The sequence below is a fragment of the Flavobacterium sp. P3_A6 genome, assembly GCF_056403035.1.
This window is the reverse complement of the sequence record NZ_JBFUGG010000010.1, coordinates 1-115,343: the sequence shown is the minus strand read 5'-3', so window position 1 is coordinate 115,343 and position 115,343 is coordinate 1. Positions and strand designations below refer to the sequence as shown.

Genomic DNA, 115,343 nt, shown 5'->3' with positions numbered 1-115,343 from the left:
CACCAAAAGATTATGAAGAAATTGAAAGTAATGTTGTCACTTTTAAATGGAACAGTCTTTCTGATGCAGATAAATATCGCATTCAAATATTTAAAACAGATAAAACAAAAATATTAGATTCATTAATATCCAAAACAAATTTAAAATATCCAATGCTAAAAGGGGAATACCAATGGAGAGTAAGGGGAGAAAATTTTGCATATCAATCTTCCTATTCCCTTCAAGCTGACTTTTCTGTCATCGAATCAACCGATTTAGGTAAACAACAAATAATTTTAAAAAATCCAATTGACAATTCTTACACGAAAAACAGCACCGTAACTTGTACTTGGGATGTGCTAACAATGGCAGATTCATATGTGTTTGAATTATTAAATGTGACAAATGGAGAAACTAGTGTTATTCCAGAAACTAGTATTACAAACCCAACATTTGTAATAAATAACACTAATTTAAGTGCAGAAGCTAAATATAAATGGAAAGTAAAAGGAGTAAATGGGACATCTGAAACTCTTTTTAGTTCAAATACCTTTTCAGTTGACAGAACTAATCCTAATCAACCTAGCAATACACTTCCCATACAAAATGCATCATTTACAACAAACCAAACAATTAATTTCAGCTGGTCAATCCTAGCCGATGTAGGTGCTATTCAATCAACTATTACATACACTATAGAATTTGCAAACGATGTAAATTTTACAACTATAATCCAAAAAAATGATGTTTCGACAGCGTCATTTGATAAAGCTTTCACAGCAATTGGGAGTTATTATTGGCGAATTAAAGCAACCGATTTGGCAGGAAACGCAAGTATCTATAGTACTCCTTTTAAATTTATAGTAAAATAAATAACTCCCTATCATCCTATGAAAAAGAAAATTAATGTCGCTTTAATATTAATTGTTTTGACTGTATGGGGTTTAGTAGTAACAAAAACTCTAAAGCAATATTTTTTTTTAGATAAAAAAACAAATTATACAAAAAATTACGATTCAAATTTAAAAATAAATCAAATAAATAAAGACACTTTTTCTATCAATCATATTGATAGAGACCCTTTTTTAAACAAAGAAAGCAGCGTAATTACTTCTTCGTTAGCTCAAGACACGCATTTTAAAAGCACTATTATAAAAAAGAAATTAAAACAAGGAATAATTAAATCTGTAGAAATTTTAAATTGGCCACTGATTTCTTATCATGGCTATATTAATTCCAAAGATCGAAAAGATGAATTATTAATATTAGTAAACATAGATAAAAAACTGCATAAACTAAAACTAAATGAGCAGTCAGGAGGCATTACAGTAAAAAAAGTTTACAAAGATTCTATCGAACTAGATTTCAATAGAGAGAGAAAAATATTTCGATTAAATTGATTTAAATTAGTAATCATAAAAAAACCCTTAAACATTAATTGCTTAAGGGTTTGTTTTATTTATATTGTCCCGTCCTGAAATCACACGACGATGTTAACACAGTTGAATACCGAATACAACTGGCATGCCTCAGTCTCAAATTTTCGTATTTTTATATTCTCTTCAGAGACAAGCTCCGACGTTAAATGGCACTTTTTTAAGTCCCTCCTGAAATCTGGGATGGAATGTATAATGTCTTTTATTTACAAAGGCATTTGTTGAATTAACAGGTGATCTCAAGCTAAATACTGATTGAGAATCCCGAATAGAAAAATCTTAATCGTAAAAGTACATTCCCTGAAGTTTTTTTAACAAATACTTTATGTTATGAAAAGAAACGAATTATCACTTCAAATTGTTAATCCCCATGCGGCAGGGATAGATGTGGGATCTCGTAGTCACATGGTGGCGGTGGATCAAAATAAAGATAATGTTCGTGAATTTGGAGTTTACACCAAAGATAACGAACAGCTTATTATTCATTTGAGAAATTTTGGCATCAATACAGTTTCAATGGAAAGTACTGGATCTTATTGGCAAGTGCTTTTTAGTACATTACAAAATGCAGGATTTGAAGTACTATTAGTTGGCGGTAGTCAAACCAAAAATGTAAAAGGCAGAAAGACGGATGTCATTGATTGCTTGTGGATACAAAAATTGCATTCCCTAGGCTTATTAACGGGTAGCTTTTTGCTTAGTGATGCTGTACAGGAACTTAGAACATATTATAATTATCGACAGCATTTATTGGAACAGTCCGCTAGATACCTAAACAAGATGCAAAAATCAATGCGTTTGATGAATATCAGACTTGATATCGCTATAAGAGATATTACGGGGAAATCAGGTCTTGCCATTGTAGAGGCAATTTTAGCAGGACATCGGGACACTCAATATTTAGCATCTCTGGTTGATGTCAGGGTAAAAAAGACACAGCAGGAAATTGCCGACTCCCTTAATGGAACTTGGCGTGAAGAATTACTTTTTGAATTAAGAACTTCTTTAGATTTTTTTAAAATTTATGAAAAAGCAATAGTAGATTGCGATAAAACAATAGAGCAAGTTTTAATCAAATATGCTCCTCCATTGGTTTTGACTGCAACAGATGAAAAGCTATTAAAAGTAAACAAGAAAAAACACAGTAAACACTCTCCAGAATTTAATATTTCACGAATTGCTTTTCAATATTTTGGAACTGATCTCTTTGCTATTTCAGGTATGAGTCATAGTTCTATTCTTTGTTTGCTTACCAATATGGGAAATGATTTACATAAGTTTCCTTCGGCTAAAAGCTTTGCAGCTTGGTTACGTTTGGTTCCCAACAATAAAATAAGTGGTGGAAAARTAATTAGTAGTCGCACTCCTTCTGGTAAAAATCAAATCGCTAAAGTTCTTCGTCAAGCTGCCAATTCAATCGGTAACCAAAAAGACCATGAATTAACTCCTTTTTTTAAAAGAATAGCTTTTAAAAAAGGAAGAATAGTTGCCATTACAGCTACGGCAAGAAAGCTTGCAGTAATTATTTGGAATATGATTATTAAAGGCGAACCTTATAATAAAGATAAAGGAAAGATAAGCTGTGAAAAATCAAAAGCGATTAAATTATGGCAAATTGAGAAACGTATAAAATCACTTCAATTAAGTAACGAGGAATTAAATAATCTGTTTTCTAAAACTTCATTTTCAACTGTATAAATATAGTTGTATAGAAATAGCGATACACAAAAAAACCTATTGTAAATACTTTTAGTTCGAAACAACTTTACCATAGATTATTTTCTCCATATTTTATCATACCAAGAGGATTTTTTAACATTCACACCATATCCATAACCATATCCATATCCTTTTGTTGAGTCGGTATCGTTTAGTAACAAGCACATATTCGGCAGTTTCTTTGCTTTATACAATTCATTAGGAATATTCAGCATACGTTTTTCTAAAAAGTTAGCACGAGCAACATAAATAAAACAATCAGCATGTTTAGCGACCAGCAGAGTATCTGTAACTAAACTCACAGGGGCAGTATCAACAATAATATAATCATACTGTGTCCTAAGGGTTTTAAAAAGATCATCTACTTTATTGCTCATTAACAATTCAGCTGGGTTTGGAGGAATTACCCCAGCTGGAAGAATGTAAAAATTCTCAAAACCATCTTGTTTTACAATTAGATCTTCCAATTTTAAATCTTTAGATGACAAATAATTAGTAAAACCTCTGCCCGGCAAAGCAAAATATTCGTCTAATCTTGGATTCCTGATATCCATTCCAATCAGCAAAACTTTTTTGCCAGACAAGGCAAAAGTTCCCGCGAGATTAGCAGACACAAAGGTCTTCCCTTCCTTAGGAAAAGTAGAAGTTAGAAATATTGTTTTAGCACTATTTTCATCTGCTTTACTCAATATAAATTCTAGATTAGTTCTGATAATTCGCAATGCCTCTGCAGAACTGGTTCTACTTTCAGATTTTATAATTTCTGAAGGCGAATCAGAACTAGGAACATCTCCTACAAAAGGAATCATGGTTTTTCCCTCCAAATCTAACCTGCTTTTTATTTTAGTATCTAATAAATTAATTACATAAATAATTCCAAAAGGAATCAATAACCCTAACAATAAAGCGGCTAAATAAATAATATTCTTCTTAGGAGAAACTGGTATTTTTGAGGCTTTGCCTGCATCAATAACACGTGCATTCGGTTCTGTTGCTGCTAACGAAATAGCTGTTTCTTCTCTTTTTTGCAACAGGTACAAATACAATTCTTCTTTAACTTTTTGCTGTCTGGCAATTATTCTAAACTGATGTTCCTGAACTGGAATCTTTCCAATTTTAGCATTCAAAACACCTTCGCTTTGTTTTAAATCATTCTTTTGAATCGTTAAATTAGATTGCATTCTTAACAGACTAGCCGTTACATTTCCTTTTAATGATGCTATCTGCTGATCTAATTTAATCACAGAAGGATTTTCTGCAGTAGCTGATTTCAGAATCCTATTACGATCCAATACTAGTGTATTATAGGAATCAATTAAATTACCGGCATCACCCTGACTGCTAATGATATTAGCTGGAAGCAAATCAGAATTAGTACTTTTTTTAATAAAATTTAACATAGAAGAAATCACATTTAATTGAATTTCTGTTTCTACGCCTTTTTTAACATATTCATCAGACCCTTTAACATAAAGCTCTGCTTCTGAATCAATATCTGTTATTTTATTAGAAGTTTTAAAACTCTCCACATTCTTCTCCACACCATCTAACTCCTGCGTTATTATTTCTAACCTGTTATTTATAAATTCAGAAGTGTTTTCAGCGATAAAATTTTTATCGGTAGCAGCATTACTGTTATAAATTGCTATCAGATTATCTAAAAAATCCTCCGCTTTTTTTACAACTGGATCTTTTATCAAAATTTCTACAACACTACTAGTCTTACTTATAGGATTCACTATTAATCCTTCTCTAAAACTATTAACTATATCTTCGAGCGGACTAATTACTATACTAATATCCCTATCACTCTCTTTTATATTTTTTGATATAAATTTTGTTTTATTAATAATCATTTGCCCATTTTGAGTAGTTATTAATTGGCCATAATGAAATTTATTAGTAGTCGAGTATATTTTTGAGTTTTCATCAAGCAGTTCCTTTTTTAACTCAAAAGTATCTGAAGTTAATTCCTTATAATTTAGATTCATTTTGCTTTTGTAAAAGCGATTCTCAGGATTGACTAGTGTGACTTCAATTGGAGCTTCATTGTAGAGCTCATTATCCGTTATCTTTCCCTTAAAAACTATACTTACAGTAAGGTTTAACTTTTTTACAGTATTTTCTATTAGTGTTCTTGACTTTAAAATTTCGATTTCATTATCAACATTACTTTTCATTCCTCCGCCTAATCCCATATCAGCAAAAGCAGAAAGCTCAGAAAGCATACCTCCTTTCTTTTCATCTTTCACCAAAATTGTAGTCGAAGCCTGATATTGAGGTATGGTATACCTTAAATATAAAAAGGCCAAAATCAAACTAACGCTAATTCCTAACCCAAACCATTTCCAGTGAATCAGATACTTGTCAAAAAATACTTTTAAATCAAAATCATTCTCAATATCATCATTAAAACTATTATTATAACTGTTATTTTCCATGTAATATTTTAGTTTGAAGAAGTTACAATTAATGTAATTACAGTTATAATTAATGAAGTAATAGAAATAAGTACAGATGTATTGGGACCAACAGCGGCTCCATTTATCTTATTTTTATTAGGTTCAACATAAATCACATCATTTTGCACTAAATAATAAAAAGGGGAGTTGATAAAATCTGCCTTAGTAATATCCACTCTATTATAGGTTTTAACCCCATCAATCTCCCTAATGATTAATATATTATCTCTTTTACCATAAATAGTCAGATCTTTTGCCATAGCTAAAGCTTCGATCAAAGTAATCCTCTCAGAATTTACTGTATAGGTTCCTGGCAAAGTAACTTCTCCTTGTATTGAAACTTTAAAATTCATGATACGAAAGTTAATAATTGGATTTTTAATATATAAAGCTATTTTATCATGAAGCATTTTTTGCACTTCAGTTCGGGTTAACCCACCCACATTTAATTTCCCCAAAACAGGAAACTCTATATCCCCTTTGGAATCAACTAAATACAACTGCATCGTTTCTTGACCGCGATAAATATCTTGCCTGCTTGGTGTAACCACACTTACTGTCCGCAAATTAAATGGGATAGCGATTTCAGGATCTTCCGCAGATACAATAATTGACAATAAGTCATCTGGCCGAATTTTGATTTCGTAACTGTTAGCGTTTTGTTGAGATGGCATTCCATCAATATTTTGATAATAGACAATATCTTGTTTAGAAGCACAAGCATAAAATAAAAACAACAGCGATAAAAAACCAGTGATCTTTATAAAAAAAGAAAATATCAATTTCATTAGACTTATAATTTTAGTTGGCAAATATAGGAATTTAAAAAATCATTCATCTTCGATTAATGATTTTCATAGATAAAGTAAACAAACATTTTCTTTTGAATCAATTTAATAAGCATTCTCTTCTCCCTTAAATATATTAACAACTGTTTTTATGATAATTTTTATATCAAGCAACAAACTCCAGTTCTCAATATACCAAATATCAAAATCTACCCGATTCTCCATATCTATTAGTTCTTTTGTCTCCCCACGGTATCCGTTTATCTGCGCCCAACCTGTAATTCCTGGTTTGGCATATTGACGAACCAAATAATGATTGATTAGTCCCGTATATTGTATTGTATGATTAACCATATGTGGTCTTGGCCCTACCACAGACATATCTCCCCAAAGCACATTAAAGAACTGAGGAAGCTCATCAATGCTAGTCTTACGAATGAAGGTGCCGGATTTTGTCAGGCGACTATCACCTTTTTTTGCCTGCAAATCATTAGAAGAATCATTAACCCTCATACTTCTAAATTTTAAACATTTGAAAGATCTGTTATCTCTTCCTGTTCGTTCTTGTGTGAAAAAAACTGGACCAGGTGATTCTATCTTTATAATCAGCATCAAAAGAGGAAAGAGCCAAGGAAATATCAATAAAATAACGCCTAAAGAAAAGAATATGTCAAAGATTTTTTTTACTAAACGGTTTACAGTAAACTCTAAAGGTTCACTGCGAAACATTAATACTGGCGTATTTTCATAAAAAGAGATTTCAACTTTACTTGACTTGGTATACAACTGAAAATCAGGTATAAATTTAATCCGCACCATATGATGCTCACAAATTTGAATTAATTTATTAATAACTGCAATATTATCAATATGCAATGCAACATACATTTCGTCGACTTGTTTCTTAAAAAGAAACTCTTCAATATAATCAAAATCTCCTAAAATTGGGGAAGATATAAAGGCAAATGGATCTACCTTTTCATCGAAAAAACCTAAAAAACGATAACCATACGTCAAGTCTCTTGCCAAGACCTTACGAATTCTTTCACCAGTATCATTCGCACCAACAATAATAAAATTTCTAAAATTATACCCTTTAGCCCTTATGTACCCTAAAAGCCTCATACTTAAATATCTTGAAATCATCAAAAGGCAAAAGAAAAAAATATAAAAATAGGACAATCTCAGACTCGAAATATTGGGATATCGTAAAAAACCGACAAAAACAGCAATTAAAGCAGCGTGAATTACAATCTTCTTTGTTGTTCTTTTTAAAATAGATTCAATTGACTCGATTCGAACGATCCTATAAGAATCACGATGCAATAATAATCCAATCCATAAAATATTTCCTAATAAGGAAATTGTCTGTACTTCTCTTAAGAAAAGATGCTCAATATTACCAAACCTGCATAAAGCAGAGAGAATTATAGCGCAATTCAACAAAATGATATCCCATAAAACAAATAACAGTTTGAAATAGCGAGAAAAATTGTGGTTATTTAGTTTTTGTAAAATTGACATATAAAAATTAATTATTTATTATTTTAAACGACATTTTTCTAATTGCCATAAAAATTATTTTTCTTCAAGGATAGAGATTTTATTCGAAAACTTACCCCCCAATCAATAGTGTATTTTGAAAATCAAAATTTTAATATAATGTAAGTTCATAAATTCTTTCAGCAGTTATAATAAATATAACTACTTACCAAATCTGAAAAAGCAGAAAGAACTATACCTCCATTTAATAAAGACATCAAACAACAACAATAGTTTGAAATGGTTTCAGAAACAATATTCAGATGGTACCAAAATTTTTCCTATTTAAAGCGATCTAATTAAAAAATTTTATAAGTTTTTCTTTTAAAACAAGTTTAATAAAAACAGGACCATAATATAAATATCTCTTCCACATCCTTTTTGGTTCTTTTATCAATCTTACAAACCATTCTAAACCTAAACGTACCCAAAACTTATTTGGCCTGACAATAGTACCAGCGTAAAAATCAAAGACAGCACCAATTGAGCAGATTATCCCAGTATCTAACTGATTTACATGCATATACGACCATTTCTCTTGTTTAGGAGCAGTCATTCCAACGAACAATACATCAGGTTTGAAAGCATTCACCTCATCTAGCATCTGTTTATTTTCATAATCTGAAAATTCAGTTTTATATGGCGGTGAAAATGATGCTAATTTAACATTAGGAAACTCCCTTGATACTCTTTCAGTAATCTTATCCAATGTTTTTTGAGAAGATCCTAAATAAAAACAGGACCCGCCTTTTTTATCCAAATCTTTTAAAAGAAAGTGATGCAAATCAGCACCAGCAATTTTTTTTATTCTCTCACCATTCAACATTTTCACAGCAACAACCACACCTATACCATCAGGCAAAAGAATATCTGAATTTTGTAATGCTTTTTTAAAATCAATATCAGTTTGTGCAATACAAAAAGAGTATTGATTAATAGTATTTATGAGCGTTTTTCTACAAAAGTTATATTGGCTTAAATCATTCTTATAAATAGAAAAATCTAAAAAATCAGTTGTGTTTTTCAATTTGTATTTTTTTGATAAATATTAGCAAGATCATTTACAATCGTATCTAAAGAAAATTTATTTCTCGAAAATTCCAAAGAAGCTTCACTAATTTTCTTTCTTAAATCCTCATCTGATATCATTTTTTTTAACATTTCACTCAAGACATTTGTATCGCCAGGCTGAAATAACAGCATATTAACTCCATCTATAGCGACATCTGGTATACCTCCGACAGGTGTTGTTACAACTGGTAATCCATAAGCCCAGGCATCAAGAACTGCCATAGGAAAACCCTCTGCATAACTTGGCAAACAAAATAAAGTAGCCTCATTGAATAATTCATCTTTTTTATCACCTGAAACCCAACCTTCAAAAGCTACTTGATTACTGATATTCAAATTTTCTGCAAGTTTAGTTCCTTCTGCTATTTCGCCATTACCTGCGAAGCAAAGCTTCCAATCAGGATAAATTGATGCTATATTTGAAAAAGAATAAATTAGATCTTTGTATCCTTTTCTACTGTCTAAAGTTCCTGCATACAAAATGGTATTTGTTTTTTTATCTACTTCCCGCCTTAATACCTTTGGACAAGGATTGTATAGTACTACAATTTTATCTAAACTAATATTTAAATCCTTAATAAGACCTTGTTTCCAGTTTTCAGATAAAACAATTATAGTATCTGCCATATTAAATACCTTACTATATAGATTAAAATATTTTTTATCAATAGTTGAATCAGCACTAAATGCATGAAAATGAATTATTACAGGGGTTTTCATTTTTTTTGCCAAAAATAAAAATGCATATTTCCTCTTTACCGACATTGGAGCACTAAGATGAACGTGAATTAGCCCTGCTTTTGGAAGTAATAAAATATACTTTACAAAACTTTTAAAAAAAAAACAAAGTTTAATCAATTTAGATTTATCGACATGAGTCTCAATCCAGATACAATTCCATTCATTCCAAAATTTCGTTGTTTGGTAAGCCTTTATAACAGCAGTAATCCCGCCTCTTGTTTTAGATGAAGTACCTATTACTAAAACTTTCTTTTTATTAATTTTCATTGATCTTTTTAATAATTTTTGCAGGATTACCGGCTACTATTGAACATTCAGGAACATCCTTCACTACAACTGAACCTGCTGCTATAATTGAATTATTTCCAATCCTAATATCGCCAATAATAACACTATTTGAGCCTATGTTCACATTATTACCAATTATTGGACACTTGCCATTTTCTCGTGCTACGCCAATTGTTGTATTATGTCTTACAATAACATTGTTTCCAATAACTACGTTTTTATTTATAATTAATGATTGACCATGAAAAACATTCAATCCAAATCCAATTTTTGTACTATCGTCTATATCAATACCAAATATCCATTGAAATAAAATTTTATAAACTATCCTTATTGGAAACCCTAAAATTTTTAAAAACTTAGACTTCGTAAAAAAATTACTTAATCGAAAAAAAATAATGAATATTACACCTTTACTATTTCCTTTTAATTCTTTTATTTCCTTAACTAACATCATCTTTTTAATTAAATATTATACTTTTTACAATGAGATTAGTTAAACTAAAAAATGTTTTTTAACCAAGAAAGAAGAATGAGAGGATAAATTTGTTTTTTTAATATAAGATAAAGAACTAATTTTTGATAGAATGGAAGTCTTGAATAATCATATTCAGTACTGATTTCATTCCAAATATTATTATTACAAATAGTTTTAAGAATTTTTATCTTCTTTTGAAATGTTATTTCATAATCATTCAAAATAAACACTAATGATCTAGTATAGCCTATTAATAATCTTTGAGCTCTATTAGTAACGCCACCTAAAGGAAAACGTGAACAAATTTCTTTATATAATATTACATATCTTTCAAACCTGTCTTCTCTAAAAGTTTTTGACAAAGAAGTGGCACTTATATTATCACAATAATAATAAAATGCTTCTGGAATCAAACCAATTTTACTAACCTTTTGCAAATAATCTATATGAAAAATAATATCTTCAGAAATAAATTGTTTTTCAGAACAGAATCTAATATTGTTATTATCAATAATATTTTTTGAATAAATTGCTCGCCAAACACACATTTGATATTTTCTATCAACTAAACTATTCACTTCTGAACCAATCATATCAAGAAGTAAACTCTCAATATCTGGTCGCGAATCAAATATTTTCACATCGCTAATCTCTTTAATAGGATAAATATTGCCTTTGTTGTCTACTGAATTAAAACAACAATAAACAGTATCAAGTTTTATTTCATTTGCTTTGTTATATAGTGTTTCATACATATTAATATCTACAAAATCATCCGAATCAACAAAAGCAATAAATTCACCTCTTGCAATTTCTAAACCACTATTACGAGCATATCCAAGGCCTCCATTTTTTTTATGAATTACTTTTATTCGTTGATCTTGAATAGCAAAACTATCACACATAGCTGGGCACGAGTCAGGAGATCCATCATCTACCAAAATTATTTCAATATCCTTTAATGTTTGATTCAACAAAGATTCAACACATCTTGAAAGGTAATTCTCAACATTATATACAGGTACAATTATACTAATTTTTGGTTTTAACATAGTTGAAATAATATTTTAAAAAAAATTCGTATCCCAAACAAATAATGAATCTTGCGAAAGGAAAATATATTTAAATCCAATAGAAATAGCATATAAAACAATTATTAAAGTCATAATTTTAAATATAAGTGATGGCTTTCTTTTTAATTTATAATAATATAATATATAAGAAACAACGATAAACCAAAACAAATACATTTCGATTGCTATACGTCTCATTAATTCAATATGAAAAAATGCTTGAAAAAGAATTGCACCTAAAGCAAATAAATTATAAAATAAAACTAGTGATTTTTTCTTATCTACATTTTTGTAGTTATCAATTAATGCCCTACCTGAAATTAGAATTGAAACATCAAATAAAAAATTTGCCGTTTTTGTAACAAAAGATTGCTCATAAATTGAATTAACAGCATCTTTTGAAAACCAAATATCAGCATTTTCTACATATGATTGAAAATGATTATTGCCTCCTAAATTTATTTTTTCAAACAATGGTGTTAAAATGCTAATGTTCTTCATGTCAAAAAGAAAAGATGCAAACGTATAAAAGGGAACAGTCCAATATATACTAAAAGGTTTATTGTATAATTTCAATACAACTGTCATCAATAAAACAACAATACATGAGTTATGAAACAAGATTGCTAATATCGAAAACACACTAAACCTAAGCCAATCATCATTCAAAACATATTTTATAGCAACAAAAACAAATGAAAGAGCAAAAAACTGGCTAATAAAAGATTCTGAATAAAACAATGTTGCACATAAAAAAAGAACAAAAGAATACTGAGCGACTTCAATATATTCTTTTAAGAAAAAAAATACGCAACTAATTAAAACTAAACTATAGATAACGAAAGCAAAATAAAATGGAATCCMAAAAAAATCTAAACTATAATTAAACCAATCAAAATAAGTACTGGTATCCAAATAAGTACTGGCAAATGATATATATCTTTTCATATAAAAAATATAATCGACTCCTCTTCCATAACGAAATCCTTCAATAAATGAATATGATAAAACAGGAAGAAATACTAAATACCAGTAGTTTTTATATGATATATTATTACTCCTTTTAGAGATTTTATAGCCATATATGCCAAACAATATATATAAAAAAGTTGTTAAAACTAAATAATCAAGTTTTAATGTTTCCAATTTGTTAATTTAAAATTATATCAATCCAGCGGCTTTCAAAAAAAAGTCAAAATTTTCATATGGTGCAATATGATTTTTTTTCCAATCATCGTAAGCTTCCATCATTTGAAACTTTATTGCAATAGTTTCATACTTTTCTGCGTCTTTTCCTGAAACAAACAATGGAAATTCCTCCTTAAAATCAGCTTCAACAGGCATGCGCCCATATCTTTCTTTAATACTTCTAGCATATTCGAATGCTTCCTGAACAGAATCAAGACATCTTTTTTTATAATATTCTTCCAATGAACAAATAACCTTTGCTGGCACGCCAGCTACTACAGAATTTTCAGGAATATCTTTATTTACTATGGAACCTGCACCAATGATGCAATTATCACCTATAGTAACTCCCTTTAAAACAGTACAGTTTTTTCCAAAATAAATATTATTCCCGATTTTTACTTTCCCAGAAGAGTTCACGAATTTTTTATACACTCTGAGAAAAACACTTGTACCATAATCATGAGTTAAAATTGTAAAGTTTAAATTCATATCTACAAAATTACCAATCTCAACCAATGATGGTCGTGAAACATCTATTGCTGATGATCTTGGGCCCCTAGCAATACATCCATCACCAACACTAATTCCTAGTTTTCTCAGATAGTTTATATATCTATCAGAGTTTGATTTGCAATAAAAATAGACATACAGTTTATTAATAAAATTCATTTTTTTTTATTTTAATTTTACTTATCAATATTAATTCTGATTTTCAATTTTACTCAAGTCACATATTTCAATAAAAGACCAAACCATTCAAATAAAGCTAAACTTTATGAGATGTATACAAATCGATTTATAAACATTTGATAATCGATTCTCAATAAACTTACAACAATTCTAAAAAACAAAAATAATAACTGAACTTGCAAAAAATAAATAATTAGCTTTAATAATATACCTTCATGAAATTAATTAGCATATTTTACAAATAGCTATAATAATAAAATATGTTTTGTTATTGACATGACTTATTTTTCTATACTTTGCTCTAAAATTTTAAACTTTCGTGAAACATTTCTACTTTGAAATTATGAGCTTTCAAAATTGCCGCTTTCTTCATTTTCATTAGTCTTTCTCGATTTTGAGAAAGTTGAGCGATGGCCATGCTAAAAGAATTTACGTCCTCATTATTACAAAATATTGCTTCATTTTCATTGCAATAATCTCTTATTGATCCTACATCACTTGTGACTAAAGCTAAACCCATAGCCAAAGATGTTGTTATTACATTACTTCCAACTGTATCGTACATAATATTAAGAGAAATATCAGCTTCATCCATAAGCTCTCTCAAAACATCTTCCTTCACGAATCCAACTAATTTAACATTATTCAAAGCCGTAAATAAATAATCAATATTACTCATTCCTTTACAAAGAGTAAAATTCACATCTGGATTTGACTTTATTATCTTGAATAAGACCTCGTAATTTCTCTTTTGATTTCCCATCGCAATAACATTCACTTTTCCATTAGCAATATCTGGTTTCTCCTGTTTTTTATAATAATCCAAATCTACATAGTGATAAAGAGTTTTAATCTTTATAACAGAGATACCTTTGTCTATAAAATATTGAGATAATGACGAACCCAACGTGATAATCGTATCCAAAGGGGCCATCCATCTTTTAATTTCTCTGTCTGTAAAGAAATCATCTAAGGCGTGGGGTGTTAAATGAACCAACCCCGTTATTTTCACTTGAGGTTTGTATTTTTTTATAATTATTGCGAAATAGATTTGAGGCGAAAGTTTTTCCATATATTCTAAAAGAAATACCTCATCACCATCTTTTAATTTCCTAACTATTTTTAAAGCAACATAAATATTTGTTAAAGGAATAACAATTTTAAATAAAATCTTATTTTTCAGCCTATTAAAAAAAGTAGGCTTTTTACTCTTTATCTCCTTAAGAACAACTAAATGATATTCATTAAAAAATTTATCTTTCAACAAATTACACATGTGTTTCATGCCTGCATGGTTATTTGCAGTGTTTTCCCAATCTTGGCATATTAAATATTTCATACTTGATATTTAGATCAACAAATTAAATTTAAAAATTTTAAGTCTTTAGCAAATAAGATACTATTTCTACATTACCAGATTTTTGTAAACATCAATATACTTAATATCGCATTTATTATCTTTTGATTACCTCAGTTTTTATTTATTATATACTTTAAAATTGAATTTCTCAAAACTGTTAATAATATACTAAGACATTAGTTTTTAAAATAAAAAAGAACAACATAAAATCAAAGCTATTTCCTGTATTTTGGAAAAACACTCTTATTTAATCTTTTTTTTCGCAAAGTTTATAAAATATAACTCTATATATTTATAAGTAAAACTGGATATTAATACCGTTGAAAACAAACCTCCAATTAATAACAGTATTGAAAAATAAAAACTATTATTGATACCAATTTTTTGTAACAATGCTGTAAGAAAAAAAAGAATGATCATATGGGTACAATAAACTGAATAAGAATTTTGTCCTAGAAACTGTGGTATTTTACTACCTAAAAACAGATCTGATAATTTGTTCTTGTTTTTTTGGAAATATAATATTAATGCCCAAATTATAATTATAAAACTAATGTAGGAGTTTTTAAAAATATAAAATAGTATAGATATTAAACTTAAAAAAATAAAGATCCATTTATCATTAAAAGATAGGTATCTTTTAAACAAAGGCAAAGAAAAATACCCAATTAAAAAATATATAATCATACTATTAAGTAAAAATGATTGCTGATTCATATAATTTATTGACAAAATCATAATTAATATTAAAGTAATCAAGATAAAACCATTTCTAATTATATTTTTTTTATTTAAAAAAAAATATAAAAATGGAATTAAAATATAAAACTGCCATTCTAAGGTCAAACTCCAAGATTGCCCCATTATAGAATAAGAAAAAGGAAATTTTGCTTGAGGAAATAGACCATGAGTTAAACTTAAATGGCTTGAAATATTCAATATTTTATCAGAATTGTAATAGCTTTCAATTAGTTTAATTCGACTATCAATCTTGGGGTTTTCAAAAGGAATATCCCTCAAGGTATTCAAAGAAAATTTTAGCATTAATAAGGAAATAATGAAACAAACCAGATATATGGGGAATAATCTGAAAGCTCTTCGTTTAATGTAAAAAAAATAATTTTCATTTTTCTGAAGCAAAATATGTGTAACAAAGCCACTTAAAATTATAAAAATAGCAACAGGAAGAAATGAATTATTAAAAATTTTAAATAATATATTTTTTGAATTTATAGATGGTAAAAAACCTGATGCATGGTATAAAAAAACCCAAATCGCCATATAACCTCTCAATCCTTCTAAATAATTATATTTCATTTTCTTTATTATTCTAATTCTCTTTTAAATTCTAAAATTTTCTCATCTATTTTTGCGTCAATATCTACTATAATACTATCATTTGAAAGGTAGAACTGCTCTATGTTTTTCAGTTTAGTAAGAATTTCTTCAAATACAACTTTCTTAATAAAAAATTCAACATCCAAAATGTTCCCACTAATTTTTTTTATCCAAGGATTTAAAAAAGTTTTTCTGTTAAACTTTATAAAAGTAGTATTGATATTAGCAAGGCCAATCGAACTTAGCCAATCCATCCACTTAAATTCCGAGACCATTGAGCCCTCTGTAACTGGTGTAGATAATACATACCTTCTCCAAGGCACTCTTAATACATCTGCGAGAATAGCACCATGCATGGCTTCTGTAATCAAATATTTTGATGAGGCTATTTCTGTCAATGTAAATTCAACTCCATTTTCACTTAGTGGAGATATATAATGATAACCTAAACGATCGCAAATCAATTTCCAATCAAAATATTTAATTGATCTAAAATAGGGCATTACACTAATTTCATATTTCTTTTCTGAGTTTTTTAATAACTCAAAATTCTCTGTGACACGTAATGCATAAGCAGCATCTGTTATAAAATCGTGTTCATTATTTAGCGAATATGAAGATAAAGGACCACGCAGAAACTTAATATCCCAAGTCTGGTCATATTTAAAGGGTTGATAAGAAGGTCTAATACCTGTACCAAATACAATTTTTTTTCTGTTTTGTAAATCAGTGATTAACTTATTTTCGTTGTAAAGGATTGAACCTATTCCGAAGAAAGCATCGTCATTTTCTATAGTTTCTTTGCCAAAAAGTTGTGGCCATAACCATCCATTTAAGTCGTCACCAAAATTCCCAACAGGATCTTTGTAATATATATATTCCATATATTTGATTGTGTTTTTCTCTATTACTTAAAAATTATATTCTGAAATATATTGTTTTATCATCTTAATTATTTCATTATGTTTTTTGTTATCATATTTTTAACAAATCTATATTCCTTTTTAGAAATTCCTAAAAAAAGTATTGTGAAAAACATTGTGAAAAACAAAACAAATAATTTTAAAATAAAGTACATCCATCCATTTGTTAAAAATATATAAAATTCAAAAAGCGTAAAAACTCCAATTGTAACTATTGTAACTACAATTATTCTTAAAAGTACAGACTTGCAAAAATCAAGAATGGAAATCCCTATAATAACTCTTAAAAAAAATAATCTAAAGACTAAACTTAGTAATGAAATTACTGCAGTTGAATAATAAATTAGTTCTGGATTCTTATATATTTTTAATAAAACATAAGCAATAGGCAGATTGAGAAAAATTAAAGTTCCTATAATAATTTGATACCATTTTATATTACCTGTAGCTTGGGCGCCAATCATTAGTGGACCTGAAATACAGTCTATCAATAAAATAATCAAACAAAGAGTTACAAAAACAGAGGTGTATTTTGGCGGGTTTTTCAACCAAAATTCTAAAATAAAATCAATATTAAAAATAATGGGACAGGCTATTATAAACATTAAGAAATATGAAAATTTTGCACTCTGAAAAATAAGATTCAAACATTCTTCATTATTTCCAGCTGCATACTGTTTAATAATTTGAGGATTTACAGCCATCTGAAAATTAATTACAAAAGTCTGAACAGTTCCTTGTATTTGCATACTAATGCCATAGGCAGCATTCAAAACGGTTCCGAAAAAAAGATTTAATAAAATATTAGAACCTTGCGATCTTGCTACTCCTGCTATATTTCCAAATAAATTCCATCCTGAGTAGGACAACAAAACTTTATAGAATGATTTGTCAAAATAGAATTGGTATTTACTTTCTTCATAGTATCTCTTGCAATAGTATTTGTGTCCCATTCTTACAATAAACGATACTAAAAACAGCAAAGCTGCGTATAGAATCAATTTATCAAAGGCAAAAACAACTAATAAATAAACAATTATTAATTTCAAAATGACTTCTACAAAGCTCATGTAGGCATAGATATCCATTTTTTCCCGAGCTACAATCAGTGCGTCATAAGGAACTTGTATTATTCCTAACAGAAAAGTAAAGACAGAAAACTGATAGACCCAATTAACTGCTGTCATTCTGTCTAAAGGTAAATTCAATTTATAATTTACAAACCACAACCCAATAGTTTCGGATAACACAAAAACCAAAATACATATACCAATATGAATATTAAGTGTGGCATTAAAGGTTTTTTTCAATTGTTGCAAATCATTTTTACCTATGTCAAAAGCCAAAAAACGCTGTGTCGCAGAGGTCATTGCACTGTTAAAGAAGCTAAATAAAGTTACAATTCCGCCAACTATGCTATAAACTCCATAATCTTCAATCCCAAGCGTATTTAATACCACTCTTGATGTATATAAACTTACGCCCATCGTAAAGAACATTCTTATATAAAGAAAAAGTGTGTTTTTTGCTATTCGCTTATTGTTTATAGTAATAGTATTGGACATTAAATATCTTTTTATTTTTTGGCTATTTATTTTAAATGTTTAACCTATTAAACCTTTCCTAAATGATTCATCTTTTCTACTCAAAATAATTCAGCTACATAGTTACTTGGAAAAAAGGCAGCATTTTTTTAATCATGATTTGAATAATAAAAGACAAAAACACAATATTTACACATTTAAATACCGCAAAAATTAATTGCTTAATCGATTAATAGGTCTAACTTTTCTTAAACAATTAAATAATTAACCAGTTGGTCTTTTCCTAATGAATTTTGTGTGCTTAATTTTAAGCATGAATGATGCTTAAAAATTTTTGTTACGAACTTAGTTACTGTTTGATAAATTTAGTGGAATAATTAATCGTATCGTTTATGACTTTAACTATATACACTCCTTTGGTTAATCCATCTATATCTAAATTGGTTGTTTCTGTATTTAAATTTCTTTTAATAACTAATTTACCGTCTAAACTATAAATATTGATTTGTATTGGTACAATATTAGTTTTCACTGTCAATACATTTGAAACTATATTTATTAATATATTACTTTTTTTTGGAATATCAGTATTAAATAATTTTCGCCATGAATTTTCAATTAACAGAGTAGAAATCTCATTGGGTGATACTTCTTTTAATGGTAAATTTTTATCAATAGCAAATACTGCAGCCATTGCAGCCACTTGCCCCAATTGCATGAATACTGCTTCCATACGAATTGAACCATAAGCAACATGGCTTGCTGATAGACAAACAGGAACTATTAGGTTATTGCATTCTGTTTCTTTCGGAAGTATTGAGCGATAAGCAATTGGATAAGGATGTGGAATTGGATATTGAACGTCACCTTCATTTTTCACCATTGCAAAGCCATTTTTAAGTACTACTATTCTTTGACAATAATGTGAATCTATAGTATATCCTGCTGATATAATACCATCTTCAACAACTACTTTAGATAAACAATTTGCCTCTGTCATAATATATGATCCCAGCATTCTCCTTGATTCTCTAACGTAAAGCTGTGGTGACCAATTATTGTTATTTATGTATTCATCTTTGGGGTACCCCCATTTAATTACTTCGGATCTTATGGATGCAGGAACTCGATTGTCATGACTTAAAAAATATAATAAACCTATATTATACTCTTTGTGGTCTTTATAAATCTGCACTCTATCGTTATAAGTTGCTTCTGGATAATTATAGTTCATACCAATCATGTCGGTTGAAAACGCGCCGTTATTATTAATGTCTGTTTTGTTGTTAGGCATTGAAGACCAATTAAAATATCCATAAATATCCTTTTTATCTGGTTGAGCTTCAATGAGTCTAATTAAGAGTTCGTATTTTAGTGGATCATAATTCTCGGGTCTAGTTATTTCTATTTTGTTTTTAGGGTCATTAGTCAAACAAATCCGAAAATTATACGCTTGTATTTTTTTGTCACCAGTACCATCGCTACTTAACGCAGCATTTGAAATCCCCCACAGCAATCCACTGCTTGCGTCACCTTTAATATTATAGGGGTCTACACCATCAGGGAATTGATGCCCAAAATTAAATGTGCTTTGGACGCCATTGAGAGTTTCATTATAAACATTATTGTTTTCTCGACCTATTATATAAGAAACACCTGCCCTTGCCATTAAATCTCCCTCATAAGAGCAATCAATAAAATACTTTGCCTTTATATTTTTAATATTTAAATTGTTTTCAACTGATTCTAAGTCAATGCTTTTTATATTATTATTTATCAGGTTTGCCTTGATAATTCGGTGCTTAAGCAAAACAGTGACATTTGCCTCATTGATATAATCATTGAAAACAGCTTCAGCTACATGTGGTTCAAATTTATATTTTATTGATGTGCCATAATAATTTCCAATCCTCTCATAAAAATCGTTTGCAATTCCTAAAAGAACCTGTCCTGTACCTAAATCAGTACTCCCTAGTCCACCGGATGTCAAACCTCCTAAGAAGATAGAAGGCTCAATTAAAAGAACAGAATGCCCCATTTTTGCAGCGGTGTATGCGGCTATAACACCAGATGGTGTTCCACCATATATACAAATATCATAAGTTTGTGCTTTAGATATCTGGAAACAAAACAATAATGAAATAATAAATAGTGTTTTCATCAATAAATTATAAAATAATCTTAAGTTTTTAAAATTGTCAGCTGTGTAGAGTTTTACTCAAAGTAACTCAACGTAGTATAACCTCATTCTTTCAAAAGCTGATAATATTCTTAAAACAATTTTAAATCACTTGCTACCATCTCTTTTACCAAAGCAACTAAATCATATTTTGGTTCCCAACCTAATTGTGTTTTAGATTTTGTAGGATCTCCAATTAGAAGATCTACTTCAGTAGGACGGTAATACTCCGGATCTACACGAACCACTACTTTCCCAATTTCTAACTGATATAGTGGATTGTTACAGACTGAGACTTTAGCTGTTTCACTTTCATTCTCTCCTTCAAAAGTTAGCTCTATTCCTATTTCTGCAAAAGACATAATCACGAAATCTCTAATATAAGTTGTTACACCAGTGGCTATTACATAATCTTCAGGTACATCTTGCTGCAAAATTCTCCACATCGCTTCAACATAATCTTTTGCGTGTCCCCAATCTCTTTGAGAATTTAGATTCCCCAGATATAGACAGTCCTGTTTTCCTTTTGCAATAGCTGCCGTTGCCATAGTAATTTTACGTGTAACAAAAGTTTCACCACGTCTTGGAGACTCATGATTAAACAAAATACCGTTACAAGCAAACATATCATAAGCTTCCCTGTAATTTTTCGTTATCCAAAAACCATAAATTTTAGCGGCACCGTAAGGAGAACGCGGGTAAAAGGGTGAGTTTTCATCATAAAAACCGTTTTCGTTTTTATTTTCTGCCAAGCCTCCATAAAGCTCTGAAGTTGATGCTTGATAAACTCTCGTCTTTTTGGTTAAGCCTAATATCCTTACAGCTTCTAAAATTCGTAAAGTTCCTAATCCATCTACATTTGCCACATATTCGGGAGAATCAAAAGACACCTTCACATGAGACATAGCTCCTAAATTATAAATTTCGTCAGGCTGTACTTCCTGAATTATTCTAATAATATTAGTCGAATCAGTCAAATCTCCATAATGCAATTTAAAATTAACATGCACTTCATGTTGATCTTGATAGATATGGTCAATACGCTGTGTATTAAAAGAAGATGCACGTCTTTTAACTCCGTGAACCTGATATCCTTTTTCTAATAATAATTCAGCTAAATAGGATCCATCTTGGCCTGTAATTCCTGTTACTAATGCGATTTTTTGTGTGCTCATATATTTATTGTACTGCTAATTATTTATTTTATTAGTTAAAACCGTTAATTTTATTTCTAATTTAACTTTCTAACCACTTAAACTTTTATTGCATTTTCACTTGCTTAAATGCCTCAATATTTTCTAAAAACCAGTCATATGTTTTTTGAATTCCATCTTGCAATTCAACCTGATGTTTCCATCCTAATTCATGCATTTTAGAAACATCCATTAACTTTCTTGGTGTTCCATCTGGTTTGCTGGCATCCCAGACAATTTCACCTTTATGTCCTGTAATCTGCTGAATAGTTTCAGCTAATTGTTTTATCGTCAAATCTTCTCCAGTTCCAACATTATATAAATACTCGGGCAACTTGTTCTCTAATGCAAAAATAACAGCTTTTGCCATATCATCAACGAACAAAAATTCACGCATTGGTGTACCGCTGCCCCAAAGGGTTACCGCAGCATTATTGTTTTCTTTTGCTTCATGAAATTTACGGATCATAGCCGGTAAAACATGCGAAGTATTTAAATCGAAATTATCATATGTACCATATAAATTTGTTGGCATTAGACTCACATAATCTTTACCGAATTGTTTCCTGATTGCTTGACAGGTTTTAACTCCAGTGATTTTTGCTATGGCATACCATTCATTAGTTGGCTCAAGTGTATCAGTCAGCAGATAATCTTCTTTTAATGGCTGAGGAGCCAATTTTGGATATATACAAGAACTTCCTAAGAAAATAAACTTCTCTACTCCATTTTGCAAAGCTGAATCAATCAGATTGTTCTGGATCTGCATATTTTCCATAATAAATTGATATGGATAATCATTATTAGCAAGAATGCCTCCAACGCGAGCAGCGGCATCTATAATAACTTCTGGGTTTTCTTTTGCAATAAAATCACGAACTGCTTTTTGATCTCTAAGATCTAATTCTTTACTAGAAGCTCCTATTAAATTATTAAATCCACTATCAAGTAATGTTCGCCAAATAGCACTGCCAACCATTCCGTTGTGTCCAGCAATATAAATCTTATTTTCTTTATTCATCTATTTAACTCTATTAAATATTAAATCCTTAACGACACGACTCTTTCGTCAAATGCACTAAAGATGATTCCATTTTTCATAATTTTTGATTAACTTTCTCTCACCCTAATACACAGCTTCGCCATTCAAACTCCCATCTCTAGAGCTGAATAATTTTCTTAATCGGCTGTAAATATACAGACATTATGATGTTTTTAACAAGTCAGCCTGAGAAAAAAAAACATAAAAACATAAATACCCTAAAAACCAACATTTTATTATTAATATCATTTTTAAAACATAAAAAAAAATAAATATCATAAAAAGTGAACATGAAATTATTCAGTAATTATTTACAATAAACAACGAACATTCAGATAATTAGTTTATTATCTATCAACAAATTACTCTTTACAGTTATCAAACTTATTTTCAATGAATTGATTTTGTTACACTTTTTCCAATTTACTTGTCAAATCTCAGGATTCACTAGAAACTATTTTCTTAACTTTGCAACATGTTTACACTTTTCAAATCAAAACCTACTCTCAAGGATCTCATTCCTAATAATTATATTGATATTCACTCTCATCTTTTACCAGGAATTGATGATGGCGCCAAAACATTTGAAGATAGCTTAAGCCTTACGCAAAAGCTTTTGAGCTTTGGTTTCACTCAATTTATAACAACACCACATATCATCCAACATGTTTGGGATAATAACCTTGAACAAATTCTGGCTAATAAAGCGGCCACTGTAAAAGAACTGGAGAAAAACGACATAAATATTCCTTTTCGTGCGGCAGCCGAATATCTAATGGACGACCAATTTGTTCGATTATTCCAATCTGGAGAATTATTAACGCTAAAAGATAATTATGTTCTTGTAGAAATGTCTTATATTAATCCACCTATTCATTTATACAACATTCTTTTCGACCTCAAAATAGCAGGCTACATACCCGTTTTAGCTCATCCCGAGCGTTATTTATTCTACCATAATAATTTTAACGAATATATAAAACTAAAAAAAGCAGGCTGTCTATTTCAACTCAATTTATTGTCAATAGTAGGATATTATGGAAACAGCATTACCAAAATTGCCGAAAATCTTTTGAAGAAAGGAATGTATGATTTTGTTGGCTCAGATGTACATCATAATAATCATCTAGCCGCTTTTCAACAAAAAGTACAACTAAAAGATTTGTTACCATTGAAAGAAATTATTTCTAATAACCAATTTTTCAAAATAGAATAAGCCAGTTCAAAAAACAGTTACAAAATAAAAACGCTTATAACAAATATTTAAAACCTGTTACAAGCGTTTTTTTTATTATCTGAAAAATGACGCTATCAAATAAACGATGTTTTTCAGCGTCCTCTTTATAAATCCTTATCTTTTTTAAACTGCAAAAAAGTATTTTCGACAAATTACTATTTTTTATTTTGCAGCAGGAATAATATCAATTATCACAGTACGGTTATAAAAACGTTCTTCAGGAAATTTATTTTCAAAAGGAGATGCACTTTCATCTTCTCCAAAACCATGCACTTCAAATTTTACATCTTTTCTGCCTGCTTGCGATAATGCTCTCTCGATAATGTTTTTTACTTCGTTAGCTCTATCCAAAGATAAATTTAGATTATACGATTCCTCTCCAATAATATCGGTGTGGCCATGAATGATAACTACTCCGTCTTTTGGTATTTTAGGAGTAACAACCTCAGTCAGGTATTTATCATACATAGCAATTGCTTTTGATTTATTAAATTCAAAAACTATGCTGTATCTAAGTCCTTCATCCGTTTTAGAGGGAGTCCAGAGTACCATGTGGGCCGTAGTATCTTTTACTTCGATTTTACCGCTTTTGGTCTGACCTATCATTTTTACTTTATAATCACCTTCTGAACGTGTTCCCATGATTTTTTTACCTGGAATTTTTACCTGTTCTTGAGTATAAGGCCCAAAAGTTTTCATCTGCCCGTCTGGATCTGTAGTTTCCAAAGACCATGATGAATATGCTTCACCTGAACCTGATGCATCAATAGTAACATAACTATCTATTGGCGCCTCTTGAACGGCAGTAAACTCTAATGGTTTCAATGGAGCATCTGGCCCGCTTTGAAATTCCATCAATAATTCAGGCGAATTACTTTCTATAGAAACCCTGCGGTCACCTTCGCGGAGTAATTCTAATTCTTTTGTTCCTCCCGGCTGTTCTGATGGAATATTCGGTTTTAATTGCCCTTTAGCAGTTATTCTTGCAGCATTTATTCCGAATACATTAACCAAATAAGTTTTGATAGATTCGGCCATCATAGCACCGTCTTCCGATCCTTTTTCTGATGACCCTACAAGAGTAATCGATGTTGAAGGATTTTTTACCATTCGATCACCAAGAATGTTAATTACATTATAATAAACCGTCATTTGTCTTGCAGAACGGCCAGATGGGTTGACAACTGCAGTAGCAGCGATCTGATCTTCATTAAAATCTTTTACCTCCTCTTTTCTTAACAATTTGTAACGGCTTGGTATCTGATTTGAACCTAAATCATAAAAAACATAATTTCGCAATGGAAATGTTTCTCTTACACTGCGCTCACCAGGAATATTCTTAGGCGCATATACCGAAAACTGAACTTGAGTTTCTAAAGCTTCAGCAGCCACAATTTCATGTCCTTGTCCAAATTTAAGCGCAAGACCTGCCCTGATCGTGGTTACGTTCCAAGTTTCGGTTGAGCGTGGATTTTGTCCGAAATAAGGATGAAAAGCCACAAAAGGAGATAAAACAAATTGTGTTTTATGACTTTGTGAAGATAATTGAATATCATAACCTGCTCCTATCTGCATAGAAATAAGCGTTTTGTCTATCGCATCAAAATCTCCTTCTACACGGGGAGCTGGCTCTTGATTTGGATAAGCTGGATTTACTCCTAACGAATACTTAAATGATTTATCCATATTGAAAGCCAAACGCGGTCCTCCATACAAATAAAAATTAGATTTGAAAGGCGCAAAACGGATACTAGGCTCTACTGTAATGTAACTTAGATCCGTAGATAAATCTGCTGGGCAGTCACAAGGACTGATTACTTGATCAAAAGAACCTTTACGGCTGTCATAACCAGCTTGAAACATAAATCCCCATCTTGCATCCGGTTTATGAAATTCTATAAGCGGAGCCAAATAAAGTCCTGCCCCATCTCCTTCATGAAATGTCACCGGAGGAGTTAAACCCGCATTAAGCTGGTGTGTCGAACCATCATAAAGATTATAGTTTGAAGCAGTTGCCACACCAAAAAACCAAGATGGTCTTGTATACTGAACTTCTTGTGCCTGAACTGGTGTTTGTGTGCTTAACCATAATAAAGTCAGCAGAAAAAGACTTTTTAAGGATATATTATTGGGAATCCATGCCATGCATAACTCCGTTTTGAAATTAATTTTAGCTTTCATTTTATACTATTTTATTGTTAAATTATTGAGATAAATCCCGTCCGAAAACGGGATATACTGTTTATCAGTACTATTGTTTTATGGTACATTAACCGTAGTATTTACCATTGTTACTGATGACACTAATGATATTGCTCTTCCGTTAAGTACCGTTTGTACTGCATTCCCAGGAGTAGAAAAAGTAACACCTGAAGTAGCAATAATAGTTCCAACCATTGTACCGCCTCCGGCACCATTAATAGTTGCAGCACTGCCTACATACCAAAACACATTTTTGGCTAATGCACCATTCTTTAGTATTACACTTTTAGCACCTGTAGGACCTGCGATTCCAACTGTCAGACCAGCTGCCGTTTGAAAAATCCAAGTAGCATTTGGATCACCTTTTGCATCAAGTGTAAGATCACCATTACTGATTTTGAAAGTACCGCTAGCTGATTTATAAACACCCGGAGCTAATGTTAATCCGCCTAATTCGCCTGCATTTGGATCTGATCCTCCCGGTTTTGAAGCTGGTGAAATACTCAAATAGGCAGCAGTTGCATCAAGCTGTCCTTGTTGTGCTACTGCAAATGAAGTAGCATTTCCCGGAGCTGGAGGCGCGGCAAATATGCTTCCTGTCACATTCCCAACATTTAGAGGCGTCTCGGTATAAATTCCAGTACCGTCATGAAACCCAGTGATAAGTGTTGAAGCCGCAGTAGTCGCGATGCTTCCGTTATTGATTACCGTATTTAATCCTTGATTTGTTATTCCCGCATTTCCTCCAAAAGCTCCAAATACAGAAGCAGTACCCAGATTAACAACTATTGCAGCAGGAGGAGCCAGTACAGTGGTGAACTTCCAAACATAGTCACTAGCCAAAGGAGTCCCAACAACGTTTTTAGCTCCATTTGTAATTGTAGCGGTATAAACCGTCCCTATTACAAGAGAATTTGTTGGATTAAACGAAGCTGTAGTACCTGTATAAGAAACCGTTCCTGGAATTGTTACCGTTCCTTGTTTCAAAGTAAATGTGGCCGCATTGATTGTAGAAGCATCCATTGTGGTACTAAAATCAGCGGTTACTGTTTGATTTAAGGCTACACCAATAGCATTATTAATAGGATCTGTTGCTGTTACTGTCGGCACAACATCTGTTGTAAAAGTCCATGTATAATCTGCTGTCATTGCGGCATCCAATAAATTTTTTGCATCCTTAGTTATAGTTACAGTATAGATTCTATTAGCCAATAAAGGATTTGTTGGAACAAAAGAAACTGTCGATCCTGTATAGGTAATTGTTCCCACTACAGCATTCACTCCCTGACTTACTTTAAAAGTTGTTCCATTTAAAGTTGCTGGATTCATAGTCATATTGAATGTTGCCGAAATTGTTTTATCAAACTTCACAGCAACAGCATTGTTAAGAGGATCCGTTGTAATCACCACAGGTCTTAAAAGCGTACCCGTTGAAAATGTCCATACGTAATCAGTCTGCAAAAAATTCCCCATTAAGTCCTTTGCTTTTGTCGTAATTCTAGCTGTATAAGTGGTATTCTCTGCTAGCTGAAGTGTTGGTTTGAACGATGCTGTTGTACCAGCGTAAGTAACTGTTCCTGCTACTGGCGCAGCTCCAACTACTGTAAATGTGGCTGAAGTAATTGAACTTGGATCCATTTCCTCGTTGAATGCAGCGGTAATAGTCTGCCCTACTGGAACATTGACTGCATTACTAACAGGAGTTGTTGTCAGCACTACAGGACATACTCCTATGATTTCTTCGAAATCATCATTTGCGCAACCAGAAATTAGGACAATACATAGTATCGCAAAAGTGAATAGTAAAATTTTAGCTTTCATTTTATTTTGTTTTTAAGAATTGAATTGATTTATCCAATTAACCAACAAAGGTGACTTCACTATCTTCCATAAACATTACACAATTCCAACCAAAAGTTGTATCATTCACATTATTTCACACTTTAAAATATAAAAACCAATTAATTATCAATAATTTAATACAATAATTAAAAATTTATCAAGTTTTAACACCCCTCTTTCTTACCCATTGAAATCAAAATCACTACATATCAAGGAGTAACACATGAAATTTGATTTTCGCTCATAATGTATTTCAAATTAGCCGCATTGATTTTATTAAAAATAAGGATAATAGACATTGTCCTTTATTTTTATCAATTAAAATCCAAAAAAACTAGTGGTAACGATTATAAAAAACTTAATTTGCAAACCCAACTCAAATCTTTATCAAAAAAATTAATGCGTTTTTATATTCTATTTTACCTGTTTACTCTTTATGCCATTCCTACTGCACAAGCACAACTAAAAGCAATTACTGACCAAACTGACTATCCTTTCTGGATTAATCTGCCCAATCAGGATATATTGGATAAAAAAGCACCTGTCATTCTTTTTTTACATGGGAAAAGTTTATCTGGAACAAATTTGGATCGGGTTAAACGTTACGGAGTAATTCGAGCAATCGAAAAGGGGAAAGAAATCCCTGCTATAGTAATTGCTCCACAAGTAGCTCACGGTGCTTGGAATCCAGACAAGCTTTTACAGCTTTTGGAGTATGTGCAAAACAATTACAATACCGATTTGTCGAAAGTTTATGTATGCGGCATGAGTTTGGGAGGTTACGGAACTTTTGATTTTGCAGGTAAATATCCTGATAAAATAACGGCTGCAGTAGCCATTTGCGGAGGCGGAAATATAAAAGACGCCTACAATCTGACAAAAATTCCTTTGTGGGTTATACACGGAAACAAAGATTATATTGTTCCGCTTTCGGAATCAAAAAAAATGGTCAAAGCAATCCAGACCTGCGATCCCGATGCTAATGTCACCTTTACCATTGTAAAAGGGGGGAATCACGGCAGTGTTGAGCATTATTTCAGAGAAGATAAAATTTATAATTGGATGTTGGAAAAAAGTAAATTCATTCCATAAAAAAAGGCAAACTATATGGTCAATAAATACTATCCAGCGAACCGTATTGCCAAGCGGCGATTAGCGGTAGCTATTGTTTTTCAATTGTCACTTTTTAAATTCAACTAGAGTTTGGTCAATTATATTTTCAATTTCTAAAAAATTGTTTGCAAGTTGTAAAATATCTTCTTGAGCTTTTTCATTGTCAAATTCGATCCATCCCTCCATTAATGTAAGCGGACCAAAATCTGTGCTTACATTTTCCCATTTATACAAATGTTTTTTTACCTTTTCTCTAAAAGAATTTGCAAATTTTCTACTTTCAATAGAATATCCATATAATTTTCGAAGTTTCAATGCGTGGATATTATAAAATATTTTTTTCTGTTGTAAAGTTGATTCGTCAACCCAAATTGAAAAAAAAATTCTTGTTTCAGCAGTTAATGGATTATCTATTGAATTTGCCCAAGATTTTTTATAAAGCTTCAAAAAAGCAGCATTTAAAATTTCTCCAACATTTGTTTCAATTTTTTTTTCATTAAGCAATTTTTTATCAATTTGAGTTGCTGCTTTCTGAAATAAACTTATGTAATTTTCAAATTCCATTTCCGTTCTTTTTTAGACTATTTTTTTACAATGTTCGGACTGGCCACTCGAGCGATAGCGAACAGGCGAAGCAAATTATCCCAGATACAAAACCAACTTCCCATTAAGACAGTTGCCCAAATCCATTATAGCAATTGTTGTGCGATGTCCTTGCTATGAAATTTTTGTCGACAAAATTAATTCATCAATCATATGAGTATCTTCATCTAATTCTTTTGATTTCAAAAATAATTCTCTTGCTTTTTCAATTTCACCAATATCAAAATGGTAAATTCCAAGATTTCGATATGAATATGAATTATTTTTGTCAAGTTGAATAGATTTTTCTATGTCAGCTAAACCTTCGTTAATTCTCCCTGTTTTAATTTTTGAAAGTCCTCTGTTGTTATAAGAATAAGCAAAAAATTCATCAACTTCAATTGCTTTATCAAAAAGCGGAATTGCTTCTGAATATTTTTCGAGTAAAATCAAGGTAAAACCTTTGTTGTTTAAAGAATAAACATTTTCGGAGTTTAGTTCGATAGATTTATTATAAAAATCTAKGGATTCATCATTCAAATTCAGTTTACTATAAATAAGCCCTCCATTTGAATAATCGTCCGAAGTTAATTTGAATTCGTGTTCGTAATCGTCAAATAATTTTTTTGCTCTTTCAAAATTTTTGATTTCCATATTTGCAAACATATTTAGTCGATAAATATTTTCGCCTTTTAGTTTTATCTTTAGAAAGTAATCAAAAAGATTTATTGATTTCTTGTATTCTTTTTTGTTAAACAAGTCAATTGCTTCAGCATATTGATTTGGAAATTTTTTGTACTTAAAAAGTTTAGATATTGTATAACCATCGTTGTAAGTTACTGTTCCGTCAAATAACTCAATTGGGTTTTCATTTGGCATCAGATTTCCAAATAAATCTAATATTGAGATGAAGAAAAATATTACTGCAAAATGCAAATATAAATCACTAAAATCTTTTAAAAGTGCTATATATAAATAAAGTGTAGCAAAAATAGAAGAACAAATCGGTCCAGTTAAGACATAAATAATCTGTCTATTAATTGAAATGTTTTCTGCTGATGGAACACACAAACCGTTTTTCCAAGATAACATTTCATAACTTAACCAAACATTCAAATGTCCAATTCTGAAATTTATACTTTTATTTGGATTTCCATAAGAACCAATGTATATTGAAACTTTTTGTTTTGTCAATATAATTGCTGGAATTGCGTGTCCAAGTTCGTGCAAAATTACAACTATGCCTCTCACAATTGTTATTAAAAGAAGTGATTTAATTATAAAAGGTAATTTCATTTAAGGATTTTTCTCGATGATTATCACACAACGTTCTGACATTACAGCTGTTTTGGGACTAAATTAAACCCATTATTTGGGTTTACCAAAACATTCCAAATACAAAACCATTTTCCCATTAGCCTATTTCCCAAATCCGTTGTAGATATTGACGGTAGTTTATTGTTTTCTGTCTTCAGGAAATAATTCAAAATAAATTCTCAATAATGTTTCTCCAAGATTGGATAAAAGGTAATAGAATTTTATTTCGCCTCCTTTAAATTCTGGGTCATATTCATCGTATTGGTGTTTTTTTTCTATTGGAGTTTGTTCTGATGGTTCTTGAAATATCAATCCTAATCCTATCAATTCTACATAATCGCCTTCCCAAATTTCTTTCTTCTCTCCTATTTTAAAATCATTTACAAGATTTAATTCATCTAAATATGCATCTTGAATTAATTTTGTTAATCTTAAAAATTGCCAAACTGGAATTTCACCTGTTGCTTTTAACTTGCATAATCTGCCATACACTTTGCACTTTTTAATTGTTTCAAGTCTATCTATGGCTATTAATATTTTTTCAATTCCACTTTCATCTTCATCATCTAATTCATTTGTTAAGGCTGTTCTTTCTTCAAAATCAATTTCTCCTAATTCTAATAAAACATTCATTGCTTTTTTTATGAAAATTCTATCAGTATAGGAATTGTAAACATTTTTTACTGCAATTAATGACTTTAATATTGGAACTTCTTTAAGTATATCATTTGTTATTTCACTATCTAAAACTTTTTCAACAAGTTCAATTGTGATTTCTTGTAAATCCTTTGATTGTATGATTTCTTGTATTTCGTTTTTCACTTTTATGATGTTAAATTACTGTCAATGTCTAGTACTCAGCGGGTTTGAGACTAAATTAAGTCCATTATTCGGATTTGCCTAGTCATCCCAATATAAAAATAACTTTTGCATTAAACCAATTGCCCAAATCCCTTCTAGTATCTGTTAGCAAAAGTTTTTTATTCTGTTTTGCATATATAATTATGGATAGCATCCATAATCGTCCCAGGAATAACTCTTTCGTTGTAAGTATCATCATATAACCTTTGAGCTACATCTCCATTTTTGTTGTATTTAATTCCATTAGAAGTAGAAAAGGTTTTTGCTGAACAATTCATTTCACAAAATTCTAAAGTATATCCGCCACCACTTTTAATAAGTTTACCTTTCTTATTTTTGACGGTTTTAACTGGATTAATCATCTTAATCCAAAATTCTTTCATCCCATAATTTTCTTTCTCAAAAAGGATATAAACTTTTGTTCCATCCTTGGCTGAACCTACGTACTGATATTCATCATCGTTTTGAGAAAATGAATTGGCTGAAATGATAAAAAGTAAAAAACAGAATAATAAATTTCTCATATTATTTTGGTTTAAGGGTTTTGTTTTTTGCTGTGAACTAAAATTTCTATGAAATAAACTTTCGCTTATCTATCAGGTAGATGTATACGAAGTTTTGTTCCTATAAATACCAAACATACAAAACCATTTTTACTCTTCTATACGGTTTCCCGTAATTAGCACAAAAAATAAAATGGTTAACCAAAAATGTAACTCTTTACATTTCCATTCTCAGCAACGATAGAAATCGAAAAACACCAGCAACAAAAAAGCGATTGAGAACAGCATTACCTATTCATCAATCGCTTGTTTTATTTTTTGATTTTCTTTATTTCAAAATAGCCTTCAATTCGTCTATGCTTACTTTTTTCTGTTCTCCAGAAACCAAATCTTTTAGACTATATTGATTGTCATTCATTTCTTCCTCGCCCACAATTACCGCATAAGGAATAAAACGTTTATCGGCGTGCTGGAATTGTTTGGCAACTTTGGCATTATCGGGATATAATTCTACTTTAATTCCTGATGCACGCAATTCTTTGATGGCTTTCATCGAATAGAAAGCTTCTTTCTCTCCATAATTGATGAATAAAGCTCGTGAAGTAGAAGTTACCGCTTCTGGGAACAAACCTAACTCTTCGACAACCAAATAAATTCGGTCAAGTCCAAAAGAAATCCCTACTCCGCTCATGTTTTTCAATCCAAAAATACCTGTCAAATCATCGTAGCGTCCGCCTCCGCCGATAGAACCCATTGCAACGGTTTTTGGAGCGGCTACTTCAAAAATAGCCCCTGTATAATAATTCAACCCTCTTGCCAATGTTACGTCCAAATCCAAACTGGCGGTTGACAATCCTAAATTGGTAACATTATCGCAGATGAAACGAAGTTCCTCAACTCCCTTTAATCCTTCGGCTGATGAGGAAAGCAAAACAGACAATTTTTCGATTTTCTCTGAGATTGTACCTGTAAAATTGAATAACGGCTTTACTTTGGCAATTGCTTCCTCGGCAATTCCTTTTTCGATCATTTCTTTCTTTACGCCGTCCTCGCCTATTTTATCCAGTTTGTCCAAGGCTACCGTAAAGTCAATCAATTTATCGGATGCACCTATTACTTCGGCAATTCCGGAAAGTATTTTTCGGTTATTGATTTTTATTGTAACACCTGCAAGACCCAAAGCGGTAAAAACAGAGTCATATAACTGCACCAACTCCACTTCCTGCCAAAGAGATTTTGACCCTACCACATCGGCATCGCATTGAAAAAATTCTCTGAAACGCCCTTTCTGCGGACGGTCGGCACGCCAAACGGGCTGAATTTGGTATCTTTTGAAAGGAAATTCAATTTCATTTTGATGCTGCACCACATAACGCGCAAACGGAACCGTTAAATCATAACGCAACGCTTTCTCAGAAATGCTGGACGTCAATCTCGTGCTGTCTCTGGCTTCCAGATGTGTTACATTGGCTTTTGCCAAAAAATCCCCCGAATTCAATATTTTAAAAATCAACCGATCGCCTTCTTCTCCGTATTTCCCCATTAAGGTTTCAGAATTCTCAAACGATGGGGTTTCTATAGGCTGGAATCCAAACTTTTCAAAATTGCTTTTTATAATTTGGATAATGTATTGTCTTTTTGCCACCTCAGCAGGTGAAAAATCTCTGGTTCCTTTTGGAATGCTTGGTTTTGATGCCATTTTTTTAGATTGCAGATTTTAGATTGCAGATTTTAGATTATTGATATCCAAAATCATATTTCATTTGAAAAATTCAAATTGTTCATTTTAATTTTCCAAATGCAAATATCTTACTTTTAAAATAATTCCTTTTGAAAAATTTGTGATTTAATTTATATGAATATCCGTGACTTGTGCCAAGCTTGAAAAATAGCCACAGATTAAAAAGATTCGCACAGATTTTTCTAATAATGCATTTGAAATTTGTGAAAATCTTTGAAATCAGTGGCAAAAAAAAACATTATTGGTACGCTTTATAAAATCTTAAAATAATTTAATGCTCTTTAATAATGGAATGCCCTAGCCCAGATAGAAGCGGAAATCCTTTATTGTCTCGTTTTTTTTAACGAGACAATAAAGATTGAAGCGGATAGCTGGAATTAGCTCCTTAAAAATATTTTAGAGGAATTTCTCAAATACTAATTGTAACAAAAATTGTATTTTCGTGTCAAACAATCATGATGCTAAAATTATTTAAAGAAAATATCCGAATCGCTTTGGGTTCTATCCGAACTCAATTACTGCGAACCACTTTGACGGTGCTGATTATTGCCATTGGCATAACGGCACTGGTTGGAATTCTGACCGTTGTGGCAGCACTGGGCAATACGCTATCATCTGACTTTGCTTCAATGGGAGCCAATACGTTTAACATTAACCAATACGAGAATACTTCCCGGCGGCGGGGTGGCGGGGAACGCGAAGTTATAAATCCCATTATATCCTATCCCGAAGCGGTTGCCTTCAAAAATAAATACAATTACCCGATGACCGAAACGTCATTGTCTTTTACTGCGACATCAACTGCTGAAGTAAAATATGAAGCCTTAAAAACTGATCCGGAAATTAGTGTTCTAGGCGTCGACGATCATTTTTTAACCAACTCGGGGCTAGAAGCCGATTTGGGTAGAAATTTTACCAATTTTGACATTTCTAATAACGCTTATGTTTGTGTAATAGGTTCTGATTTTAAAAAAGGCCTTTTGAAAGATGTTAACCCAATAGGCAAAACGATTTCGATAAGAGGTGCCAAATTCAAAGTGATCGGAGTCCTGAAAGAGAAAGGTTCTACTTTTGGAAACAGTCAGGATTTAAGGGTTTTAATTCCTATACAAGTGGCCCGTTCATTATTTACTGCTCCCAATATTAACTATTCGGTGAGCGTTATGGTCGGAAAAAAAGAATTATTAAGCCCAGCAACCGACTACGCTATTAGTGCAATGCGTAAAATTCGAAAATTAAATCCCATAAAAGGCAATAATTTTGGCGTAGTGCGAAGCGATGATTTAATCAATAAAATATTGAGCATTACACAATATTTAAGTATGGCCTCTTGGCTTATCGGAATTATCACCATCTTGGGATCATCCATCGCTTTGATGAATATTATGATTGTTTCGGTAACAGAACGTACCAGAGAAATTGGCGTTCGAAAAGCTTTGGGTGCCAAAAAAACGACCATCGCCTTTCAGTTTTTTATTGAAACATTGCTAATTGGACAAATAGGCGGTTTTGTCGGGATTATTTTTGGAATTCTAATTGGTTTTGGAATTTCGACCGCAATGAACTTTGCCTTTGTAATTCCGTGGGGAGCCATCATGGCCGCTTTTATAACCAGTTTTATTGTTGCTGTCGTATCTGGATTATATCCTTCAGTAAAATCGGCAAATCTGGATCCTATTGAGGCGTTGCGCTATGAGTAGGTTACAGATGGCAGAAGACAGAACGCAGATTTTAGGTGGTAGAATTAAGATTGCAGAAGACAGAACGCAGAAAATAGATAGCTGGTTTTAGATTATAGAAATTTAGATTGCAGAATTACTAACAACTAACCTTCAAATAACAATATGAGATTTCAAGATTTATTGGCTTATAAAAAATCATTTGAATTAGGAATGTCAATTTTTAATATTTCGAAAGGTTTTCCAACTGAAGAGAAATACTCGTTAACAGACCAAATTAGACGTTCTTCAAGAAGTGTTTCGGTAAATATTGCAGAAGCCACTAGAAAAAGAAGATACGTTAATCATTTTATTTCCAAACTCACTGATAGTGATGCCGAAAATTCAGAAACCCAATCTTGGCTGGAATATTCACTTGCCTATGAATATATTAATCAAGAAACTTTTGACGGTTTAACTTCAAAAAGCCTTGAAGTTGGAAAACTATTAAATTATATGATGGCTAATCCCGATAAATTTAATTGAACTTTATATCTAAAATCTGCTATAACTGCTATCTAAAAACTAAATTCTGCTATCTATTTTCTGCCTTCTGAATTCTGAAACCTGCTACCTGTTTTCTGCCCTCGTCATCCTATCGTTATCATATATATCTTTACGTAATTCAACATTTTTGAAATTCATTTTTTCAAGTAATTCAACCATTTCTGTTCCCAAATATTGATTGATTTCAAAATACAATTGTCCTGAACTAGATAAGTTTTTTTGAGCCAATTCGGCTATTTTTCTATAAAAAATCAAAGCATCATCATCTTCCACAAAAAGGGCCAAATGAGGTTCATTGTCCAAAACATTTTTCTTGATTTCCTCTTTTTCGAGATTTCTTACATACGGCGGATTCGAAACAATAATATCAAACTCTTGTTCTAAATCTTCTGTATCCAAAATACTTTGATGAAGAAAAATCACATTCACATCATTGAGGTTAGCATTTTTTTTGGCTGTTGCCAAAGCTTTTTCGGAAACATCAATAGCAAAAACCTTAGCATTAGGCAGATTCTTAGCCAGCGAAATGGCTATACATCCACTGCCCGTCCCAATATCCAGAATTTTCAACTTTTGACTTTTGACTTCTGACTTTTGGTTTTCTAAAATCCAACCCACCAATTCCTCTGTTTCGGGTCTCGGAATCAAAACATTTTCATTGACCTCAAAATCCAATCCAAAAAAACTTGTTTTTCCCAACAAATACTGAATCGGAATTTCCAATTTCAATTGTTCCAAAATTGAATTCCAAATAGCAATTTCTTCCTCCGAAAACACTAAATCGGGTCGCAAAGCCAAATCTATTCTCTTCAATTGCTGTTTTTCTTCCAATATCAAATAGAAAAAACTCTCGGCTTCTCCTTCATCATACATCGAAGTAAGAGCTTGAATAAATTGGGTTCTGTATTCTTTTATTTTCATCTTCTATTATAAATATTCGGCTTTCAATCAAAAATCCAAAATCGTTAATCATAAATTTAAAATCATAATTCCCTCAGCATCCAAACCGGACAGCTTGTATGTCCTGTACTTCCCATTGGGGAACAAATATTTTCGAAACCTGCTTTTTTATAAAGCTTTTGAGCATCCAGCATAAAAGGCATCGTTTCCAGATAACATTTTTCAAAACCAAATTCACGGGCGCTTTGCAGACATAATTCCATCATTTGGCTTCCAATTCCCTTTCCGCGGATTTCCGGCAGAAAATACATTTTTTGCAATTCACAATAAGTTTCGGCTTCGTTTGCCAGCGGTGCCACGCCTGCTCCACCAACAATTCTCCCTTCACTTTCGACCACATAATAAACCGATTTTGGTTTACTGTATTCTTCAAACATCAAATCAAGATAAGGATCTTCATAAGCTGTACCAACTTTCGGGATATTCAATTCGTCAAAAACATCCCTTATCAATTGAGCAACCGCTTGATTGTCTTCTTTTTGTATTTTTCTAATAATCCAATTGTCCATAAAAATGCCCTATTATTAATTCAGTACACAAAAATAGCCATTGTAAATGGGAAAACATCTTAAGTTTTGAAACTAAATCCTAATCTCAAAATTATTACTTTTGCAAAGTGAATACACATGAAAAATACATGAGACGCTGCATAGCCCTAGCCAAAAATGGACTGGGAACAACCTATCCCAATCCTATGGTGGGAAGCGTCATTGTTTATGAAGGCAAAATCATAGGTGAAGGCTGGCATAAAAAAACAGGCGAACCCCACGCCGAAGTCAATGCCGTAAATTCGGTACGAGATAAATCATTGCTAAAAAAAGCGACTATCTACGTGAGCTTGGAACCGTGCAGTCATTTTGGAAAAACACCTCCATGCTGTGATTTGATCATAAAAAATAAAATTCCAAATGTGGTAATTGGCACTGTAGACCCTAATATTAAAGTAGCAGGAAATGGCATCAAAAAATTAATTGAAGCGGGTGTTCAAGTCACTGTTGGAATTCTCGAAAACGAATGTAACGAACTCAACAAGCGTTTTTTTACTTTTCATCAAAAGAAAAGACCTTATATCATTTTAAAATGGGCACAAAGTCAAGATGGCTTTATTGCACCTTTAGAAAAATCAGAAAAAAAACCAGTTTGGATCACCAATACCTATTCCCGACAATTAGTCCACAAATGGCGGACTGAAGAACAAGCTATTTTGGCAGGTACACAAACCATTATCGATGACAATCCAAAACTAAATGCCAGGGATTGGCAGGGGAACAATCCAGTTCGAATAATATTAGATCAAAACAATCGTATTCCAAAAGAAAATGCTGTTTTTGACAATCAAATAAAAACCATTGTCTTTACTAATTCCAAAAACACTATCTCGGAAGAAAACACTACCTTTGAAGGAATAGATTTTAAACAAAATTTAGCCCCGCAAATTGCTGATACGCTATACAATTATAATATTCAATCAGTTATTATTGAAGGAGGACTTCAAACTTTACAGACCTTTATCGATGCTGATCTTTGGGATGAAGCTCGAATTTTTACAGGAAAAATGACTCTAGCCAAAGGAATTCAAGCTCCTTTACTGCCGAAAACAAATTCCGAAAAACACTTAATAGATGAGGACGAACTTACAATACTAAGAAACCATGATTAATGCTATCATTTTTGATTTTGGAGACGTGTTTATTAATTTAGACAAACAAGCTACAATGGATGGTTTAAAAAATCTTGGCATATCCCATTGGAATGAAGATTTAAACCAATTGAACCTGCAATATGAAGTTGGATCCATTTCGGGAGAAGATTTTTTATCTGGAATTCAAAAACACACCAATAATGCTTCTATCGAAGATATTCGTGAAGCTTGGAATTCTATATTAGCAGACTTCCCATTATATCGATTGGAATTTCTCCAAATGCTTTCCAAAAAATATCGCTTATTTTTATTAAGCAATACGGATGCCATTCACATTGATACTTTCGAACAAAAATCAGGAGCTTCCTTTTACAGTGATTTTTACCAATGTTTTGAAAAAGTATATTTTTCATTTGAAATTGGAATGAGAAAACCAAATCCTGAGGTTTACAATTTCATACTCGATCAAAATGGACTGCAGGCAAAGCAAACATTATTCATAGATGACAAAAAAGAAAATACAGATGCTGCACAGGCGCTTGGTCTTCATATTTGGAACTTACAAGTAGGTGAAGAAGATGTAGTTGATTTGTTTGAGAAAAAAATTATTCAATAGCAAAACAATGACAATAGCAATATCAAAGATCAATTCCAATAGTAATAAATAAAAATTAAAAAAATCAAACTCATAAAATTAAAACAGTAAATATTTAAAATTGATATTGACATTGATTTTTGGCATTGATTTTTGGCATTGAAAAATGAAAGATACCTACAACACCATTGCATTTCCCTCTGAAGAATCCTTATTCAAGGAAAAGAGCAGTAAATTCTTTGGATACGCATTCCCTATAGAATCCGAAGACGAAGTAAAACCCATCATCGAAGTCCTAAAAAAGAAACATCCCCACGCGGTTCACTATTGTTATGCCTATCAAATAGGAGCAGAAACCATTCAATACAGAGCAAATGATGACGGAGAACCTAGTAATACTGCCGGCGCACCAATTTACGGTCAAATACAATCTTTTGGACTTACTAACGTTCTTGTAATTATAGTCCGCATTTATGGCGGAATAAAATTAGGCGTTGGCGGATTAATTACAGCTTATAAAACTTCTGCCCAAATCACACTAGAATCTTGTGAAATTATCGAAAAAACAATTGACATACCTTTTCAGATTTCATTTGATTATAAAAACATGAATAAAGTGATGCGGGTAATCAAAGAAAAAAAACTGGATATTACTTCTCAAGAAATGAAAATAAATGAGGAAACTAATTTGCCAATTGGCAAAATTGTAGTAAAAACCAGAAAAAAAAATGCCGAAATGATATTCGACACTTTTAACTCATTGTTTGAAATTGACATAAAAAAATTATAAATTCTCATTAAAAAGAACTCATTTTGATGATTATTCAAAAGTTTTTAGTAGTTCCAAAATGTAATCTGGAGGAGCTATCGGCTTACCTGTTTTCAGCGACACAAAAACCAACATAAATTGAGCAGTTGTTAATAACTCTTTCGATTCGTTATAAATTGCACAATCAAATTCTATCTTCACGGACGTCTGACTTTTGAAAACCGTATGCACGGTTAACAGTTCATCATAAACGGCCGATTTTTTATAATTGATATTCATGTTCACAATGGGAAGACCTATACCGCTTTCTTCCATCATTTTATATGAAATCCCTTTGTTTCTAAGCCATTCGACTCTTCCTATCTCAAAATAGGGGATATAATTTCCGTGATATACGACGCCCATTTGATCCGTTTCGGAGTAACGCACACGAACTTGAATTTGATGATCTTTCATTAATTTTGCATTAAAAATTTAAATTTTAAAAAGCTACTTACAACAATTTTTTCAAAAATTATAACTTAAAATATTTTTTTTTACAGATAATTGTTCACATATTTGTTATCCCGAAAAAAGAATAATTTTCTCATTCTTTTTGTAAGATAATAAATACCCGGAATAAAATAATTTAACTAGATATATGAACAAGACTGCACAATCAGTATGGGAAAACTGTCTGTCCTTTATAAAGGACAACATTCAAGATCAAGCCTATAAAACTTGGTTTGAGCCAATTAAATCAGTTGAACTTACCGATAATGCATTATATATTCAAGTACCAAGTAAATTTTTCTACGAATGGCTAGAAGAACACTATGTAAAATTATTAAAAGTAGCCTTGACCAAAGAACTTGGAAAAAATGCAAAGTTACTCTATAAAATTAAAATGGAAAACACTTATGGCAATAAACAGCCGTTTACGGAACAGTTGCCAAGTGCTAATAGAGGACCTGTAAAAGCGCAGGAAGTAGATGCGCCTTTTAAAAACCTTAACCCTGAATTAAAAAATCCGTTTGTAATTCCTGGAATCCGCAATTTAAAAATAGAATCTCAATTAAATGCCAATTACAGCTTTGATAATTTCTTAGAAGGAGATTCTAACAGACTAGCACGTTCAGCAGGTATGGCTGTTGCCAATAAACCAGGGGGAACTTCATTTAATCCATTATTAATTTTTGGCGGGGTTGGATTAGGAAAAACTCACTTGGCACATGCAATTGGAGTTGAAATTAAAGATAAATTTCCCGAAAAAACAGTTTTATATATTTCTGCCGAAATTTTTACCCAACAGTATATCGACTCGGTAAAGAAAAACAACAGAAATGATTTCATTCATTTTTATCAGTTAATCGACGTTTTAATCATTGATGATGTTCAGTTTCTTTCTGGAAAATCAGGAACACAAGATGTATTCTTTCATATTTTTAACTATCTGCACCAAAATGGCAAACAGGTAATCTTGACTTCTGACAAGGCTCCTGTAGACATGCAAGATATTGAACAGCGCTTATTATCCCGATTCAAATGGGGATTATCTGCCGAGTTACACCAACCAGACTACGAAACTAGAATTTCTATCTTAAAAAACATACTATACCGCGATGGCGTAGAAATGCCTGATGAAATTATAGAATATGTAGCCAGAAACATCAAATCAAATGTCCGCGAACTGGAAGGCGCCATTATATCATTGATTGCACAATCTTCTTTCAACAAAAAAGAAGTAACCATTGAATTGGCTAAAAGTGTCGTTGAAAAATTTGTAAAAAATGTAAAGAGAGAAATCTCAATAGATTACATTCAAAAAATTGTTTCCGATTATTTCCAATTGGATTTAGAAACCCTACAGTCTAAAACAAGAAAAAGGCATGTAGTGCAAGCTAGGCAGCTAGCCATGTTTTTTGCTAAAAAATTCACCAAAGCTTCATTAGCCAATATCGGTTCTCAAATTGGAGATCGTGATCACGCTACCGTACTGCACGCCTGTAAAACGGTTGATAATTTAGTTGCTACCGACAAACAATTTAAAAAGTATGTCGAGGATATCAATTCGAAATTAACGTTATAAAGCAATGCCTGTTAAAATTTTAATGGTTTGTTTGGGGAATATCTGCCGTTCTCCACTGGCAGAAGGTATACTGGCCTCCAAACTTCCAAATGACAAATTTCTTGTCGATTCAGCAGGAACAGGTTCTTGGCATGTTGGCCATGCTCCAGATAAACGTTCCATATCCACCGCACAAAAAAATGGCTTAAACATTACTAATCAAAAAGGGAGACAGTTCACAAGAGCTGATTTTGATGCTTTTGATTATATTTTTGTAATGGACAGCACCAATTACAGAGATGTTATTCATCTCGCTCAAAACCAAGCTCAAAAAGAAAAAGTCCAGCTCATTTTGGACGCTATTTTTCCAAATGAAAATGTCGATGTTCCAGACCCTTATTATGGTGTGGCAAACGGTTTTGATATGGTTTATGAAATGCTCGACGAAGCCTGCGATGTAATTGCCCAAAGGCTGATTGCCAAACATTCAGAATAAAACTAAATCTGTTTTTTTTATAACTTTGCCAGTGACCGCAAATACGCTGGTAAGAAATCATTCTTATAAGGCTAAAAAACTTCTCATTTTCTAAAAACAAAATCACCTTATGAAATCAGCACCTCTTTTTGGAAAACTATACTTAATTCCAACTACAATGGGCGATTGCGACCCAATGGATGTATTACCGCAAACCATAAAAAGATGCGTAGATCTCATAGATTACTATGTGGTTGAAAATGACAAAACTGCCCGAAAATCAATCAAACTCACTAATCCCGAGAAAAAACAATCAGAATTAAAACTTTTTGTACTCAATAAATATACCGAAACCAAAGATCACCAAGATTTTATAAAACCCCTTTTAGAAGGTAAAAACATGGGGCTTATGAGCGAAGCTGGTTGTCCTGGTGTAGCCGATCCTGGTGCGGTAATCGTAAAATTAGCTCACGATAAAGGGATTCAAGTTGTTCCTCTTGTTGGCCCATCCTCTATCCTTTTAGCTATGATGGCTTCCGGAATGAACGGTCAAAGCTTTACTTTTCATGGTTATTTACCCATTGAAAAAGACGAAAAAAGAGCCAGTTTCAAGAGTCTGGAACGCATATCTTTTGAAAAAAATCAATCTCAGATTTTCATCGAAACACCGTACCGCAACAATAAATTACTCGAAGATTTAATCCAGACCCTGCATCCTGAAACGCATCTATGCATAGCCACCGATATCACCTTACCAACGGAATACATCAAAACAAAGAAAATTTCGGCATGGAAAAAAGAAACCATCGATTTACACAAACGCCCCACTATTTTTATCATTCATAAAATGTAGCAGCTATTTTGGGCATTTCCCAAGAAAAACTGTTTAATCCAAAACATTAATCCTCCTAACCTAAACTCGATTATTATCTCCAACGGTTGAAACCGCTGGCCATAGCTAAACTTTGGATTGTTTTTTTAAATGATGGTAAAAAAGCAAAATCTTTCCCTCTAGGTACTATCTACAATTCCTAATCTTTCTGCTCCAAAAAATCAATAATCGAGTTCAGATTCCTAAGATTTTTAATAAAAAGGATCATTCTAAATTTTTTTTAGATCAACAATTCATTTAATCAAAATCAGAAACAAACTTAGCCAATCAATAAAACAGCTTTTATTTAAGAGAATAATAAGTTTTTAAAATTAATGTAATCGATTGCATTTGAACTGTTTTGTTGTATATTGCATCGATTTCACTCTTAAATTTATTAAACCAAAACCTTTATTAAATGAGAAAATTATTATTTTTAGGTATCTTTTTACTTGGCCTTTACAACGTTTGTGGACAAAACTATTACATGGCAAGCCCACAAGGATTTGGTGCAGGTGCTACTGGGGGCGGTACTCCTACTGCTTCTAACACAGTAACAGTTGATACTTATGCTAAACTGAAAACTGCACTTACATCAACTACGGTGGCTAATTCCATAATTTTGATTTCAGGAACGATTGACTGTGTCTACACAAGCATATTGCTTACTAATAGAACCATTATAGGATTACCCGGAGCAAGACTAAGAAACTTACAGATAACACCTGGAGACTCACCAACATCTGCCGCTAATTCCGGAATCCTCTACATAAAATCCGGCTCTAATAACGTTATCATAAGGAATCTTATTTTTGAAGGCCCTGGAGCCTATGATGTTGACGGAAGAGACAATCTTACTAACGAAGGAACCAATATCTGGATGGATCATTGCGAGTTTCAAGACGGTATGGACGGCAATTTCGATATTAAAGGAGATGCTGATAACGTAACAGTTTCATGGTGTAAATTCACCTATTTAAAAACTCCAACAGCTGGAGGATCTGGAGGGTCAGCAGACCACCGTTTTACAGATTTAGTTGGTTCAGGCATTGCTGATTTTCCTTCTGACGGCCGTTTTAGCGTAACTTTTCAAAACTGCTATTGGGCAGAAGGTTGCAAAGCCAGAATGCCAAGAGCCAGAAATGCCGAATTGCATGTCTTAAATTGCTATTATAAAACCAGCGTTTCCGGAGCTTCTGCTGTCGGACTTGGAGCTGGAGATAAAGGAACTACCTGTTATATTGAAAATTGTAATTTTGAACAAATAGCTACTATTTCCAGTCCTGTCAGTGAGGGTTCAGGAACGGTTGCCGTTAAATTTGATAATTGTACAAAAGGAACAGCTCCTACGGCTGTTACAGGTTTTGATGTTGGAACGGCCACTAAGCCATCTTACACATACAATCCGTTTTCTACAGCCAATGTAGCTTCCTATGTATCAAATTCATCTTGTGGCGCAGGAGCCACCTTAAATGTCACTAATACTGGCACTATATCAACCAGCTGTACTAATTTAGGCACTGAAGATCATACTTTAAACGAAGACATAAAACTGTATCCCACAGCAGTTGTTGCTATATTAAATATTGATTTATCCGATACTACCTCAGGAAACGCAACCATAAACATATATTCTATTACTGGAGAAAAAGTTTTCACTTCTTATAAAAACGTATCTCCTAATGAAAAGTTGTCTCTCAATTTAGCCAGCTTATCCAAAGGCATCTATTTATGCAATCTTAAAATAGGCGAATTTTCAACTACCTATAAATTTATAAAACAATAAGTTTTTTATTTTTTGAAAAACAATTAGTCAACCAGAAAGGGTATAGTACAATTTTTCATAATTTTGAAAATAAAATTAGAACTAAGCCTTCTTTTTAAAACCAACAATAATTATGAAAACCTTCATCTTAATTATAAGCTTTTTTATAAGTATTTGTTGTGCAGCTCAAGACAAATTAAATTTCAATTCAAAACCTATTGATTGCGAAGATAAATGGGTTGTCTTTCCGTCTGACTCATCCGGCTCCTACAACTATGGTTTTGTATACATGGACAATCAAGCAGGTTTAACTTTTGATTTTGCTGGTTCATTCAAAATAAACAGCAATGGAAAATTTCTTATCAGTAAAAATGAAGCGGAAAGTTCTATGAAATTCAGATTACAGCCAAACAAATCATTAGTAGCAATCATTCCTGAATCTTATTTTGTCGAATTTAATATTTCAAAAACTCCTGATTGGCTCAATGCTTACCAAGAAGGAGAAAACGCTACCAATAGGTTATTCAGATGGGGCTTCACTTATAATCTCTGGAACGAATGCGCTAAAGGGTTAACGTACTTAGAAAAAGTAAAAAAGATCGACCCGAATTACAAAGGACTTAAAACTGAGATTGCTTTTTCATATAATTGTTTAAATCAACCTCAAAATGCGATTAATATCCTAAAAGAAGTAATTAAACAAACACCGGACGACGCTTATGCTTACAAAGAATTACTTTATTCACAAGTGCATAACAACCAGCTCCCTGATGCAATAAAGACCTATTATAAAATAGAAAAGGATATAATTGACAAAACTTATAAATCTGAAAACGCATTCAATATTTTATGCGCATTCTACAGTCAGAATAATTTAAAAAAATTCAACGAGTGGATAAACTTTACTCAAATTGACAAAGACAATCACTTTGGACCTTATGTCGAAAAATTTAAAAAGGATTTGGAAAAGATGAATTAGTTTCCAAAACTGCTTTTATACAACTGAATAAATTTATCTATTTCATGAGTAAATTACCAAATGTAACAACGAGCATTTTTACAGTAATGTCCAAAATGGCGTCAGAACACAGCGCTATCAATCTTTCTCAGGGATTCCCAAACTTCCCTGTTGACGAGAGATTAACAGAAATAGTTTCCCGATTAGCACTTGAAGACGTTCAACAATACACGCCTATGTCTGGTTATCTGCCATTGCTAGACAAAATTGCTACATTGGTAAAATCATCTTACAATCGTGACATCCTTCCCGAAACTGAAATACTAGTAACAGCCGGCGCAACCCAAGCCATATTCACAACATTACTAGCCTTGCTAAAACCAAATGACGAAGTAATCATTCTTGATCCAAGCTACGATTGCTACGAAGCACCAATTTTGTTAAGCCAGGCAAAACCGATTCGTGTAGCACTCAATGACGACTACACGCCCAATTGGAATATGATTGGCAATTCATTTTCGGAGAAAACCAAAATGATAATCATCAATAATCCGCATAATCCAACGGGTAAAATCTTGACCGAATCCGATTTGAAAAATTTAGAAACACTTTTAGAAAAACACCCCAATGTATTATTGCTTTCCGATGAAGTTTACGAATACATCACTTTCGAACAAAAACACATTTCAACCCATACCCGAAAAAAACTGCTTGACCGTTGCATTACTGTTTCTTCTTTTGGAAAATCATTTCATGTAACGGGCTGGAAAATTGGTTACCTTGTAGCTCCTGACTATTTGATGAAAGAAATCAAAAAAGTGCATCAATTTCTAATCTTTAGTGTCAATAGCATTTGTCAAGCCGCCGTTTCAGAATATTTGGACTTAGTGGATGTAAATGAGATCCGCTCATTTTATCAAGAGAAGCGAGATTACTTTAGAGCATTATTAAAAAATAGCCGATTCCAACTGATGCCTTGCGAAGGAACTTATTTCCAAGTAGTCTCCTATGCCTCAATCTCTAACGAAAGTGATGTTGATTTTTGCAAACGGTTAATTACTGATTATGGTGTTGCAGCGATTCCCATATCCACTTTTTATGAAAATGGAAAAGATTTAAAATTAATCCGCTTTTGTTTTGCTAAGGATAATTTAACTTTAGCAGAAGCGGCGAAAAGATTGGAAGCAATATAATTACTGAGATGCAAATTTTCTAAGAGTCTGTGTTTTTTTTTACATAACCATTTTATGTCTTGGAAAACTCTGTACCTAAAAAACTTAGCAATCAATAAAAAATTATGCATGCATACTATTTTATTTTTATTACATTTACATTCCAAATAAAATAAATTATGAGTTATACCGATAAAATGCTGAGAGATGATGCTTTACATGGCAAAGTAATAGTAGTTACAGGAGGCGGAAGCGGATTAGGAAAAGCGATGACCAAGTATTTCTTAGAATTAGGCGCAAAAGTTGCCATTACTTCAAGAGATTTAGACAAACTAAAAAGTACTGCACAAGAATTGGAAACTCAAACAGGAGGAACTTGTCTGCCCTTGCAGTGTGACGTTCGCCATTATGAAGAAGTCGAGAATATGCTGCATGAAGTATTAAAAGCTTTTGGCAAAGTCGATGTATTATTAAACAATGCAGCGGGGAATTTTATTTCACCAACAGAACGCTTATCATCCAATGCCTTTGATACTGTAATTGATATTGTTTTAAAAGGAACCAAAAACTGCACACTTGCCTTTGGAAAACATTGGATAGATACTAAACAAACTTCGGCAACCGTTTTAAATATTGTTACAACTTATGCCTGGACTGGTTCTGCCTATGTAGTTCCCAGCGCCACAGCAAAAGCAGGTGTTCTAGCAATGACGAGAAGTCTAGCGGTAGAATGGGCAAAATACGGAATTCGTACCAATGCAATAGCTCCAGGTCCATTCCCTACTAAAGGTGCTTGGGATCGATTATTGCCTGGTGATCTTGCCGAAAAWTTTGATATGGCCAAAAAAGTTCCTTTAAAAAGGGTTGGAGATCACCAGGAATTAGCCAATTTAGCTGCTTATTTAGTCTCTGACTTTTCTGCTTATGTAAATGGTGAAGTAATTGTTATTGATGGCGGTGAATGGCTGAAAGGTGCTGGACAATTTAATTTATTAGAAGCCATTCCCGAAGAGCTTTGGGATCAATTAGAAATGATGATTAAAGCAAAAAAGAATCGTTAGCAACACATCACAATGCTAAAATTCATTTTTACTTTTTAAACAAATAAATAAAACACAACTTCTAGAGAGAGCTTATACAGTTCTCTTTTTTGTTTTTAGTAAACACAAAAACAGCAAATAATGCGCAAATTATTTAAGCCATCAGGAGAAGTCTAAAAACTATTTGTTTTTGTTAACAAAATAGATTTTCAAAACCCATAAATAATTGTATTTTTACCGTTCAAAATTTAGAAAATAAATGGGCAAAATCATAGCGATTGCGAATCAGAAAGGCGGAGTTGGAAAGACAACTACTTCAATTAACCTGGCTGCTTCATTAGGTGTTTTAGAAAAAAAAGTATTACTAATAGATGCTGATCCTCAAGCGAATGCCACATCAGGTTTAGGAATTGATGTAGAAACAGTCGAAATTGGAACCTATCAAATTCTCGAACACAGTCATACCCCTCTGGAGGCTGTCATAAAATGTTCGTCGCCAAATGTTGATGTAATTCCCGCACATATCGATCTTGTTGCGATTGAGATTGAGCTTGTCGATAAAGAAAATAGAGAATACATGCTTAAAAAAGCATTAGAAAGCGTAAAAGACCAATACGATTATATCTTGATTGACTGCGCGCCGTCTCTTGGACTTTTGACTTTGAACGCCTTAACCGCTGCGGATTCTGTAGTTATTCCAATTCAGTGCGAATATTTTGCATTAGAAGGTTTGGGCAAATTATTAAATACCATAAAAAGTATTCAAAAAATCCACAATCCAGATTTGGACATTGAAGGTTTATTACTAACCATGTTTGATTCCAGACTTCGTTTATCAAACCAAGTGGTCGAAGAAGTCCAAAAGCATTTTAACGATATGGTTTTTGAAACCGTCATCCAAAGAAATGTAAAATTAAGTGAAGCCCCAAGTTTTGGAGAAAGCATTATAAACTATGATGCTACAAGCAAAGGAGCTGTTAATTACATTCATTTAGCTCAAGAAATTATAAAGAAAAATAGTAAATAGCTGTATGTCAAAAGCAATAAAAAAACAAGCCTTAGGTAGAGGTTTATCTGCATTATTAAAAGATCCTGAAAACGATATTCAATCGGTAGAAGATAAAAATGCAGATAAAGTTGTCGGCAATATTATAGAGCTTGAAATTGATGCTATAGAAATAAATCCATTTCAGCCCCGAAGTAATTTCAACGAAGAATCTTTACGCGAACTAGCCACTTCTATCAAGGAATTGGGGGTAATTCAACCTATTACCGTACGTAAATTAGACTTTAACAAATACCAATTGATTTCTGGAGAACGCCGTTTACGCGCTTCAACATTAATCGGACTTACTACCGTTCCTGCTTACATCCGTATTGCAAACGATAATGAGTCATTAGTAATGGCTTTGGTTGAAAACATCCAGCGTCATGATTTAGATCCAATAGAGATTGCACTTTCTTACCAAAGATTGATTGATGAAATTCAATTAACTCAAGAACAAATGAGCGAAAGAGTTGGTAAAAAACGCTCTACCATTGCCAATTATTTAAGACTTTTAAAACTCGATCCGATTATTCAAACTGGAATACGTGATGGTTTCATCAGTATGGGTCACGGCCGCGCTATCATTAACATAGACGATCACGATGTTCAGACGGATATTTATCAAAAAATAGTAAGTCAAAATCTATCCGTTAGAGAGACCGAAACTTTGGTAAAAAACTATCACGAAAGTTTGAAACCAAAACCGGCTATCCCTGCAAAAACTGCTTCTTTCGAAATTAATGATGAAGATGTGAGTACTTTCAACAAATATTTTGGAACAAAAATAGATGTAAAAGTTGCTGGAAATGGCAAAGGTAAAATTACAATCCCTTTTCATTCTGAAGAAGACTTCAATAGAATTATAAAATTAATAGAAGGGTAGTGAATAAAATCATATTCATAGGTCTATTGCTTTTTCTTTTTGGAAACGCAGCAATTTTTGCACAAGCAAAAAAAGATGCTGTTTTACAGTCAAAAGACACTTTAAAATTAACAGAAATAGATCCATTGACACCCGCTAAAGCTGCCTTTTATTCAGCTATATTACCCGGATTAGGTCAGGCATACAATAAAAGGTATTGGAAAATCCCATTAGTTTATGGAGCTATGGGAACCAGTTTATACCTTTATATTGATAACAAAAAGAAATACAACGAGTATCGTGATGCCTACAAAAGCCGTCTGTCTGGCAATCCTGACCCAAGTTACAATTATCTTACAGACACACAATTAATTTCAGCACAAGAATTTTACCAGAGAAATGCTTCTTTATCAGGACTTTTTGTGATTGGCTTTTATGTACTAAACATTATAGATGCCAATGTTGATGCAGCATTAATTCAGTTCAATGTCAATCAGACTTTATCTGTAAGACCAGAAATAACTCCAGATGCTGTAACATTAAAATCAAATCTGGGACTAACGCTTAATTATCGTTTTTAAATTCGAAAATTATTGGTCTCTTTATAAAAAATTAAAAAACTACACATAATGAAAATTGCGCTTTTAGGATACGGGAAAATGGGGCAGGTAATCGAAAGAATTGCTTTAGAAAGAGGACATGAAATTGTTTTAAAGAAAGATGAATTCAATACTTACGAAGGACTTTCAACCGCCGATGTTGCTATCGATTTTAGTGTACCAACAGCAGCCGTAAGCAATATATCCAGCTGTTTTCACGCCAACGTTCCTGTAGTTTCGGGTACAACAGGCTGGCTAGAGCATTATGACGAAATGATTGCTCTTTGTACTGCCAAAAATGGAGGCTTTATATCTAGCTCAAATTTTAGTCTTGGTGTAAATTTATTCTTTGAATTCAACGAATATCTTGCCAAAATCATGTCAAAATTTGACCATTACAAAGTAGAAATGGAAGAGATTCATCACGATCAAAAACTAGATGCTCCAAGCGGAACAGCTATATCATTAGCCAAAGGAGTTATTGAAAATAGTAATTATTCCAATTGGACATTAGACAGCCCAAAAGAGAATGAAATTCATATCGAAGCAGTAAGAACAGGAACTGTTCCAGGCACTCATACAGTAACTTACAACTCCGAAGTAGACTCTATCGAAATAAAACACACTGCCCATAATCGAGAAGGTTTTGCCTTAGGAGCGGTAATCGCCGCCGAATGGCTGGCAGGGAAACAAGGCGTGTTTACTATGAAAGATGTATTGAATTTAAATTCCAAATAAAATAAATCCTAAACAATAAAAACTCCAAATTCCAATTAGAAAATAGATCGATTTCTAACTTCTAATTTCTAACTTCTAATTTTCAAAATTATGACACTATATCTTTGGTTTGTGTTTTTCTTAGCCGTACAGGTTATCCATTTTTTAGGAACATGGAAAATATACGAAAGTGCCGGCAGAAAACGTTGGGAAGCTGCCATTCCAGTTTACAATGCTATTGTATTAATGAAAATAATTGGCCGTCCAACTTGGTGGACGCTTTTACTTTTCATCCCAATTATTAATTTGATAATGTTTCCTGTTATTTGGGTAGAAACAATTCGCAGTTTTGGCAAAAAAAACACCACAGATACCCTGCTTGTAATTGCAACCTTAGGGTTTTACATCTTTTACCTTAATTACACCCAATCTTTAACTTACGTTTCCGACAGAAACACTAACCCAGAGCATAAAGCCGCCGATACAATTAGTTCATTACTATTTGCAATTATCGTAGCAACCATTGTGCACACTTATTTTATTCAGCCCTACACTATCCCAACTTCTTCATTGGAAAAATCATTGTTAGTTGGAGATTTTTTATTTGTAAGCAAAATGAATTATGGCGCTAGAGTTCCAATGACTACTGTAGCAATGCCTATGGTACACGATACGATTCCATTGACCAAACAGAAATCATATTTGAATTGGCCGCAATTACCTTATTTTAGACTACCAGGCATACAAAATATTAACCGTACTGACATTGTTGTTTTCAACTGGCCAGCAGATACCGTGTATAAATTTAGAGACCATTCAGGACTTAGAGTTGACAAGCCTATTGACAAGAAATCAAATTATGTAAAACGATGTGTTGGCGTTCCTGGAGACAGTTTATCAATCAAAGATGGATTAGTATATATTAATGGAAAAGAATTGATTTTGCCAGAACGTGCAAAACCTCAATTTTCTTACAAAGTAGTTTTAGACGGTAAAACTCCTGTTGACTTTGAATATCTTTTCAAGGATATGGACATCACAGATGGCGGTTATTTCTTAAATCAACAAACAAGAGATACATTAGTTATAAGCGCATTGACTTCTGCAGGAGCAGAGAGATTAAAAAACATACCTGGAATAACAGCTGTAAACAGGATTATTTATAAAAATGCTGACAGCGGTATTTTTCCTCATACTAAACAATGGAGCCAAGATAATTTTGGACCAATTTATATCCCTCAAAAAGGCAAAACAGTCGCCTTAAACTTAGAAACATTACCTTTCTACAAAACCATTATTACCGATTACGAAAAAAACGAACTGAAAATAAACGGCAATGAAATTCTAATTAACGGAAAAGCAGCAACTACTTACACTTTCAATCAAAACTATTATTGGATGATGGGAGACAACCGCCATAACTCTGAAGACAGCCGTTATTGGGGATATGTTCCAGAAAATCATATTGTAGGGAAACCAATTTTTATTTGGTTAAGCTGGGACACTAATGGTAAAGGCTTAAACAAAATTCGTTGGAACAGAGTCTTCACAACCGTTAGCGGTGAAGGACAGCCACAATCGTACTTTAAATACTTCCTGATTGCACTTGCTGCCTTTTTTGTTGGTGAATATTTTTGGAAAAAAAGAAAAGCGCAAAAAAATATTTAGTTAAATGGTTTAAAGTTTGAGGTCTATCAAAACTGGCCTCAAACTTTGAGCTTAAACGTTTTAACAAATGGATATTATACTACATCCCTCCTATTTCCCATCAATTAGTCATTTTGTAGCAATGGCACAATCTGACAGTATTACATTTGAAATGGAGGATAATTTTCAAAAACAAACGAACCGTAACCGAACTTATATTTACAGTCCAAATGGCATTCAATTGCTGAATATTCCAATAAAACATTCTAATTTAAGCCATCAGAAGACAAAAGACATTAAGATAGAACAGGAATTTGACTGGCAAAAACAGCATTTCAAATCACTGGAAGCCGCTTACAGAAGTTCTCCCTTCTTTGAGTACTTCGAAGACGACTTACTCCCTATTTTTCAAAAAAAACATACTTTTTTGATGGATCTTAATTTTGAAGCTTTAGAAATAACAGCTAAGTGTTTGCGGATGAAGTTAGAATTTGGCACCACAACCGAATATTTCCAAGAAATCGAAAATTCCGAAATTACTGATTTTCGTTATTTGGTAAATGGAAAAAAAGACCATTCCCTTTTTGAGCCTTATACTCAAGTTTTTGATGATAAACATGGATTTTTAAACAATTTAAGCGTTCTTGACCTGCTGTTTAATGAAGGTAGATATGCTATGGATTATTTAAAACAACAGACTTTAAAATAAAACTAAAACCAATTCTATATCTTTGTTAAATGAAAACCAAATATTCCATCTCTGAGCTATCTTCTCATATTTTTTGGGATGTGAATATAATGGCTTTGGATTTCGAAAAATCTAAAGAGCAAATTATTTACAAAGTGCTGGAATTTGGCGTGATGAATGACTGGAACATTATTAAAAAAGTTTATGGCTTAGAAGTCATAAAAAATGTTTCCTTAAATTTCAGATCTCTAGACGAAGTTACTCTTTCATTTCTCTGTAATTTATTTCAACTCGAAAAATCTAACTTTAGATGTTACAAACACAAACAATCGAACCAAAACTTCTGGAATTATTAAATAAAATAATGGCTTCTGAAGTGTTTGAAGGATTTTATTTGGTTGGAGGGACATCATTAGCATTACAAATTGGACATCGGTTTTCAATAGACATCGATATGTTTGGAAATGCTGAAATAAACGAAATAGAATTTATTGAAGAGTTATCAAAATTTGGAAATGTCATTATATTAAAAAAAAGCAAAAACATCATTATTTTTTCTGTTGACGKCATAAAAGTTGATTTTGTAAATTACAAATATCCTTTAATTGAAAATCCAAAAGTCATTCAAAACATAAGAATGCTATCTGATAAAGATATAGGAGCGATGAAACTAAACGCTATTGCCGGAAGAGGGAACCGAAAGGATTTTATCGATTTATTTTTTCTTCTAAAAAAATACACCCTAAAAGAACTTTTTTCATTTTATAAAAAAAAATATATAGACGGCTCCGAATTTATGGTTCTAAAAAGTCTCACATACTTTGATGATGCAGAAAAAGAGGAAATGCCAGTTATGTTTGAAGAAGCTGATTGGAATCAAATAAAAAAAACAATATTAAAAGCAGAACAAAAATTAATTTAATTCCAAATAATTAACAATACTTATTAGACCGTAAAACCAACACAAAGTTATTCCATAGACAATTTCGCCATAATAGGATAATGGTCTGAGTTCTGAAAATCGGAAAAACTTTCGAATTGCTTCACTTCCATAGTTTCATCAGCAAAAATATAATCTATTCTTGCTGGGTAATATTTAAATTTATAAGTCGCCCCGAAGCCTTTGCCAGCCTCTTCAAAGCTGTCTCTCAATTTCCCTTTTATATTGCGGTACACGTACGAAAAAGCACTGTTATTCATATCCCCACATATAATTATAGGATATTTACAATCTTTTTCGTGTTCTTTAAAAATGGCCGCCTGTTCCTGTTGCTGTTTAAAAGCTTTACTGATTCGGCTATAAAGATACTTGGATTTCTGCTGATCAATTACATCAATATTTTCTGAAATTTCACCTACTTCCGGTGAAATTTTTATAGACTGCAGATGCATATTATATACTCTAATAATGTCTTTCCCTTTCTTTATATCAGCAAAAACAACATTATTATTAGAATGAGGAAATACGATGTGTCCCTGATCGATAATAGGAAATTTAGAAAATATAGCCTGACCCGTTTTAACTTGTTTTCCCTCCATCAAAACATATTTATAAGGATACACTTTTAAGTCAATATCAGCGGAATTTGAAAACTCCTGAATGCACAATATATCGGGATTTTGATTATTGATAAATTCTAAAATTGTATCTGGAACATCATCGCGGTCTAACCACTTAAAAACGTTAAACAGTCTCACATTATAGCTCATAATGGTAAAATCCTTGTCGCTTTCCTTAAATTCTTTAGCAGAAAATTTATAAAACTTATTAAAAAAAGTAATTCCAATCAAAAGAACTAAACCTGACAAAATCATGCGCTTTTTAAACTGAATTCCCCAATACAGAAAGAACAATCCGTTAGCTAAAAGGAATAAGGGCATGAATAAAGTTAATACCGATAAAAACGGAAAGATTTTTGGTGCCAAAAAAGGCAGCAGATAAGCGATGAATGTTAGCACTATAAGCACTAAATTCAAAAGATACATTCCTTTATTAAACCATGAAAGGTTCTTCATTTTTAATGTATTTTAAACTTCTAAAAGTTAAAAGTTTCGATTACACTTCAATAATAATTAGATAAAAATAGGTTATTTTCCGGCTTGAAACAAAAATTCTTTTTCTTCTTGGCTCAAACTGTCATAACCAGACTGACTAATTTTATCCAAAATTTCGTCTATTTGCTGCTGTTTTTTATCTTTAACCACTATTTTAGAAATCGGTTTTTCGATTGGCTTTTTATAATTTTTATGCACTTTTTTAAAAGGTGTCGACGGTTTTTTAAATAAATTGGTAAAGAAATCCAAAACCGCAGTTACTGTCTTAGTCAAATCAATTCCGTTTTGCAATAACTTCACATACATAAAACCGAAAAAAGCTCCTGCTAAATGTGAAATATGCCCTCCTGAATTCCCTAAACGAAATTGCATTAAATCCAAAACAATAATTACTGCTGTAACATGCCATAATTTGACATTGCCAATCAGTAATAATCTTACATCCATTAGAGGGCTGTAGGTCGCTGCAGCAACTAAAATAGCCATTATTGCTGCCGAAGCACCAACTATAGCACCGCTGTAATGCATCAGATTAAATGCTAGAGCAAAAATCAGTCCCGAAAAAATAGCGCTTAAAATATACAGCCCTAAATATTGTTTGGAGGAAAAAAAAGTCAAAAACAGGTAGCTGGCAAAGTTCAGTACCACCATATTGAAAAGCAAATGAAAAAAACCATCATGAAAAAAAGCATACGTCAAAAAAGTCCAAGGTTTCAACAAAAAAACGGCTGGCTCTGACGACAAAGCAATCCAATTGGGAAAATCAAAAGCTCCAATGCTAAATTGATAGAAAAATAAGGAAACTAAAAAAAAACCTATATTCCAATAGATCATTTTTAAGGCGATGCCTCCTAATCTATATTGCATTTTCAAATCGTCTAAGATATTCATGCTTTTATTATTTTCGATTACATATCTAATTCTGAAACTTAATTACAATTTACAGAATACTTGCCTCATTTAAAATTAATTCCACCGATTTTTGTTAAACTGGTTTTTCTTCCAATACCACATCATAACATAGCCTGTTAAAGCCCCGCCAACATGCGCAAAATGAGCTATTCCTGTACTTCCTGCACCGAAAATAGATTGCCCTCTAAACCCTAAAAACAAATCGACAGCTAATATTCCTGGTACAAAATATTTTGCTTTAATCGGAATTGGTATAAACATCAGCGCCAATTCAGCATTTGGAAACATAAAGGCAAACGCCACTAACAAACCGTAAATAGCTCCAGAAGCACCAACAACAACCCCTTTTGAAAGCATTGATGCATTTACAATAGTATTAAATTGCTCTTGAGTACAGTGCACTCTTTCTAATATTGAATTTATTTCTCCCGGAAGCATTTTTCCTCTTTCGTCAAATAACGTACTGTAATCTGCATTTAACAATTGATGTATTTCTGAATTTGATAAATTTAAGCCGGAGACTTCAGACAGTAAAGAATGAATTTCAAAATAATTCACTCCCGTGTGCAATAATGCAGCACCTAATCCACAAGAGATATAAAAGAAAATAAACTTTCTGCCACCCCAAAAATGCTCCAAAGCACTGCCAAAAGAATAGAGTGCAAACATATTAAATAAAATATGGGCAACATTAGGAAATGGCGCATGCATAAACATATGGGTAATTAACTGCCAGCCTTTAAAGTTATCGCTTTCAGGATAATAAAGAGCAAAAAGATCATACGATACTGGCACTAATTGTGAACCAATAAAAAAGATAATATTAATAATCAATAGCTGTTTTACAACTGGTGTAATATTCATCATAATGCAAATTTTTTATCTAAATCTTCCACACGCATGGTGATGAAAGTGGGTTTCTGAAATGGGGATACATTTGGATCTTTACAGGCAAAAAGACCATTCACTAAATTCTCCTGTTCTTTTTCGGTTAAATAAGCGCCTGTTTTAACTGCCAAACTTTTGGCCATCGATTTGGCAATAGTATCATTCTGGCTGAAACTGTTCTCAGGAATTCCGTTATGCAAATCACTCAACAGCTGATCCAAAACGGCCGTTACTTCGCTCTCGGTAATATTTACCGGAATACCCGAAATCACGATATGATCCGAATTTGATTCCTCAAAAACAAAACCAGTATTGACTAATGACTGTTGTAACTCGGTAATAAGTTCCATTTCGGTTGCGGAGTAAAACAAATTAATCGGAAACAGCAATTGCTGGCTCGAAGCATGCTGAACGGTCATATTTACTAAAAATTGCTCGTACAAAATACGTTGATGCGCTCTGTTTTGATCCACAATTACCATTCCGGATTTTATGGGAGAAACAATATATTTTTTGTGAATTTGATATGTTTTCTGAACAGTCTGTTCTACTTCTTCATCATTAAATAAAGATGATGTAACCTCTTCGTTTTCAAAAGAAAGCCCGTCATTTTCAAAAGAATAATCGTTGTTGCTCGAAGCAAATTCATTGCTGCCAGAAACAATAGCCGTATCGTGTTTTACATCCGTATACAAACTTTCCCAACTGGTGGCCGATTCTGCTTTTTTATAAGATGATTGGTAAGTCTTATTTGGTTTTTCTTCAGCAAAAGGGTTAAAACTCCTGTCAACCTGAATCGTTGGCACTTCTGCTTCCAAATTTTTATAATGATAAGGAGTATCTAAATTAGCATCACGTTCAAAATCCAAAACAGGAGCCACATTAAACTGCCCCAAACTATGCTTTATAGACGCTCTCAATATAGCATACATCGCACTTTCATTATCAAACTTAATTTCAGTTTTAGTTGGATGTATATTGATATCAATGGTATTTGGCGGTACCGTTAAATACAAGTAATAACTAGGCTGCGAACCGTCTTTCAAAATCCCTTCATAAGCAGCCATCACTGCATGATGCAGATACGGACTTTTTATAAAACGGTCATTGACAAAGAAAAACTGTTCTCCCCTATTTTTTTTGGCAAATTCAGGTTTGCTCACAAAACCCTGAATATTCATCATCTCAGTATCTTCGACAACAGGAACTAGTTTTTCATTCGTTTTTCCGCCAAAAAAATTAACGACGCGCTGTCTTAAACTTGACGGAGGCAAATTATACATATCGCTTCCGTTATGGTAAAACGTAAAATGGATTTTTGGATGCGCCAAAGCCACACGTTGAAATTCGTCAACGATATGGCGGTATTCCACCGTATCCGATTTCAGGAAATTACGGCGCGCCGGTATATTAAAAAATAAATTTTTGACTGCAAATGAAGTTCCTTTTGGCAAAACCGCCACATCTTGGGACATAAATTTGCTCCCTTCAATAACAATGTGAGTTCCTAGCTCCTCCTGCTCCAATTTGGTTTTCATTTCCATGTGGGCAATCGCTGCTATTGAGGCTAAAGCTTCACCGCGAAATCCTTTGGTATGCAGTGAAAATAAATCTTCGGCTTGACGGATTTTGGAGGTTGCATGGCGTTCAAAACACATACGCGCATCGGTAACATTCATCCCCGAACCATTATCGATCACCTGAACCAATGATTTTCCAGCATCTTTTATGATTAATTTGATGTCGGTTGCTTTTGCGTCCACTGCGTTTTCTAACAGTTCTTTCACTACTGAAGCTGGTCTTTGTACCACTTCACCAGCGGCAATTTGATTAGCAACATGATCAGGAAGCAATTGAATTATACTCGACATTGAAAAATTTTAGATTTAGGATTATAGATTTAAAAATTTAAATCAAAAGGAAGACAAATTTAAGGAATTTCTCTTGGGTTTTACCTCATTGGCACTCATAAAAAAAACCAAAAATACTACAACAATCCTAAATAACTTTTCATCAAGGCCATACAGCATACTTACCATTGGAACACACCTGAAAACAAAACACATCTAACTTGATTTGTACAGCAACAAATTAATAATCTGAACTCGTTTTTTTTCAAATAACAGTACAAAAAACAGCCTACACCATTCAGCGAACGGTATAGGCTGTTTTTTTTACAGTAATTAGTAATTAGCCCCTATAGCTTTTCAGTAATGACTAATCACTAAATTTATTCTTCTATCTGCAAAGGCAAATTTTCAATTCGCAAAGCTCCTGATGACAATAAATGCTGATCGTCAATTCGGTGAGTTAATGAAGCTTGTTGACGAATATAAGCCATTTTTATGGCTGCAATAGCCGCTTCAGTACCTTTGTTTCCATGAATACCACCACTTCTATCAATGGATTGTTGCATAGTATCATCTGTCAATACGCAGAAAATAACAGGGATATCAGTTTGAACATTCAAATCCTTAATTCCTTGGGTCACCCCTTCGCATACAAAATCAAAATGTTTTGTTTGCCCTTGAATCACACAACCTATAGCGATTACAGCATCTACATTTTGGGTCTGCAACATTTTTTTAGAACCATAAATCAGCTCAAAACTCCCAGGAACATTCCAACGGATAATGTGATGGGCAGGCACTTCGTTCTCTAATAAAGCAGTAATTGCTCCACTATAAAGCCCTTCGGTTATGTTATCATTCCATTCTGAAACAACAATCCCAAAGCGAAAGTCTTTCGCATTTGGGACTGTGTTTTTATCGTAATCCGATAAATTTTTATTTTCGGTAGCCATATTATTTAATATTGCAGATTGCAGATTTAAGATTGCAGAAAGAACTGCTATCTGAAAGCTGCCACCTTGATTACTGTGACAAACCTATTAAACCATCCACTGTAGCAGCTTCAGGAGAATTTTCATAATTATCTTTAATATCTGTGAAATATTTCAAAGCATCTTCTTTATTTCCTAAAGCCAAAGCAACTTTACCGGCTTTCATCAAGAAACGAGGCGTTGTAAAATCATTTTTGCTGGATTCAGCCGCTTTGATATAATTTTCCAAAGCTTCTTTTGGCTGATTTTTTTGAGAATATGCATCTCCGATAGCTCCTTTTGCCAAAGCGCTCAACATCACATCAGTTGAACTGAATTTACCTAAATAAGTAATTGCTTCGTCATATTTACCCGTATTCAAGTAAGCGATACCCGCATAATAGTTAGCCAAATTTCCTGCAGCCGTACCAGAATATTCATCAGCGATTTTTACAAATCCAAATTTACCTTCAGAACCATTCAATGCTAATTTATATAATGAATCACTAGCCACACCATTAGTCGCTTTCTCAAAGTTAGACTGCGCAACAAACATTTCGTTAGCGGCATCTTCCTCTTTTGGATTAGAGATAAATTTTTGATAAGCAAAATATCCAACAGTCACCAATGTAATAGCTCCAACAACCCCAATTATAATTTTTTGATTCTTAGCAACCCAGTCTTCTGTTTTAGAAGCTGTTTCGTCTAATTTCGAAAAAACCTCAGCCGTAGCACTGTCTTTTTCGTCAATCATTACATTTTCAACTGCATCGTCTTTTACTTCCTTTTCTTTTGGTGCTTTATATCCTCTTTTACTGTAAGTAGCCATTTAAAATTTAATTTAGTGAACGGCAAAAATAAAATTTTTATTCTAATGCACGTAAAAAAAAACGATTTTATATTAAAAATTGAAAAAAAATATTTTGATTGCAATTTTACCCATAAAAAACAGTCCATTATCCAAATAATCAGGGCGTGCCATCATCAAGAAAAAAGGGCTATTCTCTTTGACGTCATTGCCCTTTTTCCTTGTTGCTGTCAGGCCATCCGCGCTACTTCGGTAGCTTGCTCCTGTCCCTCACGCGAGCGAACGGACGCAGTAAAAAACGAAAACGCAAATTCCCATCCTTTATATCAATATTTTTCAATAATTTGCACCCTCTTTGAAACCGTCCAAAAAAAGGCTTCAAAGTCAACAATTCCAGCAAGACCTTCAGATGTATTTAAAAAAAATATCGTTATTCAATTACAAAAACTTTTCCGAAGCCAATTTCGAATTTGACAGCAAAATCAATTGTTTTGTAGGCAAAAACGGCATCGGAAAAACGAATGTATTGGACGCCATCTATCATTTGTCGTATGGAAAAAGTTATTTCAATCCGCTCGCCGTTCAAAACATCAAACACGGTGAAGAGTTTTTTGTAATTGACGCCGAATTTGAAAAAAACGAAAGAACCGAACAAATTGTCTGCAGTCTCAAAAAAGGGCAAAAAAAAATACTGAAACGCAACGGAAAAGCCTACGATAAATTCTCAGACCATATCGGGTTCATTCCATTAGTCATCATTTCGCCTGCCGACAGGGATTTAATTGTGGAAGGAAGCGAAACCAGAAGAAAATTTATGGACAGCGTGATATCCCAATTGGATTCACTCTATTTGCAACAACTCATCCAATATCAAAAAGTAATGAGTCAGCGCAATGCTTTATTAAAGTATTTTGCGCTAAACCATACCTATGACAACGATACCTTATCTATATATAATGAACAGCTAACCGAATTTGGACAATCCATTTTCGAAAAAAGAAAAGCATTCATAGCCGAGTTTATTCCTGTTTTCAACTTCCATCACCACAATATAACGGGTTCACAGGAATCGGTTCAAGTACTTTATGAAAGTCATTTATTCGAAAATGATTTACTGACACTCTTGCAACAAAGTATCAGCAAAGACCGAATCCTGCAATACACCAGCGTGGGCATTCATAAAGACGACCTTTCTTTTGAGATCGACAATCATCCCATCAAGAAATTTGGTTCCCAAGGACAGCAAAAATCATTTTTGATAGCATTGAAACTCGCGCAGTTCGAATTCTTAAAAAAACAAAGCGGCATAAAACCCATTCTGCTTTTTGATGATATTTTCGATAAATTAGACGAAAATCGTGTATCCAAAATCATCGAAATGGTCAACAACGACACCTTTGGACAGCTTTTCATATCCGATACGCATCCTGAACGCACAGAAACAATCGTAAAATCAACACTGCAGAGCTATACGATTTTCAATTTGTGATTTTTATTTAAGATTACCTAAAGATTCAAAAAAGCAAAAAAAACAGTAGATTTAAAGTTTGAATTTAGTGAGCACGTGTATGATAATTACAAAATATAACTATGAACAAAATAATAGTATATAACGAAATTTTAAGCAGTTGTATTACCCAAATAAATACAGCAAAGAAAAGCATTGCCATCAAAATAAACCAAGGCACTATTTCTGTTTATTGGAATATTGGTCAATTATTATCTGAAAAAGTACAAGCATCCTCCTATGGCAATAGTATAATTTTAAAACTGTCTGCCGACCTCAAAAAAGAATTTCCAGAAATGGGACTTTCGCCACGAAATTTGTGGAATATGAAGAAGTTTTACGATAGGTTTTGTAATGTAAACGAAAAACTGCAGCGCAGCGTTGCAGTTTTGCCTTGGCGCCATATTTTATTGATAATGAGCAAAACAAGCTCTGATGAAGAAGCTTTATTTTATGCATCAAAAACAGTAGAAATGGCGTGGACGAGAGATATTTTATTAAATTACATCAAAGCCAAAACGTATCTGCAGGAAAACACTATTGAAAAAAGTCATAATTTCAAAGAAACATTGCCCGAAATCACAGCCAATTATGCAGACGAGATATTAAAAAGCAGTTATAATTTAGGTTTCTTAGGCGTTACAAAAAGCATAAAAGAAAGAGAACTGGAAAATCGATTGGTTGAAAAAATAAAACACTTTATTCTGGAACTTGGTAAAGGTTTTTCATTTATTGGAAACCAATATCGTTTGGAGTATAATGAAAAGGAATATTTTGTAGATATGTTATTCTTCCATCGGGATTTGAAATCTCTTGTGGCTATTGAACTAAAAATAGGCGAATTTCAACCTGAATATATTGGGAAAATGAATTTTTATTTAACCCTGTTAGATAAATTTGAACGAAAAACTGATGAAAACCAACCGATTGGAATTATTTTGTGTGCCGACAAGAATCATTTGGATGTGGAAATTGCGCTTCAAGACATTAACAAACCAATTGGCGTGGCTGAATACCAATTATTATTACCCAAAAATCAATTAGAAGATTTAATTAAAAAAGAATTGGAACAGAAAGAGAACTGCTAATTTCAATTACATATAATTCCATAATATTTTTTGCTTAATCACAAGGAAATATATGTACCTCTTGAAAGATTTCAAAAAGCAAAAAATGCTTAATTTTACATTAATAAAACACATATGTTCCAATGAAAATAAAACACCTATATCTATTCGTAATTTCTTTCATACTATTCTCCTGCAATGGACAAACATCTCCCAACGTTAAAACTATTGATGTTACTTCGTATTCCGAGAAGATAAAAGCTACCTCAAATGCCCAAATCCTAGATGTTCGCACGCCCGAGGAATATGCAGCGGGACATATCGAAAACTCCGATAATGTGAATTGGCTGAGCGACAGTTTTGTTTTAAAAACAGAAAAATACGATAAAACAAAACCCGTTTTTGTGTATTGCAAAAGTGGCGGAAGAAGTGCCAAAGCATCCGAAAAATTAGCCGAATTGGGTTTTACAACCGTTTACAATCTTGACGGCGGAATGCTAAAATGGGAATCTGCCGGATTAGCAAAACCAGATACCAAAATCATTGGCGTTTGCCCTCAGGAATACGCCGAATTAATAAAATCCGACAAGAAAACATTGGTAAGTTTTTATGCGCCTTGGTGTGCACCCTGCAAAAAAATGGAGCCTTATATCCTAAAAATACAAAAAGAAATGACTGGTAAAGTAGTCGTCATCCGCCTAAATGCGGACGAAAATAAAACCATTATGCAGGAATTGAAAATTAGTGAACTTCCTACTTTAATATTATATGAAAACAAAGTAATAAAATGGCAAAAGTCAGGTTTTATTAGCGAAGAAGATTTAAAAACCCAATTACAATAATCCATCTATGCTCTCAAAAGATACGTTACAATTCCTCGAAGATTTAAAAGCCAATAACAATCGTGATTGGTTTCTTGAAAACAAAAAACGCTACGAAGCCGTAAAAAAAGACTACCATCAATTGGTAGCCTCTTTGCTTGATGCCTTAAAACCGCTTGACCCATCGCTGGAAATGCTGGAAGTCAAAAACTGCATTTTCAGAATTAATCGTGATGTTCGGTTTGCCAAAGACAAATCACCTTACAAAACAAATTTAGGCGTTTGGATATCCGCAGGAGCCAAACATACGGAAGCTTCGGGTTATTACCTGCATGTAGAAAACGGAAAATGCTTTGTTGGCGGTGGATTGTATTGCCCGCAACCCGACCAGCTACAAAAAATCAGAAAAGAAATTCACTTTTTCTATGATGATTTACAAGAAATTCTAAACGACAAAACCTTCCAATCTATTTATCAAAATTTGAATAGAGATGAAAATTCGACTTTAAAAAATCCTCCAAAAGGCTACGACAAAGAAGATCCAGCCATTGAATTCCTGAAATTAAAAAGTTTTACAGCTACTCAGCAATTCGACACTAAATTGGTTACTCAAAAGGATTTTGTACCAACAATGGTTGAAAAAATGATAGCCTTGAAACCTTTCAATAATTTTATCGACAGAGCTTTATATTCGGAATAAATCCAAAGGCTAAATACTATATAAATCCAATTCTTTATGGAGATTTTAAATAATTTTTCTTTAAAAAACTACAATACTTTTGGCATTGAAGCCAAAGCCAAACAATTTGTTGCCGTTCACAGCGTATCCGAATTGAAAAGCATTTTGGAACAAAACAAAAACCAACAGAAATTCATTCTTGGCGGAGGAAGCAATATGCTTTTGACAAAAAACATCGAAGCTCTTGTAATACATATTGATTTAAAAGGAAAAAAAATACTGAAAGAAGATGCCGACTATGTTTGGGTCGAAAGCCAAGCCGGAGAAAATTGGCATCAATTTGTGCTTTGGGCAATAGACCAAAACTTCGGAGGACTCGAAAATATGTCGCTAATTCCAGGTAATGTTGGCACAACGCCAATACAAAACATTGGCGCCTATGGTACCGAAATGAAAGACACCTTTGTTTCCTGCGAAGCAATCAATATCGAAAATCAGGAAATGAGAACCTTCACCAATGAAGAATGCCGTTTTGGGTATAGAGAAAGTGTTTTCAAAAACGAAATCAAAGATCAGTACATTATCGTTTCGGTAGTTTTCAAACTAACGAAACAAAACCATAAAATAAATACTTCGTACGGTGACATCACCGCCGAATTAGCCAAAAATAACATCACAACTCCCGGTTTAAAAGACGTGAGCAATGCCGTAATTGCCATCCGCAAAAGCAAATTACCAGATCCAGCCGAGTTAGGAAACAGCGGCAGTTTTTTCAAAAATCCAATTCTTTTAAAAACTGATTTTAAGAAAATCCACCAAAAATTTCCCGAAATGAGATTCTTCGACATTTCAGAAACCGAAGTCAAAGTTCCTGCAGGTTGGCTGATTGAACAAGCTGGTTTAAAAGGAAAACGTTTTGGCGACGCAGGAATCCATAAAAACCAAGCCTTAGTTTTAGTAAACTATGGAGATGCGACCGGACAGGAAATTTTGGATGTCTCCAAAACTGTTCAAGATACTGTTTTCAATACATTTGGGATTCATATTGAAGCGGAAGTGAATATAATTTAACTTTAAAACAATTTAATTCGAAAAATGCTGGCAATCAAAATTTCAAATCCAAATGACCCTTACGTTTATCCTATAATAGAGGAATTATCGCAAAATCTTTATGAACGATTTGGAAGCGACGGCAAAAATTCATTTACGGATTGGGAATACAGCAATCCAAAATACGTATTTATCATAGCAGAATTAGATGACGAAATTGTGGGATGCGGAGCAATTAGACCGCTTTCTGAAAAAACAGGAGAAGTAAAACGAATGTTTGCCAAATATCCTAGAAAAAATATTGGACAAAGCATTTTGTCTTTTTTGGAAACAAAAGCAAAAGAGTTGAATTATGAAGAATTGGTATTGGAAACACGTGTAAAAAACCAAGAAGCCTGTTCCTTTTACTTGAAATCAAACTATAGAAAAACACCAAACTATGGTAAATATGTAAACCGMTTAGATGCTGTTTGTTTTCAAAAAACACTATAAAATTATAAAAAATGTACATTCCGGATTTATATAAAAACGAAGACAAAGACTCCGTCAGAAAATTTCTAAAAGAAAATGCTTTTGGACTGCTTATCAATCAAACCAATGGAAAATTATGGGCAACGCATATTCCATTGGAACTAGAAATCAATAAAAACGGAGAAGAAGTTTTGATGGGTCATATTTCAAAAGAAAATCCGCAATGGACCGCTTTTGAATCGGATGAACAAGTTTTAGCAGTATTTACGGGACCGCACGCTTACATATCTTCATCTTGGTACGACCACGAGAATGTTCCCACTTGGAATTACTCGGCAGTTCATATTTACGGAAAAATAAAAATCATAGAAGGAGATGCCGCAATTGATTCGCTAACAAAGCTCGTAGACAAATACGAACAAAACTCTAAATGTCCCGTTCGTGTAGCTGATTTATCAAAGAAAACAATGATGCAGACCCGCGGAATTGTAGCTTTTGAAATAAAAATTGAAGCGATGCAAGCCAAAAATAAAATGTCGCAAAACAGGGATGACAAAAATTACGCAAACATTATTTCCGAATTGAAAAAAACAGAAAACCCTCAATCTATGGCTGTAGCGAAAGAAATGGCTAAAAACAGAAAGTAATTACTGATTTTACATTGATAATTGACAATTGCTAATTACCTTTGCAATCGTTTTTAAAAGCCAAAAAATACAATGATACTAACCTTTACTCTATACTTTTTTATTGCAATAGTTGTCATTCAACTTTTTTATTATCTGATTGTTTTTGGAAAGTTTTCTTTTGCAAAAGCACAGGAAATTAGCCCTAAAAACATTCCTGTTTCTATAATTGTTTGTGCCAAAAATGAAGAAGAAAATGTTATCAAATATATTCCTCTATTGGCCGAACAAAATTATCCCGACTTCGAAATCGTTTTGATTGACGATGCTTCGAGCGATACTACTTTGGATATATTTGAAGAGTTTGAAAAAACGTATCCGAACATAAAATTAGTTAAAGTAAAAAATAACGAAGCTTTTTGGGGAAACAAAAAATATGCTTTAACATTAGGAATCAAAGCTGCTCAGAAAGAACATTTATTATTTACCGATGCAGATTGTTATCCAACTTCCAAAGATTGGATAACTGCAATGAGCTCCCAGTTTACAAAACAAAAAACCATTGTTTTGGGCTATGGCGGCTACGAGAAAATAGCCAATTCCTTTTTAAATAAAATAATCCGATATGAAACTTTGCTTACGGCTATTCAATATTTTTCGTGGGCAAAAATAGGCAAGCCATATATGGGTGTTGGGCGTAATTTAGCATACAAGAAAGACGAATTTTTCAATGTAAACGGTTTTATCGACCATATCCAAATCCGTTCTGGTGATGATGATTTATTTATCAATCAGGCCGCAGATTCAGACAACACTACTATCAGCTATACGCCTGAAAGTTTTACATACTCAGCACCAAAAACCTCTTTCAAAGATTGGTTTATCCAAAAAAGAAGGCATGTTGCCACAGCCAGCCACTACAAAACATTCGACAAGATACAGCTAGGACTTTTCTTTAGCTCACAATTATTGTTCCTATTAACACCAATTGTTTTATTAGTTTTTCAATTCCAATGGATATTGGTTTTAAGCCTTATTGGGTTTCGCTACTTAGTTTCATGGATCGTCGTAGGGTTTGCTTCAGGAAAATTAAAAGAAAAAGATGTAATGTATTGGTATCCTATTATCGAAATTATACTTATATTCACGCAAATAAACGTCTTTGTAACTAACATTTTTTCAAAACCTGCGCATTGGAAATAAAAAAACAAATAGAAAAAGCCAAAAAAGGAAACCAGGCCGCCTTTACTTTTCTATTGAACCATTATTGGAATGAGGTGTATGGTTTTATGCTAAAACGCACTGAAAACGAAACCTCTGCCGAAGATATTACCATTGAAACTTTTTCTAAAGCATTTGATAAAATAGCTACTTATAACTCTGAATTTCAATTCAATACTTGGCTGATTTCTATTGCAAAAAATGTGCATATCGATTTAATCCGCAAAAAAAAATCGAGCCTGTTTATTGAAATTACGGATGAACAAGATCAAACGGCCTATAATGTTGCCGACACTACTCCATCAGCAGAAGATGTATTAATCACAGAACAAAATCTTTCTCAATTATTGCAGTTCATCAAAGAACTAAAGCCTCATTATCAAGAAGTAATCCAATTGCGTTATTTTCAGGAAATGAGCTATCAGGAAATCGCCAACAAAATCGACGAGCCATTGAGCAATGTAAAAATCAAATTGCTTCGTGCTAAAAAATTACTTTCAGAAATTATACAGAATAGAAGATAATATTCTTAAATTTCTAAACAGTCAACCCGCACAAATAGTCGGTTTTATTCAAAAATGTAATTATTTAACAAAATAATTAATAAAAATTCACCTTTACACATACTAATATTCCTGCTATTTGCGTTAGAAGTTTAAACCACTTTAGCTTATGATTTAATCTCTACTTTAACCATTAAATCCATAATTATGTCTAAACTAAACCTCTACGAAACAAGCTGGACTGACATCGTATTCGAAAACAGAAACAAAGAATATGGCGCGTATCATTTACGCCAAGAAAACACCAAAACATCCTTTTTTGCGCTCCTCATGGGAATATCGCTTTTGACAGCCACAATAAGTATTCCAATGGTTTATAATTATCTGAATCCTGAGCATGGCACTATAATTGAATCTTTATTGCCCGAGCCAGATCCAGTTGTGGTCACTAAGTTCGACGCTTATGTGCCACCAAAAACAGAAGAAGAAGCCCCGATGCCCAAAGTTACCCACCCCATTACTGAGAACATTAATACCAATACACAGCTTATAAATCCAGAAATAGTTCAAGCCTCATTAGCAACACCAGAAAAAATTGCCACCAATGACGAACTCAAAAACACTACGGATAGCAGTACTGCAAGTACAGGCGGAACAGGCGTAGGCACAGGAACCTCAACAGGAACTTCAGGAACAGAAGCTTCCAGCATTCCTAACAACACTGTTATGAATAGCGCCGTATTAGACAAAAAACCTGAATTCCCAGGAGGCATCAACAAATTTTATACTTATGTCGGTAATAATTTTGAAAAACCAGAACTGGACAGTGAAATGGCAATTCGTGTGAGTGTTTCTTTTGTTATTGAAAAAGACGGAAGCATGACAGACATAAGAGTTATAAAAGATCCTGGTTACGGATTAGGAGCAGAAGCCATCCGTGTTTTAAAATCATTAAAAACCAAATGGAGTCCAGGAATTCTTGATGGTAAAGCAGTTCGAACCTCTTATAATTTACCGATTACAATTCAAACTAATTAGATTTTAACCAACAAAAAAAGAGAAAGCTGAATTATTGTAATTCAGCTTTCTCTTTTTAATTCTAAACACTTCAAGATTTATTATTATTTCTTTTTAGCAGTTGTCGTTTTCTTTTTAGCCGTAGCTGCCGTTTTCTTTGGAAGAGTGTTAACAATTGGTTTTTGCACATAAAGTTTGTACAAACCGTCTTTTTCAGCTCTTGCTTTGGCATTATCTGCTCTTAATTGAGAGTCAGGATGAGAGCTCATCATTTGATCAATAAAAGAACTTTGAGCACCTTCGCTCATTTTTGCCAATATTCTAAATGCAGATTCCTCAGCATTTACATCATACCCGTTTTTTTTCATAAAATCATAAGCAAACAAATCCGCTTCCGATTCCTGTTTACGGCTGTATTTACAGTCAATCATGGCACTCCCTATTTTGGCCAATTGGCTGTCGGTAACCGCTGCAACTTTAACAGATTGAGAAGAAGCGGCATCAATCAAAGCTTCTTTTTGATACAAAGCTTTCATTGCATCTCTGGAATCATGATTATGAACATGGCCAATTTCGTGACCAATAACAGCGATTAGCTGATTATCATCCATTACATCCATCAAACCGGAAAACACACGTACACTGCCATCTGCAGTAGCAAAAGCATTGATATCTTTCGTTAAATATACTTTGTAATTCAGCGTGTAAAATTCACCTTGAGTATATTTTCCAAAAACTCTGGCCAAACGGATAGCATAAGGATCTGTTGGTGCTGCCACTTTATTTTCGGCATCCATTTTATCAACCGCTGGTTTGGACAAAGCCGCTGCATCGGCATCAGTAAAAGTAAATCCTGCAATTCCTTTTTGAACGGCACCTAATGCTTTTTCTCCAAAATTAATTTGCGCTTGCGCTGTAGAAACCCCAAGTAAAACAGCTAATGCTCCTAGTAATAATGATTTTGTGTTCATCTCTTATTTTATTTATTTTAAGAATACAAATATACTATAAGTTTAAAAACAACTGAAACCCGTTTTATTCAAATCTGTAAAAATTTAACAGCTCATTAATATCTAAATTCATTTAATGCCAAAACCATTTTTTATTCAAAAAACTTAAAACAGAGTCGGTATCCCAACAAGTTTTATCAAATTTCACAAATATGGAACTCGAATTCTAAAACTACATTGCTTATCTTTGCAGTCTGAAAATTGAAATATGGAAACTGTTTTAAATAATACAATGCCTGTTGGAACTCGAGGCGAAGCTGAACAAGGCATAACTAAACCAAAATGGCTGAAAGTAAAACTCCCAATAGGACAAAAATATACCGAACTTAGAGGACTTGTCGACAAATATAGCCTGAATACTATTTGCACCTCTGGAAGCTGTCCAAACATGGGAGAATGCTGGGGTGAAGGAACCGCAACTTTTATGATTCTGGGAAATATCTGTACTCGTTCCTGTGGTTTTTGCGGCGTAAAAACCGGAAGACCAGAAACTGTAGATTGGGATGAACCTGAAAAAGTAGCCCGCTCTATCAAAATAATGAATATAAAACACGCTGTAATCACAAGTGTTGACAGAGATGATTTGAAAGATGGCGGTTCTATTATATGGATTGAAACTGTAAAAGCCATCCGAAGAATGAACCCAAACACTACTCTTGAAACATTGATTCCAGATTTTCAAGGTATAGAAAGGAACATTGATCGTATCGTAGAAGCGAATCCAGAAGTAGTATCCCACAATGTGGAAACTGTCCGTCGATTAACCCGTGAAGTGCGCATACAAGCAAAATATGACCGAAGCCTGGAAGTATTGAGATACCTTAAAGAGAAAGGCATCAACAGAACCAAATCTGGAATTATGCTGGGTCTTGGCGAACAGGAAGAGGAAGTTTTTCAAACCATGCGGGATTTAAAAGCTGCCAATGTTGACATTGTTACTATTGGCCAATATTTACAGCCAAGTAAAAAACACCTTCCTGTAAAAGAATTCATAACTCCTGAACAATTTGATCGATATGAAAAATACGGTTTGGAATTAGGTTTTCGCCATGTCGAAAGCGGTCCTTTGGTACGATCTTCATATAAAGCACAAAAACATATATTATAAATCGTTTATTCATTTAATTGTTTACTCGATTAAACAATTAAACGGTTAAACAATTAAACGGTTAAACTTGAAAACAAGAATCGCTATTAATGGGTTTGGAAGAATTGGAAGAAATTTATTCCGCCTTCTTTTAAACCATCCTACTATTGAAGTAGTTGCCATCAATGACATCGCCGAGAAAAAAACCATGGCTCATTTGGTAAAATACGACAGTATTCATGGTGTTTTGCCTTTTGCGGTAAATCATGATGAAAAAGGAATTGAAGTTGACGGAAAACACTTTTTATTTTTCCACGAAAAAAATATCTCAAACCTTAACTGGAAAAGTATTGACATCGATTTTGTAATAGAATCTACAGGAAAATATAAAACATTTGATGAAATAAATGCTCATGTTTTGGCTGGAGCCAAAAGAGTAATCCTCTCTGCTCCATCTGAAGTTGACACTATAAAAACAGTAGTCTTGGGTGTTAATGAATCAATTCTTGACGGAACCGAAACGATTATATCTAATGCAAGCTGTACAACTAATAATGCGGCGCCCATGATTAAAGTTATTGAGGAACTTTGCGGTATCGAACAAGCTTATATTACAACAATCCATTCCTTTACAACAGATCAAAGTTTACATGATCAGCCTCATAAGGATCTACGAAGAGCCAGAGGAGCAAGCCAGTCTATTGTTCCAACAACAACTGGTGCGGCAAAAGCCTTAACCAAAATTTTCAAATCACTCGACGGTAAAATGGGAGGATGCGGTATTCGCGTTCCTGTACCCGATGGTTCTCTGACTGATATCACATTCAATGTAAAACAAACCGTTACCATAGAAGAAATAAATAATGCTTTCAAACAGGCCTCAAAAACCAATTTAAAAGGTATTTTAGAATACACCGAAGATCCAATTGTGTCAGTAGATGTAATTGGCAACAAAAATTCATGTATATTTGATTCTCAGCTTACTTCAGTAATTGATAAGATGGTAAAAGTTGTAGGCTGGTATGATAATGAAATTGGTTATTCTTCCCGAATCATTGATTTAATTTTATTATTGAACTCGAATAAAAGTGTAAATTTAGCAAAAAAAACGTAAGTACTGGCCTACGAGTTACTATCAAAAGATAAAGAATATCCATAAATAGCAACCCATGAAATACTTCTTAATATTATTTTTTTTCTTACAAATCCAACTATATCCGCAAAAAAAAGCGTCTATAGACAGTGTTGCCTATTACTCAAAATTGGTAGCTGACAATGAAAAAGAAAATAATTATAAAGACGTTTTATTATACACCCAAAAGTCAATCAATTATTGCAGAAAAAACAATAAGATTGAAGCCCAAGCCAATCAGACTTTCAAATTAGGCAAAATATATTTTGATCTAAAGCTTCAAAATGATGCTATAGAAGTCTTCAGCAAAAGCATTGCAATATTGAATAGCATTTCTGAAAAACCTACTAAAGTAACAGCTATTGCTTATTATTATCTTGGACTTACTTATATAGAAAAAAAGAAATATACTCTCGCTGAAGCCAGCATCCTCAAAGCTGAAGAAATTCAAAAAAAATTAAACATTAATGAATACGCAGATCAGATCAATCTTCAAAAAGGCATACTTTCAAAATACAGGAACAATAATTCCTTAGCATCATCCATCTTTAGCTCTATTATTGCTAAGCCCCAAAGCAATACTCTAGCAAAAACGGAAGCATTATATCAAACAGGAACAATTGAAGCTCAAAAAAAGAGGTATAATCTGGCTTTAAATTATTTCACCAAAGCACTGGAATTAAATAAAAAAACAGGAGACCTTAACCAGCAGTCAAATATTTTATTAGCGATAAGCACAACTTATGACAAAATGTTAGATAAGACCGCTGCCTATACTTATTTAAAAAAATATTTGAATTTAAAAGAAAGCATTACTCTGGCCAATGACGAAAAACTTGGCATTAATGATTATGAAGCATTCAAAGAGTCTCAACGAATTGAGGAGAAATTACAGAAAGAAAAAGAAAAAAAGGAAAAAGAAAAAAACGACAAATTCTCCAGACTCATAAGCATATTAGCTATTGCGATAATTTCTATCCTCTCCCTATTGAGTTTATCACTGTACAAAAACAATATTATACGCAATCAGACCAATTCATTATTAAAAGAAAAAAACAATGAATTGATTGCTGCCAAAAACAAAGCCGAAGAAGCATCAAAAGCCAGATCTGAATTTTTATCAACAGTGAGCCACGAGCTTCGGACACCGTTAAACGCTATTAACGGAATAACCCATTTATTATTAGAAGAAAACCCTAAAAAAACGCAAATGCACTACCTAAAGTCATTACAGTTTTCGGGCAGTTATTTAACTAATTTCATTAATGATATTTTAGAAATCAACAAAATAGATTCCAATAAATTAGAAATTGAATACATTAGCTTCAATCTCAAACAATTATTAATAGATATCCAAAACTCTCTTAAGGAAATTGCAACCATAAATAACAACAAATTTATCCTTAAAATAGACTCAAATATTCCTGAAAATTTAATAGGCGACCCAACAAAATTATCTCAAATTTTCATGAACTTAATCAATAACGCCTTAAAATTCACAAACGATGGTACAGTTAGTGTTATTGCCCGTTTAAGAAATTACACAAACGAAAATGCCGCTATCTATTTTCAAATAATTGATACTGGTATCGGAATTCCTGAGGACAAATTAAAAACAGTCTTCAAAAGCTTTTCTCAAGGATCGGTCGAAATCAACAGAAAATTTGGAGGCACAGGACTAGGACTAACTATTGTAAAAAAACTCGTCAGGATTTTAGGCGGACGTATACTATTGAAGAGTACCGTTGGCAAAGGCTCAACATTTTCATTTGAATTGAATTTCAAAACAGATCCAAAACCTGTTCAAATCAAATCTAAAATTAAAAATTACGATCCCGAAATATTCAAAAACAAAAAAATATTATTAGTTGAGGACAACAAAATAAACCAAATGATTACCAAAAAAATGCTTTCTAGAAAACAAATGGAATGTACCATTTTGGATAATGGCGAAGAGGCTATTCAAGTATTAAAAAACAACACTTACGATTTAGTTTTAATGGATGTCCATTTATTGGGAATAAACGGCACTATTGCAACACAGCAAATTAGAGAGTTTGACACCACAACCCCGATTATTGCACTGACTGCCATTTCATTAAATGAAAACAGAGAAATGTTAATCTCATTTGGCATGACTGATGTAATTACAAAACCCTTTATTCCAGAAGATTTTTATACTACTATTGCACAAAATTTCAGCAATTTAACTCCTATTAATTAACTCCTTAACAAGCTTTCGTAAATTAGGCTCAGCACCTTTGGCGGCCTGTAAAACCTCATCATGCGAAATGGTTAGTATGCTTTCCTCATCACCCATATCAGTAATAATAGAAACTCCAAAGATTTCCAGTTCCATATGACGGGCTACAATAACCTCTGGAACCGTTGACATTCCTACACAATCAGCTCCTAGAATTTTAACCATTCTATATTCGGCTAAGGTTTCAAAAGTTGGCCCCTGCAAGCCTAAATAAACACCGTCATGAATTTCTATATTGAATTCTTGCGCAATAGCTTTGGCTTTGGCAATCATTTCAACAGAATAAGGCTGGCTCATATTTACAAACCTTGGACCAAAACGCTCATCATTTTTCCCTCTAAGAGGATGCTCTGGCATAAAATTAATATGATCTTTAATTATCACAATAGAACCCACTTTGTAATTTGAATTCACGCCTCCCGAAGCATTAGAGACTATTAATTTTTGAATTCCTAAATATTTCATCACCCTAACTGGAAAAGTTACCTCTTTCATGGAATATCCTTCATAAAAATGAAAACGTCCCTGCATAGCAACTACTTTTTTAGTACCAATAGTTCCAAAAACCAATGCTCCCTTATGCCCTTGAACTGTCGAAACAGGGAAATTGGGAATTTCATCATAAGGCAACACATACTCAATTGTAATTTCCTCCGTAAATCCTCCCAAACCTGAACCTAAAATAACACCATACTCGGGACTAAAATTAATTTTCCCTTTAATGTAATTAACTGTTTCCTGTACTTTGTCCCACATAATTCAAAATATTTTTATCAAAACTATCCCCATCAGAAAGGAATGAACTTTTTATAGGCAAATAATAAAGCTGTCCGCTTAAAATACTTCCCTTCAATCGGACATAATCTTTTTCTGTTGTCACGATAATTCTGCCGTTTGCTTTTTTCTTAATTTCCTGTAATTCGCTTTCGCTAAAATGGTGATGATCCGGATAAGCTAAACATTCATCATTTTCCTGCTTTAAATGGGCAAAAAACGATTCAGGCTTTGCAATACCGGCCAAGAGTACTTTATCCATCACTTTAACTTCGTCAGCTTTTATTATTTTTTTATCCGAATAAACCACTTCATCATATTCTATAAAGGTAAAGAACAAACTTTGATTTGGGGATAGTTTCAGATCATTTTTAATAACATTTTGAGCTCCCGCAGATAGATTCTGCGGGCATTTTGTAACAATAACAATATTAGCTCTTTGTGCTCCGCTCCTGCTTTCCCGCAAATTCCCTGTAGGCAGCATAAAATCGTTACAATACAAATCTCCATACGAAGTAAGCATAATATACAAACCTGCCTTTACTTTTCGATGCTGAAAAGCATCATCCAATAAAATAACATCTGGTTTAATTGAACTGGAGAGCAATTGTTCGATACCATTTTTTCTATTGGCATCTACAGCAACCTGAATGTTTTTGAATTTTTGATAAAATTGGAACGGTTCATCTCCCAATTGCAGTGCATCCGAACTTTCATTGGCCAAAACAAACCCTTCTGATTGTCTTTTATAGCCTCTGCTCAAAGTTGCCACCTTGTATTGACCAGAAAGCAATCGAATTAAACATTCTATTTGCGGTGTTTTCCCTGTTCCTCCTACGCTAAGATTTCCCACTGCAATAACAGGCAAATCAAAAGAATATGATTTTAAAACTCCCTTGTCAAAGAGATAATTCCGAATGCCTGTAATAAAGCCGTACAAAACAGCAAACGGGAACAGTATTTTTCGAAGTAAATTCATTTTACGAAAATAAAACATTTTATGGTAATAGCTGAAGTAATTACAAATCTAAAAATGTTTTTCCATCAAATTAATATCCAAAGAAATAACTTTTGCAATTCCAAAAATAATAATCTCATTTTTATATAAAATCATTGTTTACAGCTTATTTATCCTAAAAAAAGATCCTTTTATCGCATTATTTTTAATAAAAAAAGGATGTTAGAATTGTGATAACCATAAATTAACATATTGTTTTTTATCGTTTTCTGAAATCCGTTTATCCAGTATAAAATTCTCTCCAAAACCCCTTAAGCGGCTCATTTTTAATTCTATTTTTGTTATAAAACCATGTTGTTTAAATGATTTTAAACAAAAAAACAACATAACTAATACTATTAAACACAGCCAAAAACCCAAACTTGTTTAACCTGCAATTATCAACATTATGAAAAAAAATTACTTTATTGTTTTAATCCTATTATTGTTTACGGGAATCATTGAAGCGCAAAAAGAAAAAATAAAAGAAGCAGAAAAAGAATTGGACAGCGGTAATCTGCAGAATGCAATATCTATTCTAAAAAGTATTGAATATCAAKTTTACAATTCTAAAGATGAAGAAAAAGCTCAATATTATTTCATTCAGGGAAGTTCCTTTTTAAGATTAGCCGATAAAAAAACTGACGAAGGCAAAAACTTAGTTTTAGCAACAAAATCATATAGAGAAACCATCAAAATTGAATCAGAATCAGGTAAAAGAAGATATACTGGTCAGATTCAGAGTTCTTTTAAAAATATTAAAGAAAAATTAGTCCAAATAGGTGTAAGCGACTTTAAAGAAAAAAAATATATTGACAGCGCTAATGAACGGTATGAAGCTTATTTAATAGATTCAAAAGACACTGTTAATTTGTACAATTCAGCAGTTGCATTTGTAAATGGAGAAGATTATGCTACAGCTCTTAAACATTATGAAACACTCAAAGCTATTAACTTTTCCGGAATTGKCATCAATTATTTTGCAACAAACCGAATAACAAAAACTGAAGAAAATTTCTCAACTGAATATGACCGCGATTTATCTATTCAAGCCGGCACCCATGAAAAACCTAGAACAGAAAAAAGAATTTCGAAAAGAGGCGAGATCTATAAAAACATGGCTTTGCTTTATATCCAAAAAGGAGATCGGGAAAAAGCCAAAAAAGTAATTTCGGAAGCGAGAATAAAAAATCCGGAAGACATTTCACTGGCATTGGCAGAAGCTGATTTGTATTTGGAAACTAAAGATTATGAATCATATAAAAAAGCAATGAACCCCATTTTGAAAAAAAATCAGAATGATGCCGATTTGGTTTATAATCTGGGCGTTCTTAGCGCTAAAGCCAAAAACACTACCGATGCCGAAAATTTTTATCTAAAAGCAGTAACACTTAATCCTAAATATATTAATGCTTATATAAATCTTTCCTTTTTAAAACTGGAAGAAGCCGAAACTATAAATGAAGACATGAATAAGCTAGGTACATCTCCTGCAGAGATGAAAAAGTACGATGATTTAAAAATAAAAAGGGATAATGTCTATAAAAAGACGATTCCTTATCTCCAAAAAGCAATTGAAATGAATCCTGAAAACGAAGATATTTCTAAAAACCTTTTGAGTGTTTATAATGCTCTGGAAATGACAGCTGAATATAAAGAATTAAAAGCAAAACTATATTAATTCATAATTTTTCAAATGCTTTACATTTTATCATCTTCCAATTCTTGCCTGCCTATTTAGGATTAAAGAATGCTCTCTCATTTATTAATCCGAGACAAAAAATTAACACTATTAAACACCAATAAAAAAGCCATACAAAATGGCTAATGAAATCGTAATTTTTCACAGTAAATTCTTTTTACGAAAGTATAATATTTTATCTTTGAACGGAAATTATTAAAAACTGACTATATTGTAACTTTACAAATTAATTTCAAATAATTTACGTTATTAATTTTTAAAATACAGATAACAAATACCTCGAAAAGATTAAAAAATGAGTACAATAAAAGAAATTCTTTCTGTTCTTGAAGAAATGGCTCCACTGGCTTATGCCGAAGATTTTGATAATGTAGGATTAATAATTGGAGACGAAAACACTACAGCAACAGGCATTTTAGTTTGCCATGATGCTTTAGAAAATGTTATTGACGAAGCTATTGCAAAAAAATGCAATTTGGTCGTTTGTTTCCATCCCATCTTATTTGCTGCAATAAAAAAAATAACTGGTAAAAATTATGTAGAGCGTGCCCTGCTCAAAGCTATAAAAAATGACATTGCCATATATGCAGTTCATACTGCACTGGATAATCATCCAGAAGGAGTAAACAAAATATTTTGTGACACTTTGGGGCTTATAAACACCAAAATTTTAATCCCAAAACAAAATAACATCCGAAAATTAGTTACGTATACCATTCGGGACAATGCCGAAAAAGTTAGAGAAGCTTTGTTTGAAGCTGGTGCGGGAAGCATTGGAAATTATGACAAATGCAGTTTCAACTCCGAAGGAACTTTTACGTACCAAGGCAACGAAAAAAGCGAGCCTACCATTGGTGAAAGAGGCGTTTTGTCACGAGGTACAGAAACCAAAATCGAAGTAGTGTATGCAAAACATTTAGAAACTGGAATCATAAAAGCGCTTCGTGAAAATCATATCTACGAAGAAGTGGCTACTGAAATCTACAATATGAAAAACACTTTTAATCATATTGGTTTGGGAATGATTGGCGAATTGGAAGAAGAAATGGATGAAAAAGATTTTCTTGCTTATGCCAAAGACAAAATGAAAGCCAACGGAATACGTCACTCCGCTTTTACAGGAAAAAAGATAAAAAAAGTAGCCGTTTTGGGCGGATCGGGAAGTTTTGCCATAAAAAATGCAATACAGGCTGGTGCCGATGTTTTTTTGACAGCCGATTTAAAATATCATCAATATTATGAAGCCGAAAATCAGCTTTTATTAGCCGATATTGGACATTTTGAAAGTGAACGTTATACAAAAGAGTATATTGTTGATTATCTTAGAAAAAAAATCCTTAATTTTGCAATCATTTTATCGGAAGAAAATACAAATCCAGTTAAGTACTTATAGAATATGGCGAATACGAAAGAATTAAGTGTTGAGGACAAGTTAAGAGCAATATACGATTTACAGCTTATTGACTCTAGAATTGACGAAATCAGAAACGTGAGAGGTGAACTGCCTTTAGAAGTAGAAGATTTAGAAGATGAAGTTGCAGGTTTAAGCACTCGTTCAGAGAAATTGAAAAGCGAACTTGAGGTAATCGAGAACCTTATCAAACAAAAAATAAATGCAATTGACGAGCACAAAGAAGCTGTCAAAAAATACACTAAACAACAAGAAAGCGTTCGTAATAACCGCGAATTCAATTCTTTGACCAAAGAAGTTGAGTTTCAAGAATTAGAAATTCAATTAGCTGAAAAGCAAATTAAAGAAATGAAAGCTTCTATTGAACACAAAAAAGAAGTAATCGCTTCTTCAAAAGAAAAATTAGATTCTAAATCATCTCATTTAAAACATAAAAAATCAGAATTGGATGCTATCATGTCCGAAACTCAAAAAGAAGAAATCTTCTTAAGCGAGAAATCGGCAGAGTTTGAAGCACTAATCGAAGATCGTTTATTGGTAGCTTACAAAAGAATCAGAAGCAGTGTCCGTAACGGATTAGCTGTTGTTTCTATCGAAAGAGGAGCATCTGCAGGATCATTCTTCACCATTCCGCCACAAACACAAGTAGAAATTGCTGCCAGAAAGAAAATCTTAATTGATGAACACTCTGGAAGAATTTTAGTCGACAGTGTTTTGGCTGAAGAAGAAAGAGAGAAAATGCAGCAATTGTTTTCTAAGTTCTAAAAAAACAACTAAGCCTCGAAATTCGAGGCTTTTTTTATAACACATTATTTTGAGCCTAAAAAAAAGCATCCGGTTTCTAACTGTCAAGGCTGTTGGCCAATACATCAACCTACTTCATTTAGTGCATCCCAAAAAAGCATTACACATTTCCTATGCTCTTTTTACCAACCCTAGAATAGGCAAAATCTCGGAAGACAAGCTTCCGGAAATTCTGCAGGATACCATCAAAGAAAAATTCCAGCACAACGAACATCATTTCCAAACCTATATTTGGAAAGGGAACAACACCAAAATCCTCTTGGTGCACGGCTGGGAAAGCAATTCGGCACGTTGGGAAAAAACCCTGCCGTATCTGCAAAAATCAGGAAGCACCATAATCGCCATAGACGCTCCCGCTCACGGACAAAGCAGCGGTAAGGAATTCAACGTTCCCCGTTATGCCGAATTCATTAACAAAGCGGTCAAAAAATACAACCCGAGCATCATCATCGGTCATTCCATCGGTGGTTCGGCCTGCATCTTTCATCAGTATCTGTATCCCGAAACCAGCATTGAAAAAATGGTGATTCTCGGCGCTCCCTCCGATTTAAAAACACTCATCGACAACTATATCCAAATTTTGAGCCTCAACCGAAAAATGTTCAGTCTCTTGAAAAAACGCTATTTAGAAAATTTTAATCTCAAATTGGAGGATTTCTCCGGAGGCGCATTTGCCAAGCATATCCAAATTGAAGGAATCATCGCCCATGATACTACCGATGCAGTAGTTGCTTTTGAAGAAGGCCAAAAAATCGCAAGCGGTTGGAAAAAAGGAAAATTCATCGCCACAAATGATTTAGGCCATTCGATGCACGACGATAAATTATACCAAGAAATCTATCGCTTTTTATTTGAAGCCGAAGAATAGGCTTTTTTGTTAATATGGATTCCCGCTATCCGTTACAATCTTATAAGCCGAACCCCGGCTCATAAGGATTTTCACTGCTATCGGGACTAAAAGGTTTTATTTTTTTAGTTTCAGGAAGAAATCAAAAAGTCTAATATTCTAAAAATCCAAGAAGTCTAAAAAAAGATTACTTTTGCAGTATGGAAGAAAATCTAAAACGCCTCAATAAATTCATAGGAGAAACAGGCTATTGTTCCCGTCGCGAAGCCGATAAATTTATCGAAGAAGGCCGAGTGACCATCAATGGAGTCGTACCAAAACTTGGAACAAAAGTTTCACCAGATGACGAAGTGCGCATAGACGGAAAACTAATCCGGGAGAAAAACGAAAAACCAGTTTATCTTGCTTTCTACAAACCTGTAGGAATAGAATGCACCACCAATCTGGAAGTACGCAACAACATAGTGGATTACATCAATTATCCCAAACGCATTTTTCCTATTGGGCGATTGGACAAAGCCAGCGAAGGCCTGATTTTCATGACCAACGACGGCGATATCGTCAACAAAATACTGCGTGCCAGAAACAATCACGAAAAAGAATATACCGTAACGGTAAACAAACCCATAACAGATCGTTTTATTGAGCGAATGGGAAATGGCGTACCCATTTTGGACACCGTTACCCGAAAATGTAAAGTAGAGCAAATCAGCAAATACATTTTCAAAATCATTCTGACACAAGGATTAAATCGCCAAATCCGCAGAATGTGCGAATATTTAGGATACGAAGTTACCGCCTTGAAACGCATTCGAATTATCAATATTTCATTGGATGTATCCGTAGGACGCTACCGTGATTTAACCGACGCCGAAATTAAAGAACTCAACCAATTGATTGAACCTTCCAGCAAGACCGAGGAAGCCAGCTTACCAAAAACGGAACCTCAAAAAAGAAGAACCGAATTCATCAAAAGAGATGATCCAAGATTCAAAAAAAGAGGGGATTATTAAATCCATTTTAAAACAAAACCCGATGAAAAAATTCTAAAAAAGAAGTCTTTCATCGGGTTTATCAATTTTGATAAATTGCTTTATTATACCGATTGCATATTCAGTCGTTGTTGCTTTAATTTCAATTTTCTTAATGCTCAAATAAGACACAGTAGTAGCATCAAGTTTTTCCACAATTAACTAACTATCGACAAATAGATAATGATGTCGTTTTTTTGAGTTTTCAAACTTACTTATTAATATAGAAAAGGATTACAATTAAATGTTAAGTTTTTAAACATACAACAACTTATTCATTAATTTACTCACAAAAAACAAAAATTCACATTTAAACGTTAAACTTAAATGTTATGATATACGGTTAATTTACAAAATCATAAAAGTTATAAGAGCTCGTTCTATCAGTGTCAAGATGAATTTTTGCACTATGAGAAAAAAACCCCTCTGAATTATTGATTAAAATTCCTGATAATTCATTAATTCTTGTTTTCGTATCTATCCTTAACTGTGTTTTATCTAACTGAATCTTTGTCTTCTCTATTTTTTTTCCATAAAGGTAAATATCAGAATCTTTGGCCTGTATCTGAAGTGAGATAATATTACCAAATTCCCAATTCAGTCTAGACTTATTCATACTAACATCCAAAGTATCTGCTTCAAACTTGTCCAATCGAATATCTGAATTTTCTTTACTCACGATGCTTTTTACATTTACACAAGACACATAAGTTACATTGCTGGTATGCCTAACCTGACCTTTTTTTAGTTTTACCATAGACATAAAAAGAGTATCATTCCGAACTGCAAAAGAACCAATATCCGGAACACTTCCTTTCAAATACGTATGAGTTATTTTGTTTTCTTTTCCATTATTTAAACAAAAAGCAGCTCCTGGTTCTGCAACCACTACCGAAAAAGCTGGTAATAGTTTTTCTTGATGCACAAAATCATCAGTATCATACTCCTCGGCATAATATTTGGATCCGATATATAAAGCGATAATTCCACTAAATAGAAAAATCAAAAAAGAGATAAATATTTTATTACTGGTTTTCATATTTGTATATTTTATTTGTTAAAGGGCAAATATGGTATCGCCTTTTAATTAAAGATATTTGCTTTGGCAAACGCTTATTTTTACGCGATTTCATCATCATTGTTTTTTATTACGGATAATAATTCGTTTAAATCGGTACTGTTGAGCTGGAGCAATTTTATTTTGAGCAGGAAATCGGGTAAATCCTGACTGAAAAAATTAGCTTTTTCAGTTGCTTTAATCAGCTCTAGGGCTTTTTCGGAGATAAAAAAACCGATACCCCGTTTGTTGTCGAAAATACCTGACTCCTGCAGGTTCGTATACGCCCGCATCACCGTATTGTGATTCACTTCAAATTCGGCTGCCAAATCCCGCACCGAAGCTACCCGATCACCAGACTGCAGCTGTCCTTCCAAAATTTGCCGGCAGAGATTATCCACTATCTGAAGATAAATCCCTTTTGTTGATTTAAAATCCATATTAAACTTCTTTTTCTTTTATTTTAAAATAAGCAATTGCCAAAAAGAACATCCAAGAAATCAGAACCAGCGATAAAGTAAAGATCATAATACTGTCAATATGTTCTGTAACAGCAAAACCCTTCAGCTCAATATTAAAACCATGAGTTTCCTTAGGATAAAAAATATGGGACAGCATCGACGAAAATAACATCGAAGTTACAAATAGAACTACGGAAACAACCACTGTCTTAACCAATGCATAACGTTTAAAATGAGCCGCACCGGCAAAAAGATAAGTTCCATAAGAAAACAATAAAAAAATCATAAAAATTATCCGCCAAAATTCCCACAGCCCATTTTTCGGATTAGTTACCAAAAAACGAAATTCAAAATAAGGGATTATAGCTGGATCTAATCCTGATTCTCCGGGAATTAAGGAAGCTTTTGCCAAACGAATGGCCACCCAAAATATCCCCAAAGCAATAGGGATAAAAAGTAAAATTCTAATCAGAAACTGGAGCATCACTTTTTCAAAAGCAGAGCCTGGATTGAGTAAATAATCACCTGTCTTAATTTTATCGGACAAATCGGGAAATGCTGTACCAACAATTACCCCTACTGCCACCATAAAAAATGCAAAACAAACTGTATAATTCTGGTTTATAGAATAATCGTATTTAATCATACTATTTTTACAGCTATTAAGATACAAATAGCATAATAAATAAGTAACAAGCACTAATCCAAGAACAGCGAGAAGATATTTTGTTTTGTTAATCAGCAAATCCTGTTTGAATAAACTGGCAAATCGGTTTTTATTAAAATAGTTATTAAACGGCATAGCTTTCGGATTTTATGGTTACTTTATTGATGATGGCATTAAAAAGCAGTTCGATGTCAATCTCGGTTTCGCCGAGTGAGTCTACAGGAGTTATTATACGGTATCCGCCAAGACATTTCTCTTGATAAATCGGTGTTTCAGCATCGGCTAAACTGGCAACGGTTTTAAATTGCCATTGCTGGCTGATATCGAAAATACCTTCGTTAAAAACTATTTTTCCCTCATCGAGCACTACGATTTTATCGATTATCGTTTCAATATCTTTTACCTGATGAGTTGATACGAGCACCAACTGTTCCTCGGAAACTGAACTGACAAGTATTTTTCGGAACAAACTTTTAGAAGGAATATCCAAACCATTGGTTGGCTCATCCAGAATGAGCAAACTGCAATTAGTTGATAAGGCAAAAGCAATCAGGAACTTTTTGCGCTGTCCATGGGAAAGTCCGTTTAACTTTTTTGCAGAATCTAATTCAAATTCCTGAAGGATTTTGTCCATTTTATTGTAATCGAATTTTGAATACAAAGGAGCGGTTGCCTTTATATACAGTCCAATGGTCACCGAAGGAAAAGAAAACTCTTCGGAAACCATATAGATATCCGACAAATAATCCGGCAATCGATCAAAGGGTTTGAAGCCATTGATTTTTAATTCTCCCGATTGCGGTTTCAGCAAACCGGAGATTAACTTGAGAAAAGTTGATTTCCCGGCTCCGTTTTTGCCCAGCAGTCCTACAATACTGCCATTTCCCTGCAGAAAGGATAAATCAGTAAACAAAGCATTCTGCTTTTTGTACTGAAAAGTTAGATTTTGAATATTTATCATAGTATAGATTTTTAGTGCACTAGATTAGTAGTACACAAATAAACTAAATAGTTATTTACGAAACAAGTGTTTTGCAAAAAATATTTTATAAATGTCTGTAAACCTGAATTTGACTATAGTTATTCTTCTTTTTTTAATGATTACAAGAAGGTATAATGTCTCCTTTTAGTCTCGATTACTTCGTCAATTCGCTTCGCTCGTGTTCAGTGGAAACCCTTTTGTGCTGTCTCGTCCCAAAAGATTGTAACGAAAAGCAGGAGCCCCTATTAACAAAGAAGCCTATTGTTTTGTTTTAAAAAACTTAAGAAAAAACAAAAGATTAAATAGACTTGGATTCAATATTTAGCCACGGATTGTACGGATAAAACTGATTTACTCGGATTTTATGATGAAAAAAGGAACTTACAAAACACAAAAAAGCCGTTTCAACTTAATGAAACGGCTTTTGTAAATAATATATTTTTTTATTTTCTGCTTCTAATTTCTCTTGCCAAAAGCGTGTTTTTCAACAGCATCGCGATAGTCATTGGCCCAACTCCACCTGGAACCGGAGTGATGAAAGACGATTTTTTGCTTACGCCGTCAAAGTCAACGTCACCAGTAATTACATATCCTTTTGGATGAGAAGCATCTTCTACTCTAGTGATTCCAACGTCGATAACGACAACACCATCTTTTACCATGTCGGCTTTGAGATAATTTGGAACACCAAGGGCAGTGATGATGATATCGGCGTCTTTAGTGTATTCTTCAATATTTTTAGTTCGACTGTGGGTAAGCGTTACAGTTGAGTCACCAGGATATCCTTTACGGCTCATCAAAATACTCATTGGTCTTCCCACGATATGGCTGCGCCCGATAACTACGGTGTGTTTCCCGGCTGTTTCTACTTTATAACGTTCCAACAATTCCATTATTCCGAAAGGTGTTGCAGGCAAAAATGTTTCCATATCTAAAGCCATTTTCCCAAAATTGGCAGGATGAAAACCATCCACATCTTTGTCAGGATCAATAGCCATTAGGATTTTTTGCTCGTCAATGTGCTTTGGTAACGGTAGCTGAACGATGTAACCATCCAGATTGTTGTCTTCATTTAATTCCTTAATCTTAGCAAGCAAAGCTTCTTCGGTGATATCGGCAGGCAAACTTACTAAAGTGGATTCGAAACCAATTTGTTCGCAAGAGCGCACTTTGCTTCCCACATAAGTTAAACTTGCTCCATCAGTTCCCACAATTACTGCAGCTAAATGAGGTACTTTTTCCCCATTGTCTTTCATTGTCTTCACTTTGGCAGCAATTTCATTCTTAATATCTTCCGATGTTTTTTTTCCGTCGAGTAGTTGCATTTTTTTGTCTAAAATTTTAGTTTATGATTTTAAGTTTTCTTGTCTAAAAGAGTAACTTCTAATTTATTAACTTAAAAAAGTTTCAAATTTCTGTTTCAACAATTTGAAACCTGACACGAGGCTGAAAGCCGAACTGGCGAAGCAAACTTGAAACTATTTTTATTATCTCGGCATTCCACCTGGCATTCCTTTCATTCCGCCCATCATTTTCATTAGGTTTTTACCTCCTGGACCCTGCATCATCTTCATCATCTTGCTCATTTGTTCAAACTGCTTCATCAATTGATTAACCTGTTCTACTTTTGTTCCGGAACCTTTGGCGATTCTAGCTTTTCTTTTTACATCGATTATCGCAGGCTTACTTCTTTCGATTGGAGTCATAGAATGGATAATGGCTTCAATATGCTTGAAAGCATCGTCTTCGATTTCGATATCCTTCATCGCTTTGGAAGCACCTGGTATCATTCCTACCAAGTCTTTCATGTTACCCATTTTCTTTACTTGCTGAATTTGTGACAGGAAATCATCAAAACCAAATTCATTTTTAGCAATTTTCTTTTGGATTTTTCTTGCCTCATCTTCATCGTATTGCTCTTGAGCTCTTTCCACCAACGACACAACATCCCCCATACCAAGGATACGTTCTGCCATACGATTTGGATAGAAAACATCAATTGCATCCATTTTCTCTCCAGTACCCACAAACTTAATCGGTTTATTAACTACTGATTTAATAGAAATCGCAGCTCCACCACGAGTATCTCCATCTAATTTGGTTAAAATAACCCCATCAAAATTCAAGATATCGTTGAATGCTTTTGCAGTATTCACTGCATCCTGACCTGTCATGGAATCCACAACAAATAAGGTTTCTTGCGGCTGAATGGCTTTATGCACTTTGGCAATTTCATCCATCATTTCCTTATCGACAGCCAAACGACCGGCAGTATCGACAATCACAACATTGAACCCGTTGGCTTTTGCATGCTTAATTGCATTTTGTGCTATTTCAACAGGATTTTTATTTTCAGGTTCTGAGTAAACCTCGACTCCTATTGAATCTCCAACAACATATAATTGCTGGATTGCCGCTGGACGATAAATATCACAGGCAACCAAAAGTGGTTTTTTATTCTTTTTTGTTTGAAGATAATTGGCCAATTTACCAGAAAAAGTAGTTTTTCCAGATCCCTGTAGCCCTGACATTAATATTATCGAAGGATTACCGGAAAGATTTACTCCTGCAACATCCCCTCCCATCAATTCAGTAAGCTCATCTTTGACTAATTTTACCAATAATTGACCAGGCTGCAATGTCGTTAATACATCTTGACCTATTGCTTTTTCTTTTACTTTGGTTGTAAAATCTTTAGCAATTTTAAAATTGACATCGGCATCAAGTAAAGCACGGCGAACTTCTTTCAAAGTTTCGGCTACGTTTACCTCGGTGATTTTTCCGTGTCCTTTTAATATATGAAAGGCTTTGTCTAATTTATCGCTTAAATTATCGAACATAATTGTATTTCTCTTTAATTAAGGCGCAAATTTAATGATTTGATATTGAAGTTTAAATAGTATTAGAAATAAAAAATCAATTGTTTTTTAAATAAGATTAAAAATAACAAAAAGAGGCTGAATAAATCCAGCCTCCTTTTCCAAAAACAATAAAAACTAACTAACTAACTAACTAACTAACTAACTAAACTCAGGATATTCTTAATCTCCTTATTATTTTAAGATGGCGTAGTGAAATTTAGGATATCCTCTTTCACCTGCGTCACTTAAACTTCCTGTGAATTTTAATTTATAAATATTTCCTGCTGGATCTTTAACCACAAAGAAACGATCTGTTTTAACAACAAGATTAGAAACTGGATTACCATTTGCATCAGTACTGCTAGTGGTACTTCTCCAATTAGAACCAATATTTCGCTGGTCAACTGTAAACTTAGAATCTACAACATTAGCTAAAGTAAAGCTGTCATACGTAAAATCTGTTACAAGAACCTGATATGCTTTTGCACCGCCTTTAAGATTGCTTAAAACAAAATCCGGGTAGAAATATGGAGTAGTTGATCCAACCAAATTAGTAAAAGTGCTGAAACTTATATCCCATTGTGCTTTTACAGGTTCAACAGTAACTGTCTTTTTATCTAACAAGCTGAAAAAAGTAAAATTATAAGCTGCATTTTTTGAAATAATAACTTCACTGTGAGTCGTTGCATCAATATCTGCATATTGAATTTTGTAATCGTTTCCGCTTTTCAAAATTCTAACTTTTTTCCATCCTCTAGCGGCTCCTCCAACTGATCCTTCTTTACCCAAAGCTGGGTTTGTAGCTGCAACACCATTTCCTAAATAAATCAAGTAAACTTTATTATCAGAATCTGCAGTTGAAATTTCAGAAATAGCAGTTGTTTTTGTAAAATCTCCTGTTGGATCGTCTATTTGAGATGCAATTCCGCTGCCCTGAGAAATAATCATAGTCTCATCAATTACTTGAACTGCATCAATATTTGTGGTTTCTAATTTTTTAGCAGCCATATTTATTGAACTATTCAGCACAACTCTAAATTCAGCACCACTATAAAAACCTAAGTCCCAAGAGCTTCTTAAAACCTTCGTCATTTTAGCACTGCTCAAATCAACAAAAACCTGATTTTGCTGCAAAGCACCTCCAACTTCTGGAGCCAAAACAGTTCCTAAAGAAGGAGTTTCGTTAAAACTAACCTGAATCGAATTGTTTGCTGCGATTGTAGTATTAGCAGTAGCCCCAGTAATCGTAAAAACAACATTTTTTACTTCACCTTCGACTGCCTCTTTTAGTTTCGTAAAAGTAAAAATTACTGAAGAAACATCTTTTGCAAAAGGGATTACAATTGTTTTTGATGCAGCTGCTTGTGAAGTTGTGAAATCAGTACCATAAACAACACCTGTTTCTGTAAAAGTTATTGTTAATGAACCCGCTGCTGCAGCTGGCTTATCAAATTTTACTTCAATAGGTGTATTTGCTTCACTCAAATTTAATGAACTTGCTGCAAAAGCAACTGTACTAACAACCGGTGCATCGTCGTCATTATTACAAGCAGTAAAAGCAAGTAATACAAAAGAAAGGATTAAAATAAAATTGTTTTTCATGGGTATTTATATATTAATTAAAATTAAGGTTATACGTGAGTTTAAGAAAATAAGAGCGTCCATAGCCTAGCAATAGATCTGAACTTCCTGAAGCATGAGCCCCGCCAGTTCCTCCATTTTGAATAAGCTGTACGCTTTGAATGTCAAACAAGTTTCTAGCGCCAGCGATCACTTCCAGTTGATCTTTAAAAAATAATTTTCTAACCGAAGCATCCATCCAACTATATGGATCTATCTTGTTTAAATAGAATTTAGGATTATTATTCTCATCAGTTCCAGCAACGAATTGTTGTTGTTTTCCGTTGTATTTATAGTAAAGCGCAAACAAAGTATTCCACTTAGGAATGTTATAGGAAATACTGGAATTTAGCTGTAAAGAGTATAGATATTTATCGTCTGAAGTAATATTCAAGGCCGCTAAATCCAATTTTTGAGAAATCCCAACCAAAGCTGCTCCTACTTTTATATTCCAGTTTTTATAAGTATATTGTTCAGTGGTCGAAGCATTCCACATTTTATATTTATTAATATTTACATATTTATAATTCATGGTTGGAGTTACTTGAGTAAGCACCATATCGATTCGATCATCCACATCCAAAAAAGTAACAGCAAGATTATTAGCGATTTGAGCACCTGAATTTAAAAGACAATTTCTTTTAAAACTCAGTTCGTATGAAGTGCTGTTTTCTGGAACTAATTCCGGATTACCCTGCATATTATGATTTGAATCTACAAAGTAGCTGTATAATTCATCAAAATTAGGAGTGCGGTATGATGTCCCTATCGAAGCTCTGGTTTCTAATCCTTTCTTGAAAATATAACGCAGTCCTAAAGAGCTCGCATATTGGTTATCAAAAGCAGATTGAAATGAATATCGAATCCCTGGACGTACAGAAAACTTATCCGACAGATTGATTTCGGCAACGGTAAAAATATCATAGTTACCTAATTCTTTATCAACATTTTTAAGCTGTTGAACGCCATCATAAAAAAGTCCAGCTACAGCATTATAATATCCTTTCTCATTTGTAATCTCATAACCCAATTGAAAATCTACTTTTTTAGTATTAAAAAAATCACTCAAAGTTCCCGTAGAATACAGAACCTCTTTAGACTGATAGGTTTCTCTTGTATTATTAAACTCTTCTTGAGTTTCAAGCTGGTAATTAAATTTCTCTAAATCACGTTTCTGTTTTTGATGTGAAAGCGAAACATTATAATTTAATTTTGAAAAAAGTTTTCCATTAGAATTTAAATGATGGTAAAAGCGATTGGTAATATAACGTTTGTCCTTAGCATAATAGGTTTCTGGAAAAGGGTAATTATCTTGTGGATTTAGTGTTGGATTGTAATAATGAACCTCTTCTCCGTAGTAATCAAATTTGTAAAAAATATTAAAATTAGATTTTTCATACCCCAGCAGAGCATTCGCTACAAACTGTTCCTTTGGCAGCCAGCTGTATCCTCTTAAATCATCATTTATGCTATAATCTTTTCCTTTTTTATCATCAAAAAAACCTGCAAAATCATTATGGTTTCCGCCTACATTCACAAACCAATTCTCATTAAACTGATGTGAAACTTTAACCGCTTGGATATGTCTTCCTTTATCAAAAAGGGAGTACTCATCTCCTACTGTTTCTTCCTGAACTGTGGCATTTATTTCCCATTTATTAACTGCTGCTTTTTTAGTGATAATATTCAAAATCCCAGTTACAGCATTGGCTCCATGAGTAACTCCCATCGAGCCTTCAATAATTTCGATTCGTTCTACATCATCAAGATTTACTTGCGTCAAATCAACATTAGTTCCCATTCCTGTATCACTTACCAAAGGAATATTGTCCACCAAAATTTTAAAATACTGAGCATCCAATCCGAACATTGAAACAGTAGATCGACCATCACTCCCGCTATTTTGAATGGTAATATTCAGGTATTGATTTAACACATCCGATAAATTATTTGCCGCTAATTGCTTAATATCTTCTTTAGAAATAACACGAACATTAAAAACTGATTTTTTTATTGATTGAGGCCCTAATTGTCCAGTAACAACAACTTCCGAAAGTTTGTTGGCAGCAATAGTATCTTTCGTTTGTGCGAAAGATATTTGACAAAAAAGGAAGGCTATAAAAAGAGTAATTTTGGGTTTCATTATTTTTATTTAGTCTTAATAATCACGCAAATATATATCTTATTTTTATTTATTCTAAATTAATTTAATATATTTGTCAAAACTTTTTTAATAATAAAAACCCAATTATGATTACAAAAAAAACTTATCTATCTGTAATAATGATAATTACAAGCCTTTCTGGATTTAGTCAAAACACTAAAAAAGAAGATATCAGCGCCATTAAATCGATGTGTGGCTGTTATGAAGTGAAATTCAATTTTACCGAAACTTTTAAATATCCAAAGGATTCTGCCAGCTACAAACCATCAGAAACCAAACATGATTCTGGATTAGAATGGGTAGAATTAGTGGAAGACAAGCCTAACAAAATAGTAATGCAGCATTTACTGATTGTTGGAACTGGGAAAAATGACATTGTAAAACACTGGAGACAGGATTGGTTATATGAAAACACTGATTTGTATTCTTTTTACAAAGACAATACTTGGAAATTTAGCAATTTACCGGCCAAAAACACAAAAGGACAATGGACTCAAAAAGTGTTTCAGGTAGATGACAGCCCCAGATATGAAGGCTCTTCCAGCTGGGTTCATATAGACGGAAAAAACTATTGGATGAACACGACCGATGCTCCTTTACCAAGAAGAGAGCACACTAAAAGAAATGATTACAACGTTCTTAAAAGAAGAAATATTCACGAAATTACAGCTACAGGCTGGAATCATGAACAAGACAATGAAAAAATAATAAGAGACGAAAACGGAAAAGATGTTTTGCTGGCTCAAGAAAAAGGAATGGATATTTACACCAAAGTAGCCGACAGCAAATGTATTTTAGCTCAAAACTGGTGGAAAAACAATCAGGTGCTTTGGGAAAAAGTAAGAAGCAAATGGGAAAAAGTATATGGAAGCAATAAAGATTTAGTCTTGCAGAATAAAGTAAACAAAAAATCGCTTTTCTCTGTTTTATTCGATTTAAAACCAACTGCAACCCAAGCTGAAGTTGATACTATCATTGATTCATTTGTAATCAAGCAATAAACATTTACAATTATGTGCAATCTAAAAATATTAAACAGAACCTCCAATGGCATCCTATTGTACTGCCAACATAGAGATATGTACCAATTACTGTTTAACAATTTGACCTTTGATTTGAGCAGTATAGAAATGACAAGTTTTTCTAATTATTTGGATCAAATAGACGCTGATTATTGGGAAACCGAATATAAACACTCTATTTATGAGAAGAAAATTCCAATCCCAACTTTACAGTCTAACTTTATCATTTTGCTAAACAGAAAAGAACTGGAGGAATTACGCTTTTTGGTAGACTGCATTAGTCATTACAAAATTCTGAAACCTGTTGAGATTAATTACCAAATAATTTCAAACTAATATAATAGCTCCTAATGATTATCATTCGGTTTGCCAAAACAAGAATCTATCACAAAAACAATTTTGGTCATTTTTAGCACAAATTTTTGARCACAATACCCAATACTAATCACTGAGAATATTTTAGAAACAGCACATAAAAAAATCCGTCCCTTTTATTACAACGGGACGGATTTTTATTATTTAACTATCAAAATTACATTCGTTCTGGTACATTTATTCCCAATAAACTAAAGGAATCAGCAATAACATCGGCCACTTTTTTGGACAACTGCACTCTAAATATTTTTTTATCCAAATCTGTTTCGCCAAGAATGGAAACCGCTTGGTAAAAAGAATTGTATTCACGTACCAAATCATACGTATAGTTTGCGATTAAAGCCGGGCTGTGATTGTTGGCTGCATTCTGAATTACTTCTGGAAACAATTCAAGCTGTTTTATCAATTCTTTTTCTTTTTCGTGCATCTCAACAACGTTCGATGTTATATTAAGATCAAAATCGGCTTTTCTCAGAATGGACTGAATTCTGGCGTAAGTATATTGTATAAAAGGACCTGTATTTCCAGCAAAATCAACAGATTCTTCCGGATTGAAAAGGATTCGTTTTTTTGGATCAACTTTCAAAATATAATATTTAAGCGCTCCAAGACCTATAGTATTATATAATTTTGCTTTTTCTTCTGCCGAATAAGAGTCCAATTTCCCTAAATCTTCAGAAATTTTTTGAGCCGTATCGGTCATTTCCTGCATCAAATCATCAGCATCGACTACAGTCCCTTCACGGCTTTTCATTTTACCAGAAGGCAAATCTACCATTCCGTATGATAAATGGAAAAGACTAGAAGCCCAGTCAAATCCTAATTTTTTCAGAATCAAAAATAAAACTTTGAAATGATAATCCTGCTCGTTGCCTACTGTATAAACCATTCCGCCAACATCCGGCATGTCTTTTACACGTTGAATCGCAGTTCCGATATCTTGGGTCATATAAACAGCAGTCCCGTCAGAACGCAATACAATTTTACGATCCAAACCTTCATCGGTCAAATCAATCCAAACTGAACCATCAGGATCTTTTTCAAAAATTCCTTTATCCAAACCTACTTGAACCACATCTTTCCCCAATAAATAGGTATTGCTTTCGTAATAAAAGCTGTCAAAATTAACTCCAAGATTTTTATAAGTAGTAGCAAAACCATCATAAACCCATTGGTTCATGGTTTTCCAAAGTGCAATTACTTCGGTTTTTCCCTTTTCCCAATCCAAAAGCATTTGTTGTGCTTCGAGAATTATCGGTGCTTGTTTTTTGGCTTCTTCTTCGGTTTTTCCTTCTGAAATTAATTTATTGATTTCATCTTTATACGCTTTATCAAAAGCCACATAATAATTACCAACTAATTTATCGCCTTTCAATCCCGTAGATTCTGGAGTTTCTCCTTTACCAAATTTTTGCCAAGCCAGCATTGACTTGCAAATATGGATTCCTCTATCGTTAATGATTTGGGTTTTATATACTTTTTTCCCTGAAGCCTTAATAATTTCGGCTACCGAATATCCTAATAAATTATTACGAACATGTCCTAAATGCAGTGGTTTGTTAGTGTTTGGCGAAGAATATTCTACCATAACCGCCTTATCATTTGCCGAAGGCGTAACAAATCCAAATTTGGCAGCACTTTTTATTCCGTTGAAAAAATTCAAATAATAACTGTCTGCAATTACAATATTCAAAAATCCTGAAACAACGTTAAAACGGGCTACTTCTGGAACATTTTCTACAAGATAATTTCCAATTTTATTTCCTAATTCAACAGGATTGCTTTTTACCACCTTAAGTAATGGAAAAATGACCATCGTAATATCGCCTTCAAACTCTTTTCTGGTCGCTTGAAACTCTATTTTATCAATGGTTACATCAAACAAAGTTTGAATGGCTTTCTCTATGGATGGCGTAAGAATATTGGATAATGACATGTATGCTTGATTTTTTTAAGTGTGCAAATATAAGGCTTATTCGCCAAATATAGAAAGTGAAAAATTAACATTCTGTTTCTCATTGCACATTTAAAAGACAATACCGCAAAATACCTCATCCCATCTGGAAAATATTGCTCTCTGGAAAAAACAAATTTGAATTCAATACTATCATAAAAAACAAAAAAAGCATTTTGAAATACTCAAAACACAATATTTAGCAAAAAAAAATGCGAATACAAATAGCTAAAAATCAAAGTTTCACAAATTGTTTTTAAAAAATGATCAATTTTTTTACTGAAACAGTGTTACAAAATGAGGATAAATCAGTCTTATTTGCAATCATCAATCAAACAATCAAAATAATTAATCAAAAACAAATTATGAAAATTAAACTATTAGTGTTTTTCCTATTGAGTTTCATAGGAATCACAAAAGCAGAAAATCCGGGAGTCCTTTCGGGAAAAGTCACAAACAAAGCGACAAACCAGCCAGTACAATATGCTTCAATTGTAATAAAAGATGGCGGAAAAATAATAACCGGAATTGTGGCTGACGAAAATGGCTCTTTTTCAATAAAAAACTTAGAGTTAAAAAAGTTCACTTTAGAAGTAGAATTCATTGGTTACAAAAAATATTCCACCACTATTGAATTAAGTTCCGCAAAAAAGAATTCTGCTATTGAAATCCATTTGGAAGAAGAAGCCACAGAACTTCAATCGGTTGATATTGTCAAAGAACATTCATTAATCGAACAAAAAACAGATCGAAAGATTATCAATGTCGGGAAAGATTTATTGAGTGCCGGAGCAACTGCCTCCGAAATACTGAATAATATTCCTTCGGTAAGCGTCGATCCGCAAACAAATGCAGTGAGCCTTAGAGGGAATTCGAATGTAAGGGTTTTTATAGACGGAAAACCATCTACTGTTAGCGCATCTCAATTATTACAGCAGATTCCGGCGACATCCATCAAACAAATTGAATTAATCACCAACCCATCGGCCAAATACAACCCTGAGGGAATGAGCGGAATTATCAATATCGTATTGAACAAAAACGCAAAAATCGGTTTTAACGGAAGCGTAAACAGTGGCGTAACTTTTGGGGAAACACCAAAAACCAATTCTTCTTTTGACATGAATTACCGTAACGGAAAATTCAATCTGTATGGGAATTATGGTTTAACTACTGGGAAACATCATAATTACGGAAAAGTAGAAACACTTGAGCCAAATGAAGAAAATACACAAAATTTTGATTTTCAAAACGACAATACTTCACATTTAGCCAAAGTGGGTTTTGACTTTTATCTGAATGACACCAATACCATTTCGGTTTACACTACCCAAAACATCAATAATGAAAAAGGAAATTCAGTCGTTGACGTTGATGTACCGCTAATCCACCAGACTGTGGACAGCAAAAACGATAATTATACCCAAACCTATAATTTGGATTACAAGAAAAAATTCAAAAAAGAAGATCATACTCTTGAATTTGAGGGCAATTACAGTAACAATGACAATACCGAAAACAGCGTATTCAACACTCCTAAAACGAATGACATCAACAACAAAGGGGAAAATGTTTTACTTAATTTAGATTACGTTAATCCTTTGACAGAAACCATCAAACTGGAAGCTGGATTAGAAACTCGAATTGAAAATACTAAAAATAATTTTTTAGAGAATGGTGTTTATAATTCAAATTTCAATTACGAAAGACATATTTATTCTGCCTATACCACCATTGCAAAACAATGGAAGAAGTGGAATGCGCAAGTTGGTGCCCGTTTTGAAAAATACACTGCCGATGCTTTATTCAAAAAAGTAAATGAAAATGATGGAACATTTAATGATGATTTGTTCACTGTATATCCTTCTGGTTTTGTAACATATACGCCAAGTGACAATGATTCATTCAATTTTAGCGTTTCAAAACGTGTGGACAGGCCAAGCATCGACCAGGTAAATCCGATACGCGAATGGAGCACACCTCTTATTGACTCAGAAGGAAATCCTGAATTGACTCCTCAATTCACTAATTCGGTTGAATTGAATTACACTAGAAAAACCAAAATCGGTTCTATAACATCCGGAGTATTTTACCGACAGATTAATGACGAAATTACAAGAACTCTTACTGAAAATCCAAATGATTCTGAAAGACAAATTTTATCGTATGCCAATTTAGGCGACAACAACGCCTATGGTGTAGAGCTTTCTGGAAATCTAGACTTCACAAAATGGTACACCGCCAATATCAGTTTTGATATGTATAACAAAAAAACTAAAGGTTACGTAGGAACGGATTATGTGGAAGTGGATGTCACTACTTTTAACTCTCGAATAAGCAACACTTTCAAAGCATCAAAAAATCTGCGTTTTCAATTGACAGGAATGTATCGTGGAAAAGATTTAGGCTTGCAATTCCTAAGAAAACCAATGTGGAGAGTCGATTTGGGTTCAAGCCTTACTGTTCTAAAAGGCAACGGAACCATAACAGCCCGCGTAAGTGATTTATTCGACAGCATGCATTTTGAATTTGATGCAACAAAACCTAAATTACAAACTGGAGAATTCCATTGGGAAAGCCAAACTGCCTATGTAGGATTCAATTACCGTTTTGGAACCGGAAAAAACAAAGCAATTCAAAGAAAAGAAAGAGATAAAAATGAAACCCAAGGAAGCGGAGGGTTTTAAAATAGTTTTAATATTAGAATTGGTTGTAAACGAGAAACCCCAGAGAATGCCAACTCTGGGGTTTCTTATGTTTTTTAAATTTAGTGCAAACTCTGTTTCAATGCTTTTATTTCATCACCATTTGCTGTTTCGCCTGAATCTGTAACTGCAGAAGAGTGATAAAAAAGAGCATTTGTTTTTCTCATTAACATCTTACTATTTGAGGAGCGAAATCCTCCACCAGGCATTATTACAATTCTGTTTTTTGCTTTTTCTACCAATGCCGATAATACCTCAATTCCTTCCACAACATTTAATCCTTGTCCCGAAGTCAATATGGTTTTGAAACCGCAATTAATAACTATTTCTAACGAATCATAGACCGATGCAACCACATCAAAAGCGCGATGAAAAGTGCATGGAAATGGACTTGCCAAAGCAACTAGTTCCTTATTCTGTTCAACGTTTACAGTCCCATCGTCATTCAAAATTCCAAACACAAACCCATCGACTCCTATACTTTTAAATTGCTCAATGTCATTCTTCATTTTACTGAATTCTTCATTAGTATATACAAAATTTCCTCCTCGCGGTCGAATCATTACATACATCATAATATGCAATTCACTTCGAACTTTGCTTGCAATCCCAAAATCAGGAGTAGTACCTCCTTCTTTCATGTTAGTACATAATTCTATTCTATCTGCACCGTTTTGCTGGGCAATAATTGCTGATTGTAAATTAAAACACGCTATTTCAAGTAAGCTATTTTTCATTTAAAAAATCTTAAAAAAAACTTGAAATACAACCTTCAAGTTTTTTTTAAATTATAATTATCACAAAGTTATATTACCATTTTATAATAGCGCTTGCCCAAGTAAATCCGCTTCCGAAAGCAGCTAAAACTACGGTATCTCCCGATTTTATTTTTCCTTTCTCCCAAGCCTCGGTCAAAGCAATCGGAATAGAAGCAGCTGTCGTATTTCCATATTTCTGAATATTATTATAAACCTGGTCATCTGAAAGTTTGAATTTATTTTGAATAAATTGAGAAATTCTCAAATTGGCCTGATGCGGAATTAACATATCAATATCCGAAACCTGCAGATTATTAGCTTCTAACCCTTCATTGATAACTTCAGCAAAACGTACAACAGCATTTTTAAATACAAATTGTCCATTCATGTAAGGAAAATAACTTTCATCATTAGGATCATTATCAGCAATAATATCAGTAACCCAACGAGCTCCCATTCCAGGTGCCTGCAAAGCTAATTCCTCAGCGTGCATTCCTTCAGAATGTAAGTGAGTAGAAAGAATTCCTTTAGACAAATCTTCTTCCCTGCTTAAAACAGCTGCTCCTGCACCATCTCCAAAAATTACCGAAACTCCTCTTCCTCGGCTTGTCATGTCTAAACCGGTAGAATGCACCTCAGATCCTATCACAAGAATATTTTTATACATTCCGGTTTTGATATATTGGTCAGCAATCGAAACGGCATAAACAAATCCCGAACATTGATTTCTTACATCCAAAGCCCCAACAGTTCTTAAACCTAAATCTCTCTGTACCAAAACACCCGGCCCTGGAAAATAATAATCAGGACTTAATGTTGCAAATATGACAAAATCTATATCTTCATTAGCAACCCCTGAGCGTTCTATGGCGATTTTGGCCGCTTTAACCCCCATTGAAGTAGTAGTATCTTCACCTCTAATAATATGTCTTCTTTCCTGAATTCCTGTTCTTTCTTGGATCCATTCGTCATTGGTATCAATGATTTTCGACAAATCATCATTGGTCACTACATTATCTGGGACATAATATCCCAATCCCGTTATTTTTGAATGGTACATACTTTTATCGTTTTATTAACATCAAGGTCACAAATTTAAATATCTTTTAAAATATCCGATTACAAATTACTCATTTTTTAGCAATAACCAATTCTTTTTTTTAGGAGCAGTTTTCTGCCCATTATAACTCTCTAAGGCTTTAAAGAAATAATGCTTTTGCTTATATTCTAATCTTATTTATATCAAAACACTAAAAACACTATTTTTGTTTTAAATGTAACAAAACAGCATTGCTTCGACTTATCACTATTACTAATCAAAATATTTTATTTATGAAATTAAGAATTTCCCTATTAGCATTTCTGTGTATAGGCATCTCTTCATTGGCACAAGAAAACCTAAACTATCAAAAACCTTCCAAATCAATATTAGATTTAGCAGATTACCAAAGAGCTCCATCCGTTTCTTTAGACACCAAAAAAGAGTACATGCTATTGAGCTATAGAGCTACTTATAAAACACTGGATGATTTAAATCAGGAAGAAATGCGCTTGGGAGGTTTGCGAATCAATCCCATAACAAATATTTCGAGTACTGTAACTTACATTAACAATATCAAATTAAGAAAAGTTGCTGACAAAAACGAAATACAGGTTACAGGTTTACCGAATAATCCAAAAATAAGTAATTTAGTATGGTCGCCAAACGATAAAAAAATTCTGTTTTCAAACACTATTACTACTGGAGTGGAAATGTGGGTCTTGGATGTTGCTTCCGCAAAAGCAGTCAAATTAACCGATGCAACGGTAAATGCAAATTTAGGAACTCCATTTAGCTGGTTCAACAATGAAACTGTTTTAGTAAAAATACTGCCTAAAAACAGAGTCGCATTATTAGATTCCAAAAAAGATTTGCCAACTGGGCCAATTATCTCTAACTCGGCAGGAACAAAATCACAAAACAGGACGTATCCTGATATGCTGAAAAACCAAAATGACGAAATCAATTTTGAAAACATCATTACATCTGAGCTATACAAAGTTACCCTGGACGGAAAAGCAATTTTATTCAAATCAGCAGACATGTTTGCTGGAGAAAGAATTTCTCCTGACGGAAATTATGTAATGATAACCACCATTCAAAAACCTTTCTCCTATATTGTCCCTATAAACCGTTTTCCTTCAAAAACGATTGTTTATGACAAAAATGGTCTTGAAATAAAAACAGTAAATGAAGTTCCGCTAAATGAAATTATACCAAAAGGCTTCATGGCGGTGCGCACAGGAAAAAGAGAAATGAGCTGGAGAAATGACAAACCAGCCACATTATATTATACGGTAGCTTTGGACGAAGGAGATCCAGCAAACAAAGTCGATTTTAGAGACGAAATCTTTTTATGGAATGCTCCTTTTACGGCAAACCCAACTTCATTGGCAAAAACACCACAACGTTTCAGTGATATTATTTGGGGAAATGAAACAGTTGCTATTGTCTCAGATGTATGGTATGACACTCGAAATACCAAGACCTATTTGATCAATCCATCCGATCCAAATCAAAAACCAAAAGTAATTACAGACAGAAATTCACAAGACATTTATTCGGATCCAGGGAGTTTTGAAACCAAAAAAAATCAGTACAATAAAAATGTATTAGCTATAGAAAACAATAATGTGTTCCGCATTGGAGACGGATTTACCAAAGACGGACAATTTCCTTTTATAGATGAATTCAACCTGAAAACTTTACAGTCCAAACGTCTGTACACTTCCCTTTACAAAGATAAAAAGGAAGACTTGCTGGAAATTGAAGATTTTAAAACTGGAAAAGTATTAGTCCAGATTCAGTCCAAAAATGAATACCCAAACTATTATTTTAGAAACATCAAACAAAAAAACAGCCTCACTCCGATTACAGCTTTTGCAAATCCATTTGAAAGCATCAAAAATGTGAACAAAGAAGTAATCAAGTACAAACGAAAAGATGGTGTTGAATTATCTGGAACTTTGTATCTGCCCGAAGGATATGACAAGGTCAAAAAAGAAAAACTGCCTTTATTGATTTGGGCCTATCCAGCCGAATTCAAAGATAAAAACAGTGCAGGACAGAACTCTCAGAATCCAAATGAATTTACGTTCCCTTATTATGGTTCGTTTGTATATTGGGTGACCAAAGGATATGTTGTTCTTGATGATGCTTCTTTTCCAATTATTGGAGAAGGAACTACAGAACCAAATGATAATTTCATCACACAATTAGTAGATGATGCAGAAGCCGCAATAAATGCTGTGGATGCTTTAGGATATATCAATACCAAAAAAGTAGCTGTTGGCGGACATTCGTATGGTGCCTTTATGACAGCCAATTTATTGACCCATTCCAATCTTTTTGCCTGCGGTATCGCCAGAAGCGGTGCTTACAACAGAACCTTAACTCCTTTTGGTTTTCAAAGCGAACAGCGCAATTACTGGGAAGTTCCAGAAGTGTACAATACAATGTCTCCATTTATGACTGCCGATAAAATGAAAACACCTTTACTTTTGGTTCATGGCGAAGCCGATAATAATCCTGGTACTTTTACTTTACAGACAGAACGTTATTTCCAAGCGTTAAAAGGATTAGGTGCGCCAGTTCGAATGGTGATACTGCCTAAAGAAGCTCACAGTTATGTTGCAAAAGAAAATATTCTGCATTTGCTATGGGAACAAGATCAATTCTTGGAAAAATATCTAAAAAATTAAAAAAGGAAAACGATTATATGCAAAAAACTGTCTCTTTTTAATTTAAGCCACTTTGTAATCAGCTTTTTTTATGTTTTTAAAATTCAAAAAAAAGTCTAAATAATCCTCAATACCACTTCCTGATTGAATTCCAAAGCAGTTTCATGTTCAAAGAAAATAACTCTTCGGTCGAAAACTGCTTTTATTAAAAACCGGCTTCCTTTAAAAAAAGATTCTTTTACTATTGCTTTTATAGAGCCGTTGGAGTCAAGTTTTAACTGATGCGGATACAATAAAACAATATCATCTTCTCCTTCAATTGGCATTAACTGAGATAATTTCAATTCATTCACTTCACCAAAAAGGGAAGCAACATATTTATTCAAAGGGTATTTGTAAACATCGGCTGAAGGTCCTTTTTCCATAATTCTTCCCTGATACAAAATAATGGTCTCGTCCGAGAAAGAAAGCGCATCAACACTATCGTGGGTTGCAATGAAACAAGTGATTTCTTTTTTCTTTAAATAAGCAAAAAGGTTTCTGCGGAGTGCATTTTTTCTAAAATTATCAATATGGCTGAAAGGTTCGTCTAACAGTAATACTTCCGGCTCCAATGCCAAAACTCTGGCCAGAGCTACACGCTGCTGCTGACCGCCACTCAACAATTTTGCTTTTACATTGGCAAATTCGGTCATTTCAACCATTTCCAGTAATTCTTGAATACGCAGTTTTTTTAATGGCAAAAAACCATTGGAAAGAAACTTGCCTACATTTTCGGCTACGGTTTCATAAGGCATCAAATCAAAATCCTGTGCCAGATATTTCATAAAAGGCATTCCTGGAATTAGATTGTATTTAGGCCCTCGAATCTCTGTTTCATTATACAAAATGCGTCCATGATTTAAATCATACATTCCGTAAATCAATTTTAAAAGCGTACTTTTTCCACAGCCGCTCTCGCCAAGAATTGATATATTTTGTCCTTTGGCAACAGTGAAGTCAACATTTTGAATAATGATTTTTTCGGTATAGCCGAATGAAATATTTTGAACTTGAAGCATTCTATAACATTAAAATTTAAGAGAAAACAAAGATAGTTTCTTTAGCAAAAAAAATATGTTGATAATTCAATTTATATCCAAAAAAAAACTGCTTTACAATAAAGCAGTTTTTTAAAACATAATTGAGACTTAATCTCTATTGTTGTTTTTTGGCATCTTCAACCATTTTAGCATTTGCTGTAATTGCAAATTCTACACGGCGGTTTTGGCTTTGTCCTTCTTTTGTATCATTAGATGCAATTGGATCTGCGATTCCAAAACCAGATGTTTTGAAACGGCTCGCTGCAAGTCCTTTTGAAATCAAATAGATCTTTACAGATTCGGCTCTTTTTTGAGAAAGCGTCAAATTGTACTCTGGTTTACCTGTATTATCTGTATAACCAAATATTTCAATATTAGTATCTGCATACGAATTAAATACTGGAATCAATTTATCCAAATTAGCTTTAGCCTGAGAGGTTAAAGTCGCTTTATTTAGATCAAAACGGACTGCATTTTCATTCAAAACCAAATGAATTCCTTCTCCAACTCTCTCAACATCGGCTCCAGGCAATGCTTGATCTATTTCGCGGGCTTGTTTATCCATTTTGTTTCCAATTAAGGCTCCAGTACCACCACCAACAGCTGCACCAATTGCAGCTCCTAAGGCAGCGTTTCCGCCTTTTCCTAAATTGTTTCCAAGAACAGCTCCAATAATTCCTCCTGCAACTGCACCAATTCCAGCACCTTTTTGTGTATTATTCGCATTTTTTACAGAATCACATCCTGTAAAAAGTATACTCAGCATAAATAACCCACTCAATCCTATAATTGCAATTTTTCTCATCTTTTTCGTATTTTATGTATTAATTAAGTTTTTGAAATAAATAAACAACATCTGTTGGTTTACTTCCTACGTTTATTTTATCAATCAATTCAAATGAAGTTTCTGATTGATTTCTTACCCCTAGAACAAAACCTGTTTTTACATTTTTAGATTTCAATCCTTCGTCTAATATTTTTAAAACAAACTGTCCCTCTTTATTGATATACCATGTAATTGCCGAAGTAAAAGCAGTACAATTTGGACTGTTTAAAGTCAAATTTCCTTTATTATTGTTTGAAATAAAATGCCAAGTGCTTCCTATAAAACATTTTGAATCAGCAAGATTAAAAGAATTTACTTTAATATACTCAGAACCTGGATAACTTACACTAACAATTTGCCAATCTCCTTTTATTCCAACTTGAGAAGCCCTATCTAATTTTGTCATTGGAGCATTAGAAACTGGTTTTGGTGTTGCAGGTGTTGTAGATCCAGACTTACAGGCAAAGACCAACATGGCCATACTACATATTAAAAGAATTTTTCTCATTTTTTTTCAATTTTAAATTAACGTATAACAAAGGTACATATCAATTTCGTTCAAAATAATTTTTTTATTTATATAATTTACTTACGGCAAGCAGATGCAATGTGGTATTTGTGTAGCAAATTGTACCCTATTTAAAAAATAATTTGCTTTATCTAAAGGATTGGCATTTTTTTTTGAATAGCCCTATTTTACTGGGCAGAGTGTAAAAAACGGTTGGAATGAACAATAATTACGCTTTGCGGGATTCTGTCTATTATTTTCTATATTTGAAAAAACATATAAATAGGCTTTTGTCAGACCTATATACAAGTTATAGGGCATTTTAGAAATAACATTTATGAAACTAAAAATTCACTTATTTACTTTACTAGCTGGTACTCTTTTTTTTGTGTCTTATTTTCTAAGTGACTTTCTGTGGGAGAAATTATGGATATTTTACTTGATACCTTCCGTTTTCTTTGGTTTTTCTTTTCTAGGTTTTTTCGTAATGGCAATCTTAAATAAAAACACAACAGGAATACTTATTGGAGTTGTAATTCTTGGAACCTTTTTGTGTTCTGAATTACTAGATTCCGAAATTTTTAGGAGCAAAAAAATATTAGAAGCGACTTTAATTGATGACCAAAGTGCAATTCGTTTGACTCTTCGTGCTGACAAGAAATTTGAAATGGAATCCTCAAATTTGTTTAGCGAAAAATTTTATAAAGGAAACTATCAACTTATTGATAACAAAATAATATTCAAGAACAAACGAGACGACAACAATTTCATTCCTGATACAGTGTCAATTATTGGAAACAAAATAATAATCCGCTTTGACAAAAGTGGCAAACCAATTACTGACTTCGCAAGATACTTTAACATTAAAAGAAATGAAATAAAAAAATAAAAAAACGCCTTATAACATAGATGCTACAACGGATTTGGGCAATTGGCTTAATGGAAAGTTGGTTTTATATTGGGATTATTTGGCAAATCCGAAAATAGCGTTCTGCTCGTGAACACTAGCTAATACTTATTGCAAAAATGCAAAATCTCTCCCGCTTGTGCCAGCTGAGAAATCAATCCTCTTCTTTATTTTTCTGAACACTTTTCACCTTAAGTCTTTTCGCATCTTTTAGACTTTTATTAAGCATCCACTCTATCTGACCATTGACACTACGAAATTCATCAGCAGCCCATTTTTCAATTGCTTTCATCGTTTCTGAATCAATTCGTAATGCAAATGACTTTTTTTCAGACATCTTTTATTGATTTAAAGTACCGGTATTTATTACAGGCTTAGTTTCACTATCTCCACAAAGGACAACCATTAAATTACTCACCATTGTTGCTTTCCTATCTTCATCAAATTCAATAATTTCTTTGTCAGCTAATAGTTTTAAAGCACTTTCAACCATGCCGACAGCGCCTTCTACAATTTTATGACGTGCAGCAACAACAGCCGATGCTTGTTGTCTTCGTAACATTGAATGAGCAATTTCGGGAGCATAGGCTAAATATCCAATTCTTGATTCTATTACTTCTATTCCAGCAATTTCTAATCGTTGAGTAACCTCGTGTTCAAGAGCTATGTTTACATCATCAAAATTAGTGCTTAATGTTACTGCTGCTCTCTCATCTTCAAAATGATCATAAGGAAAAGATCCTGCAAGTTTTCTAACCGCCGAATCCGTTTGAATTCTAATGAATTCTTCGTAATTATCGACTTCAAACGCAGACTTGAAAGTATCGCTGACTTTCCAAACTAATATAACACTAATTAAAATAGGGTTACCCATCTTATCATTAACCTTAATTTTTTCACTTTCAAAGTTTCTTGCACGCAAAGACAAACTTGTTCTAGTATAAAGTGGATTTATCCAAAACAAACCGCTTTGCTTGACACTTCCTTTATAATCTCCAAACATTAAAAGGACTTTTGAGCTATTTGGTCMTATCACAATAAAACCCTTTGTCAAAAATACAAATACTATAAATGAAGCCACTATTAAAATAATATTGTTTGAGATAAAGCCATAAAGGGTTACTGCCATTGATACTAATAGCATAACAACAACCAAATAGCCATTAAAAGGTGTTAAAACTTTTTCTGTTTTCATAATAAGTAATATTTAAATGATATCATATTGATATCACAAATATAATAAATAATTCAACACAAAAAGAAATTTTTACCCTATAATTTATTGATTAACATAAAGCTTGAGAAACATATCGATGCATGTAATAAACTATGCAAGCCAATCTATAAATAATACTTTTCATAATTTGGTAAAACAAGAGAATAAAAAGTCTTGCAACTTTAAAAAGAATTCATAGTTAACCTTTAATCATCAAACATTTTCAAAATACTTTACTTACGACAATTTGTCACTCCTATAACAATTGGTATTCTATTTGAAAGTTACTTTTCCGATTGTAAAACCATTAATAAATATAAAAATATGACAACAGGTAAAATTAATGTTTCGGTTGAAAACATCTTTCCCTTAATCAAGAAATTCTTATACAGTGATCACGAAATTTTCTTGCGTGAATTAATTTCTAACGGAACCGATGCAACTTTAAAATTAAAACATCTAACCAGTATTGGAGAAGCCAATGTTGAATATGGTACGCCAATTATTGAAGTTAAAATTGACAAAGAAGGCAAAAAACTCCACATCATCGATCAAGGATTGGGAATGACTGCCGATGAAGTAGAAAAATACATCAATCAGGTTGCTTTTTCTGGTGCTGAAGAATTCTTGGACAAATACAAAGATTCTGCTAAAGATTCTGGTATTATTGGTCACTTTGGACTTGGTTTTTATTCTGCTTTTATGGTTGCCGAAAAAGTGGAAATCATCACCAAATCATACAAAGATGAACCAGCTGCACACTGGACATGCGACGGAAGCCCGGAATTCACATTGGAACCGGCTGACAAAACGACTAGAGGAACTGAAATCATTTTGCATATTGCAGAAGATTCTCTTGAGTTCTTAGAAGAATTTAAAATCTCTGGCTTGTTGAGCAAATACAATAAGTTCATGCCTATTCCGATTAAATTTGGAACAAAAAAGGAAACACTTCCAAAACCGGAAGATGCTCCAGAAGACTACACTCCAGAAACTATAGAAGTAGATAACATAGTAAACAATCCAAATCCTGCTTGGACTAAACAGCCAACCGAATTATCGGATGCTGATTATAAGGATTTCTACCGCGAAATGTATCCAATGCAGTTCGAAGAGCCATTGTTTCATATTCATTTGAATGTTGATTATCCATTTAACTTAACAGGTATTTTGTATTTCCCAAAATTGGGTTCTGACATGCAGATTCAGAAAGACAAAATCCAATTGTACCAAAACCAAGTATATGTAACTGATAATGTTGAAGGAATTGTTCCTGAATTCTTGATGATGCTTCGCGGTGTTGTTGATTCACCGGATATTCCTTTGAATGTTTCCCGTTCAGGATTGCAGGCTGATGGTGCTGTTAAGAAAATTTCTAACTACATCACCCGTAAAGTTGCTGATAAACTGAAATCTTTATTTAACGAAAACAGAGAAGATTTCGAACAAAAATGGAATGACATTAAAATCGTTCTAGAATACGGAATGCTTTCAGAAGATAAATTCTATGAAAAAGCTGGGGCATTTGTATTATACCCTACAGTTGATAATACTTATTTTACTCTTGATGAACTAAAAGAAAAAATCAAAGAGAAACAAACCGATAAAGACGGAAAACTAATTGTTTTATACGCTGGAAATAAAGAAGCACAGCATTCTTATATCGAAATAGCAAAAGATAAAGGGTATGAAGTATTGCTTTTGGACTCTCCTATTATCTCGCATCTAATTCAAAAAATTGAAGGAGACAATAGCGGATTGCATTTTGTTCGTGTGGATTCTGATCACATTGATAACTTAATCAAGAAAGAAGATGCTGCTATTTCTAAATTATCCGAAGAAGAAAAAGAAAGCCTAAAAACAGTTCTTGAAACTATTGTCCCAAAACAAACTTACACGGTACAGCTTGAAGCTTTAGACAGCGAAGCGGCTCCGTTCATTATCACGCAGCCAGAATTTATGCGCAGAATGAAAGAAATGAGTCAAACAGGCGGTGGCGGAATGTTCGGAATGGGTAATATGCCAGAAATGTACAATTTGGTTGTAAATACAAACTCCGACTTGGCTACCAGTATCTTAAATAATAGTGACAAATCTACTCAAGAAAACTTAGTGAAGCAAGCATTGGATTTGGCTAAATTATCTCAAAACTTATTAAAAGGAGAAGCATTAACCGCTTTTGTAAAAAGAAGTTTTGAATTAATAAAATAATTCCGAGAGTACTACTCACAAAATTAGTACTGAATACTAATGACCCTGCAAATCTAACTTTGCAGGGTTTTTTATTTTCAAATTTGTTCAACTTTCAACAACAAATAAAAAAGACAACAATCATATTACTGAAAAATAGACATTTATACGTATTTTATATTACTTTTTTGATTAATTTTAAGAATTACAAAATGGATTTGATTTAATTTTTTTCTGAAATACGCACCATTCTCCTTGTTTTAAAAATAAGCTTGCAAATTAATTTTATTACTAATTGAAATAGTCCCTAATTTAAAATTATGTAATATGGAAAATAACGAACTGAAAAGCCAAAATCAAACGGAATTAGAGAGAGAAAAAAGCACCATAAAAGAAGCCGAAACCACAATCCTGCTTACATTGTACATGGGGCTTTTTTTAGGAATGGTTCCTGTAATTGGATTTCCCATCACCATTCCTGAAATGGGAGGCAAAATTCTTTTTATTGGAATTATCCTTGGAATAGCCGCTTTTGTAAGTTCCTTTTTCATGGGAACACTTTTTGGCATGCCAAAAAGAAACAATCAAAAAGAAAGTGATTACTCCTTAAATAATAGCTTAGTCGAAATTTCGGATTGGCTAACAAAAATAATTGTTGGCCTTGGATTAGTCAACCTAAAGCAAATTCCTGGCTATCTGGTTTCATTGGGAGAATATGTAAGAACATCTTCCAAATATGATGGACAACTGCTAAATATATACAGCATCGGAATTGTAATTTATTTTGGGTTTTTAGGATTATACATTGGATACAATTATATGAGGCTCGTTTTATCTAATAAATATAAATATGCCGACGATAATTTGATTCGAAAAGAACTAGAAATAGCAAATGAAAAAATCCATGAAGTAAAAGAAAAAATTCAGCAGAAAGACATAAAAATCATCCAAACTCAAAACCTGATTCAGGAAAAAGATCAATTAGCAAAATCTTTGCTAACTAAGATTAATGAGCCCACAATATCAAGTTCTGAATTTGAAACCGTTGTTAAAAAAATAATTAATTCGGACGAAATTAAAAAAGACAATGAAAACATAAAATCAGAAGTGGATAGAATGATAGACGAAGCCAAATTAAAACTGCACAAAGGCTTAATTCTAAACAATAATGACCCTCAAAAAGGACAATGGCGATCAAAATCCATAAACAACGAACGGGAATTAAAAGCAACAGTAATTGAGGAAGCCAAAGGATTGTACCAAATAAATTTACAGGTAGTCTCTACAAATCCGAAAAACAATCCATTAAAAAATGGTGAGTACATATTATTTGCTTTGCACAGTACATTTGGTAATCCGCCATTCAAACTCGTGAAAGTAGAAAAGCAAATTGCTGAGCTCAATTTTTACAGTTACGGTTCATTTACTGTAGGAGCTTTTGCAGATAATGGCTCAACTGAATTAGAACTTGATTTAGCCAAATTACCAGACGTTTCCAGTTATTTCAAGACTCACTGATGTAATTTTCATTATGATGTATTTAATTATTATCCTTCAACTGAGTCTTGCATACTTAATTTACTAGATTTATAATTTAATACGTACAAATAAAACTTATCTTTAAAAATTTAACAATCTTAATGATAATTAATTCCTGTAAAATAATAAATTTGGCTACCCAAACAAAAAACTTAACCAAATTTAAATTTTATGAAAAACAAATCCTTATTATTATCTGCTTTTGCATTTACTTTCTTTTCATTTATTTCATGCACCAAGGAAGACTCTTTGGTTGCAACAGATAATAGTCCAGTTGTAGCCTCTGCCTCTATTGATTTAGTTAACGAACTGGATATTAAAACGGGAAATCAAATATCATTTGAAAAATTAACTGGTAAACAAACTGGCAAATCCTTAACGGTTTCATGCGCTACTGTAACTATGGATCCTGTAACATCTGCTTTTCCTAAAACATTTTATGTTGATTTTGGAACTGGCTGCACCACAAATGGCATTACAAGAAAAGGGAAATTAAAAGTTACTTTTTCAAATTATATTACTCAAACTGGAAGTACTATGACAATTGAAAGAATAAACTACTATGTAAATGGAAACAAAGCGGAAGGAAAAATTGAGTACAAAAATACAACTGTAATTGCAAATACCCCTCAATGGACAAGAACAGTCACCAATGGAATATTTACAGATACTAAAGGCGAAGTATATTTAAACTCAGGCACTCATACTATAAAACAAACAGCAGGAGTTTCAACACTCACTTTAGATGACAATACATACGAAATGACAGAAGGAACGCATTCTGTTAGCAAACAAAATGGAGCCAAAATCACTTTGACTGTTTTAGAAGCATTAGTCAAAAATTATAGTTGTGATTATGTATCAAAAGGAAAGTTAAAAGTAGAAAACACTCTTTTAAATGGCACAATCGACTACGGTAATGGTGACTGCGACAAGAATGCTACCTACACACAAAACGGAATAGTATTTCCTTTCACTATGTAAAATCACAGATAAAAATCTGCCGAGACTGTCCAAATGCACTGCCCCCAAATAGTGTCTAACTTTTTGGGGGCAGTGCATTTGGACAGTCTCTTTATTTTATACATTTATCACCAGACAAAATCCATATTCACTCAAAATCACTTTTGTAGACAATGATCAAGAACACATATTTACAACAAAATTACATTTCAAAAAAATTAGCAATTAAAATTTAAATATTAAATTTGTTTTGTTAATCCTCATTCTTTTACAAAAGAATGACAACAAAAAACGCTCATTATGTACAAGTTAGATGTAAACGATTATTACACCCCTTTTTTTTTAAAATCTCCATTTTTTAAAATTATTTTGGTTGCATTTATCTTTAATATACTTGCCTTTTTGAGCTTTCGGATAACCGTTTCCCCAGACAATCTTTCCCCTATTTTCCCGGATGTAGGTTTTGCACTTGCAGCAGTATTAATTATAGGACGCAAAGCTATAGCTGGAGTTTGGATAGGATCATTTGTCGCAAATATCTTTTCCTTTTGGGATGTATGCAAAATGCTGGACAAATCAATACTCGAAACCATACTCTCTTCAGCATCTGTGGCTACAGGAGTAGCAATTGGAGTAACTGTTAGTGCCTACTTAATTAATTTAATCAACAAGGGAGAATATCCATTAAAAACAGGACCATCAGTTATATCCTTTTTAGTAATTAGTACTTTATATTGCGGTATCTGCTCTTTATTATGCGTTTCAGCAATTTCGTTTTGGGGATTAAGTACTCCAAACCACTTCATTTCAAATTGGATGACTTTATGGAAAGGTGATTTAATCGGCACTATACTTATAACTCCTTTTCTAATATCCTGGTTTTATCGTCATCACATAAAAATTATTTCAACATCACTTTTAGAAGCCATATCATTAGGATTAGCTACAGCATTGGTCTGTGTCCTAATCGCCTTCGACCATCCAAATGATCAGTATCTGTTCATCATAATATTATTATGGGCAACATTTCGTTTTAGAATTAGAGGAGTATCTATTTTGGCCTCTATGTTCGCCCTTTTATCATCAATATACGGCTACCTTGGTTATGGTTCATTTGTTGTAGTCAATTCCGAAGATTCACTCATTAATATTAATCCTTTTTTTGGATTAACCACAGTAATTGCCTTAATATTGTCAGGATACTATTCTGATTATTTACACAAAAAACTAGAAGCTTCAAAAGTTTAAACTCACAAAACTTTCTAAATAGATTTTTTTGGGCATGTCCCAAGGGTCGGGCTGTACATTATATTCCCGATTAACAAAAACTACAGCAAAAAAGCCTTGTTTTTCTAAATCGGGAGATGCCATTTCCATCCCTCATGCAAATACGTTTTCAGAACAGCATTTTGACTAATTTGAAAGTATTTAAACAAAAAAAACAGCCCCAAATCAGAGCTGTTTTCTCAAAATCCTAACTTAACCAAAACGCAACAAATCAATTCACCGTTGCGATATTTTCATTTTCCATTTTCAAGCCGCCTTTGTACACTTCGGCAACAGCTTTTCTGGACAATGTCGACGCCTGATTTGTAACCACTATCTCGTGGGTCACTTTCTTCAGATTAGTCTCCACTTCCAAGAAGTAAACCCCCTCCGGAAATTCCTCAAGGCTGTAGGCTCTCGCAATTCCTTCCTTTCCTGTTACGGTTTCATTATAAATCACATGGTGTGACTCATCATAGAT

Annotated in this window: 103 protein-coding genes and 1 pseudogene (1 of these 104 running past the window's edge); 52 read left to right on the top strand and 52 right to left on the bottom strand. The window is 33.1% G+C overall.

The features are described from left to right. The 3 genes from AC1DVP_RS12030 to AC1DVP_RS12020 all read left to right on the top strand — a co-directional run. A protein-coding gene (locus tag AC1DVP_RS12030) for a hypothetical protein (protein ID WP_477183715.1) crosses the window boundary here: on the top strand, nucleotides 1-851 show its 3' portion. It extends 106 nt beyond the left edge of the window; 851 of the gene's 957 nt are visible here — the last part of the coding sequence; its start codon lies off the left edge, out of view; it ends in the stop codon at nucleotides 849-851. Nucleotides 852-869: 18 nt separating this feature from the next. Next, complete coding sequence (locus AC1DVP_RS12025) at nucleotides 870-1,379, top strand: hypothetical protein (protein WP_477183714.1); 510 nt, start codon at nucleotides 870-872, stop codon at nucleotides 1,377-1,379. 366 nt (nucleotides 1,380-1,745) lie between these two features. Then, on the top strand, nucleotides 1,746-3,113 hold the full coding sequence (locus AC1DVP_RS12020; RefSeq protein WP_477183713.1) for an IS110 family RNA-guided transposase: 1,368 nt from the start codon (nucleotides 1,746-1,748) through the stop codon (nucleotides 3,111-3,113). 77 nt (nucleotides 3,114-3,190) lie between these two features. Here the strand turns inward: AC1DVP_RS12020 and AC1DVP_RS12015 are convergent, their stop codons facing one another. From AC1DVP_RS12015 to AC1DVP_RS11940, 16 genes are all read right to left on the bottom strand, one after another. After that, nucleotides 3,191-5,575, bottom strand: a complete 2,385-nt coding sequence (locus tag AC1DVP_RS12015; RefSeq protein ID WP_477183712.1) for a GumC family protein — start codon at nucleotides 5,573-5,575, stop codon at nucleotides 3,191-3,193. An 8-nt stretch (nucleotides 5,576-5,583) separates the two neighbouring features. Beyond that, nucleotides 5,584-6,384 carry a polysaccharide biosynthesis/export family protein gene (locus tag AC1DVP_RS12010; protein ID WP_477183711.1) on the bottom strand — a complete coding sequence of 267 codons (801 nt, stop codon included), beginning with the start codon at nucleotides 6,382-6,384 and terminating at the stop codon, nucleotides 5,584-5,586. A 105-nt stretch (nucleotides 6,385-6,489) separates the two neighbouring features. Beyond that, entirely contained in the window at nucleotides 6,490-7,908 is a 1,419-nt protein-coding gene (locus AC1DVP_RS12005; RefSeq protein ID WP_477183710.1) for an undecaprenyl-phosphate glucose phosphotransferase, read from the bottom strand. Between the two features lie 313 nt (nucleotides 7,909-8,221). Continuing rightward, complete coding sequence (locus AC1DVP_RS12000; RefSeq protein WP_477183709.1) at nucleotides 8,222-8,953, bottom strand: WecB/TagA/CpsF family glycosyltransferase; 732 nt, start codon at nucleotides 8,951-8,953, stop codon at nucleotides 8,222-8,224. Next, on the bottom strand, nucleotides 8,950-10,005 hold the full coding sequence (locus tag AC1DVP_RS11995; protein ID WP_477183708.1) for a glycosyltransferase family 4 protein: 1,056 nt from the start codon (nucleotides 10,003-10,005) through the stop codon (nucleotides 8,950-8,952). Before AC1DVP_RS11995 ends, AC1DVP_RS12000 begins: the two co-directional genes overlap by 4 nt. Then, on the bottom strand, nucleotides 9,995-10,483 hold the full coding sequence (locus tag AC1DVP_RS11990) for a serine O-acetyltransferase (protein ID WP_477183707.1): 489 nt from the start codon (nucleotides 10,481-10,483) through the stop codon (nucleotides 9,995-9,997). Before AC1DVP_RS11990 ends, AC1DVP_RS11995 begins: the two co-directional genes overlap by 11 nt. Nucleotides 10,484-10,527: 44 nt before the next feature. Next, on the bottom strand, nucleotides 10,528-11,556 hold the full coding sequence (locus tag AC1DVP_RS11985) for a glycosyltransferase (RefSeq protein WP_477183706.1): 1,029 nt from the start codon (nucleotides 11,554-11,556) through the stop codon (nucleotides 10,528-10,530). 15 nt (nucleotides 11,557-11,571) lie between these two features. Continuing rightward, a complete protein-coding gene (locus AC1DVP_RS11980; protein WP_477183705.1) occupies nucleotides 11,572-12,723 on the bottom strand; it encodes an EpsG family protein in 1,152 nt (383 codons plus the stop codon). 15 nt (nucleotides 12,724-12,738) lie between these two features. Next, a complete protein-coding gene (locus AC1DVP_RS11975) occupies nucleotides 12,739-13,437 on the bottom strand; it encodes an acyltransferase (protein WP_477183704.1) in 699 nt (232 codons plus the stop codon). A gap of 322 nt (nucleotides 13,438-13,759) precedes the next feature. Then, a complete protein-coding gene (locus AC1DVP_RS11970) occupies nucleotides 13,760-14,797 on the bottom strand; it encodes a glycosyltransferase (RefSeq protein ID WP_477183703.1) in 1,038 nt (345 codons plus the stop codon). 264 nt (nucleotides 14,798-15,061) lie between these two features. After that, the gene (locus AC1DVP_RS11965; protein ID WP_477183702.1) at nucleotides 15,062-16,135 is read right to left on the bottom strand and encodes an acyltransferase family protein; all 1,074 of its coding nucleotides are present in this window, start codon (nucleotides 16,133-16,135) and stop codon (nucleotides 15,062-15,064) included. An 8-nt stretch (nucleotides 16,136-16,143) separates the two neighbouring features. Then, entirely contained in the window at nucleotides 16,144-17,040 is an 897-nt protein-coding gene (locus tag AC1DVP_RS11960) for a glycosyltransferase family protein (protein WP_477183701.1), read from the bottom strand. Between the two features lie 68 nt (nucleotides 17,041-17,108). Then, complete coding sequence (locus tag AC1DVP_RS11955) at nucleotides 17,109-18,644, bottom strand: lipopolysaccharide biosynthesis protein (RefSeq protein WP_477183700.1); 1,536 nt, start codon at nucleotides 18,642-18,644, stop codon at nucleotides 17,109-17,111. Nucleotides 18,645-18,972: 328 nt separating this feature from the next. Beyond that, on the bottom strand, nucleotides 18,973-20,784 hold the full coding sequence (locus tag AC1DVP_RS11950) for an FAD-dependent oxidoreductase (RefSeq protein WP_477183699.1): 1,812 nt from the start codon (nucleotides 20,782-20,784) through the stop codon (nucleotides 18,973-18,975). 110 nt (nucleotides 20,785-20,894) lie between these two features. Continuing rightward, entirely contained in the window at nucleotides 20,895-21,977 is a 1,083-nt protein-coding gene (gene gmd / locus AC1DVP_RS11945; protein WP_477183698.1) for a GDP-mannose 4,6-dehydratase, read from the bottom strand. Nucleotides 21,978-22,062: 85 nt separating this feature from the next. After that, the gene (locus tag AC1DVP_RS11940) at nucleotides 22,063-23,016 is read right to left on the bottom strand and encodes a GDP-L-fucose synthase family protein (protein WP_477183697.1); all 954 of its coding nucleotides are present in this window, start codon (nucleotides 23,014-23,016) and stop codon (nucleotides 22,063-22,065) included. A 496-nt stretch (nucleotides 23,017-23,512) separates the two neighbouring features. Between AC1DVP_RS11940 and AC1DVP_RS11935 the strand changes: the two genes are divergently transcribed. Continuing rightward, entirely contained in the window at nucleotides 23,513-24,253 is a 741-nt protein-coding gene (locus tag AC1DVP_RS11935; protein ID WP_477183696.1) for a tyrosine-protein phosphatase, read from the top strand. Nucleotides 24,254-24,436: 183 nt separating this feature from the next. Here AC1DVP_RS11935 and AC1DVP_RS11930 read toward each other — a convergent pair whose 3' ends face one another. Further along, entirely contained in the window at nucleotides 24,437-26,455 is a 2,019-nt protein-coding gene (locus AC1DVP_RS11930; RefSeq protein WP_477183695.1) for an OmpA family protein, read from the bottom strand. A 78-nt stretch (nucleotides 26,456-26,533) separates the two neighbouring features. After that, entirely contained in the window at nucleotides 26,534-28,297 is a 1,764-nt protein-coding gene (locus AC1DVP_RS11925) for an Ig-like domain-containing protein (RefSeq protein WP_477183694.1), read from the bottom strand. A 420-nt stretch (nucleotides 28,298-28,717) separates the two neighbouring features. On the opposite strand from AC1DVP_RS11925, the gene AC1DVP_RS11920 reads away from it, so the two are divergent. Next, complete coding sequence (locus tag AC1DVP_RS11920) at nucleotides 28,718-29,410, top strand: carboxylesterase family protein (protein ID WP_477183693.1); 693 nt, start codon at nucleotides 28,718-28,720, stop codon at nucleotides 29,408-29,410. An 87-nt stretch (nucleotides 29,411-29,497) separates the two neighbouring features. Here AC1DVP_RS11920 and AC1DVP_RS11915 read toward each other — a convergent pair whose 3' ends face one another. The 5 genes from AC1DVP_RS11915 to hisS form a co-directional block, all read right to left on the bottom strand. Beyond that, nucleotides 29,498-29,995: a hypothetical protein gene (locus AC1DVP_RS11915; RefSeq protein WP_477183692.1), complete on the bottom strand. Its 498-nt coding sequence runs from the start codon at nucleotides 29,993-29,995 to the stop codon at nucleotides 29,498-29,500. Nucleotides 29,996-30,148: 153 nt separating this feature from the next. After that, nucleotides 30,149-31,309, bottom strand: coding sequence for a tetratricopeptide repeat protein (locus AC1DVP_RS11910; protein ID WP_477183691.1), 1,161 nt, complete (start codon nucleotides 31,307-31,309; stop codon nucleotides 30,149-30,151). Nucleotides 31,310-31,468: 159 nt separating this feature from the next. Beyond that, nucleotides 31,469-32,152, bottom strand: a complete 684-nt coding sequence (locus tag AC1DVP_RS11905) for a hypothetical protein (protein WP_477183690.1) — start codon at nucleotides 32,150-32,152, stop codon at nucleotides 31,469-31,471. Nucleotides 32,153-32,310: 158 nt separating this feature from the next. Then, nucleotides 32,311-32,715: a hypothetical protein gene (locus AC1DVP_RS11900; RefSeq protein WP_477183689.1), complete on the bottom strand. Its 405-nt coding sequence runs from the start codon at nucleotides 32,713-32,715 to the stop codon at nucleotides 32,311-32,313. A gap of 307 nt (nucleotides 32,716-33,022) precedes the next feature. Next, nucleotides 33,023-34,393, bottom strand: coding sequence for a histidine--tRNA ligase (hisS, locus tag AC1DVP_RS11895; RefSeq protein WP_477183688.1), 1,371 nt, complete (start codon nucleotides 34,391-34,393; stop codon nucleotides 33,023-33,025). A gap of 497 nt (nucleotides 34,394-34,890) precedes the next feature. On the opposite strand from hisS, the gene AC1DVP_RS11890 reads away from it, so the two are divergent. Beyond that, nucleotides 34,891-36,135: an ABC transporter permease gene (locus AC1DVP_RS11890; protein ID WP_477183687.1), complete on the top strand. Its 1,245-nt coding sequence runs from the start codon at nucleotides 34,891-34,893 to the stop codon at nucleotides 36,133-36,135. A 144-nt stretch (nucleotides 36,136-36,279) separates the two neighbouring features. After that, nucleotides 36,280-36,639: a four helix bundle protein gene (locus AC1DVP_RS11885; protein WP_477183686.1), complete on the top strand. Its 360-nt coding sequence runs from the start codon at nucleotides 36,280-36,282 to the stop codon at nucleotides 36,637-36,639. Nucleotides 36,640-36,723: 84 nt separating this feature from the next. On the opposite strand, the gene prmC is transcribed toward AC1DVP_RS11885, so the two are convergent. Both prmC and AC1DVP_RS11875 read right to left on the bottom strand, forming a co-directional pair. Next, on the bottom strand, nucleotides 36,724-37,581 hold the full coding sequence (gene prmC, locus AC1DVP_RS11880) for a peptide chain release factor N(5)-glutamine methyltransferase (protein WP_477183685.1): 858 nt from the start codon (nucleotides 37,579-37,581) through the stop codon (nucleotides 36,724-36,726). A gap of 62 nt (nucleotides 37,582-37,643) precedes the next feature. Continuing rightward, nucleotides 37,644-38,129: a GNAT family N-acetyltransferase gene (locus AC1DVP_RS11875; RefSeq protein WP_477183684.1), complete on the bottom strand. Its 486-nt coding sequence runs from the start codon at nucleotides 38,127-38,129 to the stop codon at nucleotides 37,644-37,646. Nucleotides 38,130-38,236: 107 nt separating this feature from the next. On the opposite strand from AC1DVP_RS11875, the gene ribD reads away from it, so the two are divergent. The 3 genes from ribD to AC1DVP_RS11860 all read left to right on the top strand — a co-directional run bounded on the left by ribD (nucleotide 38,237) and on the right by AC1DVP_RS11860 (nucleotide 40,647). Continuing rightward, on the top strand, nucleotides 38,237-39,280 hold the full coding sequence (gene ribD / locus AC1DVP_RS11870; RefSeq protein ID WP_477183683.1) for a bifunctional diaminohydroxyphosphoribosylaminopyrimidine deaminase/5-amino-6-(5-phosphoribosylamino)uracil reductase RibD: 1,044 nt from the start codon (nucleotides 38,237-38,239) through the stop codon (nucleotides 39,278-39,280). Continuing rightward, nucleotides 39,273-39,878, top strand: a complete 606-nt coding sequence (locus AC1DVP_RS11865; RefSeq protein WP_477183682.1) for an HAD family hydrolase — start codon at nucleotides 39,273-39,275, stop codon at nucleotides 39,876-39,878. Before ribD ends, AC1DVP_RS11865 begins: the two co-directional genes overlap by 8 nt. Before the next feature lie 145 nt (nucleotides 39,879-40,023). Continuing rightward, complete coding sequence (locus tag AC1DVP_RS11860; protein ID WP_477183681.1) at nucleotides 40,024-40,647, top strand: IMPACT family protein; 624 nt, start codon at nucleotides 40,024-40,026, stop codon at nucleotides 40,645-40,647. Between the two features lie 30 nt (nucleotides 40,648-40,677). Here the strand turns inward: AC1DVP_RS11860 and AC1DVP_RS11855 are convergent, their stop codons facing one another. Continuing rightward, on the bottom strand, nucleotides 40,678-41,082 hold the full coding sequence (locus tag AC1DVP_RS11855; protein WP_477183680.1) for an acyl-CoA thioesterase: 405 nt from the start codon (nucleotides 41,080-41,082) through the stop codon (nucleotides 40,678-40,680). A 184-nt stretch (nucleotides 41,083-41,266) separates the two neighbouring features. Between AC1DVP_RS11855 and dnaA the strand changes: the two genes are divergently transcribed. From dnaA to AC1DVP_RS11780, 15 genes are all read left to right on the top strand, one after another. Next, on the top strand, nucleotides 41,267-42,694 hold the full coding sequence (dnaA, locus tag AC1DVP_RS11850; protein WP_100433499.1) for a chromosomal replication initiator protein DnaA: 1,428 nt from the start codon (nucleotides 41,267-41,269) through the stop codon (nucleotides 42,692-42,694). A gap of 4 nt (nucleotides 42,695-42,698) precedes the next feature. Further along, nucleotides 42,699-43,169 (top strand): low molecular weight protein-tyrosine-phosphatase, encoded by a 471-nt coding sequence (locus AC1DVP_RS11845; RefSeq protein ID WP_477183679.1) that lies wholly within the window; start codon nucleotides 42,699-42,701, stop codon nucleotides 43,167-43,169. Between the two features lie 109 nt (nucleotides 43,170-43,278). Continuing rightward, the gene (locus AC1DVP_RS11840) at nucleotides 43,279-44,001 is read left to right on the top strand and encodes an SAM-dependent methyltransferase (protein WP_477183678.1); all 723 of its coding nucleotides are present in this window, start codon (nucleotides 43,279-43,281) and stop codon (nucleotides 43,999-44,001) included. Nucleotides 44,002-44,437: 436 nt separating this feature from the next. Continuing rightward, the gene (locus tag AC1DVP_RS11835) at nucleotides 44,438-45,805 is read left to right on the top strand and encodes a T9SS type A sorting domain-containing protein (protein ID WP_477183677.1); all 1,368 of its coding nucleotides are present in this window, start codon (nucleotides 44,438-44,440) and stop codon (nucleotides 45,803-45,805) included. 112 nt (nucleotides 45,806-45,917) lie between these two features. Next, complete coding sequence (locus AC1DVP_RS11830) at nucleotides 45,918-46,763, top strand: tetratricopeptide repeat protein (RefSeq protein WP_477183676.1); 846 nt, start codon at nucleotides 45,918-45,920, stop codon at nucleotides 46,761-46,763. 35 nt (nucleotides 46,764-46,798) lie between these two features. Beyond that, nucleotides 46,799-47,935 (top strand): methionine aminotransferase, encoded by a 1,137-nt coding sequence (locus AC1DVP_RS11825; RefSeq protein WP_477183759.1) that lies wholly within the window; start codon nucleotides 46,799-46,801, stop codon nucleotides 47,933-47,935. Between the two features lie 158 nt (nucleotides 47,936-48,093). Then, the gene (locus AC1DVP_RS11820; RefSeq protein WP_477183675.1) at nucleotides 48,094-48,975 is read left to right on the top strand and encodes an SDR family oxidoreductase; all 882 of its coding nucleotides are present in this window, start codon (nucleotides 48,094-48,096) and stop codon (nucleotides 48,973-48,975) included. Between the two features lie 238 nt (nucleotides 48,976-49,213). Next, nucleotides 49,214-49,981: a ParA family protein gene (locus tag AC1DVP_RS11815; protein WP_115814434.1), complete on the top strand. Its 768-nt coding sequence runs from the start codon at nucleotides 49,214-49,216 to the stop codon at nucleotides 49,979-49,981. Between the two features lie 4 nt (nucleotides 49,982-49,985). Next, a complete protein-coding gene (locus AC1DVP_RS11810) occupies nucleotides 49,986-50,885 on the top strand; it encodes a ParB/RepB/Spo0J family partition protein (protein WP_477183674.1) in 900 nt (299 codons plus the stop codon). Beyond that, entirely contained in the window at nucleotides 50,885-51,445 is a 561-nt protein-coding gene (locus AC1DVP_RS11805; protein WP_477183673.1) for a DUF5683 domain-containing protein, read from the top strand. Before AC1DVP_RS11810 ends, AC1DVP_RS11805 begins: the two co-directional genes overlap by 1 nt. 48 nt (nucleotides 51,446-51,493) lie before the next feature. Next, nucleotides 51,494-52,201 (top strand): 4-hydroxy-tetrahydrodipicolinate reductase, encoded by a 708-nt coding sequence (gene dapB / locus AC1DVP_RS11800; protein ID WP_477183672.1) that lies wholly within the window; start codon nucleotides 51,494-51,496, stop codon nucleotides 52,199-52,201. Nucleotides 52,202-52,291: 90 nt separating this feature from the next. Further along, on the top strand, nucleotides 52,292-53,848 hold the full coding sequence (gene lepB / locus AC1DVP_RS11795; protein WP_477183671.1) for a signal peptidase I: 1,557 nt from the start codon (nucleotides 52,292-52,294) through the stop codon (nucleotides 53,846-53,848). A gap of 67 nt (nucleotides 53,849-53,915) precedes the next feature. Further along, nucleotides 53,916-54,536: a WbqC family protein gene (locus AC1DVP_RS11790; protein ID WP_477183670.1), complete on the top strand. Its 621-nt coding sequence runs from the start codon at nucleotides 53,916-53,918 to the stop codon at nucleotides 54,534-54,536. A gap of 29 nt (nucleotides 54,537-54,565) precedes the next feature. Next, a complete protein-coding gene (locus AC1DVP_RS11785) occupies nucleotides 54,566-54,871 on the top strand; it encodes a DUF6922 domain-containing protein (RefSeq protein WP_477183669.1) in 306 nt (101 codons plus the stop codon). Then, entirely contained in the window at nucleotides 54,826-55,437 is a 612-nt protein-coding gene (locus tag AC1DVP_RS11780; protein ID WP_477183668.1) for a nucleotidyl transferase AbiEii/AbiGii toxin family protein, read from the top strand. The genes AC1DVP_RS11785 and AC1DVP_RS11780 overlap by 46 nt, the downstream gene beginning before the upstream one ends. A gap of 47 nt (nucleotides 55,438-55,484) precedes the next feature. Here AC1DVP_RS11780 and AC1DVP_RS11775 read toward each other — a convergent pair whose 3' ends face one another. From AC1DVP_RS11775 to AC1DVP_RS11750, 6 genes are all read right to left on the bottom strand, one after another. Then, the gene (locus AC1DVP_RS11775) at nucleotides 55,485-56,531 is read right to left on the bottom strand and encodes an endonuclease/exonuclease/phosphatase family protein (RefSeq protein WP_477183667.1); all 1,047 of its coding nucleotides are present in this window, start codon (nucleotides 56,529-56,531) and stop codon (nucleotides 55,485-55,487) included. 72 nt (nucleotides 56,532-56,603) lie between these two features. After that, nucleotides 56,604-57,461: a rhomboid family intramembrane serine protease gene (locus tag AC1DVP_RS11770; RefSeq protein WP_477183666.1), complete on the bottom strand. Its 858-nt coding sequence runs from the start codon at nucleotides 57,459-57,461 to the stop codon at nucleotides 56,604-56,606. A 75-nt stretch (nucleotides 57,462-57,536) separates the two neighbouring features. Next, nucleotides 57,537-58,349, bottom strand: coding sequence for a rhomboid family intramembrane serine protease (locus AC1DVP_RS11765; protein ID WP_477183665.1), 813 nt, complete (start codon nucleotides 58,347-58,349; stop codon nucleotides 57,537-57,539). After that, nucleotides 58,346-60,241 (bottom strand): DNA mismatch repair endonuclease MutL, encoded by a 1,896-nt coding sequence (gene mutL, locus AC1DVP_RS11760; protein ID WP_477183664.1) that lies wholly within the window; start codon nucleotides 60,239-60,241, stop codon nucleotides 58,346-58,348. Before mutL ends, AC1DVP_RS11765 begins: the two co-directional genes overlap by 4 nt. Nucleotides 60,242-60,600: 359 nt before the next feature. After that, nucleotides 60,601-61,173: a 6,7-dimethyl-8-ribityllumazine synthase gene (gene ribH / locus AC1DVP_RS11755; protein WP_477183663.1), complete on the bottom strand. Its 573-nt coding sequence runs from the start codon at nucleotides 61,171-61,173 to the stop codon at nucleotides 60,601-60,603. 70 nt (nucleotides 61,174-61,243) lie between these two features. After that, the gene (locus tag AC1DVP_RS11750) at nucleotides 61,244-62,020 is read right to left on the bottom strand and encodes a tetratricopeptide repeat protein (protein ID WP_477183662.1); all 777 of its coding nucleotides are present in this window, start codon (nucleotides 62,018-62,020) and stop codon (nucleotides 61,244-61,246) included. Between the two features lie 388 nt (nucleotides 62,021-62,408). On the opposite strand from AC1DVP_RS11750, the gene recF reads away from it, so the two are divergent. From recF to AC1DVP_RS11700, 10 genes are all read left to right on the top strand, one after another. Continuing rightward, nucleotides 62,409-63,488, top strand: a complete 1,080-nt coding sequence (gene recF, locus AC1DVP_RS11745) for a DNA replication/repair protein RecF (protein WP_477183661.1) — start codon at nucleotides 62,409-62,411, stop codon at nucleotides 63,486-63,488. Between the two features lie 101 nt (nucleotides 63,489-63,589). Beyond that, nucleotides 63,590-64,594, top strand: a complete 1,005-nt coding sequence (locus AC1DVP_RS11740) for a PDDEXK nuclease domain-containing protein (RefSeq protein ID WP_477183660.1) — start codon at nucleotides 63,590-63,592, stop codon at nucleotides 64,592-64,594. Nucleotides 64,595-64,716: 122 nt separating this feature from the next. Next, on the top strand, nucleotides 64,717-65,415 hold the full coding sequence (locus AC1DVP_RS11735; RefSeq protein ID WP_477183659.1) for a rhodanese-like domain-containing protein: 699 nt from the start codon (nucleotides 64,717-64,719) through the stop codon (nucleotides 65,413-65,415). Between the two features lie 7 nt (nucleotides 65,416-65,422). Beyond that, complete coding sequence (locus tag AC1DVP_RS11730; RefSeq protein ID WP_477183658.1) at nucleotides 65,423-66,094, top strand: DUF2461 domain-containing protein; 672 nt, start codon at nucleotides 65,423-65,425, stop codon at nucleotides 66,092-66,094. 36 nt (nucleotides 66,095-66,130) lie between these two features. Continuing rightward, on the top strand, nucleotides 66,131-67,144 hold the full coding sequence (gene murB, locus AC1DVP_RS11725) for a UDP-N-acetylmuramate dehydrogenase (protein WP_477183657.1): 1,014 nt from the start codon (nucleotides 66,131-66,133) through the stop codon (nucleotides 67,142-67,144). 24 nt (nucleotides 67,145-67,168) lie between these two features. Continuing rightward, on the top strand, nucleotides 67,169-67,615 hold the full coding sequence (locus AC1DVP_RS11720; RefSeq protein WP_477183656.1) for a GNAT family N-acetyltransferase: 447 nt from the start codon (nucleotides 67,169-67,171) through the stop codon (nucleotides 67,613-67,615). An 11-nt stretch (nucleotides 67,616-67,626) separates the two neighbouring features. Next, nucleotides 67,627-68,241, top strand: a complete 615-nt coding sequence (locus AC1DVP_RS11715) for an FMN-binding negative transcriptional regulator (protein ID WP_477183655.1) — start codon at nucleotides 67,627-67,629, stop codon at nucleotides 68,239-68,241. A 72-nt stretch (nucleotides 68,242-68,313) separates the two neighbouring features. Further along, nucleotides 68,314-69,423 (top strand): glycosyltransferase, encoded by a 1,110-nt coding sequence (locus AC1DVP_RS11710; RefSeq protein WP_477183654.1) that lies wholly within the window; start codon nucleotides 68,314-68,316, stop codon nucleotides 69,421-69,423. After that, a complete protein-coding gene (locus AC1DVP_RS11705) occupies nucleotides 69,414-69,965 on the top strand; it encodes an RNA polymerase sigma factor (protein WP_477183653.1) in 552 nt (183 codons plus the stop codon). The genes AC1DVP_RS11710 and AC1DVP_RS11705 overlap by 10 nt, the downstream gene beginning before the upstream one ends. A gap of 186 nt (nucleotides 69,966-70,151) precedes the next feature. After that, nucleotides 70,152-70,982: an energy transducer TonB gene (locus AC1DVP_RS11700; protein ID WP_477183652.1), complete on the top strand. Its 831-nt coding sequence runs from the start codon at nucleotides 70,152-70,154 to the stop codon at nucleotides 70,980-70,982. 83 nt (nucleotides 70,983-71,065) lie between these two features. On the opposite strand, the gene AC1DVP_RS11695 is transcribed toward AC1DVP_RS11700, so the two are convergent. Continuing rightward, on the bottom strand, nucleotides 71,066-71,932 hold the full coding sequence (locus tag AC1DVP_RS11695; protein ID WP_477183651.1) for a M48 family metalloprotease: 867 nt from the start codon (nucleotides 71,930-71,932) through the stop codon (nucleotides 71,066-71,068). Between the two features lie 247 nt (nucleotides 71,933-72,179). On the opposite strand from AC1DVP_RS11695, the gene lipA reads away from it, so the two are divergent. The 3 genes from lipA to AC1DVP_RS11680 all read left to right on the top strand — a co-directional run bounded on the left by lipA (nucleotide 72,180) and on the right by AC1DVP_RS11680 (nucleotide 76,414). Beyond that, nucleotides 72,180-73,079 (top strand): lipoyl synthase, encoded by a 900-nt coding sequence (gene lipA, locus AC1DVP_RS11690; protein WP_477183650.1) that lies wholly within the window; start codon nucleotides 72,180-72,182, stop codon nucleotides 73,077-73,079. Between the two features lie 67 nt (nucleotides 73,080-73,146). Further along, on the top strand, nucleotides 73,147-74,172 hold the full coding sequence (gene gap, locus AC1DVP_RS11685; protein WP_477183649.1) for a type I glyceraldehyde-3-phosphate dehydrogenase: 1,026 nt from the start codon (nucleotides 73,147-73,149) through the stop codon (nucleotides 74,170-74,172). Nucleotides 74,173-74,227: 55 nt separating this feature from the next. Beyond that, on the top strand, nucleotides 74,228-76,414 hold the full coding sequence (locus tag AC1DVP_RS11680) for a tetratricopeptide repeat-containing hybrid sensor histidine kinase/response regulator (RefSeq protein ID WP_477183648.1): 2,187 nt from the start codon (nucleotides 74,228-74,230) through the stop codon (nucleotides 76,412-76,414). On the opposite strand, the gene AC1DVP_RS11675 is transcribed toward AC1DVP_RS11680, so the two are convergent. Continuing rightward, nucleotides 76,397-77,209 carry a purine-nucleoside phosphorylase gene (locus tag AC1DVP_RS11675; protein ID WP_477183647.1) on the bottom strand — a complete coding sequence of 271 codons (813 nt, stop codon included), beginning with the start codon at nucleotides 77,207-77,209 and terminating at the stop codon, nucleotides 76,397-76,399. The two genes, AC1DVP_RS11680 and AC1DVP_RS11675, sit on opposite strands and share 18 nt — an antisense overlap. Then, nucleotides 77,181-78,206: a tetraacyldisaccharide 4'-kinase gene (lpxK, locus tag AC1DVP_RS11670; protein ID WP_477183646.1), complete on the bottom strand. Its 1,026-nt coding sequence runs from the start codon at nucleotides 78,204-78,206 to the stop codon at nucleotides 77,181-77,183. Before lpxK ends, AC1DVP_RS11675 begins: the two co-directional genes overlap by 29 nt. A gap of 427 nt (nucleotides 78,207-78,633) precedes the next feature. Between lpxK and AC1DVP_RS11665 the strand changes: the two genes are divergently transcribed. From AC1DVP_RS11665 to rluF, 5 genes are all read left to right on the top strand, one after another. Next, nucleotides 78,634-79,905: a tetratricopeptide repeat protein gene (locus tag AC1DVP_RS11665; protein ID WP_477183645.1), complete on the top strand. Its 1,272-nt coding sequence runs from the start codon at nucleotides 78,634-78,636 to the stop codon at nucleotides 79,903-79,905. Nucleotides 79,906-80,221: 316 nt separating this feature from the next. After that, entirely contained in the window at nucleotides 80,222-81,319 is a 1,098-nt protein-coding gene (locus AC1DVP_RS11660; RefSeq protein ID WP_477183644.1) for a Nif3-like dinuclear metal center hexameric protein, read from the top strand. Nucleotides 81,320-81,322: 3 nt separating this feature from the next. Then, entirely contained in the window at nucleotides 81,323-82,102 is a 780-nt protein-coding gene (locus AC1DVP_RS11655) for a zinc ribbon domain-containing protein (protein ID WP_477183643.1), read from the top strand. A gap of 49 nt (nucleotides 82,103-82,151) precedes the next feature. Next, nucleotides 82,152-83,009, top strand: coding sequence for an alpha/beta fold hydrolase (locus AC1DVP_RS11650; RefSeq protein ID WP_477183642.1), 858 nt, complete (start codon nucleotides 82,152-82,154; stop codon nucleotides 83,007-83,009). A gap of 179 nt (nucleotides 83,010-83,188) precedes the next feature. Next, on the top strand, nucleotides 83,189-84,001 hold the full coding sequence (gene rluF / locus AC1DVP_RS11645) for a 23S rRNA pseudouridine(2604) synthase RluF (RefSeq protein ID WP_477183641.1): 813 nt from the start codon (nucleotides 83,189-83,191) through the stop codon (nucleotides 83,999-84,001). Between the two features lie 361 nt (nucleotides 84,002-84,362). Here rluF and AC1DVP_RS11640 read toward each other — a convergent pair whose 3' ends face one another. The 8 genes from AC1DVP_RS11640 to AC1DVP_RS11605 form a co-directional block, all read right to left on the bottom strand. Continuing rightward, nucleotides 84,363-85,058 (bottom strand): hypothetical protein, encoded by a 696-nt coding sequence (locus tag AC1DVP_RS11640; RefSeq protein ID WP_477183640.1) that lies wholly within the window; start codon nucleotides 85,056-85,058, stop codon nucleotides 84,363-84,365. 80 nt (nucleotides 85,059-85,138) lie between these two features. Further along, nucleotides 85,139-85,516, bottom strand: a complete 378-nt coding sequence (locus AC1DVP_RS11635; protein ID WP_477183639.1) for a GntR family transcriptional regulator — start codon at nucleotides 85,514-85,516, stop codon at nucleotides 85,139-85,141. 1 nt (nucleotide 85,517) lies between these two features. Then, nucleotides 85,518-86,339, bottom strand: coding sequence for a hypothetical protein (locus AC1DVP_RS11630; RefSeq protein ID WP_477183638.1), 822 nt, complete (start codon nucleotides 86,337-86,339; stop codon nucleotides 85,518-85,520). After that, complete coding sequence (locus AC1DVP_RS11625) at nucleotides 86,329-87,165, bottom strand: ABC transporter ATP-binding protein (protein ID WP_477183637.1); 837 nt, start codon at nucleotides 87,163-87,165, stop codon at nucleotides 86,329-86,331. The genes AC1DVP_RS11630 and AC1DVP_RS11625 overlap by 11 nt, the downstream gene beginning before the upstream one ends. Nucleotides 87,166-87,629: 464 nt before the next feature. Continuing rightward, nucleotides 87,630-88,511 carry a bifunctional 5,10-methylenetetrahydrofolate dehydrogenase/5,10-methenyltetrahydrofolate cyclohydrolase gene (locus AC1DVP_RS11620; RefSeq protein ID WP_477183636.1) on the bottom strand — a complete coding sequence of 294 codons (882 nt, stop codon included), beginning with the start codon at nucleotides 88,509-88,511 and terminating at the stop codon, nucleotides 87,630-87,632. A gap of 162 nt (nucleotides 88,512-88,673) precedes the next feature. Beyond that, complete coding sequence (gene ffh / locus AC1DVP_RS11615; RefSeq protein WP_477183635.1) at nucleotides 88,674-90,026, bottom strand: signal recognition particle protein; 1,353 nt, start codon at nucleotides 90,024-90,026, stop codon at nucleotides 88,674-88,676. 213 nt (nucleotides 90,027-90,239) lie between these two features. Further along, nucleotides 90,240-91,649 carry an HmuY family protein gene (locus AC1DVP_RS11610; RefSeq protein WP_477183634.1) on the bottom strand — a complete coding sequence of 470 codons (1,410 nt, stop codon included), beginning with the start codon at nucleotides 91,647-91,649 and terminating at the stop codon, nucleotides 90,240-90,242. A 13-nt stretch (nucleotides 91,650-91,662) separates the two neighbouring features. After that, a complete protein-coding gene (locus AC1DVP_RS11605; RefSeq protein WP_477183633.1) occupies nucleotides 91,663-93,810 on the bottom strand; it encodes a TonB-dependent receptor plug domain-containing protein in 2,148 nt (715 codons plus the stop codon). 107 nt (nucleotides 93,811-93,917) lie between these two features. On the opposite strand from AC1DVP_RS11605, the gene AC1DVP_RS11600 reads away from it, so the two are divergent. Both AC1DVP_RS11600 and AC1DVP_RS11595 read left to right on the top strand, forming a co-directional pair. Further along, complete coding sequence (locus AC1DVP_RS11600) at nucleotides 93,918-94,832, top strand: DUF6607 family protein (protein WP_477183632.1); 915 nt, start codon at nucleotides 93,918-93,920, stop codon at nucleotides 94,830-94,832. 12 nt (nucleotides 94,833-94,844) lie between these two features. Continuing rightward, nucleotides 94,845-95,189: a DUF6686 family protein gene (locus AC1DVP_RS11595; protein WP_477183631.1), complete on the top strand. Its 345-nt coding sequence runs from the start codon at nucleotides 94,845-94,847 to the stop codon at nucleotides 95,187-95,189. Nucleotides 95,190-95,385: 196 nt separating this feature from the next. Here AC1DVP_RS11595 and argS read toward each other — a convergent pair whose 3' ends face one another. Next, nucleotides 95,386-97,164, bottom strand: a complete 1,779-nt coding sequence (gene argS, locus AC1DVP_RS11590; protein ID WP_477183630.1) for an arginine--tRNA ligase — start codon at nucleotides 97,162-97,164, stop codon at nucleotides 95,386-95,388. Nucleotides 97,165-97,547: 383 nt separating this feature from the next. On the opposite strand from argS, the gene AC1DVP_RS11585 reads away from it, so the two are divergent. Next, entirely contained in the window at nucleotides 97,548-99,869 is a 2,322-nt protein-coding gene (locus tag AC1DVP_RS11585; protein ID WP_477183629.1) for a TonB-dependent receptor, read from the top strand. A gap of 80 nt (nucleotides 99,870-99,949) precedes the next feature. Here AC1DVP_RS11585 and AC1DVP_RS11580 read toward each other — a convergent pair whose 3' ends face one another. After that, entirely contained in the window at nucleotides 99,950-100,624 is a 675-nt protein-coding gene (locus AC1DVP_RS11580; RefSeq protein ID WP_477183628.1) for a copper homeostasis protein CutC, read from the bottom strand. Nucleotides 100,625-100,697: 73 nt separating this feature from the next. Then, nucleotides 100,698-101,705, bottom strand: coding sequence for a 3-oxoacyl-ACP synthase III family protein (locus AC1DVP_RS11575; protein ID WP_477183627.1), 1,008 nt, complete (start codon nucleotides 101,703-101,705; stop codon nucleotides 100,698-100,700). Between the two features lie 272 nt (nucleotides 101,706-101,977). Here AC1DVP_RS11575 and AC1DVP_RS11570 point away from each other — a divergent pair, with 272 nt between their 5' ends. After that, nucleotides 101,978-104,386, top strand: a complete 2,409-nt coding sequence (locus AC1DVP_RS11570) for an alpha/beta hydrolase family protein (protein WP_477183626.1) — start codon at nucleotides 101,978-101,980, stop codon at nucleotides 104,384-104,386. Nucleotides 104,387-104,481: 95 nt separating this feature from the next. Here the strand turns inward: AC1DVP_RS11570 and AC1DVP_RS11565 are convergent, their stop codons facing one another. The 3 genes from AC1DVP_RS11565 to AC1DVP_RS11555 all read right to left on the bottom strand — a co-directional run bounded on the left by AC1DVP_RS11565 (nucleotide 104,482) and on the right by AC1DVP_RS11555 (nucleotide 106,781). Further along, nucleotides 104,482-105,426 (bottom strand): ABC transporter ATP-binding protein, encoded by a 945-nt coding sequence (locus tag AC1DVP_RS11565; RefSeq protein WP_477183625.1) that lies wholly within the window; start codon nucleotides 105,424-105,426, stop codon nucleotides 104,482-104,484. 136 nt (nucleotides 105,427-105,562) lie between these two features. After that, nucleotides 105,563-106,252, bottom strand: a complete 690-nt coding sequence (locus tag AC1DVP_RS11560; protein WP_477183624.1) for a YiaD family glycine zipper/OmpA-like lipoprotein — start codon at nucleotides 106,250-106,252, stop codon at nucleotides 105,563-105,565. Nucleotides 106,253-106,271: 19 nt separating this feature from the next. Then, nucleotides 106,272-106,781, bottom strand: coding sequence for a lipocalin family protein (locus tag AC1DVP_RS11555; protein WP_477183623.1), 510 nt, complete (start codon nucleotides 106,779-106,781; stop codon nucleotides 106,272-106,274). Nucleotides 106,782-107,118: 337 nt separating this feature from the next. Between AC1DVP_RS11555 and AC1DVP_RS11550 the strand changes: the two genes are divergently transcribed. Then, the gene (locus tag AC1DVP_RS11550) at nucleotides 107,119-107,670 is read left to right on the top strand and encodes a hypothetical protein (protein ID WP_477183622.1); all 552 of its coding nucleotides are present in this window, start codon (nucleotides 107,119-107,121) and stop codon (nucleotides 107,668-107,670) included. A gap of 172 nt (nucleotides 107,671-107,842) precedes the next feature. Here the strand turns inward: AC1DVP_RS11550 and AC1DVP_RS11545 are convergent, their stop codons facing one another. Further along, entirely contained in the window at nucleotides 107,843-108,025 is a 183-nt protein-coding gene (locus AC1DVP_RS11545; protein ID WP_477183621.1) for a type II toxin-antitoxin system antitoxin, read from the bottom strand. 3 nt (nucleotides 108,026-108,028) lie between these two features. Further along, a complete protein-coding gene (locus AC1DVP_RS11540) occupies nucleotides 108,029-108,883 on the bottom strand; it encodes an SPFH domain-containing protein (protein WP_477183620.1) in 855 nt (284 codons plus the stop codon). A gap of 345 nt (nucleotides 108,884-109,228) precedes the next feature. Here AC1DVP_RS11540 and htpG point away from each other — a divergent pair, with 345 nt between their 5' ends. From htpG to AC1DVP_RS11520, 4 genes are all read left to right on the top strand, one after another. Beyond that, nucleotides 109,229-111,115, top strand: a complete 1,887-nt coding sequence (gene htpG, locus AC1DVP_RS11535) for a molecular chaperone HtpG (RefSeq protein WP_477183619.1) — start codon at nucleotides 109,229-109,231, stop codon at nucleotides 111,113-111,115. A gap of 306 nt (nucleotides 111,116-111,421) precedes the next feature. Beyond that, on the top strand, nucleotides 111,422-112,612 hold the full coding sequence (locus AC1DVP_RS11530) for a pYEATS domain-containing protein (protein ID WP_477183618.1): 1,191 nt from the start codon (nucleotides 111,422-111,424) through the stop codon (nucleotides 112,610-112,612). 192 nt (nucleotides 112,613-112,804) lie between these two features. Continuing rightward, nucleotides 112,805-113,617, top strand: coding sequence for a hypothetical protein (locus AC1DVP_RS11525; RefSeq protein WP_477183617.1), 813 nt, complete (start codon nucleotides 112,805-112,807; stop codon nucleotides 113,615-113,617). A 279-nt stretch (nucleotides 113,618-113,896) separates the two neighbouring features. Next, nucleotides 113,897-114,844, top strand: a complete 948-nt coding sequence (locus tag AC1DVP_RS11520; RefSeq protein WP_477183616.1) for an MASE1 domain-containing protein — start codon at nucleotides 113,897-113,899, stop codon at nucleotides 114,842-114,844. Nucleotides 114,845-115,094: 250 nt separating this feature from the next. Here the strand turns inward: AC1DVP_RS11520 and AC1DVP_RS11515 are convergent. Further along, nucleotides 115,095-115,343 (bottom strand): annotated as a pseudogene (locus AC1DVP_RS11515) (secretion protein); the annotation flags it as partial.

Bases quoted from the DNA above. Each gene is read 5' to 3' on its own strand.
- AC1DVP_RS11835 (WP_477183677.1), top strand. From the start codon at position 44,438: ATGAGAAAATTATTATTTTTAGGTATCTTTTTACTTGGCCTTTACAAC.
- lpxK (WP_477183646.1), bottom strand. From the start codon at position 78,206: ATGAATTTACTTCGAAAAATACTGTTCCCGTTTGCTGTTTTGTACGGC.
- AC1DVP_RS11525 (WP_477183617.1), top strand. From the start codon at position 112,805: ATGAAAAACAAATCCTTATTATTATCTGCTTTTGCATTTACTTTCTTT.
- AC1DVP_RS11530 (WP_477183618.1), top strand. From the start codon at position 111,422: ATGGAAAATAACGAACTGAAAAGCCAAAATCAAACGGAATTAGAGAGA.
- AC1DVP_RS11695 (WP_477183651.1), bottom strand. From the start codon at position 71,932: ATGAACACAAAATCATTATTACTAGGAGCATTAGCTGTTTTACTTGGG.
- rluF (WP_477183641.1), top strand. From the start codon at position 83,189: ATGGAAGAAAATCTAAAACGCCTCAATAAATTCATAGGAGAAACAGGC.
- AC1DVP_RS11730 (WP_477183658.1), top strand. From the start codon at position 65,423: ATGCTCTCAAAAGATACGTTACAATTCCTCGAAGATTTAAAAGCCAAT.
- AC1DVP_RS11790 (WP_477183670.1), top strand. From the start codon at position 53,916: ATGGATATTATACTACATCCCTCCTATTTCCCATCAATTAGTCATTTT.
- AC1DVP_RS12010 (WP_477183711.1), bottom strand. From the start codon at position 6,384: ATGAAATTGATATTTTCTTTTTTTATAAAGATCACTGGTTTTTTATCG.
- AC1DVP_RS11620 (WP_477183636.1), bottom strand. From the start codon at position 88,511: ATGCAACTACTCGACGGAAAAAAAACATCGGAAGATATTAAGAATGAA.
- AC1DVP_RS11605 (WP_477183633.1), bottom strand. From the start codon at position 93,810: ATGAAACCCAAAATTACTCTTTTTATAGCCTTCCTTTTTTGTCAAATA.
- AC1DVP_RS11940 (WP_477183697.1), bottom strand. From the start codon at position 23,016: ATGAATAAAGAAAATAAGATTTATATTGCTGGACACAACGGAATGGTT.
- AC1DVP_RS11520 (WP_477183616.1), top strand. From the start codon at position 113,897: ATGTACAAGTTAGATGTAAACGATTATTACACCCCTTTTTTTTTAAAA.
- AC1DVP_RS11585 (WP_477183629.1), top strand. From the start codon at position 97,548: ATGAAAATTAAACTATTAGTGTTTTTCCTATTGAGTTTCATAGGAATC.
- AC1DVP_RS11560 (WP_477183624.1), bottom strand. From the start codon at position 106,252: ATGAGAAAAATTGCAATTATAGGATTGAGTGGGTTATTTATGCTGAGT.
- prmC (WP_477183685.1), bottom strand. From the start codon at position 37,581: ATGAAAATAAAAGAATACAGAACCCAATTTATTCAAGCTCTTACTTCG.
- AC1DVP_RS11865 (WP_477183682.1), top strand. From the start codon at position 39,273: ATGATTAATGCTATCATTTTTGATTTTGGAGACGTGTTTATTAATTTA.
- dnaA (WP_100433499.1), top strand. From the start codon at position 41,267: ATGAACAAGACTGCACAATCAGTATGGGAAAACTGTCTGTCCTTTATA.
- AC1DVP_RS11815 (WP_115814434.1), top strand. From the start codon at position 49,214: ATGGGCAAAATCATAGCGATTGCGAATCAGAAAGGCGGAGTTGGAAAG.
- AC1DVP_RS11775 (WP_477183667.1), bottom strand. From the start codon at position 56,531: ATGAAGAACCTTTCATGGTTTAATAAAGGAATGTATCTTTTGAATTTA.
- htpG (WP_477183619.1), top strand. From the start codon at position 109,229: ATGACAACAGGTAAAATTAATGTTTCGGTTGAAAACATCTTTCCCTTA.
- AC1DVP_RS11985 (WP_477183706.1), bottom strand. From the start codon at position 11,556: ATGTTAAAACCAAAAATTAGTATAATTGTACCTGTATATAATGTTGAG.
- AC1DVP_RS11655 (WP_477183643.1), top strand. From the start codon at position 81,323: ATGGCGAATACGAAAGAATTAAGTGTTGAGGACAAGTTAAGAGCAATA.
- AC1DVP_RS11875 (WP_477183684.1), bottom strand. From the start codon at position 38,129: ATGGACAATTGGATTATTAGAAAAATACAAAAAGAAGACAATCAAGCG.
- AC1DVP_RS11580 (WP_477183628.1), bottom strand. From the start codon at position 100,624: ATGAAAAATAGCTTACTTGAAATAGCGTGTTTTAATTTACAATCAGCA.
- AC1DVP_RS12015 (WP_477183712.1), bottom strand. From the start codon at position 5,575: ATGGAAAATAACAGTTATAATAATAGTTTTAATGATGATATTGAGAAT.
- AC1DVP_RS11770 (WP_477183666.1), bottom strand. From the start codon at position 57,461: ATGAATATCTTAGACGATTTGAAAATGCAATATAGATTAGGAGGCATC.
- AC1DVP_RS11810 (WP_477183674.1), top strand. From the start codon at position 49,986: ATGTCAAAAGCAATAAAAAAACAAGCCTTAGGTAGAGGTTTATCTGCA.
- AC1DVP_RS11845 (WP_477183679.1), top strand. From the start codon at position 42,699: ATGCCTGTTAAAATTTTAATGGTTTGTTTGGGGAATATCTGCCGTTCT.
- AC1DVP_RS11715 (WP_477183655.1), top strand. From the start codon at position 67,627: ATGTACATTCCGGATTTATATAAAAACGAAGACAAAGACTCCGTCAGA.
- AC1DVP_RS11595 (WP_477183631.1), top strand. From the start codon at position 94,845: ATGTGCAATCTAAAAATATTAAACAGAACCTCCAATGGCATCCTATTG.
- AC1DVP_RS11555 (WP_477183623.1), bottom strand. From the start codon at position 106,781: ATGAGAAAAATTCTTTTAATATGTAGTATGGCCATGTTGGTCTTTGCC.
- AC1DVP_RS11565 (WP_477183625.1), bottom strand. From the start codon at position 105,426: ATGCTTCAAGTTCAAAATATTTCATTCGGCTATACCGAAAAAATCATT.
- AC1DVP_RS11930 (WP_477183695.1), bottom strand. From the start codon at position 26,455: ATGAAAGCTAAAATTAATTTCAAAACGGAGTTATGCATGGCATGGATT.
- AC1DVP_RS11550 (WP_477183622.1), top strand. From the start codon at position 107,119: ATGAAACTAAAAATTCACTTATTTACTTTACTAGCTGGTACTCTTTTT.
- murB (WP_477183657.1), top strand. From the start codon at position 66,131: ATGGAGATTTTAAATAATTTTTCTTTAAAAAACTACAATACTTTTGGC.
- AC1DVP_RS11600 (WP_477183632.1), top strand. From the start codon at position 93,918: ATGATTACAAAAAAAACTTATCTATCTGTAATAATGATAATTACAAGC.
- AC1DVP_RS11925 (WP_477183694.1), bottom strand. From the start codon at position 28,297: ATGAAAGCTAAAATTTTACTATTCACTTTTGCGATACTATGTATTGTC.
- AC1DVP_RS11700 (WP_477183652.1), top strand. From the start codon at position 70,152: ATGTCTAAACTAAACCTCTACGAAACAAGCTGGACTGACATCGTATTC.
- AC1DVP_RS11735 (WP_477183659.1), top strand. From the start codon at position 64,717: ATGAAAATAAAACACCTATATCTATTCGTAATTTCTTTCATACTATTC.
- AC1DVP_RS11635 (WP_477183639.1), bottom strand. From the start codon at position 85,516: ATGGATTTTAAATCAACAAAAGGGATTTATCTTCAGATAGTGGATAAT.
- AC1DVP_RS11860 (WP_477183681.1), top strand. From the start codon at position 40,024: ATGAAAGATACCTACAACACCATTGCATTTCCCTCTGAAGAATCCTTA.
- AC1DVP_RS11675 (WP_477183647.1), bottom strand. From the start codon at position 77,209: ATGTGGGACAAAGTACAGGAAACAGTTAATTACATTAAAGGGAAAATT.
- AC1DVP_RS11785 (WP_477183669.1), top strand. From the start codon at position 54,566: ATGAAAACCAAATATTCCATCTCTGAGCTATCTTCTCATATTTTTTGG.
- AC1DVP_RS11610 (WP_477183634.1), bottom strand. From the start codon at position 91,649: ATGAAAAACAATTTTATTTTAATCCTTTCTTTTGTATTACTTGCTTTT.
- AC1DVP_RS11950 (WP_477183699.1), bottom strand. From the start codon at position 20,784: ATGAAAACACTATTTATTATTTCATTATTGTTTTGTTTCCAGATATCT.
- AC1DVP_RS11970 (WP_477183703.1), bottom strand. From the start codon at position 14,797: ATGAAATATTTAATATGCCAAGATTGGGAAAACACTGCAAATAACCAT.
- AC1DVP_RS11900 (WP_477183689.1), bottom strand. From the start codon at position 32,715: ATGAGAAATTTATTATTCTGTTTTTTACTTTTTATCATTTCAGCCAAT.
- AC1DVP_RS11915 (WP_477183692.1), bottom strand. From the start codon at position 29,995: ATGGAATTTGAAAATTACATAAGTTTATTTCAGAAAGCAGCAACTCAA.
- AC1DVP_RS11710 (WP_477183654.1), top strand. From the start codon at position 68,314: ATGATACTAACCTTTACTCTATACTTTTTTATTGCAATAGTTGTCATT.
- AC1DVP_RS11890 (WP_477183687.1), top strand. From the start codon at position 34,891: ATGATGCTAAAATTATTTAAAGAAAATATCCGAATCGCTTTGGGTTCT.
- lipA (WP_477183650.1), top strand. From the start codon at position 72,180: ATGGAAACTGTTTTAAATAATACAATGCCTGTTGGAACTCGAGGCGAA.
- AC1DVP_RS11545 (WP_477183621.1), bottom strand. From the start codon at position 108,025: ATGTCTGAAAAAAAGTCATTTGCATTACGAATTGATTCAGAAACGATG.
- AC1DVP_RS11740 (WP_477183660.1), top strand. From the start codon at position 63,590: ATGAACAAAATAATAGTATATAACGAAATTTTAAGCAGTTGTATTACC.
- AC1DVP_RS11960 (WP_477183701.1), bottom strand. From the start codon at position 17,040: ATGGAATATATATATTACAAAGATCCTGTTGGGAATTTTGGTGACGAC.
- AC1DVP_RS11965 (WP_477183702.1), bottom strand. From the start codon at position 16,135: ATGAAATATAATTATTTAGAAGGATTGAGAGGTTATATGGCGATTTGG.
- AC1DVP_RS11935 (WP_477183696.1), top strand. From the start codon at position 23,513: ATGTTTACACTTTTCAAATCAAAACCTACTCTCAAGGATCTCATTCCT.
- AC1DVP_RS11885 (WP_477183686.1), top strand. From the start codon at position 36,280: ATGAGATTTCAAGATTTATTGGCTTATAAAAAATCATTTGAATTAGGA.
- AC1DVP_RS11920 (WP_477183693.1), top strand. From the start codon at position 28,718: ATGCGTTTTTATATTCTATTTTACCTGTTTACTCTTTATGCCATTCCT.
- AC1DVP_RS11660 (WP_477183644.1), top strand. From the start codon at position 80,222: ATGAGTACAATAAAAGAAATTCTTTCTGTTCTTGAAGAAATGGCTCCA.
- mutL (WP_477183664.1), bottom strand. From the start codon at position 60,241: ATGTCGAGTATAATTCAATTGCTTCCTGATCATGTTGCTAATCAAATT.
- dapB (WP_477183672.1), top strand. From the start codon at position 51,494: ATGAAAATTGCGCTTTTAGGATACGGGAAAATGGGGCAGGTAATCGAA.
- ribH (WP_477183663.1), bottom strand. From the start codon at position 61,173: ATGGCTACCGAAAATAAAAATTTATCGGATTACGATAAAAACACAGTC.
- AC1DVP_RS11995 (WP_477183708.1), bottom strand. From the start codon at position 10,005: ATGAAAATTAATAAAAAGAAAGTTTTAGTAATAGGTACTTCATCTAAA.
- AC1DVP_RS11975 (WP_477183704.1), bottom strand. From the start codon at position 13,437: ATGAATTTTATTAATAAACTGTATGTCTATTTTTATTGCAAATCAAAC.
- AC1DVP_RS11640 (WP_477183640.1), bottom strand. From the start codon at position 85,058: ATGAAAACCAGTAATAAAATATTTATCTCTTTTTTGATTTTTCTATTT.
- AC1DVP_RS11830 (WP_477183676.1), top strand. From the start codon at position 45,918: ATGAAAACCTTCATCTTAATTATAAGCTTTTTTATAAGTATTTGTTGT.
- AC1DVP_RS11840 (WP_477183678.1), top strand. From the start codon at position 43,279: ATGAAATCAGCACCTCTTTTTGGAAAACTATACTTAATTCCAACTACA.
- AC1DVP_RS11990 (WP_477183707.1), bottom strand. From the start codon at position 10,483: ATGATGTTAGTTAAGGAAATAAAAGAATTAAAAGGAAATAGTAAAGGT.
- AC1DVP_RS11955 (WP_477183700.1), bottom strand. From the start codon at position 18,644: ATGTCCAATACTATTACTATAAACAATAAGCGAATAGCAAAAAACACA.
- AC1DVP_RS11855 (WP_477183680.1), bottom strand. From the start codon at position 41,082: ATGAAAGATCATCAAATTCAAGTTCGTGTGCGTTACTCCGAAACGGAT.
- gmd (WP_477183698.1), bottom strand. From the start codon at position 21,977: ATGAGCACACAAAAAATCGCATTAGTAACAGGAATTACAGGCCAAGAT.
- argS (WP_477183630.1), bottom strand. From the start codon at position 97,164: ATGTCATTATCCAATATTCTTACGCCATCCATAGAGAAAGCCATTCAA.
- AC1DVP_RS11750 (WP_477183662.1), bottom strand. From the start codon at position 62,020: ATGGCTACTTACAGTAAAAGAGGATATAAAGCACCAAAAGAAAAGGAA.
- AC1DVP_RS12025 (WP_477183714.1), top strand. From the start codon at position 870: ATGAAAAAGAAAATTAATGTCGCTTTAATATTAATTGTTTTGACTGTA.
- AC1DVP_RS11630 (WP_477183638.1), bottom strand. From the start codon at position 86,339: ATGCCGTTTAATAACTATTTTAATAAAAACCGATTTGCCAGTTTATTC.
- hisS (WP_477183688.1), bottom strand. From the start codon at position 34,393: ATGGCATCAAAACCAAGCATTCCAAAAGGAACCAGAGATTTTTCACCT.
- AC1DVP_RS11575 (WP_477183627.1), bottom strand. From the start codon at position 101,705: ATGTACCATTCAAAAATAACGGGATTGGGATATTATGTCCCAGATAAT.
- lepB (WP_477183671.1), top strand. From the start codon at position 52,292: ATGACACTATATCTTTGGTTTGTGTTTTTCTTAGCCGTACAGGTTATC.
- recF (WP_477183661.1), top strand. From the start codon at position 62,409: ATGTATTTAAAAAAAATATCGTTATTCAATTACAAAAACTTTTCCGAA.
- AC1DVP_RS11680 (WP_477183648.1), top strand. From the start codon at position 74,228: ATGAAATACTTCTTAATATTATTTTTTTTCTTACAAATCCAACTATAT.
- AC1DVP_RS12005 (WP_477183710.1), bottom strand. From the start codon at position 7,908: ATGTCAATTTTACAAAAACTAAATAACCACAATTTTTCTCGCTATTTC.
- ffh (WP_477183635.1), bottom strand. From the start codon at position 90,026: ATGTTCGATAATTTAAGCGATAAATTAGACAAAGCCTTTCATATATTA.
- AC1DVP_RS11570 (WP_477183626.1), top strand. From the start codon at position 101,978: ATGAAATTAAGAATTTCCCTATTAGCATTTCTGTGTATAGGCATCTCT.
- AC1DVP_RS11765 (WP_477183665.1), bottom strand. From the start codon at position 58,349: ATGATGAATATTACACCAGTTGTAAAACAGCTATTGATTATTAATATT.
- AC1DVP_RS11625 (WP_477183637.1), bottom strand. From the start codon at position 87,165: ATGATAAATATTCAAAATCTAACTTTTCAGTACAAAAAGCAGAATGCT.